Raw genomic sequence first — 113,023 nt, forward strand, 5'->3', positions numbered from 1 at the left:
CCTTCTGGTGGATATTTATGCTGCTTCAATAGCTTCTTTATCATCATACGCATTCTTGCACGCGCAAAATCCTTTTTCTGCCAGTCGATTGTCCTGTTTTTGCGTAGTGTTTCAGTCAGTTCTTTGGTTATAGCGATAAGCTCAGCATTTTCATAGAAGTCTTTTACAGCCTCGGGCTTAGTAAGCGCATCATAAAACGCCAACTCGTCAGCTGTCAAACCGAGTTCTTTTCCTTCTTTGCTTGCATCAGATATTTCTTTTGCAAGTTTCATAAGTTCTGCTATAACCTGTTCATTTGTCAGCATACCATTGAGATATGCGTTCATAGATCTTTGTATTATCTCCGAGAACTTTTCTGACTTAACTACGTTAGTTCTACGGTATACCTGTATCTGTTCTGCTATCAGTTTCTTCAAGAGTTCTACAGCCAAGTTCTTTTCCTTCATCTTCGCAACTTCTTCAAGGAATTTCGGATCAAATAGTGAGAATTCCTCGTGAATATCAGAAAAGAGATTTATAACACCGTCGCTCTTGATACTATGCTTAAGAAGTTCATTTATACGTGCATTCATTTCCGGAAGTGATATCTTCTTACCCCCACCTTGATTTGAAAGCCTGAGCAAAAGGACTCTTACGGATTCAAAGAACTGAGCCTCTATACGCAGGGATTCTTCGACAAGAGACGAGCAAAGAGACAGGGCTTGATGTAACATAAGGGATTCCTTAACGAAGTCTTCCTTATCTTCCTGCCTGCTCGGAGCGATGATAAAGTTCACACCACCACTGATAGTCTTAGCACGTTCTAAATCAGTACCGTCCATAAAGCGCTGATAATCATACTCATAAAAGAAGTCACGACATATCTGTAATTTTTCGAGGAACTTAGGATATGCAACTTTGCTGATATCAGGATCACCATATCTCGTTTTGTCACGAACTGTGTAATCGTTCATGGCTCTTTTTAGAGCAGAGGCTATACCGACATAATCAACTACGAGTCCGCCTTCCTTATCTCTGAATACACGGTTAACACGGGCTATTGCCTGCATAAGGTTGTGACCGTTCATAGGCTTATACACATACATAGTCGCAAGTGAAGGTACATCAAAGCCTGTAAGCCACATATCAACAACTATTGCAATCTTCAGATTGCTGCTATTATCCTTGAACTGTACTGCAAGCTCATTCTTGTGCGTCTTATTGCCTATGATTTCACGCCACTCTTCAGGATCTTTATTACTTGATGTCATAACAACAGCAACTTTATCCTCGGCCTTCCACTGAGGACGTAATTCGAGAAGCTTATTGTAAATCTTCATAGCTATTGATCGTGAATACGCAACAATCATAGCTTTTCCTGTAAGAAGGTCAGCACGGTTGTTTTCATAATGATCAATAATATCCGTTACAAGGCTATTTATGGTCGCATCATTACCAAGTATAGCTTCCATACGACCAAGCTCATGTTTACTTTGTTCTATTACTCCTGCATCAGCCTGAGTAGCCATAATGTCGTATTCCTGATCAATAAGCTTTATAATTGCAGGATCAAGCTTTAGTTTAACAACACGGCTTTCGTAGTATACCGGACGGGTTGCCCCGTCCTCAACAGCCTGTGTCATATCATAAATATCAATGTAATCACCAAAGACTTCACGGGTATTTCTATCTTCCTTAGCAATAGGAGTACCTGTAAAGCCTATATATGTAGCATTAGGCAAGCTGTTTCTGATAACTCTTGCTGTACCAACTACAAGCTTAGCTATTTCTTCGCCCTGCTCATTGGTCGTATATTTAACTCTTTCGGATAATCCATACTGGCCACGGTGAGCTTCATCAGCCATAACAACGATATTTCTACGCTCAGAAAGGCAGTCAAATGACTCCTCAAACTTCTGCATTGTTGTGAAGATAATGCCGTTTGCTTTACGACCGCCGAGCCATGTTTTCAGATGTTCACGGCTTTCGGCATGTACTGGCTCTTGACGCAGGAAGTCTTTACACTTTGCAAACTGTCCGTACAGCTGATCATCGAGATCGTTTCTATCAGTAAGAACAACAATTGTCGGAGATTCAAGTGCAACCTGGAGCAGGTGTGCATAGAATACCATAGACAGGGATTTGCCGCTGCCTTGTGTATGCCAAAACACACCACCCCTACCGTCTGTGACAGAGGCTCTCTTAGTTGACTCTATTGCTTTACGAACTGCGAAATACTGGTGATACCCTGCAAGTATCTTCAGCTCTTTCTTGCCGTCGTTGGAAAAGCAAATGAAGTTCTTTATAATATCGAGAAACCTTTCCTTCTGGAATATACCTTCAAAGAATGTGTCAAACTGTGCGAACTGAGTATTCTCATAGCTTCCGTCTGTAGTCTTCCATTCCATGAAGCGGTCTTCGCCGGAAGTGATAGTACCTGCCTTTGAAACAAGCTGATCACTCATAACAAGAATAGCGTTATATATGAACATGGAAGGAATCTCATGCATATAATTACGGAGCTGCAGATATGCCTCAGATGCATCTGTCTCTTCGCGGGAAGGTGATTTTAGCTCCACAAGAACGACAGGAAGTCCGTTGAGGAATAATATAACATCAGGACGTTTGTTGCTATTCTCGATAAAAGTCCACTGATTGGCAACGATAAAGGAGTTGTTTTCGAAATTCTGATAATCCACAAGATAGATTATCATTGAGCGTTCTTCACCCTTTTCGGTGTAGCGAACAGGAACGCCGTTCTGGAGATAGTCCATAAACAAAGCATTCTTCTGTACAAGCTCGCCGTTTTCAAAATTGCGCAGCTTGAAAAGAGCGTCCTGTATAGCGTCATAAGGAGCCGCTTTATTTATACGGCGAAGACTTTCGTCCAGCATATCCTCATACAACGGCGATGTAAAGTCACGTTCGATATTCGGACCATATACATAGTCATAGTTCAGTTCATTCTTGAAAAGGTCTATGACTGCGTTCTCGTAGTCAGCTTCGTTATAGGACATATTAGATCAACTCCTTATCTATAGAATGTCTACATAGTATCTTCCTTTTATTCTGCTAAAGACAACCTCAGAGGGAAACAAGTTTTGTCCCATATTTGCCATCCCTATTACAGTCATCGCCCATTCACTTAATTGCTCAGGCAATCTGAAACACTTATTCTCCGATTCACTTGCAATTGTAGCTAAAGGGCTACCTCCTTTATCAATTCCGATTGATAGTACAAGATACTTATTTTGTCCTTCGTTTATCATCAATTCTGGCTGTTTATTTATATCAAAATAAACCTTTGCGCCTTTGTTGTTTCGGAAATACTCGTCTGTTTCGGGAACGACTGGTTCAACAGGCAGTTTATTGTGTATCCTATTAAAATGTTCTTCAAGTCTGCTGCACATAAAAGCATTGCAATACTCAGGGTGCATATTAAAGTCTTTCTGTATCTCGTCAGCAGACTTAAAATGATTCATATAATCTAATAGTGCCAATAGACTGATAAGATCATCAGAATAATTACCAGCATAGATTTTATACCAATCATTGTTTATTTCTAAGAGAATATGATATAGCTTTTTATATAAGCATAATTGTTCCTCACTCAATTTGAACCACGCTTTATCAAGCAGAGTTTTTGATACAGTGGCATTATTACTCTCATTCTTTAATGAATGATACAAGGACTTCATCATCTTTCCAACAATTCCAGCCAGCATATCAGCAATTCTTAGCCCGAAATGTTCTTTTGAATCCACTTCGGTACAGTTTGCAATTCCAACCTCGATAGCAGCATTAAACGTTTTACTGTTTCCTTCCTTATCAATAGTCAGGCTATAATCATCTATTCCTTTGCTTTTTAGAAGCAAAGCAAAGCCCATAAACGACATATGATAGTCCCAGTTAATGGAAATTGGCGGTTCTACTTCCTGTAAGACCAAGAGAATAATCTCAAAGGCGTTGTTTTCAGCTCCTTTAAGAGTGATATTCTTTTTGTTATGTTCTATTCTCTTATTGAAAAAATCTATAAGTGAGGAAACAAATCTTTCAGGTTCTGCATAAATATTATTTATTACCTCTATGGGACGATATGTAAGAATTGCTTTAACTATTGAATATCGAACGTAATCCATATCGACAAATAAGCTATTCTCATAATTCTTGAATAGCTGAATGATAACATATTCTATCTTGCTTGCTACAAAAAGATAGATAAAGAAATCATCATCTATGATAGATAATAGGTCATTAAGCATCTCAACATTAGGCTTGTTAAAAGAAGCAAACCCATATGTGAACTGATTACCCTTGAAGGTATCACTTTTAAGTTCTCCTTTTTTCTTGCGCTCGGCGTACTTCTCCTCAAAAGCCAAGTATTTCTGCTTTATTTCTGCTTCTTTGTCTGAATCCCAACCTACAATCGTAGTAAGAAAGTTATCATAATAGGTTTCTCCGGTTATTGTGGAGAGATTGATAACACGACTATGTTCAGACTCATCATAATAAAAGTTATACATTATCACACTCTTCTAACATAAATGAAAATTTAGAGCAGCAGGCGCAGGCTATTTATCAAGATTTCCTGTATAATAATTCTAATGATTTAATAGCCACTACAATAGGTGATATATGTGATGTTAAAGGTGGTAAGAGGCTACCTAAGGGGATTAACTTAATATCATCTCCAAATAGTCATCCATACATAAGAGTCAGAGATTTAAATGATTCAACAATAATCTCCTTAAAAAACGATTTTGAATATGTGGATGACGAAACCCAAAAGACTATCTCAAGATATATTGTTTCTACTGATGATATTATTATTTCTATTGTAGGTACCATTGGACTAACAGCAATTGTTAATGAATCTCTAAATAATGCAAACCTGACCGAAAACTGTGTTAAGCTTACTAACATAAAAAACGCAACGCCTGAATACATTTTGCTTTTTTTAAAATCAGAAATTGGTCAAAATGAAATAATGAGAGGCACTGTTGGAGCTGTACAGTTGAAGTTGCCTATAAAGAATATTCAGTCAATAAAAATAGATTTACTACCTTTGGAAGCAATGACAGACCTTGACAAAGTGTTAAAACCTATTTTTCATAGTATTTCAGCAAATATAGAAGAAAATCAACGCCTTGCCGCTCTTCGTGACACGCTCCTGCCGAAGCTGATGAACGGAGAGATTGACGTGTCGGAAGTCAAGATTTAAGCTGCCTGCAAGCGTAAATTTTCATTTATCGCAGTATTGAGAGCAATTTTATCATCAATCGCAACCAAAGTTGCAACAATTCTATGCTGTTCTTCAATATTTGGATAGGCTATTGGCATTCTTTTGAAGTCTTTTAGAACGATACGAGGAATAGCAGACCCAGAGCCGTAATTATCTCTTACATCTTTCTTGAATAATGGGTTTTTGCAGATGTAGTATAGAAAATGCGGTAAAATAATATCAATATTGCACCTTAATATCGCAATTGATGAAAGAAGTGCAGGCTTTTCAGGCTGATTGTAGATAATAATGTCTTCAAAAAATCTTGCACCATCTTTTCCAATTAAAATATCTCCTATTTCGGGAATACAGCCTGATGCTTTTAGTTTATCATAGTCATCACTTGAAATTCGCTTACAATTGGCGAAATCAAAGCCAAATCCTTTGAAATCCTTGACAGATACCATGTATTCACCATTATCATAACTTTTAGGGCTAAAATGCGATCCGTCAGTAACTAAAGAACATACTTCTGAAATTGTACCAATATTCCAATCAGACCTCATACCCAATCGCCCCCAGCTTCTCCCTGATCTCATTTTCAAGCTCATGGGATTTTGCGAACATCTCCGACAGCTCCGAAGTCAGACGCTTCATTTTCTCATCGAACGGCTCGCCGTCGTCCTCCTGCTCCTCAATGCCGACATAGCGTCCCGGTGTAAGAATATAGTCCTGTGCGGCTATCTGCTCTGTTGTTGCAACAGCACAGAAGCCCTTGACTTCCTCTAATGTGCCATCCTGAAATGCTTTGAAAGTGTCAGCGAGCTTTTGAATATCCTCGTCCGTGAAGTCACGGTGCTTGCGGTCAACCATATATCCCATTTTACGGGCATCAATAAACAGAGTCTTGCCCTTCTGCTTCTTGTTCTTGCTGATGAACCACAGCGTTACGGGGATAGTGACGGAGTAAAAGAGCTGCGTAGGCATAGCGACGATACCCTCAATAAGATCGTCCTCAATGATACGCTTTCTGATCTCACCCTCACCGCTGGACTGTGTGGACAGCGCACCGTTAGCGAGAACAAGACCTATCTTGCCGTTAGGTGCAAGGTGGTGGATCATGTGCTGTATCCAAGCATAGTTGGCATTACCAGCAGGAGGAACTCCGTACTTCCAGCGGATATCGTCCTGTAGCTTGTCCTGTCCCCAGTTGGAGAGGTTGAAAGGCGGATTTGCAAGGATAAAGTCTGCCTTGAGAGTTTTATGTAAATCATTGAAGAACGTGTCAGCCTGATATGGTCCGAAATCTGCGTCAATACCACGGATAGCCATGTTCATCTTAGCCATTTTCCATGTGTCAGCGTTGGACTCCTGACCGTATACAGAAATGCGGTTACGGCTGCCCTGATGAGCCTCTACGAACTTTGCACTCTGTACGAACATACCTCCGGAGCCGCAGCAAGGATCGTATACACGGCAGTCCTCAAACGGCTGCAATATCTCAACGAGAGTACGAACAACGCTGGAGGGAGTATAGAATTCGCCGCCCTTAACGCCTTCGTATGCGGCAAACTGAGCGATGCAGTATTCGTATGTGCGACCGAGGATATCTTTGTTATCCTCAGTATCAGTCATATCCATATTGGTGAAAAGGTCAACTACCTCACCGAGTACACGCTTGTCAAGATCAGGACTGGCATAATTCTTCGGGAGAACGTTCTTCAGGCTCTTGTTTTCAGCCTCTATAGCTCTCATAGCGTCGTCGATAACAGTACCGATTTCAGGAGTATGAGCTGCTGCGGAAATAGTATTCCAGCGTGCTTCTTCGGGCACAAAGAAGATATTTTCCATAAGATAAGCGTCCTTCTCGTCCTCAAAGCCGTCACCTTCTGCAACGAGCTCGTTGTAGCGCTTTTCGAACGCACTTGATATGTAGCGTAGGAAGATAAGTCCTACGATAACTTTTCTATATTCAGCAGCAGGGATATGTCCCCATAATACGCAGGCAGCATCCCATATCTGTTTTTCAAAGCCAATATTGGCAGTATTCTTTTCAGCCATAATAATACCACTTTCTGTAATAAATTACATTTTACCTTACAATTATACCATCTTTTTGTGAATAATTCAAGGATAATGGTGCTGTTTGTTAGAAAAATTATAAGATTATTGATATAAAAACAACCGCCCCTTGGGGCGGCTGAATAAATATTACATCTTGACTTTCTCAATTTGAAATGATATAATAAATCGGAACATATATTCTGATTTGTGGTGGTAGGAGGTGATCTTCATGTGTATGTCCTTACGAATTGAGCCAAGAGAAATGGCTGAGGTTCTCGTAAAGATAAGAAAAATGTCCTTCGCTCAGGAGATGTCGGTTAAGCTCGGTAAGAGCCTTATCATGTCAGGAGACTTATTCCCAGAAGATATTGCACCTGTTCTCGCGCCTAATAAGTATGGGAATGTGGCTATATTTCCAATGGCGTGGGGATTTACACATAAAGCTACTACCAAGCCTCTTGCAAATTGCCGTGTAGAAACTGCTGATAAAAAGGCTCTTTGGAGAGACTCCTGGTACAGACGAAGATGCATCATCCCTGCTTCTTGGTATTATGAATGGGGCTATCCTGTATATGAGGACGATAGCCGCAGCATGGTTGAACACCGAAATACCAAGAAGATCAAATTCGCCATACAGACCGAAGGCTCAGCCATTACATATATCGCAGGACTTTATCGTTATGAGGAGCATAGCGGCATGCAGGTGCCTATGTTCTCAATACTTACGCGAGAAGCTGCAGGCAGTGTAAAGGATATCCATGACCGTATGCCACTTATACTGGATAAAGGGGACGTAAAGGACTGGATACGACCTAACGGAGATCCCAGTGCTATAGTTGAGAAAGCTCTGTCCAATATGGTCTTTGAGAAGGCTGTGGAGTACTATAGATCTCCGAATGAGTTCATAACAATGTAAGATAACAAGAATCCCTCCGCATAAGCGGAGGGATGATTCTTTATATAGCGAAATATACCTTATACTCTTCCCAGCCTGCGATATAGCGGGAAAGGATTACAGAATCGAGAAGATCTACTGTGCCATCATTGTTGATGTCAGCAGCAGCCTCGTTAACGGTCACGCCGTCCATTTATTGTTGATATTAAAATTTTAACAGAAGTCGAAGCAGTTATTAGCTACATTATAAGGGCAGTTTTGAGGCTGCCCTTATAATCATTGCTTATTCTACCCTTTTATTGATAAGCTTGCCATTATAATCTATTTCACAATCGGGAAGAGTGTTTCTGATATATTCCCTTTCATCATCGGATATTTCAGGTCCATAAAGGTTTAAATATTCCAGTCTTTTGTAACATAACAATTAATCATATGAGTGTAATCCATTAATTTCTGCTTTAATCAGCCAGTTCTTTATGAGAGTGATTTTTTTATTTAAAGATTCTGTGTCCTCAGTCATTTCCTTGGTAAGGCCGTATTTTTCAAGTTCTTCATATTCGTGATTAGTTAGCTTGTCTAAAATGTCTACCATTTCATCATGATACAGATAGTCCAGATCAACTATACATATTTCTACAAGCAGATCATCACATAAAAACACCCTTTTTACTTTTTCAGCATTTTCTTTACCCATATAATCTGATTTATTCTTTTCGTCGCCGCATATTACGGAAAAAAACTCGTCATACTCCTTGATTTTTAAGATATATAGATCTTTGTATCCATCTTCCAAGGTATCAGATATCAGATAGCATCTGATATATTGATTGTCACATACAGCTTTTAATTGATCTTTATCTGAAAAATAATCAAGATCAGCATAAAAATACGAATTGTCATCACGTAATACATATAGCTCACCTAAACTATCACATGAAACAGTAAAATGATCACCATATTCTGTTTTGATTTTTATTGTTCTTGAAACAAAACAACCTGTAAAAATAAAGGTTACAATTAATGCTGTTATTAATATAAATAATGTTTTTTTAGTGCAATAAATACTATTTTTCATTTCTTAGCTTACATTCCTTTCTTCGTTAAGTTTTAAATCAATCCATTTACAAAAACCATCTCTGAGCGCAATTGATTCAGCATCTGTTACTTCTGCTGGATTTGGAAGCGAATAAACAGGGATTCCTTGAATGGATGTTATATATGAAGCCTCATATCTATCTTTAATAGATTGATCTTTAGCCGCTTCACTGGCAAAATTATGAAGTATTAAATGTGTTATCGGATTATTACCTTTTGTGTATTTGCCTACAAGTTTATCAAATTCTTCTTTTCCATTATAGAGATTAATAAAATAATCAAATCTACTTACATATCTGTTTGTATAATAATCCTTTAGCACTGATGATAAACTTGAATTTTCGTTATAAATTTCACTGATATTTTCGGCATCAACATCTGCCAACAAATCCTCGTCGGTAAATTTGCATTTGGGGACAATTATATCTCCATTAAGCATTTGATATGCAATTTCTGTATATTTTTCGGATTGAGTCTGATTATTATAATCATATTCCTTAGGATAAGTTTCTAACTTGAAATTAAATATAAAAGATTGCAAATCACCTGCCCAACCTGCAAGATTAGCATCTATAATTCCATCATGCCTTTCAGCTCCAAGTGTTGCTAACAAATGTAATAAATCAATACCGTTACCTTGATTATCAACTAATCTTTCTTTTCTATATTTTTTAAAATAGTTTATTATGGATGGGTCTTTTTTATTAATATATCTGGTTATGAAAGGAAATGCTGTTCCATCAGTAGTTAGCCACTTCACAGTTTGTTTATAGTTTTCAAAATGATCAATCAAAGATAATTCTTCTCCAATTCTCTTTTCAGAGCCATAATAAAGATTTCTTATAATGTTGATTGATATAGTTGATCTTGGAACGTCAGCAACTTGAATTAAATTAAGATTACGAAGTGTTAGGTCTTTACCATATTGAAATTCAAAATAATCATCAATATATTTTTCCATTAATTCGAGTTTGTTTAAAAGCTCATATAAAAAGTATTTAAGTGGTTCACGATCAACATCATCATTCAATCCATCATCATCCGTATCCTCATCGGTAGGATCAGAGTGAATAGGTAAGTAATATCGCGGAGTTGGATCATTTAAGAGAAAGTTATATTCGCCATTAGTGTTAAATCTTGTAAGATGACCTATTATGTCAGCCAACCGGAAAACGGGGAGCTCGACCATCCCATAAGAATTAATCGTTATTTTTGACGTATCAACTTCCTCCCAGTCTGTCAGAGAATCTTTATCAGAGTTTGTTGCTCCGTTGGGAGTGAGATCGGATATCAGTGTGATTTTCTTCCATTTTGTTGGAACGATTATATCTAATTTATCTGATATGACCATTCCCAATCTCTGTTGTGCGTTGGTGAAAAAGTGATTTTTAATATATCCAAAATTATCGTCAGAAGTCATATCAAAAGGAATTGATAATCCTCCTCTGCTTGGATGTATAATTGCAGCTGATAAGACTGATTCTGGGAAATCGTTTAAATCATAATATAACTGTGAATATATATTACCATACGCTGTTATTCTTTCAAGGTAATAACCATCTGCATAACTACCGGCGGGGATATGATAACCATTGATATATGTATTGCTTGGTATATCATGTATTGTATTATATTCCGACTCTCCATTGATCAAGTTGTATATAAATGTATTTGAATTTGTATTAACAGGAGTATTTTCTTCTGCACACATAAAAGCTATTTCTCTGTTTGCAGGAGATGTGTTTTTTTTATAATTTACTTCATCCAGAGCATCGGAAATACTCTTATAATCAGAAAAGTATTTATTATTGTTTGGAGCGGTTACACAGCAATCTCGCTCGAGATTATCATATGCAATTATGTATATTTTAACATCTACACCCTTGAGTTTTGAGAAAACCACACGGCTCATTTTTCGGATGATATTTTTCTGAAATTCAAATCTCTGGCTATATTCTTCCTCTGTTTCGTTACTGAGCTGATTATAATTAGCCTGAAGCATAAAAACAAGATTGATCTGCTTGTTCAGCGAATTCGGTGCAGGCTTAGGTGCAGGAACATTGTTAGCTGCAGGCATCTCCACATCTAGATTATCGAGCCAGATCTCCATGTCCATGAGGCAGTAAGTACCTGTTTCATTTACTGCTGCATAGAGTTTGTTGTTCTCAACATCAAATTCAGTCTCAACGGGGAGAAGCATTCTTTCTTCTTCATCGAACCTGAACACATTCAGGCGCTTTATACCCTGAAATTCGCCAAGTGATGAGAACTTATCAAGAGTATTATCGATATAAGCTTCCTTTATATCATATTGTAGCACTATTTCTTCAGGATTGCAAGTGTCAGTGATATCTATGTTGACACTTGCGCCTATCATAGCATCGTTTTCTATGGCAGCTGAATAACCGCTCTCATCTACAGTAAGCTCTTCTTCAGCATCACCGTTGGTCTTTATATCTATCGAAAGCACATATGGGCTTTCAGCTGTATTGATGGAAGAAAGGATACTGTTATCTGCAGATATACTTTGCTGAACTGCATATTCGCCGTCGGGAACTCCATTTGTTACAAGATCATTCGGATCAAATCCAAGCTTTATCTCGGAACCATCATCAATCCCATCATCGTCACTGTCAGCGATCAGCGGATCCGTTCCATACACATAAATCTCATCATAGTCACTGAGGCCGTCCAGATCTGTATCAAAAGTCCAGGGATATGTACCTCTTGTGAACTCATCAATATTGCTGAGGCCGTCCTCGTCGGTATCAATGTCAGCGTCGGAAATACCTTCTGTTACCGAATCATAAACAAGGGGATCAGTCTGAGTGTAGACATATTCCTGATAGTCTGTCAGTCCGTCATCATCTGTATCCTGATCATATAGATCAGTGCCTATTTTAAGTTCATATATGTCGGGAAGTCCGTCTTCATCGCTGTCAAGAACTTCTGTATCATATCCGTTCTCTGTACTGATCACTACGAAAGGAACAGATTCACATATCGTACCGTTGTTGGTGGTTTCAATGACCTTAATATATTTCTTTTCAAATGACTCTGTAAATGTACACTCAAAAGAATCAGCATTTGTTACAGTTCCTATGGAAGTATAACTCTCCCCATCGTCTGACGCCTGTATATCAAAGCTTCCGTCGGGAACTGTTGTGTTCCAGTATACGCTGAAAATTTCTGCTTCCTCATCGTACTCACCGTAAGCAACTATTTCTATATCATCATTGTTTATCGCTTCCGATTCATTGCCAAGGAACTCTGCCATCTGAGCATTATAATTTGCATTGAGATTGGGACAGGTTATAGTTATAGTATCTGCAATGATGATAACACTATTGATATTCAGGTTCTGTGCAGTGATATTTACGCAGCCATAGGGTGCATAGACAAGTCCGTTTAGGTTGACATTATCCGTATTAATGATTATGTCGCCTGTTTCCGCACAGATCACGGAATCCTGCGAGTTTTCTACATTTCCGCTGAGGCTAACATCATTCAGAGCTTTTATGCCGCTTGTGATATTGATGTTTCCTGTGAGACCTATATTGCCTTCTGCTTCTATAGGAATATTAATATTGATATTGGTGTCTTCAAGGAAGTAATCCTCGAAATAAGTATCAACGTGAGAGTTAAAATAACGATCGTTGATCTTATTAAAGAACAGCTTCTTTTCTTCCTGTAAATTTTCCTTTCTTTCACCGTTGACATTGAAGTTCTGAGCTGTTGTAGAAATCGTTCCGTTAGTTGCAATACTTCCGTTGATACAAATATTGTTTGAATTGATAGTAATTGCGCCTTCTTCATCCGAGCCAGCAAATAAAGTGTATGGATATGGAGCTGTTTCTTCTGCATTTGCAGGTATTTGTGGGATAAAGCTTGCAGCTGTCACTGCTGAGAGTATTGTTGATAAGAATTTTTTAAACATTTTTCCTCCGATTTATGGTATCATGTGCTTTTTTGCTGCGAAAAAGATACCATTATTATAGTTTTTGCAGCGATTTTTTGGTGAACCAAGTCGCTCTCCTTTCGATAAAAAATAAACAATACCGTGTGAACTAAGGAGCGAAATTATTGGTGCAAATGATAGAAAGAAAAAGGTTATGATATTACTGTGACTGAGTATAGGTATTGTCATATGCTTCAATTTAACGAACAAATTATAACATATCATGCATGGGAAATCAACGTATTTGCGTGAAATGTCATTTTTAAGCGTGAAATGTATATGGCATTAGATTTTTGCAATTTAATTCTGCCACATAGTAAGCTAATCTTTTACATCTATAAGATATTTTTTTACTCAAAGTCTGATGCCTATGCCTTTCTAATTAACAAGTGCATATATAAAAACATAACGAGTCGGGCGTTGGCCCGTCTTATTAAGAACGCATATGGAAGATTGTATAATCAGAAACGTCGACATCCAGATAGAGCTGACGATGTGACGAAGCTTATCAGAGCATTACAGATTGAAGCTGATAATAAAAAGCTGGAAGTGATAAAAAATAGGATGACAAAGAAGGATTTTGAAACATGATTAAAGAGTTTAACCATTATGAAAGGAGAAGATATTTGACTGAAGCAACCAAATCAGTGGCTGACATTTTTACCGGAAAGGGCGGTACGATTCGATTGGCAATTTTCGGATCACTGTTCAGTGCAGTTATTTACGAGATTCTTGATTCAAAATATGGTTTCAGAATGAAAACGAGTAATGGAGCTTCCATTTCTCTAACGCCTGAATGCGAAAGAACGATGACAGCTCCGTTGAATTCTGACAACGTTCCGAGTGAAGAAGTCTCAATAAAAGCTGAGGAGAAAACGCCAGTAACAGACCCATCTGATCAGTCGCCTACATGAAGTCAGACAGAAGAGAATAACAGATGAACATAAAGGTCTGCCGCATGGGATATAATGAGAGAAAGAGCAACTTCTCCATGATATTTCTGCTCTGCAAGCCAGGGCGATGGTCAGACGGAGTGTGAAGCCGGCTGAAATGTTTTGAACCATATACTTCAACAACAAAAGAAACAATTATATCAGTTGATGATGCTATAAAAAAGAAATAATAAATACAATAGCGCCTCCACGTGAGGCGCTGAGTTCTTTATTTGTCTATTTGACGTATTTACATTGCATCGGTGATATGGTATAATATGTTACAAGAAACAAAAAAGGAGCTATTTATGGGACAGAAAGAGATCATCGACAGGGACACTTACCGAAAAATCAAGAAAATGAACCGTGAGGAGCTTACAAAGTTCATTCTTCAGTACGGTGATGAGCTGCTCGGTGAACAGGGGAAAACAATTGATCTTCCTGCTCTTGAAACAGAGCTGAGCAAAATCAAAGGTATCGGTGGTAAGCGTCTTGAAGAGATTATGGTCGTTATAGAGAAATTCCTAGATGTCGAATAATAGAAATGAGGTTTTGTATGTGTGAAATAAAGGAAGCCGAACACAGCGACCTGAAAGAAATATTACAGCTTCAATACCTTGCATATCAGAGCGAGGCTGACTTGTTTGGCAGCAGGGATATTCCTCCGCTGAAACAGACTCTTGATGAAGTTGTTGATGAGTTCAAAAGCGGTGTAATACTGAAAATGGTCGATGATAATAACATTATTATCGGCTCAGTTCGTGCGCAGGAACGTGCCGGAACGGTCTATATCGGCAAGCTGATGGTACACCATGACCACCACCATAAAGGCTACGGGACAATGCTTCTGTCTGAGATAGAGAAATGCTTTCCCGATATGCGGTATGAGCTATTCACAAGTACCCGCAGTCTTGATAATATCCGCCTTTATCAGAAGCTGGGCTATTCTATATTCGCACGAAAAGCCGTAAATGATGAACTCGAATTTGTGTACATGGAAAAATGAAAGGAGCACAGCAATGGTGCTGAGCGACAAAATTGATGCTCTCATGGATAAGAAAGCATATCTGATAGACATATTCCCGAAAACTGTTCCGCAGAGGGCTGATAACCGCTATTTTGCCGTTGAGAAATACTTCCAGCAAAACAGATTTGAGCTTGAGCGAAAGCTGACTTATATCATACTAAAGCTCTACTGCTACTATGATCTCACTGTCGTTATAGATGACAATATTACTGAAAATCCACAGGCAGATGAGCTGACCGTACTGTTGGAGAAGTGCTTCAGCGGAGAGCTCAGATATATCAACATAGTTCTGCCCGAGTGTGAGGCTATGCTGTTGCTTAACTATGGGGAATTGTATATAACAGCATACAATGTCAGCGGCGAATTAAAGGAGCTTCTCGCTCAACTTGTCAGTGCTGAGGGAATGTTCTTTTATGAAGCACCTCATGGTAGCTTTGGAGAAGAATAATGCAAACACTTGATATTAGCGGCAGGACCTGCCATATCATAATAAATGAAGCTGAACTTCCTACGATATACTGGGGCGAGATGAAGAACAGCTCCGAGACAATTGAAAAAGTCCTCGCGCTGTGCGAGGACGTAAAGTGCAACTATGTCGTTTACGAAGTCGAGGACTGGAACACCGACTTCTCGCCGTGGGAGTTCACGCTCAACAAGAAGATGTCATTCCCTGGCGGCGGACGCCAAACACTTGACTGGCTCATGAACGAGTGCGTTCCCTACTGCGAGAAGGAGTATAATCTCACAGGACAGCGTATCCTTTGCGGATACTCGCTGGCAGGACTTTTCAGCCTGTGGGCGTTCTATGAAAGTCAGGCGTTCAGCGGCGTTATAAGCTGTTCTGGTTCGCTGTGGTTCGGGAACTGGATAAGCTACGCTGAGAGCCGTACCGCTCCGCCGAATAGCTCTGTATATATCAGTCTCGGCAACCGTGAGGAAAAAGCTCGTGACCGCATTATGGCATCTGTGGTAGACTGCACTCGCAGACAGTATGAGCTTATGTGCTGTGATAAAAACGTGTCCCGTCATATCCTTGAATGGAACGAAGGCGGACACTTTAATGAGCCTGAGAATCGCATAGCTAAAGGCATAAGGTGGATAGTTAGAGGTGTTGATAATGGATTTTGAATACTATAATCCAAGCGATGAAAGCAGGAGCTGTGTTGTTAGAACAATGACAAAGCTCACAGGTAAGGAATACAGCACTGTCAAGGCAGAGCTTACTTCTCTTGCACAGGAACTTGGATATGAAACATATAATAACGAAACTGTATTCGGGCAATATATGGCGAAACACGGCATTTATAAAACGACGGAATACGAGAATACAACTGTAGGAGAGCTTGAACTGAATGACGGTTCTTACTGTGTTTACAGTACAAATCATAAAGGTTTTTTTCACTTGATACCGATTGTGGATAATGTGATATATGATAGGCGGAACGATAGCCTTGAACTTTATGTGATAGCTGTGTATAAAAAGGAGAAAGTATGAAGGACTCATTCAAAGACAAAGTAGCTGTAATAACAGGCGGCGCAAATGGTATCGGCAAGTGCATAGCTGAGGAGTTCCGCAAAAACGGTGCGGCGGTGTGCATTATCGATAAGGCTGAGGGCGACCACTTCGTCGGGGATATCTCTGACAAATCCGTACTTGAAAAGTTTACACAGCAGGTAATATCCGAGCACGGACACATCGACTATCTCATCAACAACGCTCTGCCGCTGATGAAGGGCATTGACGAATGCAGCTATGAGGAGTTTCAGTATGCACTTTCGGTGGGAGTGACTGCGCCATTTTACCTATCGAAGCTGTTCGTGCCGCATTTCAATAATGGCGGAAGTATCATCAATATTTCTTCATCTCGTGATCGTATGAGTCAGCCTCAGACAGAGAGCTATACTGCGGCAAAGGGCGGTATAGCTGCGCTCACTCATGCTCTGGCGGTGAGCTTTGCTGGGAAAGTGCGTGTGAACTCCATATCTCCTGGCTGGATAGATACATCATATAAGATGTATGAAGGTCCCGACGCCTATCAGCAGCCGTGCGGACGAGTAGGCAATCCGCTTGATGTAGCTAACATGGTACTCTTTCTCTGCTCCGACAGGGCAGGTTTCATTACAGGCGAGAACATCTGCATCGACGGCGGTATGACCAAGCTGATGATATATCACGGCGACAACGGCTGGGAGCTGAAGTGATTATAATAAACCGGTCATAATTATTTAAGTAGAAAAGCATATTTAAACTAGTCCCCGCGGAAGCGGGGGCATAGAGATAAAAACGTCAAATTTAGGTACGGTTACGTTTTTTTGAAAAATTGTATTTTGGAAATCTTTAAAAAAGGTCACTTTTTGAGAATTTCAGGTTTTGTATTTTCTGAAAAAACGTAATCGTTATTAAAAATTGATATTTTTAGGATGATAGACAGTATATAATGTTAGGGGGATTTGCTACATGGCTCGTTATCAAAACTTAAAGGATTATTTAAAATTAAATAGTCTCGATGTTATTTCACGCGGAATAAAGGACCGCGTAAAGAGTTCGGGCGACGCCGAATTTAGGATAAAAGATTTAAGAATATTGACACAAAGTGGTATTGCTTTCATGCCGTTTGATATTGTCACTTTTTCTTTAGGTGTGTCCTGTGAAGTCTTTTATGCTGACAAAAATAGTGGCGGAATATACTATTATAATGTGATGTTGACTGGAGATATGGCTGAGCGTTTTTCTGACCTTCAAGTACTTGCAGTCGAAGAGTGTACGCAAGAGACATTAATATCGGAAACGGTAATATCAATGTTCGGACTTCCTAATATCACTGTTGATACTCTTGAAGAGGAAGCTGATAAAATACATTCGCGCTTATATGCTTTTGTAAAAAAGAATGAAGAGCACAAGTATTGGTTCATCCCAGTAAAAATCAAGGAAAAATACAAAATAAGCGATAATATGCATATGTGGCCTGCGGACCTCGACCATGATGTATTAGGTCAGATTCGCTTTGAAGAATCCACTGCGACTATTTATGATATTGCAAATCCGTATATGCCATATCCTAATTCTCCTATACCAGCAAACACAATACTGCTGAATGTAAAATACTTCAGAAATGAACTAGGCTGTGATGACATAATAACGGCAGCTCATGAACTGGTTCATTGGGAGATACATCGTGATTATATGAAGCTATTGCAGTTTCTTGATGACAGATATAAAGTAATGGAATGCACTTCAGCTCCTATAACTCTTGATGATGATATGTCGCCTAAAGAAAAAGCTCGCTGGTATGCTGAATGGCAAGCAAACGAACTTGCTATACGCGTAGCTATACCTAAGCACCTTGTAGAAGAAGCTATCGATGAATATGAGAACAGCATATGTCCGATACATCATGTGACCAACAGCAGTGTTCCTCATGACGGACACTATTATCAGAATATGGTATACAAGCTCTCAGGAGACTTTAATGTTCCGAAAGAGATAATGAAGAAGCGTCTCCGTCAGTTAGGATATGATTTCGTTGACGGCACTATTCTGGAATATGAAGAAAACGGAAAGAAGACACAGCCTGCTCCGTTTTATTTTCAGCCGGGTACTCTGAAAGAAAATGAGACATTTGTAATTTACCGTGACAACTATGAACGAATGCTGCGTGAGGATAAAGTACTTGCTGAACTTATCGACTCCGGAAAGTATATCTATCTCGGATATGTCGTATGTCTGGTTGATACAAAGTATATAGATATTCTTATAAACGAGGCTGGTCTTCATTTTCAGCTAACATCTTATGCTAGGGAACACGCTGACGAATGCTGTATAAAGTTCACTATAAAAAGCGTGTTTGATACTGGTGGAAAATACATAAATTATGATCAAACTTATCTTTTTAAAGCTAACAAAAGGCTTCTGGAACAATATGAAGCTTATATACCTAATAACCTAAAAAAGGGTATTAATGATTTTGAAAAAGAAGACATGTACCTAAATAAAATGCCAACATTCGGTGAACTCTTAGCTTATTATTTGTTTGAATATAAAAAAGATGTCCTTATTCAGGTTAAAGCCCCAAATGGAGATTTTTCATATGAAGCTAATAGAATCATCGATGAATATGACGATTTATTCGATTTAAGCGTCACTATGATAAAGAAATACTTGAATAACGATGCAAATCCTACACTTAAAACAGCTATGCGAATTTGTTATAAATTAGATCTTAATGAAACTCAAAGCCGTGATATGCTGAAAAGTGCTGGATACAATCTTGATGCGCCTACCCCAGAAAACAAGGTATGCAGGTTGATATTCAGATTGAAGACAAAAGAAGAGGCTACTATAGAAGTGGCTATTATTTTGGATAATTGGGAATTGTGCGTAGAACATTTTAAAGAGCAAAAATCTGAGAGTATATATCTCTCAAAGCCTAATCTAATTTGAATTTAAAACTTTTTGTTTTCGGTTTTAAGCCAAAAAAGCACTCTGCAATTACAATGCAGAGTGCTTTTTACGTATTATAGGCGAACTTCTAAAACTTTTATTTTTTTACAAAATTAAGAATGTAGTATATAATATAAATGAACAGTTCATGCGGACTGTTCAAAGAAAAAAACGTAAAGGAGAAAAATAATGCAAAAGGAATTAAGGGAAAAAATTCGCGATATTCTCTGGGAAAACGGTTGTGATATTGAGGATTTAGGCCGTGTAACTGATAAGACCATGGCTGTTATAAATCTTTGCACCGATACTCTTGTAAAAGAGGATATAGCGGAGGTACTTCCAGAAATCAAGGAAAAGGCAAGTATAGAGGCACTCAAGCAGGTAAGAGCTGAGTACCGTATTGCAGAGGGTGTAAAAATTTGCGGCTTATCGAGATTTATAACCGAGGCCGTCACGGTCAATGATGAAGAGCTTGGCCAAGGTCACTTTATCCTTGATAAGCCCTTCTATGACCCGCTCAGCGAAGATATTCGGATGTTCTTTGATGACATAACAGAAAGGTGGCTTGTGCGGGTAAAAAACGGTACTCCAAAGTTTATTTCTCGTTTCGTAGTAGTGGCATGCCTCATTATCGATGCAAGCGGACCAGGCTCACGTCGTGCGGATGTAATCTTCATTAAGGGCTGTCCCAAGCCGCTGATTTTCTGGAGAGGAATAATTGAACCAGCTGCTTTACGCAAACAGACGCAGTTCCATCAGAAGGGACTTACTGTTAGGAACAGAGATCTCTACCATGAGTCTTTTTTGCGTGCACTATGCATGTGCCCGAATGTGTTTTTTCTGACCATGCCCAAGCATTGCGGCTGGAACACTACACCAGACGGCAGAAGAGTATTTGTTTCATCTGAAAACATGATTCCTGTTCTTGCCGATTTATTTTACGATGAAAAGGAGTAATTGTTTATGAAAACTAAGCAAAGTAAAACAAAGTACAGAAATATTTTTAAGGATATTGTACTTCAGGATTCAGATCGTCCAATAGAAGTGGTAGCCGAAAGCTACCGCAAGAATGTACCTGACAGCTTAACTGTTAAAGAGGGTACAGTTCTTTCAACGATGAGCAGACTGCTCGTGGATTTCAAAGCTGAAGGCCTCACTCAGGACAGACTATTTGTAACAGAGATAACAAGCAGCAACGATGAAAAATACTTGACTGATGTTATTTACAACAGAAGCCATACTTCGTCCGAAACTATATTTTCATCATCATCGGCGACACAAATCAACGTAGAACTGGAAAAATACTTCGACTGTACAGCGGTCTTTCGTCATAACAGCACTATTGAGAGTTCGTATAACCTGTATAAATCTCTGGAATTAATCTATGAGCACTTAAACGGAATTTCCGGAGATGACGATATCCCCCGCTTTGTTCCTGTACTTTCAATCGATAATGCCGGCTTAATCCCGGAAGAATATCCATTCTATCAGGTACCTGCTATGAGCGGTTATAGATTAGACGATAATGGCGAATTACGCGGAATAATCGGAGAAATGGACACTCATATTGTTAAATACATTGAACAGAATTCCGATGCTGCAAAACAATTATTGCATGAAGCTGTTGTTACTGCAAAGAATATTGTATCCCAGCTTCCGTACAGAGCTCGTAGCAGTTCGGCAGTTATGTTTTTGGCCACAGCAATAATACTCACTAAATTAGGCTTTTTAAATGATAAAGACGTGAGTGACATGGCTGATTGGCTCAAGAACGAGTCTAAAACCAGGACAAATATGAATCAGTTTGTATGTAAGGCTGTAGGCGATTCGTTGAGCGAAGCTATATGCAGCGGAAGTCTTCCGATTTCCAACCAGTTTGGGCCACCCTTTTGGGCTTCCGATAAGACCTTTATTGCAAGCGACGGCTCAATAAATATAAAGAGTACATTATTCGTCGATCTTGTTTTATCTCAATTGGAATTACCAGTCGGCCACAATAAAGTGTATCAGGCTCTTAAGTGTGAGGATTATCTCATTTCTAATCCTGGCGAGAACATAAAAACTCGTACAGTGGCTTTGGAAGACGGAAGTAAGGAGAAGCAGCGCTTTGTTTCAGTTTCAAGGAACCTGCTGAGCGAGGAGGCTAAAAGAGTAGTTGACGTAACAACTGCCTCGGATCTCTTCCACACGCTTGATAAGCCTATCAATAACTTCTTCCCGCTTGTCAAACACCAGCGTTTGGATATGGTGGCCGGTCAGATAATAACCGACTACAAATGCGGTACCCCATTTATAGACGTAACAGGTGCCCAAGGTGCGGGTAAGACCGACTGGATCATGATGCAGATGTTACAGCGTGCAAAAGCTGGAGACGTTGTAATTGTTCTTGACCCAACCAATGCCTTTTGTAGAGAGGAATTGTCTGCACATATGATCCCGGATGAGATCATTGATGAGTACGTTAAATTCTGGGATATGTCGACTGACGGTTTCCCAGTTAACATTCCAGACTACGAAGGTTGTACTAACATAGAGCAGAAGACGCAGAGATTATCAAGCCTTCTGATATCTGGAATGCACCTTACCGGACATAAGCAGAAGCTTGTTCTCATAAGCAAGGTCTCAGAATGGCTTGAAGATACCCCAATTAACAATTCTTATGAATTAGCCTCTTTTCCGGCTTCATTTGGTGAAACCGCAGATGAAAAGAAGGTGTATGCAAATTTGAAGGCGCTGTTCAGTACTGTTAATATGAACAGTACCGTACCTTACAGTTGGGCTGATCGCCTCTCTGCAAAAGGAAAGGTACTGGTGATCTCAAGCGGTAATGCTAATATCAATGAAAATGCTAACCCCTTCGATGTAGTTCTGGACTCGCTCTACAGTTACAAGGATATTCACCGCGAGGAGAAAGTTACTATAATAATGGACGAGTACCAAACTCTGAATCGCTATAAAGGCTGCACTCTCGAGGCTTTACTTAGCCGCGGAAGAAAGCTTAACTTGTCAGCAATAATTGCATCACAGGATTATACTGATAAGAAGGATCCAATAGGCCGCTTTTACGCCTATTGCGGAACTCATGTATTCTTCAGACCTCTCGGTGAGGAGTGTGTAAAAGCGATAGCTGAACTTACCAAGCTCGATGCTAACGTTATCAGAACGCTTCCTGACTTTAACTGCGCTATCATGGGCTCTATCTACAGCGACTACTATAAAAAGAACATTCAGCTCAACTCAGCTATTGTAGGAGAGACATACCGCCCGCCTTATGTGGGTTCATACGATGATGATATAATCCAATAAACCAGTATAAAGCTGAATACGTGCAGCGTATATAGGGCAAAATTCAAATGAAAGGAGCTGCTGAAATGGAAATATACGACAAACAAGATAAAGGCTATATTGAAGTATGGCTCACAAATGCAGAACAGCAGGTATATGACCGCAGAGAACTCACAAAGCAGCTCCTTTCCAAAGCTACGGCTAAGAAGTGCAAGGTAGTATACTTCTTGTCAGGTAGCGATGACCTGCTCAGCTGTACGGAGAGACTGCTAAAAAACAATCTGGGGTGCGCGTGAAGCGCACCTCTTTGTATTTTATGGTAATACTCATGCAGCTATTGCTTTTTCAGCATTATTATGTTACAATGAAGATATAAGATCTCGATTAATAATAATCAACATTGTCACAAGGAGATTACTATGGAAGATAAACTCAGGATCGCGGGTTACTGCCGCATCTCTGTTGACGAGGAGCTTGACCGCGACAATACCTCTATCGAGAACCAAAAGGCGATTATTGCTGATTATGTAAGCAAGACTTTTCCCACGGCAGAGCTGGACTTCTACGAAGACCGTGACCGCAGCGGCTATACCTTTGAGCAGCGAGAGGACTACCAGAAGCTGCGGAAGAAGATGCTACTGCACGAATACAATATCCTCATCATCAAAGACTTCTCACGTTTCAGCCGACGCAACAGCAAGGGACTTGTTGAGCTTGAAGATCTCCGCGACGCAGGTATGCGTATAATCTCTATCGGCGACAGCATCGACTACCCGACCTTCGATGACTGGACGGCGATACAGTTCCGATTCCTTATCAATGAAATGCCTGTTACGGATACATCTAAGAAAGTCCGCTCCGTTGTTAAGCGTAGACAGGAGGAAGGCAAGTGGATATGCGCTGTTCCCTACGGCTACATCATGACAAACAGCAAAACGATGCAGTTCGAGGTGGATGAGCCTGCTGCGGAAGTTGTCAGGGAGATATTCAGGCTGTACAGCGAGGGCTGGGGCTACAAGCGCATTGCCAATCATTTGACCGACCAGCATATCCCTACTCCACGTATGGTGGAAAAAGAACGCCTTGAAGCAAAAGGCGAGGAATGTAAGCTTCGCGGCAAGACCGAATGGAGCATAGTCACAGTCAGCGGCATACTGCGAAATGATTTCTATATCGGTACACTGAGGCAGGGCAAATACCGCCGCAAAAAGATAAACGGCTCCGATATGAAGCTCGAAGAAACAGACCACATTGTTTTCGAGAATAACCATACTCCAATCGTTGACTATAAGCTTTTCGCAAGTGTGCAGGAGCAGATGAAGCGCCGAACAACAAGCAACTACCGCGGCGTAAAGAAGTACGATAACATATATTCGGGCTATCTGTTCTGCGGAGACTGCGGCAGTCCCATGTTCTCAATGAGCCGCCCCGACCTGTCCCCTGCTTACCGCTGCGGAACGTATCACCAGCGTGGTGTAAAGGGCTGTACTTCGCACCATACCCGTGTGGATATGCTTGACGGACTGCTCAAGTCATTCGTTGAAAAGGTACGGGACAACTCAGCAGCTATGCTTGAAAAGTTGCAGGAGTCCATCGACAAGGAGCGCAGCGAGACTTCATCGAGCAAGTCTGTAATCGAGGTGCTTGAACAACAAATGGAGGACACACGCACCGAGATAAAAATGCTTGCCCGTCAGCACGTCAAGGATATAGCCAAGCACCCTGAGCGTGAAGAAATGCTTGAAGAGATATACACCGAGCAGATAGACGAGCTTACCCTACGTCTGGAAGGACTTCGCAATCAGATGCAGTTTACCGCCGACAAGCATAATATGATAGTAAACGTAAACCGCACAGCAAAAACCGTAATTGAAGTGTTTGACGCTATCATCAACAAGGAAAAACTCTCCAAGGTGGACGTGGACTTCATCATAGAAAGGATAACGGTCTATGAGGAGCACGTTGACATCAAGCTCAGACCTGATATAGATACGCTGCTTAAAACAGGAGCTCTCCCAGAGCACAGCAATGAGGAGACAGCCGTAAATTTTAAGCAAGGCACTGAGATAACCGAAGAAGCCTCACGATTTGCTAAAATCACCTCAAGTAATGGCAAAATTCTCAGTGTCAATGTTATCAGTGAGGGCGATCCGCTGGAGATATATACCAACAGCGAAGGCGAGGTCATATTCAAGAAGTATTCCGCAGTCAGCGAAATGAGTGAAAACGCAGGATATGTGGCGGATATAATGCACAAGATAGCAGGCTGCCCCGTAGTGGTTTTCGACAAGGACCGCGTTGTGGCTTCGGCAGGTCTTCCGCGGAAGGAGCTTGCAGATCACCGTGTCTCCTCGCAGCTTGAAGAGCTCATGGAAAACCGCGGACAGTTTTTCTGTCCCGACGGAAGTACCAACAGCTTCTATCCCGCAGACGGTTCGGAAAGAACGGCTATATCCGCCGTCCCCATAATCACAGCAGGAGACGTTTCGGGAGCAGTTGCATTTATGACAAATGAAAAATACCGCGAGGTAACCGACCTCCAGAAAAGCCTGATAAACGCTTCGGCGCAGTTCCTTGCACGGCAGATAGAAGGATAAAAAAGAGAGTATTCCCTCTGGCAGGAGAGAATACTCTTTATTTTATTCAAGGTAGCCTCTGAGATATTGTCCCGTATATGACTTTTCACATTCTGCCACTTCCTCGGGAGTACCCTGAGCAACGATAGTACCGCCGCCGTCGCCTCCTTCGGGTCCCAGGTCTATGATATGATCGGCGACCTTTATCACATTGAGATTATGCTCGATGACCAGAACGGTATTTCCCTGGTCGGTCAGCTTCTGAAGAACATCTATGAGCTTATGGACATCTGCGGTATGAAGTCCCGTAGTAGGCTCGTCAAGGATATATATGGTATTTCCTGTGGAGCGCTTTGAAAGCTCGGTTGAGAGCTTCACGCGCTGAGCCTCGCCTCCCGAAAGAGTAGTCGCCGGCTGACCTATCTTTATATAGCCCAGACCTACCTCCTGAAGTGTCTTCAGCTTCTTCGCTATCTTCGGGATATGCTCAAAGAACTCCACCCCCTCGTCAACTGTCATTTCCAGAACGTCATATATGGACTTTCCTTTATAATGTATATCCAGCGTCTCGCGGTTATAGCGCTTTCCCTTGCAGACCTCGCAGGGAACGTATATATCAGGCAGGAAGTGCATCTCTATCTTGATTATGCCGTCGCCCTCGCAGGCTTCACAGCGTCCGCCCTTGACATTGAAGGAGAAGCGTCCGCTCGTATAGCCGTGAGCCTTGGCGTCGGGAGTCTTGGCAAAAAGCTCGCGTATATCGCTGAAAACTCCCGTATAGGTAGCAGGATTTGAACGTGGCGTCCTGCCGATAGGCGACTGGTCTATACATATCACCTTGTCAAGATTCTCGATCCCTTCCATATCCGCAAAAGCGCCGCTCCTTGTCTTTGCGCGGTTGAGCTTTGCGGCAAGGTGCTTGTATATTATCTCGTTCACCAGAGAGGACTTGCCCGAGCCAGAAACTCCCGTAACGCAGACCAGCTCACCGAGAGGTATGCTTACATCGATATTCCGCAGATTATGCTCGCAAGCTCCCTTCACTGTCAGGAATTTACCGTTTCCGTTCCTGCGCTTCTTCGGTATCTCTATCTTCTTTCTGCCGCTGAGATACTGTCCGGTAATGGAAGTCCTGCACTTCAGCAGCTTATCAACAGTGCCCGAAAAAACCACTTCGCCGCCATGGATACCTGCTCCGGGGCCGATGTCCACGATATAGTCAGCCGCAAGCATAGTATCATCGTCGTGTTCAACAACGATAAGGGTATTTCCCAGATCACGGAGCCTTTTCAGCGTAGCTATGAGCTTATCGTTGTCACGCTGATGAAGACCTATACTCGGCTCGTCAAGTATATAGAGAACTCCCACCAGTGAGGAGCCTATCTGCGTAGCAAGGCGTATACGCTGGCTTTCGCCGCCCGAAAGAGTACCTGCCGACCGCGAAAGGGTGAGATATTCCAGTCCCACGCTTTTCAGGAAGCCCAGACGCTCCTTTACCTCCTTGATTATACGCTCACCCACGAAGCTGTCGTGCTCCGAGAGCTTCAGCTCGTTGAAGAATTTAAGTCCTTCCTTTACGGAGAAGTCGGTGAGCTCACTGATGTTCCTGCCTCCTACAGTGACCGCAAGGTACTCATCGCGGAGCCTTTTTCCGTGACATACAGGACAATTGACCTCGCTCATATACTCCTCTATCTCATTCCTTGACCAGTCGCTGGAGGTCTCCTTGTAACGGCGCTCCAGATTATTGACAACGCCCTCGAATGGGGAGTTATAGCTTCCGCCGCCAAGTGATGCAGGTCTTTTCAGTTCCAGAGTCTCGTCCCCTGTGCCGTAGAGAAAGAGGTCCAGCTGTTCCTTTTTCAGATCCTTGACGGGAACATCAATGGGCACGCCGTACTTCTTGGAGATAGCACGGTAGTACATCATGGCGATAGAGGTCTCGTCAAGGCTGTTCCAGCCCGAAGCATTAATAGCACCGTCCTCTATGGAAAGCTCCTTGTTGGGGATTATCAGATCGGGATCAATGTGTCTGAACACCCCCAGACCTGTACACTTTGGGCAGGCTCCCACGGGATTGTTGAATGAAAACATAACAGGCTCAAGCTCGCCGATGCTGATATTATGCTCAGGGCAGGCATAGTTCTGAGAGAAAAGTATCTCCTCGCCGCCGATGACATCTGCAATGGCAAGTCCTCCCGTCAGACTGAATACAGTCTCAAGGCTGTCGGTGATACGGGACTCGATGCCCTCCTTAATAACTATACGGTCAACTATTATCTCGATATTGTGCTTCTTGTTCTTGTCAAGCTTTATTTCCTCGGTGAGCTCGTACATAATGCCGTCAACTCTCACACGGACAAATCCGGATTTTCTTGCACTTTCCAGCTCCTTTGAATACTGTCCCTTGCGGTTCCTTACTATGGGAGCAAGCAGCTGCAGCTTCGTGCCTGCGGGAAGCTCCATAAGGGTATCCACCATCTGGTCTATGGTCTGCTGGGAGATCTCTCTTCCGCAGACAGGACAATGAGGAACTCCTATACGTGCATAGAGCAGGCGGAGATAGTCGTATATCTCTGTCACTGTTCCCACGGTGGAACGGGGATTCTTCGAAGTAGTTTTCTGGTCAATGGATATAGCGGGAGAAAGTCCCTCTATGCTGTCAACGTCGGGCTTTTCCATCTGTCCGAGGAACATTCTTGCATAGGAGGAAAGGCTCTCCACATAGCGGCGCTGACCGTCGGCATAAATGGTATCGAAGGCAAGTGAAGACTTACCCGAGCCTGACAGTCCCGTCATTACGATGAGACTGTCACGGGGCAGCTCCAGATCTATATTCTTGAGATTATTGGCTCTTGCGCCTTTAATGATTATTTTATTGGTCATAATTAACTCCTGAAAGTACAAATACTATAACGAACATAGTATATTATACCATATAAAATTATAAAAATAAACACTCCAGAACATATTTTCTTATTTTAACATTATTCTCAATTTATCTATTGACAGTTAGCGGAAAATATCTTATAATAGTGAAAAATACAAAAGGAGGTGCAGCTCATGAAGTACGTATGCGAACTCTGCGGCTGGGAATATGATGAAGAGCTCGGTTCACCCGAGAACGGCATAGCTCCCGGAACAAAATTCGAAGATCTTCCCGAAGACTTTGAATGTCCGCTGTGCGGGGCAGACAAGGGATCCTTCTCAGAGCAGTAAATTTGGAACTTATCTCCTCGTTGCCTTATAATGAAAACAGAGAGCTGAAGCTCATGGGGCGGAACTGTCCGCAGTATGATCTTCAGCTCTCATTTTATGCCTGTATACTTAGCTATCATTTTATGACAAGATCCATTTCGCCATCTTCCGGCTCCTCAAATATACCTCTGAATTTAGCGGCAAGTCCCTCGTCTATGAAGTAGGCGTCGCTCCTGCCTGCTGCTACCTCAGTATTGCGCTTTTTTACACGCCTTTCCCATTCTTCGTCGTCAACGGTGATGTAGTGAAACTCGCAGGCTATGCCGCGGGAACGATAGAACTCCCTGGCGAAGTCTCTCTCCTGCCTTGTCCAGAAGCCCCAGTCCAGTATAACGTCTGTACCTGCCGCGATCATCTCCGCAGACTTTTTGTAGAGGTAGGCCTCGGTGCGGCGGACGTATTCATCGTGCATATCTCCAATATCGCCGCCGAGAATATCCAGCATAAGCTCATCGACAGAGAGTATCACGGCTCCGAGTTCTTCCCTGAGCTTCAGAGCGTAAGTGCTTTTTCCGCTACATATCCTTCCGCAGGTCATAATTACTTTAGGCATATTCTCCCTCATTTCCTTATTATTTTGGTAAAGCCATGGCCGCTGTGCTCGTGAGGATGGCTTTTGTACCCGCATTTCAGATAGAATTCATCCTTGTTTTTAGCGCTCATCAGCTGAAAATAGCACCACCAGCCCTCTTTCAGCTCACCGCGGATAAACTCCTCGATATGCTCCACAAGTCCTTTTCCTACGCCCTGTCCCTGATTTTCTGGAGCAACTATAAGATCCTTCAGGAAAAACGCCATACCGCCATCTCCGATAAGCCTTGCCATGGCGATGACTTTTTCTCCGTCAAGCACAGAAAACGTAACATAGCTGTTTTTCAGTGAGGTCTCCACAAGCTCCCTGTCAGGTCTTCCCCAGCCCGCCGAATCAAAGAGCCTGATAAAGTCCTCTGCATCCAGTGTATTATGTGATATACGGTAATCCATATCAATTCACTCCTTTACAGTAGATTATACCATATGTACAGTATTATTGCAATAATCTGTCCGATGTAAAAAAAGTTGCAAACGCCGACAAAAAGTGATATAATATAATTGTATTCAGCATTTATCGTTTAAAAATGAATTTATTATGATGATGCAACACTTCCTTGTTACAATCCGTTTATTCTTATTGAAAGCAAATCCAAAATAAAAAACAAAGGAGAATAAAAAATGAAAAAGACAATACTGGGCGCAATCGCACTAACAGCTATACTCTCATGCTCAGCCTGCGGAAAAGATGTCGGCAAAAGCGACGAATCTCCGCTTGCTCCGGTCACAACGACCAACGAGGAAGTATCAGCAGCTGTTACGACTACCGCTTCCAAGACAAACGAAAAAACCACCACTACAACTTCTGATGAAGAGTCCGAGACTACCACAACTGCCGAGGAAGTGACCGAAAATACCACCACCGCAGATGCTGCGCCCGCAGGCGGCGGAGAAAGTTCCGTACAGCAGAGCTCGCCTGCTCACTCACATGACTCTGTTCCTTCCCCCAACGACTACAACTACGGTCCCGCACCTGCACAGTACAACATCGACGGACTCACATACATACAGGGCGTACTCATTGCCAACAAGAGCTACAGCCTTCCCGCAGACTTCAATCCTGGAATTGACCCTACTTGTCAGAGCCAGTTCAACAAGCTCCAGAGTGACGCTTCGGCTCAGGGGCTCAATATATGGTTTGCATCGGGCTTCCGCTCATACGACTATCAGAGCCAGATCTACAATAACTACGTAGCCCGTGACGGTCAGGCTGCGGCAGATACCTATTCCGCCCGTCCGGGACATTCCGAGCATCAGACAGGCCTTGCCATCGACGTTAACCAGATAGATGACAGCTTCATCGGTACTCCCGAGGCTATCTGGCTGGAGAACCACTGCCACGAGTACGGCTTTATTCTCCGCTACCCTCAGGGCAAGCAGGATATAACAGGCTATAAGTACGAATCATGGCATATCCGCTACGTGGGAACAGATATGTCCTACGCTATCCACAACAGCGGACTCACTCTTGAGGAATACTTCGGTATTGATTCATACTACCACTGATAACAAACAGGATAATATGTATTCTCAGCCCCGATGTCTGCTGCATCGGGGCTTTCTCATGCCTACAGGATATATGCTGTAAAAAAATTCTGAAAAAATATTATTATTCATTAAGAGTTTCCGAAGAGATATACGTCTAAGTAATGAAGGATGTTTTCCGGACAGCGTTCCTGAAGCGGAAAGTGTGCTCCGCTGCTGTCCGAAGCCTTTGCATATACACATATAAGGGCATAAAGCCCCTTTGCAGCTGATCTTTTGTTCCGTTTTACGCAGCCGCAGAGCACATTTCGTCTTTTTTGCCCTTTTTGTGTGTTTAATGCATTTTTTTATTTGACGCCGCAGAATAACGGTGTTATACTTTATCCAAGGGTAGCAATATCCTGTATCATCCCATTACGAAAGGAGTTATTCACTATGGAAAACATGAAAACACTGACCAAGGTCACCGCCGGTATCCTGAGCTTCGCACTGGCTATGGGAGCTGTGAGTACCGTCCCTGCCGCACCGCGGCTCAGCAGCGCTGTGGCTGCCGAAACCTCAGAGGAACAGCTCTATGATTACTGCCTCCAGGACGTCTTTATCCTGTCCGCCGATATCTCCGAAGATAAGGCCACATTCAAGGCAGTACCAAGGATGCACGGTATTTATTCCATCTGGTCTTACAGCCATATCATGAGCTTTGAGATCGATCCCGCTTTAATAAATGAATCAAGCGAACTGTTCGATAAGGACGTTTCCATGATCGATAATCTCAGCGACGACTCTGTTGTTACCATAAAATTCACCTCAAAATATGATTATCCCCTGCTCCGTCTGACAGAGGAAGAGAGAGAAAATATGGTTTTTGACAGCAGGGAAACCTATAAAATATATGATATAGTGAAAATAGAGGCTCCCGGTATCCATTACTACGGCGATATAAACGACGACGGAGTCATCGATTCCTTCGACCTCATCACCTACCGCAAGTGCCTTGCAGACCCTGCCAAGCAGAAGGAGCTCAACGAGTTCATGTTCGGCAACGGCGATATAAACAAGAATGACGAGATCGACGATGACGACCTCAAGCGCGTTTCCGACTATATCCTTGGAAACATCGACGATTTCTACGGCGATTGCGCAATAGGAAGCGTCCGTCTGGACAATACCGTAAGTGTTGAAGCCTCCGAAGGAAAGGTCACCGATGAAGCCTTTGCAAAGGCTGAGATGAATTTTGGCATCGACCTGCTGAAGAGATGCTTTGATCCTACAAAGAAGGACGAAGAAAATCTCCTTATCTCGCCCTTGTCTATCTCCTCTGCCCTTGCTATGACCGCAAACGGCGCCGACGGAAAAACAAAAGAAGAGATGGAAAAGGTTCTTTGCGAAGACATGACTCTCGACCAGCTCAACGAGTATCTGGCTTACTATGCAGCCAATCTTCCCGATGAATCCAAGAAAAAGATATATCTTGCAAATTCTATCTGGTTCAAGGACGATCCTACTTTACAGGTATATGACAGCTTCCTTGAAACAAACAAGAAGTTCTATAATTCCGAGATATACAAAACTCCGTTCAATGAAAACACAGTCAATGACATAAACAGCTGGGTGAGCAAAAACACAAGAGGTATGATCCCCTCACTGCTCCAGAAAAACGCCTTTGAACCTAAAAACAACATAAATATAATGATGGTGCTCATGAACACACTCTATTTTGAGGCAGAATGGCGCTGTCCCTACACAAGTTCCTATGACGGAAAGTTTACCGATCTGAACGGCATTGAGCATAATATCAAGAGAATGTCCAGCGAAGAGAGCAAGTATTATGATCTCGGCGATGCAGACGCCTTCAAGAAGGATTACGAAGGCGGAGATTACAGCTTCGTAGGTATCCTTCCCAAGGAAAAGAACATTATTGATTACATAAACGATCTCGACGCAGACAAGCTGGCTGAAGGTCTCAAGGAGTATGAGGATCCCGACAGCATAGAGCTCCACGTTATGATACCCAAGTTCAAGTATAATTATAAGAAGAGCCTTTCCGAGGTCCTTGAAAACATGGGCATGGCTGATGCTTTCGACAACGAAAAAGCTGACTTCTCAAAGATCAATGATCTCTCAGTAACGGATGCATCGCCTCTTTTCATAAATGACGTTTTACATAAGACAAGGATCGAGGTTACAGAAAAGGGCACAAAGGCTGCTGCCGTAACAGCTATTATGATGGCTGCTACCTCCGCTCTTCCGCCCGAGAGAAAGAAGATCTACATCGAGCTCGACAGACCTTTCGTATACATGATCGTTGACAAGAACAACGTTCCGTTATTCATAGGTGCTGCAACACAGCTGGAGGAAAAATAAGATCACCCCTCCGTGTTCAGCAAAAGTATCGATATTCCGTTCTGCGGATAATGATATATGCGGTTCAGCCCCGACACATTGAATGTGTCGGGGCTGAACTTGTATATTCAATTCAAAGCATCATCAATTGCCATTCCCGTTACTGATATACAGAGTTATGGAGGAGCCGCTCTCTGCCTCAGAACCTTCCTTGAGAGACTGATCCACTACAGTTCCCACGGGCTTATCCGAATTAACTTCCTCGGTATTGACCTTAAATCCCCTGTAAGATGCCCTGACAATTGCGTCATCAACATTAAGGTCGATATAGTTCTCCACAGGTATCGCTCCTGTTCCTTCCATGCTGACGTACAACTTAACTGTGGAACCGGCAGCCGCTTCTGTACCTTCTTGCGGATCTGTTCTTATAACGTAGCCGGGCTCGACCATAATATCCTTAACTTTGCAGATCTCAACATTGTATCCTATTTCCTCAAGCATTGACTGCGCGAGCTTGTACTGCATATTCGCACAGCCGGGGATCTCTGCTGCATCTTCCTGATCACCGACAGAGCTGTTGAATTTATTTTCTGCAATATCCATAAGCTTTTTGTACAGCTCATCCGAGACCTTAAAACTCTTTTCGACGCAGTGATAGAAGAATGATACTTCGTTATCGTCATAAAGATACATCATATAATTGTCCCTGTTATTCTTATTCTTGAAAAATACACGATAAACAGGACGTCCTGTGTTATTTATGTCAGTCTCTTTTCCTTCGTATTTTTCCTCTGTAAGAGCCGATCTTATTTCTTTTCTTTCAGCCTCATCAAATACGCGCTGATCCTCACGGGAATTATTGCTCTCCCCAAGATTGCGCTCTAATACATATTTATCGAAATCCCGCGTATTGATAAGCTTATCGGGAGTAACACCGTTCTTCACCGTTTCATACTCATCAAGTATTATCCTTAATACCTTGTCGGTGTTTTCCTTGCCCACATCATAGTCAGCGTATTTTATATTTCCGTTTTCATCGCAGTCGGATACTGAAATAATGCCCTGATCCGTAACCGAAGCGCTCAGGCTGTTCCCTGCCGACATACTGCGGCAGTTGAATTCTGCCTTGTATGCGGGTTCTGGATAGTCTTTTCCTTCCGGCATTTCCTTCCAGTCAAATCCCGCAAAAAGCTCTGCAATTTCTATAATGCCTCCTGTATACGGACCGTACATCTCATATATGGTGCGGAAACCTGCTTCCGAGTGTTCGGTGAGTATAAACATGAAATTATCCCGTGGGGTCTCAAAGCTGTTTTTCTGTATGGGATCGTAGATATTGACATATTCACCTGCCGTAGTCTGCGGCATCTCTGCTGTTGCCTCCCATACCTTATGGATAAGGTCATCATAGGGCTCGGAGATATAAAGCAGCACATCACCTGACTCAATATCAAATTCCGACGCTGCATATACAGCCTTCTGTATATCTTCGCTGATCCGCCATCTGCTCTGAGTTTCTCCGTTATCGCAGAGAATTGTGCCGTCGCCGTATAATACGAAGCTGAATACATCTTCGGCCTTTCTGAAAAATATCTGAACCGACTCTCCGTCGGGCACAGGAGTATCAACAGGCACCTCTGTCCATTCGCCCTCATTGAATGCCTTCACCATAGCCGTGCGGAGTTCATCCTTGGGAATGAATACCTGCGGTGCAACAGCAGCTGTCATTATCCTCATATCATGGCCGCTGAGGTCACCGAAGGGAGAGACTGCTGTCTCATTTTCCGATACATTGGTTATATGGTTCTGACCGCCTTTTCTGAACAGCAGCACACCTCCCGTAACAGCTCCTGCTGTCAGTGCAAGGGCAGCTGCCGCAGCAACGAACTTCTGCCATATTGGCTTTCTGTACTTTTCCACTCCCGATACCTCGAGAGTTTCCGTATTTATATTGTTACTTTCCTTGGTTCTTTCTTTGTATATCTTTCTGCTCATTGCAAACATTCTCTCCTTTTCTTCGTTGGAAGCAGGACAGTCGGCCGCAATAATTCTTACTGTTTCATCATCTGCGTTTTCCAAAACATCAAGATCAAGATCCTTATCGTTCATGACTGTACCTCCTTTAAAGTGAAATGTTCATAGCGGTGAGCTTATCCCTGAGCTTTTTAAGAGCGCGTCCCGCACGGGTTCGGACTGCCTCGGGAGTAAGTGACACAAGTTCGGAGATCTCCCGCGAGCTGCGCATAAAGAAATATTTCTGCATGATTATAGTGGAATCGGGCTCCCCCAGATGCTCTATACACTGTATAAGCGAGCTTCGGAGCTCTTTTTTCTCCACTGTGTCTGCTGTATCATCGGGAGCCTCAATGCTGAGCGCTTCCTCTCCATCAATGGAAATACTTTCGATACCTCTTTTGGTCAGCCTTTTGTATACGTCTATCGCCTTCCTTCTTGCCACAGTGCCTATAAACCCCGAAATATCACCATTGGAGCACCTGCTGCTGTCATAGTGCATATACACGTCCGCAAAGACGTCTCCCACACATTCCTCTATATCCTCTCTTCCGGCACAGCTTCTCAGCCTGCTGAAAACTATGGTATATACATAGTTGAAGTATTCATTGAAGAGAGTTCTCTGCGCTTCCTCCACAGATACAGCAGAGGCTTTGCGATACTCTTCGTGTGTCATTTTATCACCTTCTATTAAAAAAGCTATCCGACGCGTCATCGGCTTTCACTATATCTATTCCGACAACCAAAAAGAAACGTGACAGGCGTGAAATTATTTTTATATTTTAACATAAACTATCCCCATAAAAAAACCATGACATAACGTATAACGAAATGCCATGGTTTTATCATTTTTTACCTAACTTACTGTCTCGGATCAGCTGAAATCAGGATCGGGACTAGGACAAAGCCTGTAAATAGGTGTATTTGTGTTTCCGTCGCCTACCCATATCTCAACATCCAGCGGATCGGGTTCACGATAGCATATAAACCAGCGGTTAAGCTTCTTGCCTGCAGATGACTTCTGGAACTTAACAGGACATTTCTGAGTGCCCATGAATTTATTGAGTTCGTCCTGGAAAAGCTGAGTATCAACACTTCCGCCGCTCCATGTAGAACGGTTATGGCCAGCATTTGCTGCACCGTCCTTGGTACAAACTACTGTTAACATGTACGACTCAGGAACACCTTCAGTCTTTACAGTAACATTATGATGACTTGTATTGTTCTTTTCAAATGAATCCTGAATTTCTGCTTCACCTGCAAGCACGGACAATACGCTGTCACGAATATTCTTCGCACTGGTAATGTCTGCTGAGCGCTTTGCTCTCTTTACGTAACCGAGCATCGACGGAACGAGTATTGCAGCCAATACGCCGATAATAGCTATGACTACAATGAGTTCTACCAGGGTAAAACCCTTCTTAGTGTATTTTGCCATATAAATCCCCCCATAGTGTTTATTAAGCAAAATAGTTGTGTTCAGTTTTTTTAATTATACGTCATTTTTGGTAAATTGTCAATAGGATATTCAAAAAAATTTAATATGCCTGTATAGTTTTTTGGCTATATTACGTACAGTTATCATTTTACTGCTATCTTCTTGAATGCCTTCTTACCCTTGCGGACAATGATCTCGCCGTCAAGCTTTATCATCTCCTTGGGATCGGTCTTTTTCTCATCATTGACTGTGATGCCGCCCTGCTGTACAAGACGTCTTGCCTCGGATATCGAGGGAGCAAGCTCTGCCTTTACAAGGAGACTGAGAAGTCCGATCGCTCCGTCTGTAAGGTCTGCGGAATCTATCTCTGCAACGGGCATATTCTCATTGGAGCCGTTGCCTCCGAAGAGAGCCTTTGCAGCTGCCTTTGCCTTTTCAGCCTCTTCCTCACCGTGTACCAGCTTGGTGAGCTCGTAAGCAAGAAGCTCCTTGGCAGCATTGAACTGTGCGCCCTCCATGGTCTTTTCCATTTCCTCGATCTGCTCAACTGGAACGAAGGTCAGCATTTTCAGGCACTTGATAACATCAGCGTCATCAACATTTCTCCAGTACTGGAAGAAATCGTAGGGAGATGTCTTTTCAGGATCAAGCCATACTGCGCCTTTCTCTGTCTTGCCCATCTTCTTGCCCTCGGAGTTGAGGAGAAGTGTGATAGTCATAGCGTAAGCGTCCTTGCCCAGCTTTCTTCTGATGAGCTCGGTGCCGCCCAGCATATTGCTCCACTGGTCGTCGCCGCCGAACTGCATATTGCAGCCGTACTTCTGGAAGAGCTGGTAGAAGTCGTAACTCTGCATTATCATGTAGTTGAATTCAAGGAATGAGAGTCCGCGCTCAAGTCTCTGCTTGTAGCACTCGGCTGTGAGCATACGGTTTACGCTGAAATGTGCGCCTACCTCACGGAGCACCTCGATGTAGTTGAGGTTCATGAGCCAGTCTGCGTTGTTTACCACGATAGCCTTGTCTTCTGAGAAGTCGATGAAGCGGCTCATCTGCTTCTTGAAGCAGTCAACGTTGTGCTGGATAGTCTCGGGAGTCATCATCTTGCGCATATCGGTCTTGCCCGAGGGATCGCCGATCATGGCTGTACCGCCTCCGATGAGGACGATGGGCTTGTTGCCTGCCATCTGGAGACGCTTCATAAGGCAGAGTGCCATGAAGTGTCCCACATGGAGGGAGTCCGCAGTGGGATCGAAGCCGATGTAGAAGGTAGCCTTGCCTGCATTGACAAGCTCCTCTATTTCCTTTTCGTCTGTGAGCTGCGCGAGGAGTCCTCTGCGCTTGAGTTCTTCAAAAGTAGTCATTATTTATTTCTCCTTTATATTATTTATCATTACTGAACATATTTTATCACTGACAGCTCTGCTGCCATAAGCAATGAAAACGTCGGGCGTTTTCATGTATATCACGACCTTTCGCAGTAATCATATCAAATAGTCGTTACGTCCTCGCGGACTGTCTCTTCATAGCTGACGGGAAGCTCGCTGCGTCTGTCCAGAAGCTCTCTGACCTCATCGCACACCAGCTCGCTTTCAAACACATTCAGTTCCACCTCATAGGTCCTCTGAACTTTTTTACTATGCCCTACAACAAAATACACCTTGTATTTCTGGTCAGTCTGAACATAGATACCCGTGTTGTACCAGTTTTCCCGCACGACCTTTCTGCCTGCCTCAACAATATCCGCAGTTCTGAAGGACACTACCCTGCTCGGATTGAAAATGACGATATAGTCCGTACCGATATTGATTCCCGACGTCCACGACTTCACAAGCCTGCCGCTGTTGTATGAAGCCTCAACGTCACTGTACTCCGCTTTTATGCGCTTCATCCAGCGCCTTGCGGGAATTCCCGCAAGCCTGCGAATACCGTCGCATGAACAAAGTATGCCGCCTAAAAGCATCATAAAGCGGAATTTTGTCATCTTTTCTATGGGATGGGGCATAAGTATGCAGGCAAATACCACGGCAACAGTGAAAAAGAACAGGAAATACAAATATGTCGGCAGATTGCGGTAGTTCCTCAGCATATCCGCACGCATACCGCGGGGATGGATATTTGCAAACTCGTATTGCGTTCTGAAATTCAGATACGCCTGCCGCCATGACTGAGAAGAAAAGAACTCGCCGTTTCCCACGGATCTTTTTATTGCCTCGTTCTTTTTTATAGCGCGGAGCTCAGCCGTGTATATCGCAGCACTTACAGCTATTACCGCCAGAGGAATGACAAAGGACAGGATCTTTCCGAATTTCGAATCAGTAACTATTGCTGTCACAAAAAAAGCCGTAAGGCTCAGGACAGCCGTTACAAGGAATATCAGGTATTTTCTCTTTTTCTCCATAAATCACACCTCCCGCATTGCTTCAGGAATGTTTCATTATAGCCTTCAGGACACCGAGCAGAGCCGAATGTACGAAGGTACGCACAGCAATTAGTGCCTGTCCTATCATATAGACATATTTTATATATCCGTAGAAGTATTCTCCCGCACCGTCCTTATTCTTCTGCACCAGCCCTTCCATATGAGGAGCAACCGTACTGTTTCCGAAGGTGACGAACTCCACAAAGACCGCAAGGAGTATTGCTATGGTAAAGCCAAGATTGAGTTTTGCGCTGTCCAGCCCAGCAAGTCCCGTATACGGGTGGATATACCTTGTTATCAGAGCCGTAAGCATAAATCCCAGGGCAGTACAGACCGTCATGCGTATAAAAGGAGAACTGTTCCCTGCCTTTGCAGGACTTATAAAGCCAATATACAGAAAAAGCAGCGGCAAAAGAAAGATAAGGACCGATATGCACAGATACGGCAGCACTTTTTTCATATTTTCACCCCTTACATACAAAAAGCCCCCGAACAGCGGATAGCTGTCCGGGGGCGAAGTTACTCGCGGTACCACCCCGATTTGCCGAGCGGAGCTCAGCCTCGAAAAGCTGTAACGGGCACACCCGGCCGCACCTACTGGATTCAATGCGGCAACTCCCGAATGTAGGTCACTGTACGCCTTCATCCCCTCACACCACACGGGAACTCTCTGTATCGGGCTCTGCACAGGTTTTATTCGTTCACGGTTTTTGCCTTATTATCATATCATAACTTGTTTAGCTTGTCAAGACCAAATTCCCGTTTTTTTCAGGCTGTGGAGCGGCAATGCTTTCTTTTCTTCTCGGAATACATGTTATCGTCCATCTCGTTAAGGAAGCTGTCAATATTGTTTGTACCATTGAAAAGAGCCTTTCCCACTGAGAACGACAGCTGATATTCTGATCTTCCCGAAGTATTGAACTTATTGAGCTGAGTTCTCAGGCTCTTGTCGATATTCATCAATTCCAGTTCATGCTCCGCCTTGGTGATGATGATGAATTCATCTCCCGCAAAGCGGACGGCAATGCTCTTTGCAGGCTTTGACTTCCTTATTATCTCCGCTGCTGATATAAGAGCTTCATCTCCCACTGAATGGCCGTACATATCATTTATGCTCTTGAAGAAGTCGATATCTATCATTACTCCTCCGATATGAGTGCCTTTTCTTGATATATCGGCAAGGACATGATCCATGTAATTGCGGTTGTACAGCTGAGTGAGCGGATCGATATACGACAGCTCATTCTGGAGGCTCATATAGGTTCCGAGAAGTCCGAGAGCCACCGAGCACCATGCAAGTGATATCCCATACACCAGGAACTGCGCAGTAGTACCTATTATAATAGGCAGCAAAAACATCCATATCGGGAAAAAGCGTGCTTTCGCGGAATCCTTGTAGTACCTGTACCTTACGCATACACTGAAGCCAAGGTAAAGGAATACGGATACAAAATAGATATATCCGAGAGGCTCGCGGTGATAGACATTATTCTCGTCAAAGCTGAAAAGGAAGCCCAATTTAAGATTGAGCACCAGTCCTCCCAGCAGGAAAACAGTAGGCAGACCAAGCCATGAATAGTATTTTTTCAGTCTGCTTTTCTCCTTATAAAGTCTGAGATCCACATAAATACACCATAGATACGATACGGAAACGTTTATTGCGTACGTCAGAGTACCTGTTATTACTGCAATAACATGAGCTCCGACAAAGCTCCTGCCGTCTGCGATGAATGAAAGAGTTTCGCTTGCGCAGGCGATAGATGTAAGTGTTATCATAACGGTAAAGATTCTGTCGCTTGGTTTTTTTCTCTGTCTGACCAGATAGCTGCTTATCTGCAGTATGATAAGCACTGCTATTCCGATACTGTTGGCAACGATGATCGATTGCAGATTCATAGTATCCTCCTTCCCCATAAGAAGATCCTATACCATTATAACATATTTCATATATTCTTTCAATAACTTTACCAAAAATTTACAAAATATGCTGATTTTTTCAATACTTTCTTCCGAAATCCTATTATGCGTCAGGACTTTAAGTTTTTTTCGTTTTGGTACTTGAAATTTTACACGGATTGATATATAATAATTTATATTATTATTACGGGAGGAACGTTAAAAATGAGTACCAGGATCGGATTCGACAATGAAAAATACCTGAAAATGCAGTCTGAGCATATCAGACAAAGAATATCGCAGTTCGGCGATAAGCTCTACCTTGAATTCGGAGGAAAGCTCTTCGACGATTATCACGCTTCAAGGGTACTGCCCGGCTTCAAGCCCGACAGCAAGCTCCAGATGCTTCTCCAGCTCAAGGACGACGCAGAGATAGTGATAGTTATCAATTCCGACGATATCGAAAAGAACAAGGTAAGAGGAGATCTTGGTATCACCTACGATATCGACGTTATCCGCCTTTTAAACGTTTTCACAAAGATCGGACTCTATGTCAGCAGCGTAGTTCTCACCCGTTACGACGAACAGCCCACAGCCGATGCCTTCCAGAAGAGACTTGAAGCACTCGGCGTAAAGGTATATCATCATTACAGTATAAAGGGCTATCCCTCGAACCTTCAGTACATCATCAGCGACGAGGGCTACGGCAAAAACGATTATATCGAGACCTCCCGCAGACTTGTGGTAATAACTGCTCCCGGCCCCGGAAGCGGAAAAATGGCCACCTGCCTTTCACAGCTCTACCACGAGCACAAGAGAGGCGTTGACGCAGGCTACGCAAAGTTCGAGACCTTCCCGATATGGAACCTTCCTCTCCGTCACCCCGTAAATATCGCCTATGAGGCTGCAACTGCCGACCTCAATGACGTAAATATGATAGATCCCTTCCATCTTGAAGCGTACAACAAGACTACCGTAAACTACAACAGAGACGTTGAGATCTTCCCCGTACTCAATGCAATGTTTGAAAATATCCTCGGCGAGTCGCCCTACAAGTCCCCTACGGATATGGGCGTAAATATGGCCGGAAACTGTATAGTTGACGACGATGCCGTATGCGAGGCGGCAAGACAGGAGATCATCCGCCGCTACTATACCGGTATGTGCGACAACAGAAAGGGACTTATCTCCATTGAAGAGGTAATGAAGCTGGAGCTCCTTATGAAGCAGGCAAATGTTACTCCCGAGGACAGAAAGGTTGTAGCAGCTGCCCTTGAAAAGGAAAATGCCACAAACGGCCCCGCTGCCGCAATGGAGCTTCCCGACGGTACCATACTCACAGGCCGCACATCGGAGCTTCTCGGTGCAGTATCCGCACTTCTCCTCAACGCTCTGAAGCACTTTGCAAAGATAGATGATGAGATACTTCTCATGTCACCTCACGTAATCGAGCCCATAATGGAGCTCAAGGTAAATCATCTCGGCAACAACAATCCGAGAATGCACACAGACGAGATGCTTCTTGCTCTTTCCATATGTGCAAACACGGACGAGAACGCCAAGAAGGCCATGGAGCAGATCTCAAAGCTCCGCGGCTGCGAAGTACACTCAACAGTCATCCTTTCTTCCGTTGACGAGCGTATCTTCAAGCGTCTGGGCATCAATCTCACCTGCGAGCCAAAGTACGAAACATGATCCTAAAGGTACATATATAAAACAGCCCCGGAGCATTGACTGCTCCGGGGCTGTTTGGTTATTCCGCATTGTTACCTGAATATCAGCAGGCTGAGAGTGCTGAAGTCCTTCATTGTAGAGAACATCTCATATCCAACGAATACCGCAGCGATAGCACCGAGTGCAAGACCGTACTTTATAAGCAGGATGAAGATCATGTTCAGAGGCTTTATGCCGCCTGATCTCTTTATCTGCACAGGCATGGCGTTGCGCTTTTTCAGCTTTTTCAGCGAACGCATCGAAAACCTGTAATACAGCCAGTTTGAAAAGAAACAGCAGAGCGCTCTTGCGCTTATGTCCACTGCAAGTCCTATATCTCCGAGATTTCTGAGTACGCGGGTATTGTTTGAAAGGAACCTCGCCGTCTCTCCGGGTATCTGATCCACATATTCCTTTGCATAGAGCAGAAGATCAGCCGGAAGATTGAACAGTATGCCGAGAACTGCCGCAGCTATGGCCCAGCCCCACATTCTTCTGTTGGCAAAGAAAAGCGACGGAAACATCATCGCAAGGATATTTATGGAAGGTCTTGCTCCCTCCTCGTTCATTCGCTTGAACTTCGGAAGATAGTACATTGTATTGGAACCGATAAAATCGCTTACCTCGCGGAGCTTGACTCCGCCCATGTCCTCCTCCGAATCATATCCGAGATATTTAATAGGATCTATTATATCATCATTATCATGAGGCGAGAAGGTATCTTTCCACTGCTCTTCAGCTCTTTCCCTCTGATCATTCTCCGAAACAGGTCTTATATCCGAGATCTCCGTTCCGCAGCGTCTGCAGTTGCGGTCATCGGGAGAATTGGTGAATCTGCATACGGGACAGATCCTGAAGCGGATTTTTGTCTCATTCATGCGCTCCCACTTTCTGCCTGTGGAGTGGTATTCCTCATTAGCGCATTTTTTCTCCGCGGCGTAACACGATCTGTGATGAGGTGTGCCGCAGTCAGGGCAGACTACTATGTCGTCATCAGCTGTGAATATCTTTTCACAAACAGGACACTTTTCACCGATATAGTCCATTATTCTGCCTCCATTCCGTTTACTTGTGAATACACATTATATATTATACCACTTATGTGCGGTAAAAATCAAGTATTTCAGCAGAATATCACTCACTTTACTCGGAATTTTTAAAAATTTCAGAAATACTATGGTAATTTCTGCTCGGTTGTGTTATAATAAACTGTATAGCTTTTTATGATAGGAGAGTAAACCTGATGATATATAAACGGTCTGAACTTGGCAGTGGTATCGGTTTTACATCTATGATAGACGATAAATTCAAGACCTGTGCTCTTGCGATATACTTCCTGACGGAGCTGAGTGAGGAAACTGCGGCAGTTAACAATCTCGCCACGGGAATACTCACGGTTTCCGGCAGCAGGTATCCCACCTATGCAGCCCTGTGCGAGAAGCTCTCGGAGCTTTACGGTGCAGGACTGGGTTCCTCCGCAAGAAAGAAGGGCGACGCTCAGCTGCTGGGCTTCAAGGCCTCATGGCTGGATAACAGATACGCCATAGACGGCGAGGATATAGGCGGAGAAATGCGCGAGCTCATCAAGGACTGCCTGTTCTGCCCCAATGTCAAAAACGGAGCCTTTGACGAGGCTTCTTTTGCAATAGTAAAAAAGGATCTCCTCGACCGTATCGACGGAGAGCTTAACCAGAAGCGCAGCTACGCCATATCAAGGGCAGCAAAGATAGCCTACCGCGGCGAGCCTGCCGAATGTACGGGCTACGGAAGCAAGGAGGCTGCTCTCGCGGCCACCCCCGCCGAAGCCTTCGCGGCCTACAAAAGGCTGCTCAGTACGGCACAGATAGAGATATATTACGTATCTCCCCATGAGGACGATTCCTTTGCGGAGATGTTCAGAGAGAGCTTCGGAAATATCGAAAGAGCTCCCATAGCTGTGAATATACGCAGCCACAGCCCGCTGAAGGCAGTCCCCGAGACCGTATCCGAGGAATTCGACGTCAACCAGTGCAAGAACGTCATGGTGTTCAAAACCGACTCCGATGACAGGTACGCACTGAAAATGGCAAGTATAATACTTGGCGAAATGCCCTTTTCAAAGCTTTTCCTCAATGTCCGCGAAAAGCTCAGTCTCTGCTACTACTGCTCAAGCAGCTCTGTTTCCGCAAAGGGAGCATTTTTCATAGACAGCGGCGTTGAAAGAGACAAGCTCGGCGAGGCTCAGGCAGAGATACTTGCTCAGCTCGACGAGATAAGGAACGGAAACATTACCGACGAGGAGATAGAAAGCTCCCTCATGGCTCTGGACAATGCTGTCCTTCAGGTGGGAGATACTCCGTCTTCGTATATAAACTGGTATTTCGACTGCTTCTGCGACGGAGAGAATATAACTCCCCGGGAGCATTTCAAGCGGTTCACTGAGGTGACCAGGGAAAGGATAGCCGAGGCCGCAAGATCTCTCAGGCCCGACTGTACCTATCTGATGCTCAATAAGGAGGTGCAGCCGGATGAATAAGGAGATACTTACAAGCAGCCGCACAGGCGACAGCTGCATACACGTAAAGCACAGCAGCGGACTCGATATATATATTTGCGAAATGCCCGGCTTCAGCAGCATCGAAGCTCTCATCGGCACGAAATACGGCTCTGTGAACAATATTTTCAAAAATGCGGGAGACAGCGGCTATACTTCCGTCCCGGAGGGCATAGCCCACTTTCTGGAACACAAGCTCTTCGAAAACGAGGACTGCGGAGTTTTTGAGCTCTACGCCAGAACAGGAGCCTCCTGCAACGCCTTTACCTCCTTTGACAAGACCTGTTACCTTTTCAGCTGTTCAAAGAACTATGAGGAGAATCTGGGGATACTGCTGGATTTCGTCCAGAAGCCCTATTTCACCAAGGAAAACGTGGACAAGGAAATGGGTATAATCAGTCAGGAGATAAAAATGACCAATGATAATCCCGAATGGCGTGTATTTTTCAATATGCTTGGCTGTATGTACAGCGCTCACCCAGTAAAGATCGACATCGCGGGAACCGTTGAGAGCATTTCCCGTATAGACGCCGATCTGCTGTACAAATGCTATGACGCCTTCTATAACCTGAATAATATGGTTCTTTCAATAGCCGGCAATATCAGCGCCGACAAGGTGCTGGAGATATGCGACCGCTGTCTGAAGCCTAGCGAAGACAAGGGACTTGAGACCGTTTTTCCCGAGGAGCCTGCGGAGATAATCAAGTCAGAGATCAGCGAAAAACAGCCCATCGGTGCTTCTATATTCAATCTCGGATACAAATGCTCTCCCAAAAACGGAGAAGAAAGGCTCCGAGACATCGCGTCAGCTTCCACTGCTACGGCTCTGCTCACAGATCCTGCTCTGCCGATGTGTGAAAAGCTCCTGAATGAGGGTATCATCAACTCCACCTTCGGCGGCGAGGTATTCTACGGAAACGGCTATTTCACCGTATTCTTCTCAGGAGAATCAGACTCCCCCGAGGTCATAAGAGAGGCTCTTTTCAGAGAGATAGACAGACTCATAACCGACGGAATAGCAGACAAGGACTTCCAGCGCATCAAAAAGACCGCCTACGGCCTTATGATACGCGAACTCAACAACGTTGAAGCTGTGGCCAACCTCATGCTGAACTCGCATATGGACGGCACAGGTCCTTACGACGCAATAAACGTTCTCTCGGATCTTACCCGCGAGGACGTTACAGATTATATGCGCAGAGAAATGCGCCCCGACAGATGCGTTCTGTCTGTAATAGAAAAGGAGGTATAACCCTATGAACGAAACAACACTCTTAGAACCCCATGAAATACGATTCCCGGAACTCGGCTGGAAATTCAGCATTGATCCCACCGCCTTTACAGTATTCGGAATACAGATACAGTGGTACGGCATCCTTATCACTATCGGACTGATACTTGCCCTTATCTATGTTCTCCCCAAGACAAAGCGCTTCGGTATCGACCCGGACAGAGCCATTGATGTTATCATCGGCGGCGTTATCGGCGGAATCATCGGTGCAAGGCTTTATTACGTGCTCATGCGCTGGGACGAGTACAAATGGGACCTTAAAGCGATAATCAATACCCGTCAGGGAGGTCTCGCCATATACGGAGGTATCATCGGTGCCTTCCTTGTGGGATATATCATAGCAAGGATACGCAAGGTAAGAGCTCTCCCCATGCTGGACGTTACGGTGCTGGGACTTCTTATAGGCCAGGGCATCGGACGCTGGGGCAACTTCGTTAATCAGGAGGCCTTCGGTACAAACACAGGCTCCTTCCTCGGCATGACAGGCGGCACGATACAGCGTACCATCGCCGACGGTATGTCCATGGACGGAGATATGTACAAGAACGGTCTGGAAATGCTCTGGGAAAAGCCCGTACACCCCTGCTTCCTTTATGAGTCGGTATGGTGTCTGCTGGGATTTGTAATACTCGCATTCCTTTCAAAGCGCAGAAAGTACGACGGACAGATCTTCCTCATGTACCTTGCATGGTACGGAGCCGAGCGCTTCCTGGTGGAGGGACTCCGAACAGACAGCCTTATGCTTGGAAATATCCGTGTTTCTCAGGCATTATCGGCTATTATATTCGTAGTATCGGTAATACTCCAGATAATATTCTTCATAAGAAGGAAACGCGATCCCGAGTGCTTTGAGCTTTACTCCAACACCGAGGAATCACACAAGCTCATCGAAGAGAGCCGCAGAAAGCGCATGGGCATCTCCAAGGAGGACGCCAAGGCAGGCAGCAGCGACGACGATGAGGATCTTGACATCTTCAATGACGATGACGACGACTTCGACGAGGACGAGCTCGGCGCAGAGAACTCCATACTCGGCGGCGATGACGACGATGATGAAGATGACGAAAATGACGAGTTTGTTCCCCATATCGCAGGGGAAAACACTGACAGCGAAAATGCGGACGATGAGTCCGATGACGATACAGAGGACGAAGCGTCCGATGATAACAAGGAGGATAAATAAATGGCACAGATAATCGACGGAAAAGCAGTTTCAGCAGCAGTAAAGGCTGAGGTAGCAGAGGAAACAGCAAAGCTCAGGGACGCAAAAGGTCTCAAGGTAGGTCTTGCGGTAGTTATCGTAGGCAACGATCCCGCTTCAAGAGTTTACGTCAACAACAAGAAGAAGGCCTGCGAGGCAGTGGGCTTCCAGTCCTTTGAGTATGCAATGGAGGAAAATACCACTCAGGAGCAGCTCCTTGACCTGGTAAACGTACTTAACCGCGACGACAGAGTAAACGGTATACTCGTTCAACTCCCTCTTCCCAAGCATATCGACGAAAAGGCTGTTATCAACGCTATATCGCCCGATAAGGACGTTGACGCCTTCCACCCCATTAACGTTGGCAAAATAATGATCGGCGAATACTCCTTCCTGCCCTGCACTCCTGCTGGCGTTATGCGCCTTATCGAGAGCACAGGCACTGACATCACAGGAAAGCAGTGTGTTGTTATCGGAAGAAGCAATATCGTAGGCAAGCCCCAGGCTATGCTCCTTCTTCAGAAGAACGGCACCGTTACCATATGCCACTCCAAGACCAGGAACCTCAAGGAGATCTGCCTCGGAGCCGATATTCTCGTAGTTGCCATCGGAAGAGCCAACTTCGTTACAGGCGATATGATAAAGGAAGGCGCTGTTGTTATCGACGTCGGCATGAACCGCCTCGACAACGGCAAGCTCTGCGGTGACGTTGAGTTTGAATCTGCCGAGAAAAAGGCTTCCTTCATCACTCCCGTACCGGGAGGCGTTGGCCCCATGACTATCGCTATGCTTATGAAGAACACACTTACCGCTGCAAAACAGCAGGCAGGCATAGAATAAGCATAAGATCATGGGATCCTGTTCCATAATAACAGATAAGGTCTGAAAGCGGCTGCAAACCGCTTTCAGGCTTTGCTTCTTTATGAGCCCGGCATCAGGTATAAGACAAACGAAAGGAATGTATCCAAATGAAAACTGAAAACAAGACAGCTTCTTCAAGAGGAGGCTTTGGCTCAAAGATAGGCTTTGTACTGGCTGCGGCAGGCTCTGCGGTAGGTCTGGGCAATATCTGGCGTTTCCCTTACCTTGCAGCCAGATACGGCGGCGGTATCTTCCTGCTGGTATATCTTATCTTTGCTGTTACCTTCGGCTTTACCCTTATGCTCACCGAGATCGCTATCGGCAGACGCACGGGAAAAAGTGTTATCGGCGCATATAAGACCGTAGACAGACACTTTGCTCCCATGGGGCTCCTCGCAGCTGTAATACCTGCGCTTATCCTCCCCTATTACTGCGTTATCGGAGGCTGGGTGCTAAAATATATGACCGTATTCATCACAGGCGGAGGTGAGACCGCTTCCGCTGCAGAGTACACAGTGGGCGGCAGCGAAACAAAGCTTTCATTCTTCGAGCACTTTATCAGTCTGTTTGAACAGCCTGCAATATTCTTTATCATATACGTGCTCCTCACTTCCGCGGTGGTTTTTCTGGGTGTGGAAAAGGGCATTGAAAAATTAAGCAAGTTCCTTATGCCCGTACTTCTTATCCTTATAGTAGGCATCTCTGTCTACACTCTCACTCTCGACGGTGCGGCAGACGGCCTGAAGTATTATCTCTTTCCCGATTTCAAGGGATTCACTGCTTCAAAGCTGCTGAAGACCATTGCAGCTGCCTGCGGCCAGCTTTTCTACTCCATGTCCATAGCCATGGGTATCATGATCACTTACGGCTCATATATGCGCAAGGACGACTCTCTCGAAAGCTCGGTAAGACAGATAGAGATATTCGATACTGCCGTAGCCTTCCTTGCAGGTCTTATAATCGTTCCAGCCGTGTTCGTATTCTCCGGTGGTGACAAGTCCGCTCTCCACGCAGGTCCGGGACTTATGTTCATAACCCTGCCCAAGGTATTCGCTTCAATGCCCGCAGGTCAGGTCATCGGAACCGCTTTCTTCATACTCGTTTCCCTTGCAGCTCTTACATCTTCAATATCCCTCATGGAAACTGTGGTCGCTGTTGTCATGGAGAAATTCAGACTCAGCAGAGCAAAGAGCTGTCTTGCGGTCATTGCCGTGACGCTTGCCATCGGTATGCTCTCGGTACTCGGATACAGCGTCTGGGCTGACTTCAAGCTCTTCGGTATGCAGATACTCGACTTCTTCGATTTCACCACCAATAACATCATGATGCCTGTACTCTCATTCTTCACCTGCATACTCATAGGCTTCAGGGTAAAGACAAAATACATAGAGGAGGAAGTAATGTTCGGCGAAAAGCGCTTCCGCTCTAAGCTCCTTTACAGCGTGATGATAAAGTATATCTGCCCCGTCTGCATGATAATGATACTCATTACGCCCTTTGTTACAAAGATATAACCGCGGGAAGCAGCAGTTTTCCCGACAGCGGCAGCTCCGTCAGAACGCAGGGCTGCCGCTTTTTTATCCTCCTGATACAGTGAAGATGAACCGCCCTCTGTATACAGGCGAAAAAATGCGGAATTTCAACGAAAAACCATTGAATTTCAGAAAAAAAGTTTTTTATTTCTGCGTTTTATACAAAACAGATGCTCCGTTTTTGTCGATTACGACGGGAGCTGTGATTCTATTGTCGAAAGATGCAGAAATTTGACCCCTTTAGCCTGCTGTTTACTGCAAATTGCCACATTATTCCAAAGCTATTGACATTTAATTAGCAAACGTGTAAAATAATAGTGTATGAGTTTTTATGATGCTATTTTTCGCAGTTCGGAAAGAAAAGCATATTGATATAAAAAGAACAAAAGATTTTACAAAGGGTGGTATATTTGGTTTTCAGCAGCCTGGAATTTATTTTCATATTCCTTCCTGTTTTTATGATAGCCTATTCGGCTTCACGAAAAGAGTTAAGAGATGCTATTATATTCATCGGAAGCATTGCATTCGGCATAGTTACCTACCGCAAGCTACATATCCATAACATCCTCCCCACCATGCTGTTCGTGATGGCAGCTCTGGCGGTATTTGTCGGTATTTATCTTGCCTCACAAAGGGAATACCGTAACCTGATAATCTTCGCGGGAAGCGTTTTCTTCTACAGCCTCGGCGTAAAGGAACCCGTGTACATTATCCTCTTCCTGCTGACTGTTCTGCTCAACTTCATTGTCGGGCAGTTCATCGAAAACAGCCGGCATACCAAAAAGCTGTGGCTCTTATTCGGAGTCCTGTTCAATTTCTGGTGGCTCATATTCTTCAAATACTGGGCATTCGGCACGGAAAACATCAATCACTTCTTCCACCAGAGCCTTACGGTAAAGAATATTATCCTTCCCATAGGTATCAGCTTCTATACCTTCCAGAACGTCTCCTACATAGCTGACGTTTACCGCGGCAAGGCAAAGTCTGAAAAGAAATTCGTCAATTACGGCGCTTACATAAGTATGTTTCCTCAGCTCATCGCAGGTCCTATCGTTACCTATGACCACGTTGCAAAGGAACTGAAAAAACGCACTCACACTGTACAGAAGGTGGAGGACGGCCTCAAGACCTTTACCATTGGTCTGGGCTACAAGGTCCTCATCGCCAACCAGATAGGCGGACTGTGGAGCGATATTTCCACCATAGGCTATGAAAGCATCTCCTCTCCCCTTGCATGGCTGGGTACCTTCGCTTACTCTTTCCAGCTCTATTTCGACTTCTGCGGCTATTCCCTCATGGCTATCGGCCTCGGAAAGATCATGGGCTTTGAGCTGCCGCGCAACTTCGATCATCCGTATATGTCCCTGACTATGACGGAGTTCTGGAGACGCTGGCATATGACTCTCGGTACCTGGTTCAAGGACTATATCTACATACCTCTCGGAGGCAACCGCAAGGGCAGCTTCGCTACTCTCCGCAATACCTTCATAGTATGGCTGTTCACAGGTCTCTGGCACGGCGCAAGCTGGAACTTCGTGCTCTGGGGAATGGTCCTCTTCGTGATAATAATGACCGAAAAGCACTGGACAGGAAAGTTCCTCAACAAGAACAAGATCGTCGGCCATGCGTATATGCTCTTAATCATTCCACTGACATGGCTCATATTTGCCGTTACCGACTTCCATGAGCTGGGCATATACTTCAAGAGACTTCTCCCGTTCCTGCCCCAGAAGACCTTCGCTGTCATGGACAAGGACTACGTACACTACTGGCAGAAATACTGGAAGTACTTCGCGGCAGGTCTGCTGTTCTCGACCAGGATACCCGAAGCTGTGTACAAGAAAATGAAGAACTCTGTCATTACAGCCGTCGCCCTGCTGATAGTATTCTGGGCCTCGGTATACTGTATGTACAGAGGTCTGGACGATCCATTCATGTATTTCAGATTTTAAGGAGAGACAAGCGTGAGTAAAATGAAACAATGTATATATACGGTGATACTGCTGCTCACCTGCGTGGTGGCTTCGCCAAGGATATATAAACAGATATGGAAAAACAGCGAGGTAAGCAAGCCTAAGGCTCCCGCAAAGCCTGCCGTTACCTCACAGACCGAGAAAGAGCCCGAAAAGCCCACTGCGGAAACTCCCGACAGCTCTCAGCCCACATCGGAGAACGAGACTACGGCTCCTGCCGATACGACAGAAACCACTACTGCTCCCGCTGCTCCCGTGAACAACTTCGTTCAGAGCGGTCCTGAGTATTTCAACGACGCTCTGTTCATAGGCGATTCCCGTACAGTGGGCATACGTGACTACGGTACGCTGAAAAATGCGGATTACTTCTGCGACATCGGTCTTTCGGCATACAAGATAGACAATGCCTATGTCAACGGCAATACGGTCTGGGGCACCCTCAACGCAAAGAAGTACGGCAAGATATACGTTATGCTGGGTATAAATGAGGTCGGAAACGACATAGAATCCACTGTTGCGGCTTACAGAAAGCTTGTGGACGGCATACGCGAGGTGCAGCCCGACGCTGTGATATACCTTATGGCCAATCTCCATGTTACACTGGGATACGAAAACAATGTTATCAACAATGAGCGCATAAATATGCTCAACAGCCGTATAAACGAGATGGCAGACATCAATAAAAATATATGCTACATCGATGAGAATGAGACCTTTGACAACACCGAGGGCGCTCTCCAGGACGATATAACCAGCGACGGCGCACATCTGCTGGCTAAATACTACTCGAACTGGTGTGAATGGCTCTGTTCCAATACTCTGTCTGTGGGCGGAGCTCCTGCAGAAACTCCGCAGGCTCCCGGACCGGAGATACCGGCGGCAACAGAAGCTGCTCCCGCTACCACGAGACTTCCTCAGAATGAGGAATTTTCAAATCAATGATCATTCGGGCGGACTCCTCCGCCTGAATCCATATAGGGATTATGAAAGGAGTCAATTATGGCAGAATTAAAAGTAGGCTACAAAGGCAGGACTGTATACAACTCGACCTTTACTATCCTTGAATTCCTCGGCGGAGGCGGTCAGGGAAACGTTTACAGGGTGGAATGCGGCGGCAAGGAAATGGCGCTGAAATGGTATCACAAGTCCACTATCGAAAAAATGAAGAACCCCCAGGAGTTCTATGAGAACCTGAGGGCAAACATAAAAAAAGGAGCTCCCACAAAGAACTTTCTCTGGCCTGTAGAGCTTTCCAACTGGATCGACGGCAGCTTCGGCTATATCATGCCTCTCCGTCCCAATGGCTATGAGGAGCTCACAAGATTCCTGCTCTGGGATCCCAAGACAAGACGCATGAAGGCAAGCTTCGCCAATATTACTGCACGCTGCAATGCCGCTATCAATATCATCGAGGGCTTCCGTGCTCTCCACAACGACGGATACAGTTATCAGGATCTGAATAACGGCAACTTCTTCATCAATCCAGCTAACGGTGATGTGCTCATATGCGACAACGACAACGTTTCCGAAAGAGGCGTGAACTTCGGTATCGCAGGCAAGCAGCGCTATATGGCTCCCGAGGTCGTTATGGGCGGTTCTCCCGACAAACGCTCCGACCGTTTCTCACTGGCTGTCATACTCTTCCGTATGCTCTTCATCGAGCATCCTCTGGAGGGAAAGTATTCTACTCCTCCGTGCATGACTCCCGAGCTTGAAAAGAAGTTCTACGGCGAAGATCCCGTTTTCGTTCTCGATCCCGAGGACGACAGGAATGCCGCAAATAACCAGCTCAACACCAATACTCTCCGTTTCTGGAAGATATACCCCGACTATATCCGCAACCTGTTCATACAGTCCTTCGGCAAGAGCTCTGTAAAGCCTCCCTATGACCGTGTTATCGAGATGACATGGCTGGACGCCTTCGTAAAGCTCAGAAGCGAGACTGTTCCCTGCCCTCACTGCGGCAAGGAGACCTTCATCGCCCCGAAATACTCCGTGAACTGTATGTACTGCGGCGGTCAGCTCACCTGCACCGACAGCATAAAGTTCAAGCGCTTTGAACTGCCTGCTTTCGGCGGCGCCAAGCTCTACGACGGTATGGCAAGCGACACTGAGGGAGACTTCCACAAGATCATCGGCGAGGTCGTCCGCAATAAAAAGGATCCCAGCAAGCACGCTCTCCGCAATCTTTCAGACCAGACATGGTCGGTAAAGCTCCCCGACAACACAGTCAAGAATGTTGAACCTCAGGGCATCATGCCCATAAACAAGGACTATGTCCTCACTATCGGCAGAAGTGAGGGTACTGTAGAATAAAAAAAGCTCCCGAAACAGGTGTACTGCTTCGGGAGCTTTCGTTTTGTCATATTATTTGGGACGCTGTCTGCTGCATATAATCACTGCTCCCATGACAATGAGTGCGGGAGCTGCCGCTATCATCACCATGCCTGCTATTTCCAGGATATTCATATCAAGGAAGAACCTTTGTACAGGATCCATGCCGCCGCCTATAATGCCTATCTTTGGTTCGGGATCGGTAACATAACCTATCCAGCATATGAGCCAGCGGAATCTCCAGTAGTTTATGTATGCTCCTGCAATGAGAAATACAATACCTGTGATCACAAGAAGGTTTCCTTTTTTCTTTTTCATGGCTCTGAACGCCTCACTTTACTCAATAACTGAACGGGCTGCCAAAGGCAGCCCCTGCAATATCAGCTCTTAGTTCTATTCTTCTTCCTCGTCCTCTTCATCGTCATCGTCGGTGGGAAGAACTTCAATAATGACCTTTTCAACGTTCTGCTCATTTACCTCTGCAGCAGTTATGCGGAATATGCCGCTTTCGGCAGTCTCGCCTGCTTCGGGGATATGCTCCATAACATCTGTTACCCAACCGCCGACGGAGGTATAATCCGTAGTTATCATATTCTCGTCAAGATCCAGCATCTCCAGCATATCACTTATGCTCATATCTCCTGCCACCTCGTACTTATCGGGGGCAAGCATCATGATATTAGTCTCTATCTCGTCGTCCTCGTCGTAAATCTCTCCTACCAGTTCCTCGATGATGTCCTCAAGGGTAACGATACCCTTTGTACCGCCGTACTGGTCGATGACTACCGCAAGGTGTACCTTTGAGCGCTGCATATCACGCATAGCCTCGCTGATGAGCTTGGTATCGGCAATATGGGGAACCTCCTGAATTATGGAGGTTATGTCGCTGCCGCCCTCCACGAGCATTTTGAAGAAGGCCTTGTTTGTGATGATACCAAGTATATTGTCAAGGCTTTTCTCATAAACGGGAAGACGTGAATACATCTCTGTGCTGAAAAGCTCCTTTATCTCGTCGATAGTCGAGCCCAGCTCCACTCCCACTACCTTTACTCGCGGGATAAGTATCTCATTTACGTTTATTTCATCAAATTCAAGAGCACTCTTTACCAGCTCGCTCTCCTGCTCTTCGATGACGCCCTGCTCCTCGATCTCATCGATCATATACTTCAGCTCGTCCTCGGTAACACTGGGAGCCTGGTCACCCTTGGCCACTAATGAGGAAAGCTTATTGAGCAGCCATACGAACGGCTTGAACAGAGTTACCAGGAACGACAGCGGCCCTGCAAAGGCAAGAGCCAGCTTTTCCGCGTTCTTCTTTGCATATGATTTCGGCAGCACCTCGCAGAAAATGAGCACCAGCACTGTTATCACGATAGTAGAAACTGCTGCGCCCTTGCTGCCCATAAGTTTTATGAAAACTATGGTACTTACTGATGATGTGGCAATATTGACGATATTATTTCCTATGAGCACCGCCGTGAGGACCTGGTCAAAACGGTTCGCAAGCTTCAGTGCCTTTTTCGCCTTTTTGCTTCCCTGAGCCTCATAGTTCTTGAGACGGAGCTTGTTCACGCTGGAATAAGCTGTCTCTGTACCTGAGAATACCGCAGAAAAGATCATCATTGCTACGACCAGAACTATTTTCCATATGTCTGAACTGTCCATAAGATCCCTTTCCTTATATAATAATGTTACTATTATATCATATATCTCTGAATAATGCAAGGGCTGATTTTCCATGTTTTAACACTGTTTTCACATTGCCGCCCGAATTGTGATAGAATTTACACAAAAACTTCTCAAAAGCTATACAATTACCGCAAACTTATTTCACATACACCAAATATAATATAATCAAAGCTTGAGGGAAACCTCAGAAAGAAACTGAAAGGAAAAGTGATCATCATGAATGAGTACAATTATAATTACAATCCCCAGCAGGACAATCAGAATGAATATAACGGCTTCAGCGCTGACGGAGGCAACTCCCCCAAGAAGCCGAAAAAGCATACAGGCATCAAGGCTGCTGCTATGGTAATGGCAATGGCTGTTGTATCAGCAGGTTCTATCGGTGCTTACCGCTATTTCGCAGGTGAGAGCTTTTCAAAGAGCTCTCTGGTAGAGGATATTGACAAGGACGTTGAAAAGACCGCAAAGGAGACCTCCAAGGACATCATGAAGGCTCAGACAGTCAGCATAATCGATCCTGTGGAAGCTGACGGCAAGGCTCTTTCCACTGAAGAAGCCGTAAAGAAAATCCTCCCCTCTGTTGTCGGCATCGAGTCCACCTTTGAGGCTGTGAACTTCCAGTCACAGATGCCAAGCGATTTCTTTGATTTTGGCGGCTTCGGATTCAACTTCGGCGAGCAGACACCTTCAACAAAACAGTATAAGGGTACAGGTACAGGCGTTATCGTTTCAGAAAACGGCTACATCGTTACAAACGCCCATGTAATATACGACAGCGAATACGGTGCAGAAAAGGCTCAGGAAGTTTCTGTTCTTCTTTCAAATGACAAGACCTATGACGCTGAGATCATCGGCTACGATACAGACCTTGATCTGGCAGTTCTCAAGATCGACGAAACAGGTCTCACAGCTGCAGAGTTCGGCAACAGCGATAACCTCCAGCTTGGTGAGTCAGTTATAGCCATCGGCAATCCTCTCGGATTTGAGCTCATGAACACAGTTACAGGCGGTATGATCTCAGGTCTTGACCGTGATATCACCATAGCCGATAAGCCCATGAACCTTATCCAGACCGATGCGGCCATCAATTCGGGCAATTCCGGCGGACCGCTCATCAATAAATACGGTCAGGTTATCGGTATCAACTCCTCAAAGATGTCTTCGTCCTACTCCACATCCGGAGCATCTATCGAGGGTATCGGATTTGCTATACCTTCTAACTTAACTGCTTCCATTATCGACGATATCATGAAGTACGGCTATGTTACAGGAAAGCCTCAGCTCGGTATCTCCTGCCAGGACGTCTCAGAGTCTGCTTCCAAGATGTACAATATGCCCGTAGGCGTATTCGTCGGCAGCGTAAACAAGGGCAGTGCCGCTGATAAAGCAGGCATCAAGGAAAACGACATTATCGTTGCTGTAAACGGCGTTACCGTAAAGACAACATCTGAGCTCACTGCTCAGAAAAACAAGTATTCCGCCGGCGATACCATCGAGATCACTCTCATAAGGAACGGTGAGGAAAAGACCGTTGAAGCAACTCTCGATGCAAAGGAAGAGCCAAAGGAAAAGGATTCTGACAACGACAAGGAAGAAAACAAGAAGAAGGACAACGACGAAAAGAAGAAGGCCGCCGAAGAGGAAGAGCCTGCCGAGACAGATGACGATGAAAAGGCCGATGAAGAGACCGAAGAAAAGTCTGAAGAGGCTGAAAAGCCCGGTAAAAACAGCAAGGCAGACAAATCAGACCTTCCCGATTTCCTTAAAAAGGGCGATAAGGATCAGACTGACATCGAAGACTGATACATTCATTTTCACTCCATATAATATAAGCAGGCTCCCGCTGTCGGGAGCTTTGCTGTTTTATTAAGAGGAAGGGCTTCACTCGCGAGGCGTCCTCCTCCGTACTCTGCCAAAGGAACACAGTCCATTTTGAGGCACGTTCATTAACTCGGAAGAATATAACGTAAAAAGGGCGCACACTGTGCGCCCTTACTTTTACTTTCTGAATGCTGCGATAGACTGTTCTATCTTTGCCATTTTCTCATCTGCCTTTGCCAGCTTAGCCTTTTCGGCTTCAATGAGCTGTGCGGGAGCCTTTGCGATAAAGCCCTGATTATTCAGCTTTCCGCTGAGGAAGTCTATATCCTTCTGAACCTTAGCCTTTTCCTTCTCAAGACGTGCTATCTCCTTTTCCTTGTCAACCAGCTCGTCCATAGGAATGAAGATACGTGCGGAGTCGGTAACTGCATTGGCAGAATCGGGAATATCGAACTTGTCACCTGTCTCAACAGCGGAAGCGGAAGCAAGCTTCTCGAAGAATACTGCGCAGGAGTTGAAGAGCTCCTTGTCGGCAGTCTCGATAAAAAGCTTAGCCTTTACCGATGGCGGTACGTTCATTTCTGTACGTGTATTTCTTACAGCCTTGATAGCTGAGATTATCTTCTCGAATGCCTTCTCCTCGGCTGTGAAGTCGATAGAAGCATCATATGTGGGATAAGTCTCGAGGATTATCATGGACTTCTCATTGTTGAGTACCTGCCATATCTCCTCTGTGATGAAAGGCATGAAGGGATGGAGAAGCTTCAGCATACCCTGCATAGCCCATACAAGAACTGCCTGAGCCTTTGCCATTGTCTCGCCGCCTGCCTGTATACGGGGCTTTGTGAGCTCGATGTACCAGTCGCAGAATACGTCCCAGATAAAGTCGTATATCTTCTGTGAAGCAACTCCCAGCTCGTACTTGTCAAGGTTCTCGCCAACTTCCTTAGCAAGCTGATTGAACTTATTGACAAGCCACTTGTCCTCTAATTCAAGCTCTGCGGGAAGTCCCTTGAACTCAAAGTCCTCGGGGAGATTCATCATAATGAAACGTGAAGCGTTCCAGAGCTTGTTTGCGAAGTTACGTGCAGCCTTTACCTTGTCGTCGATATAACGCATATCGTTTCCGGGTGAGTTGCCTGTAGCAAGCATGAATCTGAGAGCATCAGCACCGTACTCGTTGATAACTTCAAGCGGATCGATACCGTTGCCCAGTGACTTGGACATCTTGCGTCCCTGTGAGTCACGTACAAGGCCGTGGATAAGAACTGTATCAAAAGGTACCTTGCCCATGTTCTCCAGACCGCTGAACATCATTCTGATTACCCAGAAGAAGATGATGTCATAACCTGTTACGAGAGTATTTGTGGGATAGAAGTATTTCAGATCCTCTGTATTCTCGGGCCAGCCCAGTGTTGAGAAGGGCCAGAGTGCAGAGCTGAACCATGTATCGAGAGTATCGGGATCCTGTCTCATGGGCTTGCCGCACTTGGGACAAACCGCGCTGCTCTCCTTTGTAACTACCATTTCACCGCACTCGTCGCAGTAGAATGCAGGTATCTGATGTCCCCACCAGATCTGACGGGAGATACACCAGTCCTTGATATTTTCAAGCCAGTGGAAGTATATCTTGTCAAAGCGCTCGGGAACGAACTTTGTATCGCCGTTCTTTACGGCAGCGATAGCAGGCTCAGCGAGGGGCTTCATCTTAACGAACCACTGTGTGGAAACCTTGGGTTCAACAGTAGTTCCGCAGCGGTAGCAGGTACCTACGTTATGGCTGTATTCCTCTATCTTAACGAGAGCGCCTTCCTTTTCGAGATCCTCGACTATCTTCTTTCTTGCCTCATAGCGGTCCATGCCTGCATAAGCGGGATAGTCGTCAACGATAGTAGCGTCGTCGTTCATTACATTGATAACAGGGAGGTTATGGCGGAGACCTACCTCGAAGTCATTAGGGTCGTGAGCGGGAGTTATCTTAACTACGCCTGTTCCGAAGTCCATTTCAACATAGTCATCGGCAACGATAGGTATCTCACGATGTACAAGAGGAAGGATAACCGTCTTGCCAACGAGGTCTGTGTAGCGCTCGTCCTTGGGGTTTACAGCTACGGCCGTATCGCCCAGGAGAGTCTCGGGACGGGTGGTAGCAAGCTCCAGATAGCCGTCGGAGTCCTTTATCTTGTAGCGGAGATGCCAGAAATGGCCTGCCTGATCCTCGTAAGTAACCTCAGCGTCCGAAAGTGAAGTCTTACATTTTGGACACCAGTTGATTATACGCTCGCCTCTGTAGATGAGACCTTTTTCGTAGTACTTGATGAAAACTTCCTTAACTGCCTTTGAGCAGCCCTCGTCCATGGTGAAGCGCTCTCTTGACCAGTCGCATGAGGAGCCAAGCTTCTTGAGCTGCTCAACGATACGGCCGCCGTACTGCTTCTTCCACTCCCATGCGCGCTTCATGAAGCCTTCGCGTCCCAGGTCCTCCTTGGTAACGCCTTCCTTGCGCATAGCCTCAACGATCTTAGCCTCTGTTGCAATAGCAGCGTGATCTGTACCGGGAAGCCAAAGTGCGCTGTAGCCGCTCATTCTCTTCCAGCGGATAAGGATATCCTGGAGAGTCTCATCAAGGGCGTGTCCCATGTGGAGCTGTCCTGTGATGTTCGGAGGGGGAATAACTATAGTGTAGGGCGTTTTCTTCAGATCAGCCTCTGCACGAAAGCAGCCCTTTTCGTTCCATGCGGCATAGATACGGTCCTCAAAGTCCTTGGGATCGTATGCCTTTGCAAGTTCCTTTGCCATTCTATCATTCTCCTTTAATGTTATATTGGTCCGTGCAAAATAAAATCGCCCCGAACCGTCAAGGTCCAGGGCGAACTAAAGTCCGTGTTACCACCTGAATTCGGGAATTCTCCCGCACTCTGCGAAGCCGATGAGCTTCTTCCCCTGTAACGTGAGGATCACGCCGCATACTACTGAGCAAAAGCCGTTGGCACGCGAAGCTCCGAAGCTACTTCCGCAAGCCCCTCATACTGCCTTTCACCCTGCGGCAGCTCTCTGAAAATCGGGTCTCCTGCGTACTCCTCTTCATCATCGCCTTTGAATACTCTCCTATTATACACGATAAAATCCCGTTTGTCAAGACGAAAAAAAGAACTGAGAGATGAGAACTTAGATCTAAGAATTGTAAGAGGCTACTACCATTTCATAAAGAGAGGTCAACTGTTCAATCATACATAATTCTTCATCTGTTAACTTGTCAACATATTCTCCGTTTAATATCATGTCTTTATTACTCCTTTAATTGTATTTAGAAAAATATTCATCAATTTTATATTCATTTTGTGTTCGTTTTTCGTTCAAATGATCGTCTTGTAATACACTGTTTTTTAAAGAGTCAAAAGCAAAGCTGTAATAGCCTAAATAGTGCTCATCATTATAATAATCCGTAAAATTACCATAAGTCATCTTTGATATTTCAAAATCAGAATTCATTATATTTATCCTCTGCCTTCCAGCCATTTTATGCTCATAAAGATATTTTGCAAAATTAACTGCAAACTTTTCTACATCATCTTGAGTACAGATACTTTCTGAAAGAAAAATAGAGTCAAATACACCAAGTTTCCATTGAAAATCACAATCAACAACTTCTGATTTCTTAATATCACAGGCATTTACATCTGTAAACACCACAAAATCATCAGAATCGAAATAATCATGAATGAAATTTGTGACAAGCTCATTATAATAATCTACAACAGATTTATCATGATAATCATCTGTAAAACCGTCCTTTGTTGCCCTGACGGTAACGGTATTCCTGCCGTAATCTGCTCCTAACAGCCGAGGATAAGCATACAGTGTTTCCGTTTGATTTGCCGCCGGTTCGAGGTATCCCCCATAGATGAATTCCTCGTCATACTTCTCGTTGAGATAGGTTATCATCTCGTAGATACGCTGAATTGAGCGCAGTTGAGAGTCTGTCAGTTCGTCGGCTTCTGTGGAAAGCCCCTCTGCTGCAAGAAGCTCCTTCTGCCAGTCGTTGAGTTCTTTAGTTTTTGTTGAAGTCCTGCCGCATGAGAAAAGTCCTGCTGTTAAAATTGCTGCAGCCAGTAGTGCGATGATTTTTTTCATTAGTATCACTCCTTTGAATGTATTATAGCACATTTCATATGCTTGAAAAAGACGTCGTTTGTCATTAATCATGTGACATTTGTCATTATTACATCGCCATGACGGAAAAAATCTCGTTTTCCCCCTTGCACTCAGCTCCGAACTGTGATATAATATGTGTATCTATGTTTGAAAGGATTTGAAACCATGATAATACTTGATGAACTCAGAGTCGAAATGACGGGCTACCGCAAGGAAATGGCGGAGCTCGCAGACGTTCTGAATATAGAAAACGCCAAGAAGCGCGTTGCGGAGCTTGGCGAGGAGACTGCAAAGGAAGGCTTCTGGGACGACCTCGAAAACTCCCAGAAGGTACTGAAGGAGCAGAAGTCCCTTGAAAAGAAGATCGATCATTACAACAAGCTCAACGAGAATCTCGAAGATATCATCACTCTTATCGAGCTCTCTATCGAAGCTGACGACGAAAGTGACATCGAGGAGATAAAGAATGAGTCCGAGGCTTTCAAGACCAAGCTTGAGGAAGAAAAGCTTGCTACTCTCCTTACCGGCGAGTACGACAACGCCAATGCTATCCTTACCTTCCATGCAGGTGCAGGCGGTACAGAGGCTCAGGACTGGGCAGAGATGCTCTATCGTATGTACAACCGCTGGGCTGAGCGCCATGAGTTCAAGGTGGAACTTCTTGACTACCTGGACGGTGATGAAGCAGGCATGAAGTCCGCCTCCATACTCATCGAGGGTGAAAACGCCTACGGCTATATGAAGTCAGAGTCAGGAGTTCACAGACTTGTCCGCGTATCTCCCTTTGACGCACAGGGACGCAGACACACATCATTTGCAGCTCTTGAAGTTATGCCCGAGCTCGATGACTCTATCGAAGTCGATATCCGTCCCGAGGATATCGAAATGGAGGTTTACCGTTCCAGCGGCGCAGGCGGTCAGAAGGTAAACAAGACCAGCTCCGCTGTACGTCTTATCCATAAGCCAACAGGTATTGTTGTTTCCTGTCAGACACAGCGAAGCCAGTACCAGAACAAGGACTACGCCATGAAGATGCTCCGTTCAAAGCTCATTGAGATCAAGGAGCGCGAGCACCTTGAAAAGATCGAGGATATCAAGGGCGTTCAGAACCAGATCGCATGGGGCTCACAGATCCGTTCTTATGTATTCATGCCTTACACTCTCGTTAAGGACACACGTACAGGCTTTGAAAACGGCAATATCCAGGCTGTTATGGACGGCGACATCGACGGCTTCATCAATGCATACCTGAAGTCACTCTCCCACGGAACACTGGAAAAGTAATAATATAAACTGATGAGGGACGTCCGACGGACGTCCCTTTTTTCGATCAGTCGCCGCAGGCGGCACCACAACTCTCAACTTGCGGGACGCCGAGGACTCCCAACAGGATCCGCGTCCCTCTGTCCTTCGGACATCTCCCTGTACTACATGGAGTCACCGTCCCCTACTCCCTCAACTCAAAGCACACTTGTAAGAAGCGGCGTTTCGCCGCTTTTCAGCATTTCAAGCATATCGCGGAGCTCTGCAAGCTCCGCCGCCATTTCGTCCTCCTCGTTCTCGGCAAGGTGAACTATCCGCGAGCACAGGCGGTCTATCTCAATTAGCCTGTCATACTTCAGCAGCACAGAAGCTCCCTCACGGAAGCTCTCCCATTCAGCGTTCAGCTCCCGAGCCATATCGGTCACGGTCATGGTATCGCCGTTTTCCGCAAGCTCATATATCTGGTCTACCTGCGAAAGCATGGCATCACAGCGGCGGTTCACCCACAAGCTTGTAAAAACGCTCATCCCGACGAGGAGCAGCAGAACAGCTGCTGCCATTTTAACTCTTGTCATTCTTTTCCTCCGTTCTTACGATCTTCGGCGGAGCGCCCTGTTTATCGGCGATATAGAAGCTTCCTCCGCTGTCAGCTGTCATAATGAATACCTCACCGACAGTCAGTCCGTATTTTTCAAGTACCTTCTCCGCAGCACTCCTGCTGAGCTTCAATGACTCCATAGCCTGAGGAATGAACTTCCCGTCGGATATTATAAGCACGGGAGGGTCACTGCACTCTGCCCCTATTTGCATATCACGTCTTGTAGGAGTTTCCAGCGGCTGCTTTTTCATAACGGAAACACTGCCTGTTGTCTCGACAACAGCAAACTGCACCTCGCTCAGGTCGAATATCTCCTGTCCTCTCAGTGCCATGAGCAGATCATCCACCGAAAAGCGAAGCTCCCGCATAATATCCCGCTCTATGCAGCCGTTCCTGACGATTATCTTTGGGCTACCCGATATGAGCTTTCTCAGCTTCGGCAGCCTCAGATTTATCCACGATACCATCACCTCAAAGCAGACCAGAGAAAGTATCGGCGTAACTCCCACTATCACGGGGATATTGACATCTTCAATGGGCAGCGTCGCTATATTGGAAACAAGTATGGTTATGACCAGCTCAGACGGCTGGAGCTCCCCCAGCTGACGCTTACCCATGAGTCTTACAGCGAATATTACCAGTATATACAGCATCACCGAACGGATAAGAACAACGCACATAAAAATACAGCTCCTTTGCCTTTATTTTACCGCAAAGGAGCTGATATATTCGCAATATGATCCGATACACCCCTATAACTTTTTTTCAGTCTGCAAAACGGGCGTTATACTCGGTATAAGCCTTTACTATTATCTCCGCACACAGCTCGTCCCCGAGCTCTGCGCTGTTGAGGCAGAGGGAATACTGATCCTTATCCTGCCAGACTCTTCCCGTATTCACATTATAGAAGGTCTCGCGGCGCTTATCTGCCTTTTTCATAACGGATTCCGCCTTGTTCTCGTTGATCTCGTACTCTTTGATTGCACGCTTCATGCGGTACTCGGGATTAGCGTAAATATACACGCTGAAGCAGCCCTTATCCTCAAGGATATAGCTTCCGCAGCGTCCCACGAGCACAAAACTCTTCTCATTGTCTGCTATTTCATTTATGATCCGGCTCTCCATAAGGAAGACCTTATCCGAGAGAGGAAGGTTCTCCTCCATGGTCCTTCCGGGATTTGCCGAAAGAAGAAGCGAATAAAGGAAGCTTGTAGGCACATTCTCCTCGGCACTCTCAAGGTACTCGGGCGCTATCCCGCACCTTTCCGCAGTCATCTCCAGTATCTGGCGGTTATAGCAGCTTATGCCGAGCTTTTCTGCGGCAAGCTTTCCGATTATACTGCCGCCGCTTCCGTATTGACGTTCAATAGTAATTATAGTCTTTTTCATCGTATTATACCCCCAAGTATAAAATTGTATATTAGTACAGATAATAGATCACAATCTTATTATACCACATTTTGCACACATTTCAAGCCGTTTAAGCATAATAATTGTCTAAATAGTAAAATTCTATGTTTTCAACAATTTCCACTATGTTGTATTGTGCATTATTCAAAATAAAAAACCTCCCGTCGTTTATCACAACGGGAGGTAAAATCTTTACTTTACCGGATCACTGATAGATCGTCAGTTTTCCGATCAAACGCAACCCTGAGCCTTCATTGCCTCAGCAACCTTGAGGAAGCCTGCAATGTTAGCGCCAGCCATGTAGTTGCCTGCCATGCCGTACTCCTTAGCAGCCTCGTCACAAGCCTTGAAGATAGACTTCATGATGCCGTGGAGCTTCTCGTCAACCTCTTCGAATGTCCAGCTGAGTCTCTCGCTGTTCTGGCTCATCTCAAGACCGGATGTAGCAACACCGCCGGCATTTGCAGCCTTAGCAGGTCCGTAGAGAACGCCGTTTGAGAGATATGTCTCGATAGCCTCGGGAGTTGAAGGCATATTAGCGCCTTCAGCTACAGCGTAACCGCCGTTAGCAACGATAGCCTTAGCACCGTCGCCGTTGATCTCATTCTGTGTAGCGCAAGGAAGAGCGATGTCAAGCTTGATATCGCCAGCGTTGCACTTGAGTGTCCAAACGCTGCCCTCGTGGTACTCAGCGTTCTTGTGTGAAGATCTGCCGATGTATTCCTTGATACGTCCGCGCTCAACCTCCTTGATCTGCTTAACGAGATCAAGATCGATTCCGTCGGGATCGTAGATATAACCGTTAGAGTCTGAAACTGTAACTACCTTAGCGCCGTACTGAGTAGCCTTCTCTGTAGCGTAGATAGCAACGTTACCTGAACCGGAGATAACAACTGTCTGATCCTTGAAGCTCTTGCCGTTAGCCTGGAGCATCTCGTTTGTGAAGTAGCAGAGACCGTAGCCTGTAGCCTCTGTTCTTGCAAGTGAACCGCCGTATGTAAGACCCTTACCTGTGAGAACGCCTACGAACTCGTTGCGGATTCTCTTGTACTGACCGAACATGAAGCCGATCTCTCTTGCGCCTGTTCCGATATCACCTGCAGGAACGTCGCAGTCAGCACCGATGTGCTTGCAGAGCTCTGTCATGAAGCTCTGGCAGAAACGCATGATCTCTCCGTCGCTCTTGCCCTTAGGATCGAAGTCGGAACCGCCCTTACCGCCGCCCATAGGCAGTGTTGTAAGGCTGTTCTTGAATACCTGCTCGAAACCGAGGAACTTGATTATACCGAGGTATACGGAGGGGTGAAGTCTGATACCGCCCTTGTAAGGTCCGATAGCGGAGTTGAACTGGATTCTGAATCCTCTGTTTACCTGTACCTTGCCATTGTCGTCAACCCAGGGAACACGGAACATGATCTGTCTCTCGGGCTCAACTATACGCTCAAAAACGCCTGCATCGATAAGATCCTGTCTCTTTTCAGCAACAGGCTGAAGTGTTTCGAGAACTTCGGTTACAGCCTGGATGAACTCGGGCTCACCGGGATTTCTCTTTTCTACTCTTGCTAATAAATCGATAAGATACTGATTTTTTAACGCCATTGTTAAAAAACCTCCTTTACAATATTCTGCGTAGATCGCAGTTCACTTAAAATTATAGCACTCTGTGCCAAATATTTCAAGGCTTTATAGCAGTAAATCCAAAATTTTTCTATTTGTATACCAAAATCACAATTTAGATGCCGAGATTTGTATAAGTCTTACAATTTTATACTGATTTTGTCCTTTTGAGTTCATGTAATGCGTCAGCACCAGTTTACATATTAATCAAAATCAAGGTATAAAATGCAGTTGAAAGAAAGCATTATGACGGCAGTCTCTGTTCACAGCTCCATAGCTTTCTATGCAATATTTCAGTAGATGGAGGCTCTTATGATGCTTTTTTTATATATTTTGCCTCTTTTTTTTATATTTCATCTTGATTTTACGATTAAAATAGTATATAATATATTCATTCGATGAAACTGATACCATGCAAAGGAGGCAGCTGATGCTGAAAGCTATATGTTCCTCAAAGGAGCTGACCGATAACAGCTATTATGACTGCGTCAGGGATATAATAGACTGTCAGCAGCTTCAGGATCTGAAAACGATAACTCATCATATATCGACTACACGTTTCCAGCATTGTGTCAACGTTTCCTATTACAGCTATATAGTATGCAGGAAATTCAGGCTAAATGCCCGTTCTGCTGCAAGAGCCGGCCTTCTTCATGATCTGTTCTATTATGACAGGAAGGAGTATAACTCCGGAAAGGTCAGAGGTCAGGCCTCCCACAGCAAAAACCACGCTATGATAGCCTGCGCAAATGCTGAACAAGTCACCGATATATCCGTTCTCGAACGCGATATGATCGCAAAACATATGTGGCCCGTCACAAGGCCTATGCCCAGATACAAAGAGACATACATAATCACTATCATCGACAAATACTGCGCTGTTCTTGAATTCTGCGTACCCAAGGTACAAAGAGTGATACACAGAAAGGCACAGTAACATATATTACACAGGAGGTCCCCTAAAATGAAGATCGAAACCAAATGCCTGCACGCAGGCTATACCCCGAAGAATACTGAACCGAGAGTGGTTCCCATCGTCCAGAGCACTACTTATGTGTACGACTCAACAGACGATGTTGCAGCTGTATTCGATGATCCTACCAAAAGCCTTATATACTCCCGTTTTGAAAATCCCACGGTTATGGCTGTTGAGGATAAGATAGCCGCTCTCGAAGGCGGTATCGGTGCTATGTGTACCTCCAGCGGTCAGGCAGCATCACTTCTGTCGCTGCTCAATATCCTCCAGGCAGGAGACAGCTTTATATCTACAGCAACTATCTACGGCGGAACTATCAATCTTTTCGCTTATACTATGAAGAAACTCGGCATCGAGTGCATTTTCGTTGATGCCGATGCTTCCGAGGAAGAGATCCAGGCTGCATTCAAGCCCAACACAAAGGCTGTTTTCGGTGAAACTCTCGCAAATCCCGCTCTTACGGTATTTGATATCGAAAAATTCGCAAAGATCGCTCACAAGAACGGCGTTCCGCTCATCATAGACAATACCTTCCCCACTCCCATTCTTTGCCGACCTATTGAGTTCGGCGCGGATATAGTTATCCACTCCACCACAAAGTACATGGACGGTCATGCAGTTCAGGGCGGCGGCGTTATTGTAGATTCAGGCAATTTCGACTGGACCAACGGCAAGTTCCCCGAGTTCACAGAGCCCGACGAGAGCTACCACGGAACGATATACACCAAGACATACGGCAAGGCTGCATATATCATCAAGGCAAGAATGCAGCTTATGAGAGACTTCGGCTGCTATCCTTCGGCTCAGTCAGCATTCTACCTTAACCTCGGTCTCGAAACTCTGCCTATCAGAATGAAGCAGCACTGCGAGAACGCCATGGTAGTAGCAAAGTTCCTTGAGGCAAACGAGTACGTAGAATCCGTAAATTATCCCGGTCTCGAGAGCAACAAGTACCACGAGATGGCAAAGAAGTATCTCGGCGGCAGCTCAAGCGGTGTTATCTCATTCATCATCAAGGGCGGCAGAAACACAGCTGTAAAGTTCATGGATTCTCTGAAGCTTGCTTCCAATGAAGTACACGTTGCGGATATCCGTACCTGCGTACTCCACCCTGCAAGTGCCACACACCGTCAGCTCACAGACGAGCAGCTTGCAGCAGCAGGAATCAACGGCGGTCTCATCAGACTTTCCGTAGGTCTTGAAAACATCGACGACATACTCGACGACCTCAAGCAGGCTTTTGCAGCTCTTGACTGACACTGACAAAAGCAAGCCGCGGCCATACCAAGAGGTAATAATATGAAAACCATCATCATTTATTCATCACAGACAGGATTCACTAAAAAATATGCAGAATGGCTGGCAGAAGAGCTCGGTGCGGAGACCATCTCGGTAAAGGAAGCTCATAAAAAGAAGGACGAATTCTTTGATTTCTTCGATTGCATAATTTACGGCGGCTGGGTAGCTGTTGAAAAGATCCACAAGCTTGACTGGTTCACAGGCAGAATCGATAAATGGCACGAAAAGAAGCTGGCTGTATTCGCTGTCGGAGCAAGCCCCGAAAAATATTCGGGCGTAAAAACTCTGCTTGAAAAGTCCCTTAACGGAGAACAGCAGAAATACGCAAAGGCATTCTACTGCCCCGGCGGACTGGATTATGACAAAATGTCCATCGGCTCAAAGATGCTGATGAAGACATTTGCCGCTATGCTGAAAAACAAAAAGAACAAGACCGAGGATGAAAAGGCCATGGCTGAACACGTTTCGGCTTCATGCGATCTCACCGACCGCAAGTACCTCGAACCTATTATTGAGTATATCAGACAATAAGCTCTGCCAAGGCAGACATCAGTCTCAAAAAATATTCCCGATCGGGCTTTTGCTCCTGATCGGGATTTTTTCTGCATAAAGGCATAAAAAAGACCGTACCCGAAAGTACGGTCTGCTGTTTTCAGTCTCTTCTGAAGAGCTCTCTGAGTACCATGCCGCCGCCTGCTGCAACAAGGCCGAACATTACGATGAACACATATGCATTGGTGGTATGCCATCTCAGATGTGTGGTCATCATTACGCTGAGAAGCACAATGATGATACCGATGGAAAGAACTACCCAGCCGAATATCTTCCTGTCCATAAGGAAAAGCATTGCTATTCCCGCGATTATCGGAAGCATTATCAGTCCGTTAGGAAGTCCTATATTGCCTATCCTGAAGAAATATCCGCCGAAGCCCCACGAGCTCGTTACTTCGATATTCTGGAATATCATGAACAAGCCGCCGCCCAGCATCAGAAGCCCGATAAAAAATGTGAGCAGCCTGTTTCCCTCGCTCTTGGAGGAAGATCTGGCACTGTCACGTGTCTCAAGGAGATCCTTGTACATTTTATCCAGCTCTTTGTCTTTTGTTGTTTTTGGCATAATACCGCCCCCCTATATCAAATTTACAAATACATTATACTCCAAACCCTCGTCTTTGTCAAGTATATCGCCGAAAATTCATCTTTTTTTCATTTAATGGCGGAAAGCTCACAGGTACGTAAAAAGCTGCAAAGTTTTACGGAAATAACGTATCTGCCCTTGACACAGAGAGATAAATAAAGTATAATATGATTTGAAAATGATTATCAAATTCAAAAGAAGGTGCCTGTTCAGATGGGAGCATTACTGAAATGCGAAAACGTCTCTCTCGGATATGAGGGCGACGTTGTTACCAAAAATATCAATTTTACAGTCAGCAGCGGCGATTATCTCTGCATAGTCGGCGAAAACGGCTCAGGCAAGAGCACGCTCATAAAAGCCCTGCTCGGCCTCAAGCCTCAGCTAAGCGGAAATATCGAATTCTGCGGCGGCATGGCCAAGAACGAAATAGGCTATCTCCCCCAGCAGACGCTGGTACAGAGAGACTTTCCCGCCTCAGTCCGCGAAATAGTTCTTTCGGGCTGCATGAACCGCTGCGGTCTGCGTCCCTTTTATAATAAAGATGAAAAAAAGCTTGCTCATGACATGATGCGCAGACTTGACATAGAGCCACTTACAAAGCGCTGCTACAGGGAGCTTTCGGGCGGACAGCAGCAGAGAGTCCTCCTTGCAAGAGCTCTCTGTGCCGCAAGGAAGATGATACTCCTTGACGAGCCTGTAACAGGACTGGATCCCAAAGCTGCCAATGAAATGTACGAGCTCATCGACAGCCTCAACAAAAAAGACGGCATAACCGTAATCATGGTATCTCATGATATGAACGCTGCTGTAAGATATGCTTCGCATATACTCCACGTAGGCAGGAAGCAGCTTTTCTTCGGCACAAAGGATGACTACCTCACCAGCAAGACAGGTCAGGCATTCCTCACTGTTATGGGAGGTGATGAGAATGAGTAATATCTTCGAGACTCTGCATTTCTACTTCCAGTACCCCTATGTACGCTATGCTATGATAGTCGGACTTCTCATAGCGCTCTGTTCCTCACTTCTGGGAGTTACCCTCGTTATGAAGCGCTTCTCCTTCATCGGAGACGGACTATCACACGTTGCCTTCGGCGCTATGGCAGTTGCCACGATCACAGGCATAACGAACAATATGCTCATAATCATGCCCATAACCATAATCTCCGCAGTGCTGCTGCTGAGAACAGGACATAATACCAAAATAAAGGGCGACGCTGCCATTGCTATGATCTCAGTGGGAGCTCTGGCACTGGGATATATGCTGATGAATCTCGCCGCCAGAAGCGGCAGCGGACATACCACAAGCAATGTGACCGCCGATGTTTGCAGTACTCTCTTCGGTTCCACATCCATACTCACCCTTTCCATCACCGATGTCTGGATATGCGTGGCAATGTCCATAGTCGTGGTAAGCGTATTCCTGATATTCTACAATAAGATATTCGCAGTTACCTTTGACGAGAATTTCGCCAAGGCAACAGGAGTCCGCTCCGATATGTACAATCTGCTCATAGCCGTGGTAATTGCTGTGATAATCGTCATCGCTATGAACTTCGTGGGCTCACTGCTCATATCCGCGCTTATAATATTCCCCGCCCTTTCCGCAATGCGTGTTTTCAAGAGCTTCAGGAGCGTTATAATATGCTCGGTCATAATCTCGCTCATATGTGCGGGCGCAGGAATTATTATTTCCATACTTGCGGGAACTCCCGTGGGCGCAACCATCGTTATCGCAGATATAGTTGTATTTTTCACCTTCTGCCTCGCCTCATTCGTGCTGAAAAGAGGCAAATGAGCAAAAAGCACAAAACACTTCCTCTTTTACCCGAGGAAGTGTTTTTCTTTACCATAAATCCCTATTTGCCTTGACAATCCGTCCTCAAATGTGCTATTATAAAATTTATACAGTTTAATGTATAGAATATATCAAAGAGGAGGTTGCGCTATGGAAACCATTAATGAGATCGCAGCACGTATCCGTGAGCTGCGCGAGGTGTGCGACTACACACAGGAAAAGCTTGCAAAGGAGCTTGGACTATCCGTCGAGCAGTATGCAGGCTATGAACAGAACGGTGACTTTCCTATAAGCGTCATCTATGAGATTGCAAACAAATTCGGAGTCGATTTCAATGAGCTCGTCACAGGCGAACCCAGCAGGATCGACACTTTCCAGGTCGTCCGCCGCGGTAAGGGCAGAAGCATAAGCCGTTTTCCCGGCTACCGCTTCAAGGATCTCGCTTTCCGCTATGCCGATAAGGTTATGCAGCCGCTTCTTGTTACTCTTGAACCCTCAGACGAGCCAGCAAAGCTCGTAAGCCATTCAGGACAGGAGTTCAACCTTGTGCTCAAGGGAACTATCGCTGTTGTTTTTGAGGATCAGGAGATCATTCTCAATGAGGGCGATTCAATATACTTCAATCCGACATATCTCCACGGACAGCGCTGCGTAGGCGACAGCAAAGCAAGATTTCTCACTATGATCGCTGAATAATAAGCCGCAGACGGCTAATACAAAGGAGTTCTTATAATCATGCTTTTAGACCGTTATCTTCCCCGTATCGAGTTTGATTCATACGAGGATTTCAAGGAAAATTACCGTGTAAACGTTCCTGATGACTTCAACTTCGGCTGGGACATCGTTGACGAATGGGCAAAGCAGGAGCCCGAGAAGAAGGCTCTTGTATGGCTCAGCCACGACAAGCAGGAGAAAACGTTTACTTTCACCGATATTTCAAAGCTTTCAAACAAGACCTGCCACTATTTCCGCAGTCTCGGACTCAAAAAAGGCGACGTTGTACTTCTTATCCTCCGCCGCCGCTGGGAGTACTGGGTAATAGCTACCGCTCTTCACAAGCTGGGCGTTATACTTATCCCCGGAAACCTGCTTTTCACCACACACGATATCGCCTACCGCGGCAATATGGCCGAGATCTCGGCTATAATCGCCTGCGATGACGAATACATACGCGGACAGATAGACGCAGCTGCTCCAGAGATAAAGACTCTCCGCAAGAAAATAGCAGTTGCAGAGCCCCGTGAGGGCTGGGACTTCTTCGAGGACGAGATTGAAAAGTATCCCGATACCTTTGAGCGCCCTACAGGCGATGAGGCCACAAAGGTAAACGATACCATGCTGATATACTTCACATCGGGCTCAACAGGTATGCCAAAAATGGTATGTCATAACTTCGCACATCCCCTCGGTCATATAGTTACTGCAAAGTACTGGCATCAGGTACAGGAGAACAAGCTCCATATGTCCATATCCGACTCAGGCTGGGCCAAGTTCGGCTGGGGCAAGATCTACGGACAGTGGATATGCGGCGCTATACAGTTCGCATACGACTTCACGGGCAGATTCAACGCAAAGGATATCCTTGAGGTTATCAGCCACTATAAGCTGACCACATTCTGCGCTCCTCCTACTATGTACCGCTTTATGCTTCAGGAGGATATGACAAAGTACGATCTCTCCTCAATACAGAACTTCTGCAACGCAGGCGAGCCCCTCAACCCCGAGGTATTCAACCGTATCTACGAGCTCACAGGCAAGAAGATGCGCGAAGGCTTCGGACAGACAGAGGGTACCGTACTTATCGCAAACTTCCCCTGGATAGATCCCAAGCCCGGCTCAACAGGAAAGCCTTCCCCCCTTTACAATATTCACCTTCTCCGTGCTGACGGCACAGAGGCTGACGACGGTGAAGAGGGCAGCATCATGGTATGCGATATAGACAAGGAGCGTCCTACAGGTCTTTTCTGCGGCTACTACAAGAACCCCGAGCTCACAGAGGCTGTTCTCGGCGGAAAGAATTACGACACAGGCGATGTTGCATGGCGCGATTCCAAGGGCTATTACTGGTTCGTAGGAAGAAACGACGACGTTATCAAGTGCTCGGGCTACCGTATCGGACCTTTCGAGGTAGAGAGCGCTCTCCTCACTCACCCTGCCGTAGTTGAATCGGCTATCACAGGTGCTCCCGATCCTATCAGAGGACAGGTAGTTAAGGCAACAGTCGTTCTTGCTGAGGGATACACTCCTTCACCCGAGCTCACAAAGGAGCTTCAGAATCACGTTAAGCGCGAGACTGCTCCTTACAAGTACCCCCGTGTTATCGAGTATGTAAAGGAGCTCCCGAAGACTCTCGGCGGAAAGATCAAGCGTGCCCAGATACGTCATCAGGACGAAGAAAACACAGCAAAATAACTTAAAACCAATTAATCGCCCGACAGAAATGATCGGGCGATTTCTGAATACGGCAGTAAATGGGGGCATATTATGCGGAAACTGATAATAGCCGAAGGACTTCCCTGCTCGGGAAAAAGTACAGCCTCGAAATACATAGCGGAAAAGCTCGGCATGAAGTATTACGACGAGGGAAACGGTCATCACCCTGCCGATTACGAATTTCATGCTTTTCTGACCGAAGCTGAATTCTCCCTGCTGAAAGCGGACGAACAGGCTGCTGTCGCTTCATTCTCCGAAAAAAAGAACGGCGGATATATCATTCCCCTTGAAAAATTCAGCGGCTCTCTTTTTGACAAGCTGCTGAAGCACAAGATATACGATTTTCTGCCCTGGGAGACAGAAAAGCCGCTGATACTCGGCAAATGGCGTGAATTCGCTGAAAAAGCACTATTATCCTCCGTGGGATATGTATTCAACTGTGTCTTTCTGCAAAATCCCATGTGCGAGACAATGATGAGGTTCGGCTTTGAAGAAATACTGTCTCAGCACTTTATAAGCGAGATATACAGCATAATACAGCCGCTGGAGCCCTTTATCGTATACCTTAAAACAGAAAATATCAGAGCAGAAATAGAAAAGGCTGTTCCCGAACGCGGAAACCGCTGGCTCAGCGACGTTATAGATTATCACTGCGGCGGTGAATACGGCAGACAGAATGGTCTCAGAGGCTTTGAAGGTTATATATCCGCTCTTGAGGAGCGACAGCGCCGTGAACTCGAAATATTGAGCAATATAGGCATCGGATATACCGTTGTCGAAAACTTTAAGACCGACAGCAAAAAAGCATATGATATTATTTTATCGGATCTGAAATAATTTTACGCAGATACCCCGCTTTTCAGTGTATCAACTGCGTAAACTACAAGTAACATGGGGGTGGCAAATATGACTTCTGATGCGCATCAAATCATATCCCGGGTCTACGAAGCAAAAACCGACAGCCACGCGGCAGATGAGCTGATCTCAGCTTATATGCCGTTCATAAAATCTGAAACAGCAAAATTTCTCAACCGTTCGCCCGATCAGAGCGACGACGAACTGAGTATAGCGATGTTCGCGTTCTACGAGGCTATAAAAAACTATTCAAGGCTTCGGGGGTCTTTCCTGAAATTCGCAGCACTGCAGATCAGGAACAGACTTATTGACAATTACAGAAAAGAGAAAAGAAATAAAGGACAGATCTCGCTGGACAGTTCGGATGACGAAAAAACAGACCTGAAAGATACTATCCGTGATGAACACAATGAATACGAAGAAAACGAGCTCCGTGAAGCTACAAAGCAGGAGATCGCAGAGCTTTCTGCACAGATGCAGGAATTCGGGGTATCCATGAGCGATGTTGCGGATAATTCCCCACGCCAGCGCCGTACTCTGGAAATATGCCAGAAAGCGGTGCGCTATGCAAGAAATAATCCCGAGATCCTCGAGGACTTCCTCAGGACCAAGCGCGTCCCCCTGGCTAAAATCGCCGAGGGTGCCGACGTAGAAAGAAAATCCCTTGAAAGGCACAGACGTTATCTTGTTGCAGTACTGCTCATATGCACTAACGGCTACGAGATCATGCGCGGCCACATAATGCAGGTTCTAAAAGGTGGTGAAAAAACATGAAATATATAGTTATGGAGTGCCATGAAGGCTATGCAGTCCTGATGGACGAGGATTCCCGTTTCGTCAAAGCTGCAAACCTCCGCTATGAAATCGGACAGACGATCACTGATCCTGTCATGATGCAGCAGGAGGAAACTGACCGAGCCAGAAAAATAACTGTTCATGTAAGCAGATTTATCGCTGTTGCAGCCTGCCTTGTGATAATGGCTTCAGCAGGATCTGTCTATTATTCGCACAACCTGAAACCGCATTCAACCGTACTAATCTCTTCAAACGCTAATATCAGAATCGAACTCAACAAAAAAGGCAAGGTGCTTCACCTCAGAAGCGACGACAATGCAGGAAAAGAGATACTCAAGGATTACGACGGAAAGGGCAAGGATATGCTCACCGTTACCAATGAGATACTTCAGATAGAAAAGGAAAAGGGCTTTATCGCCAACGGTGATACAGTCGATCTGTATATCTCATCGGATGATTCCAAGGATTACAGCTCTTACAAAAACGATTTTGTCAACGGTATACCGGATATGAATGTAAAGGTTCACGGCATCGACGCACCTCACAATGAAGTGAAAAAGCCAGATCCCGCAAAGACCGAGCCCGCAAAGCCGGAAGCTCCCAAGCCTCCGGCCGAGGATACAAAGCTTCCGGAGCCGCCTGCTCCTGCCGTTGCTGCTGATTCTCCCGCCCCCGATGCTCCCGCAGCTCCGCCTGCGCCTGCAAAGGACAGCGTAAAGCAGCCCGAGGTCAAGGTAACACCGCCCGCACATCCCGATCAGCCTGAGACTCCTGAGCCACCCAAGGAAAATGTAAAGCCCGGAGAGGAAAAGGCACCCGAGCCGCCGAAGCCTGCCGATGAAGCAGAGCCTCCAAAGCCCGAAGTAGCTCCTCCGAGACACGATCCTAAGATATTCCTCCGTGAAAAGCCAGAAGAAATGGTCATAAAACTGACTATATCAGATGAAATGATCATTCTTGCAGCTCCCGAGGAACCTGAATCGGCACCTGAACCCGAAAGGATCGATCCACCGCCTGTTATCCAGGAAGAAAAAACTCCCATTCCCTGAGAAAACATGAATATATATAGATAAGCATCGTTCCATTCGGTGCTCATGAGAAAACAAGCTGAAGCACCTCCGGTCTGTGATCGGAGGTGCTTTGGTTTTAACTGAACCGGATAAAAAAGGATCATAATAATTTTTTCGTCCGCAGAGCTGATAGCAAAAACAGCGAATTACCGCAGTATACTAGCCAAATTCAGGATCAGAGAAAATTTTTCGGGATTTTTTTTCACATTACCCCTTTTTTTATATCCCCACTCCGTAAACTGTTAATGTAACGCGAAACACGTTTATAAACTCCCTTCGCGGAGCATGATAAAATTTTATAAAAAAGGAGTAATTACCTATGAGAAGCAAAAAGAACATCCTTGCTGCAGTAGCTGCTATGTCAGTTATGGCTTCAGCTTTAAGCCTGAACGCTTTTGCAGCTGAGAGCAACGAAGTAACAGAAGAAACAACAGCTGTTGTTGCAGCAGAAGAAGTAGCTGAGGAAGCTGCTGAGACAGAGACACCTGATCTCCTCGTTCCTCCTGTTGCTCCCGCTGAGCTTGATGACGCTGAGAAGCCCGAGCCTCCCGTTATCCTCGACGTAACAGATCTCATCGAGCAGATCCGCAGCTTTATCGAAGCTAACGACATCGAGATCCTCAACGACGTTATCATCGAGAACTGGGACAAGATCGAGAAGGTTGACGTTCACTTCCATGCTAACGAGAAGCCCGCTAAGCCCGAGACTGACGATGCTGAGAAGCCCGTAGTTGAGGATGAGACAGAGGCAGAGGTTAACGAGGACGGCGAAGAAGTTGAGAATGCTTCAAAGCCCCTTAAGCCCGTACATCTTGAGCTCACAGATCTCTTCTTTGAGTTCCGTGACATGATCGACCTCAGCAAGATCGACTTCATTGAAGACGACGTAAAGGAGAAGATCCTCAACGCTAAGGATGTTCACGCTGACGTTCACTTCACAAAGCCCGAGGCACCTGCTAAGCCCGTTATCGAAGAGGGCGAAAAACCTGAGCCTCCCGCACCGCCCGTAGCTATCGAAGACGGCGAGAAGCCTGAGCCTCCCGCACCGCCCGTAGCTATCGAAGACGGCGAGAAGCCTGAGCCTCCCGCACCTCCTGTAGCTCCTGCTGACGGCGAGAAGCCCGAGCCGCCCGCTCCTCCTGTAGCTCCCGAGGCTCCTAAGGGACCTGCTCACCACGAGCACCTCGGACCTAAGGAGAGAGAAGCTCTCAAGGCTGCACAGGCTGAAGCTGAGACTGCAACCGAGGCTGTAACTGAGGCTGAAGTAAGCGAATAATCGCTTATTCACATATACACTGCTCTTAACCGAAAGGTCTTTCCCCAATGAGCAGTCAGAATTCCCATCCAATCCCAATCCCCTTTTACCCCTTCTATTTCTGCATTTACGGAACGATGCAGACAGATAGGTATAATAAAAGGCGCCGCAGAAGCCCGTTCTTGCGGCGCTCTTTTTTTGCTTTTCCACCATAGTCAACCATATGTCATCATATCCTCCTTTTCCCCTTATGCAGTTAATTGCCTATGTTTCTCCCCTGTGCTCTTTTCCCTGCTCTTGCCATTGTTTGCTCTATCTCTCATAAAATGTTGATTTTTCACTGAAAGTATGCTATAATACTATTATCATTTCAGCCATATGGCACAATAAGGAGGACAATCATGAAGGTTAGATTTCACCTGCCCGATTTTGCAAGACTTTTCAGATTCAATGCGAATTTTCTCAATATGCTCGATAACAGCCCCGAATTCTTCCGCGAAGGAGTTGAGATAGCTTCGATATACGGAGTATTCCCCCCTTCCATCTGGAACGGCGGCAGAGTTATGCACGGTATGTGTCAGAAGGACTTTGTAAAGGGCGTTACCAATTACTTCAACGGAAGAGGCATCCCCCTCCGCTTCACCTTCACAAACCCTATGCTGGAGAAAAAACACCTCAGCGATGAATTCTGTAACATGGTAATGCATATTGCGGATAACGGCATGAACGAATGTATCGTGGTATCTCCTATCCTTGAGGAGTACATAAGAAAGAATTACCCCGGCTTTAAGCTCACAAGCTCTACCTGCAAACGCATAACCGATCCCGAAGCGCTGAAGGCAGAGATGGAAAAGGATTACCATATAGTTGTACTTGACTATGATTTCAATAACAAATTCGATATACTCGAAAAGATACCCCACAAGGAAAAATGCGAGATACTGGTAAACGCCTGCTGTAATCCGGAATGTCAGTACCGTTCTCTGCACTATCAGACTATGGGTACAGAGCAGATAGCTTACGCAAACCATGTAAAGAAGTACCCAAATCTCCAGTATGACGCAAAGAAGTTTGCAGAGGCACACCCCGAGGGCGAGCCCGTATTCAACTGTAAATGCGACCTCCGCAGCCTCTACGATATACAGGGACTCAGAACACATATCACTCCCGACGACATCTGGAACAAATACGTGCCCATGGGCTTCAATCAGTTCAAGATAGAGGGACGTACCTTTGATATTTTCAATCTCATGGAGCATTACCTCTACTATATGGTAAAGCCCGAGTATATCAACAAGGCAAGACTCACTCTGCTCAGAAATATGAGCATCAACGGTGTTATAAAAATACTCGACGAATAATACTGACGCCTCCTCAGCGGAGGCGTTTAATTTTCTTTTGTCACATTCTGTTTTTTCTTACGTGTATATATTACAGAGCGTTGCAAATGCGCATTTGACTGCTCATGCAGGATTACTGCATACAAACAATCATCGGGAGGGATATAATGACCGACGAACAGCTCAGGCATCTTCTGAAAAGCTCGCCTGAAAAGGCTCACAGGCTTATCTTTGATGAATACTACAATTATGTCTACACTATCGTCTTCAACCGCCTCAGAAGCTTCGCTTCCCCTGAGGATATAGATGAATGTATCAGTGATGTCTTCTCCGATATATTCATGAAATATGATCCTGATACCTCCTATAACGGTAATATCAAAGGATTCGTGGCTGTTATTTCACAGAACCGCAGCATAGATATGTTCAGGAAGCTGAAGGCTCTTAACAGAAAAATCTTTTCTCTCGACAGCGAGGAAGCAAATCAGATACCGTCTGAGGAAAAAGTTGACGAAACAGTAGAAAAAGCCGAATCGAGCCATGCTCTCCTTGACGCGGTAAAGGCTCTTGGGGAACCCGATTCCACCATAATCATGCAGAAGTATTACTATGGCAGAAGTTCATCAGAGATAGCAGATATAGTCAGTATGAAGCCCGACGCGGTCAGAAAAAGGCTCAGCCGTGCCATAAAACGCCTGAGATCCCTTATTTCGGAGATTTAAAAGGAAGGTGGTCATTTATGCATAAGAATAAGGAATTTGATATTCTCAACAATGCAGGAAAAAGCATCACAGACAGATTAGAAGCTGAATTTCCTCCCCGCGATGAAAAGGAAAAGGAGAAAATATTCAGTATGAGCGAAAGAAAATTCAATATAAAAACAAACGGTCACAACTCTTTCGATGAGCATACAGTCAGCGGCGTTGAAGTTTACAAACGTCCCGTATGGCAGAGTTTTATCGGTATCGCCGCTGCCTTTGCAGTGGTAGCCGGCGGGATCACAGGCGGTGCATTTGCCATGAAACGCTTCAGGAACACTCCTGTTGCTTCAAGCGAGAGCGAGGACAATACCCAGCGCAGGATCGCTCCCTTCGGTGATTTTGCCGAACTTGATTATAAGCTCCAGAAAACAGATCCAGACAGCATACAGAAGATAATAGTAAATGACGAGGAAAATCCAGACAGATTCATACCGCTGTATGCAGTAACGGATATTTCTCAGGAAAAACGCCAAAAGCTTGCGGATTTCTTCAACAATTTCGATTATGATTCTGCTCCGGCCGCAAATGTCGAGTACAAATACTTTGGCACCAGTAAAGCAGAATTTGAAGATTACAAAGAAAATTCAGAGATAGAAGACGATATGCCGTCATTCCAGAGCTGCGTTGATAATGAGGTAAGACGTATATGCTTTATTGATCTGAGAGGAAAGATCGATGAGGGTGATCTGAAAAATCCGTGTGTCCTGAGCTATGACCGTTTCCGTTATACCGAGCAGGACGGTCAGCTCTTACTTGAAAAAGGCAGCTTTTCAACCATTAGCTGGATGGTAGACTATGAATACTTCAAGAATACCATAAACGGTATACTGAACGCAGATGACGACACTGCGGATAAACCCTTGTCAAACGTTACCGACTCATTCGGAGATTTTGCTGCATATGACTTCTTCATCCCGGACGTCACCAAAGAGAAAAAGATGATCGTGAAAAAGGAAGACATTGCCTATTGGATAAATAACGGCGATGTTATCCCGCAGGATAAACGCCAGCAGATCGAAGACCTTTTCAACTGCCAGTACTGGAACAGAGTAGATTTACCGGAGAAAACAGATGTATACGCTATGGGTACGCTTTGCTTTGTTGCCTGCGATGATCAGGAATTCAGGATCATCACTCTGGATCCGACAGAAAGTATACTGATATACGATCATTTTGAATATGAAGATATTACTGATGAAAACGGCAATGTTATCCATCAGGCAAAGAACGGCGGCAAAGATACCGTCGAAGCATATGCCCTTGAATACGAATACTTCAGGGAGAAGCTTTACGAGATACTTGGAGACAGCTGCCCCGTAGATCTCAGTCCTGACTCACCGGACGATGATGAAGAAAAAATCGACAGCTTTACCGACCTAAGATTCTTTATCGACCGTGAATGGGGCTACGGCATCGAAGGACAGCCAGTTGATTACTCGCAGCTCGATATAAATGTAAGTTCATCGAACTCACAGGGAGAGAGAGAGGATGCAACATTCACATACATAAGCTATAACGACATTATCTCAGTTGACAAAAAGCTGAGAATATCCGAGCTTCTCGGAAAATATGACTGGAAACCCGGTGAAATGGGTCCCGGAATTCCAAACTCCATGATATACCTGACTTCAAAGTCTGATAACGACTATATCTCTATGCGCTTCGCAAGCCTCGAATCTACAGGTCAGACACTTATATGTTTTGATCAGGCAGGCTTTAAAATATGGAACGATATGTATATCTTTGCAGAACCAAAGAGAAATTACAGCTTCCTTGACGAAAGCTACTACTATGTAACAGACAATGCCGAGGTTATATCAAAACTGCTGGAGATACTGTCCGAGCCTGACCCAGAGATCTCCGCATCACTTAACTTTCCTCTTCTGAGCCCGAACTATCCCACTGACTGTTTATTGACCTCAGATGAAGAAAGCAGTGAAAAAGTCCTTACTGAAAAGGATAAGAAGTTCGTCCGCGACCTGATATATAAAAACAGCTGGTCATTCGTAGCGATCGAGCCCAATGCCGATACGGAAGCGGATATTTCAAGAACAGGTTCGGATTATATTATGCTGAAGTCAGAAAAAAAGCCGGATTCACCTGTGATATGTATAGAGACTATCAGCGACAAAACGTGTATCTTTGAATACACACTCAAAAAAACAGACGGAAAGTTAATACTGACAAACGGAAAAAGCTACCAATGCCATGATAATAGTATAATAGAACAGATAAAGAAGTATTTCAGCAAATGACCCCCTTGCCGCTCTCCCCACAGAGAGCGGCTTTTTTCTTATCACGTCATTCTCCAATGTAAAAAAACTGCTCCCGAAAAAGCACTTAAGGATTATTTAATAATTCTCATGCTATTATATAATCACAGAAAGGGAGGGACGGATAATGTATCTGAGAATACTGAAAAAAGATCTGAAGCGTAAAAAGACCATGAACATCATACTGCTGCTCTTCGTGATACTTGCGACTATGTTCGCGGCAAGCAGCGCAAACAACATCATAACCGTCATAGGCGGTCTCGATTATTACTTCGAGAAGGCAAACATCAGCGACCACTTCGTAATTACTTTAAATAATAACGGCGACGAGATAGAAGAATTCCTGTCAAAGCAGCCCAATGTCAAGGATTTCCGCCGAGAGGATCAGCTCTTCTTCAATGACAAGGAACTGACAAAGGACGGCAAAAAACTGGCAGAATTTGCAAACGCCGCATTGCTGCTCTCCATTGACAACGGTCAGCTGAATTACTTCGATAAAAATAACGAGATACTGAAACAGGTGCCCGAGGGGGAGGCTTATTTCACGGGAAGTATCGTTCCGAAGATAGACCTTGAGAAAGGCGATGAATTCATGCTCAAGCTGGGCGATACAGAGCTCACGCTGAAATATGCGGGTATAGCAAAGGACGCTTTTCTCGGCTCGGAGATGTTCAACAATCCGCGTATAATAATCAGCAATGCGGATTATGAAAAATTCACGGGCGATGAAAAAGTCATCAAAAACAACAACGGTACGATCTACTACATAAACGGCTATGACACAAAAACTCTTGAATCAGACCTTTCAGACATTCCGGGAGCGTCATTCAACAAAGGCGTATCTCTTGTAAGGACCAGCTATGTAATGAATGCTATCGTGGCAGGACTGCTTCTTATTGTAAGCATATGCCTCATACTTGTTTCCTTCGTAGTGCTGAGGTTCACGATCAGCTTTACCATCAACGAGGAATTCCGCGAGATAGGTGTTATGAAGGCTCTCGGACTGAAAAACAGCTCCATCCGTTCCCTCTACCTTGTGAAGTATCTCGGCATTGCAGTCATCGGCGCATTTACCGGCCTTCTGCTCAGCATACCCTTCGGTCAGGCTCTTATGAAGTCCGTCAGCGATAATATGGTGCTTGGCAACGACAATATGATGCTGATAAATATTGCGTGCAGCCTTTTTGTAGTACTTATCATCCTGCTTTTCTGCTGGAGATGCACTCACAAGATAAAGATTCTTTCCGCCATCGACGCTGTAAGAAGCGGACAGACAGGCGAGAGGTTCAGGAAAAAGGGTCTCATGCACCTCGGAAAGAGCAGACTGGGCGCAACAGGCTTCCTTGCCTTTAACGACGTTTTCAACAGTCCCAAGCAGTTCTGTGTAATGACAGTTATATTCACGGTATGCCTGCTGCTGGTAATGAGCCTTGCAAATTCAGCAAATACCCTTTCCAGCGGAAAGCTCCTGCCGCTGTTCGGTGTTCAGGAAAGCGAAGTCTATATCACAGATACCGAGCTGATCGCCAAGGTAATGACGGGAGAAAAAACTTATAAGGAAATGAGCAGTGATATTGAAAACAGACTTGCCGATAACGGTATGCCCTGCAAGATAACCTCCGAAGCTCTGGTATTCCCCACTCTTGAAGCCAACGGCAAAAAGGCCTCACCAATTTTCATGTACAATAAGGATACAAAGGCGTCGGATTATACATACTCTGAGGGATATGCACCCAAATACAGCAACGAGATAGCGATCACCCCGCAGGTCGCCGAAAAGCTGGGAGTAAATATAGGCGACAAGATAAAGCTCACTTTCAACGGCAAGACCGACGAGTATATCATATCAGCATTCTTCCAGAGCATGATGCAGCTGGGCGAAACGGGCAGATTCCACGAAAGCTTTGAGGTACCCGACGAACTCATAAGCCAGGTAGTGGGCTTCCAGGTGGATTTTGACGATTCTCCCGACAAAGAAACGATAAACAGCCGCATAGAAAAAATGAAGGACATCTTCAATTCCAAATACGTTGACGACTCGGACGGCTTCGTAATGGCTTGCATAGGTGCTAACATAAAGGAAACAATCAACAGGGTAAAGCTGATGGTATTGCTCATCACATCGGTAATAATCATTCTTATATCAATACTTATGGAGCGTTCTTTCATCTCAAAGGAAAAGCCCGAGATAGCCCTCATGAAGGCTATGGGCTTCAGTACACGCTCGGTCATCGCCCAGCACACTCTGCGCTTCGCCATAGTCGCGGCAGCAGCTTCCGTATTATCAATACTCCTTAGCACACCGGTGACAAAGCTCTGCATAGATCCCATTTTCGGCATCATGGGAGCTATCGACGGCGTGGATTACAACATAAAGCCTCTTGAGGTATACGCATTATACCCTGTTATAATAATCGCCGTGGCAATTCTGGGAGCATCTCTCACCGCTCTTTACATGAGAAGCATAAAGGCTTCGGATACAGCCGATATATAAAAAGGAGATAAGGATATGAGTTCAAATACGATTCTTGAGGTAAAAGACCTCTGCAAGACATACATCATCAACAAAAGGCAGAACAACGTTCTGCGCAACGTGAACTTCAAGGTCAGTGAGGGCGAAATGGTAGCTGTAATGGGACCGTCGGGCTCAGGCAAGTCCACTCTGCTGTATACCGTTTCGGGAATGGACAAGATGACTGCGGGGGATGTTAAGTTCTGCGGCAGGGAGCTGTCAAAACTGCGGGAAAATGAGCTTTCAAAAATGCGCCTTGACGATATGGGCTTCATATTCCAGCAGATGTACATGATGAAAAATCTTTCCATACTGGACAATATAATCCTTCCTGCCGTAAAGTCCGACAAGAAAAAGGAAAGCAGGCGTGATACCCTGAAACGAGGTCAGGAGCTCATGAGAAAGCTCGGCATCATCGAGATCTCAGACAACGACATAAACGAAGTCTCGGGCGGACAGCTCCAGCGTGCCTGCATATGCAGGAGCATGATAAACGAACCCCGTATGATATTTGCCGACGAGCCCACAGGTGCTCTCAACCGCACCTCCTCCGACGAGGTGATGGACGAGCTGGAAAAGCTCAACAAAGAAGGCACTTCCATAATGCTGGTAACTCATGACGCAAAGGTAGCCGCAAAATGCTCAAGAGTCCTTTACATAGTTGACGGAAACATAAATGGAGAGTATAATATTGATAAGGGGCTTTCGCTCCGTGACCGTGAACGCGGTCTGAATAACTGGCTTATGGAAATGGGTTGGTAAAATGACTGATATACTCATCGTTGAGGATAATGAAGAATTATGCGGACTGCTCTGTGATTTTCTCCGCGCCGAGAATTATACCGTGAGCACTGCGGGATCTGCGGAAAAAGCTTTGCTCCTGTTTGAAAAATACGGGGCAAGACTTGTCCTGCTGGACATAAACCTTCCCGACACGGACGGCTTTGCCGTGTGCAGGAAGATACGCGAAAACAACAATACTCCCATAATCATACTTACTGCAAGGATCGACAGGGAGGACAAGCTTAACGGCATACTTCTGGGTGCCGACGACTATATTGAAAAGCCATATGATATAGATATACTCATCGCCAAGATAAAAGGGATATTCCGCAGAAGGCTTTCATTGGACCTTCTGACGGACGGGGACATCGTACTGAACATAGCTGACGAGACCGCTACAAAAAACGGTACCCAGCTGAGTCTGACTGCGAAGGAGTTCGAGCTGCTGCGTCTGCTCATTGAAAACAAGGGGCAGACTCTCAGCAAGGACTTTATATTCAACAGTATATGGGGATCTGACAGTGAATCTGAGCAGCAGACTCTCACAGTACATATAAAATGGCTGAGGCAGAAGATAGAGGACGATCCGAAGTCCCCCGTAAAGCTCATTACCGTATGGGGCAAGGGCTACCGCTGGGAGGACTGATATGAAGAAGCGCTTTGACAGGCTGATAGCAGTTATCGCCCTATGTCTGGCAACTGTGGCCATTATACTTAATGTTATGGTAAATAAGGCTCCTGAGACATTCCAGCCTCTGTACAAGGTTGAGATCTCACGCATAGAGCATGAACTGTCCGACGGCAGAGAGGTATCTGCCGCAGATTACGACAATATAATAAGCATCACCGCGGACGACGGCAGCGGCAGCCTTTACGACTCGCAGAATGAATATGTCATCCGCAGTATAAACGGCAGGCTCTATCGTATAGAATACAAAGACGCTCATTCTGACAGGAACAAAGGTCTTGCCGTGATAATAAACATCTCCGCATTGCTGCTGTTTCTCATAATAATGGGGATACTGCTGTATATAAGGCACTCTGTCATAAAGCCGTTCAGCCATGTAAGCGATATGCCAGCAAGACTTGCAAAGGGAGTTCTGGCAGAACCGCTGAAGGACAACAAGAACAATTACTTCAGGAAATTCACATGGGGACTTGATATGCTCAGAGAAAAGCTGGAAAGCTCCCACGCCCGCGAGCTTGAACGTGCAAAGCAGGAAAAGCTGCTGCTGCTCTCACTTTCTCATGACATAAAAACTCCCCTTTCCGCTATCAAGCTCTACTCAAAGGCTCTGGAAAAGGGACTCTATACCGACAGGGAAAAACAAAGACAGACCGCAGGCAGCATATCCGAAAAGGCCGACGAGATCGAAGGCTACGTTGCCGAGATAATAAGCGGTCTGAAAACCGATGTTATGACCTTTGAGATAAACAATACCGAGTTCTATATGTCTCAGGTCATGGACAAGATAAAGATCTATTATTCGGACAAGCTCAGGGAACTGAAAACGCAGTTCGACATTGAGTCGTATAATAACTGTATGCTTTCGGGGGATCCGGACAGGCTTGAAGAGGTCATACAGAACATAATCGAAAACGCTATAAAATACGGCGACGGAAAAAACATCTCCGTGTCATTCTCCGACGAGGAGGACTGCCGTCTCATAACTGTTTCCAACAGCGGCTGCACCCTTGACGACAGTGAGCTGCCGCATATCTTTGAAAGCTTCTGGCGCGGCTCAAATACCGACAACCGCAAGGGCAGCGGTCTGGGACTGTATATATGCCGTCAGCTTATGACAGGCATGAAGGGCGATATATTCGCAGAGATCTCCGGCGGTATGATGAAAGTCACGGCTGTATGCCGCAAGTGCTGAAAAAACAAGCCTGTAAAACGCTTTATATATACAATGAAAAGAGCTCCTCTGAGAAGGAGCTCTTTTATCTTTTCATAATCATGATTTTCCCCGGACATGACAGACATATCCGGGGAAAAATCAGCTGTAAAATCTTTGCAAAGAGGTTGGTGCGGCTCCGAAAAAATGTCAGAAGCCCACTTGTTACAGGTCGTGCTTTTGTTTCAGCTTCTGCCTGCGCGTTCACGCTGCATCATGCGTCTCTGCCGCTCTGTCTCGGCGATCTGCTTCTGGCGCTCCTGATCTCTCATTATACGCTCGCTGAAATATGCCTCGTCAGCCTTGCTCTTCTTCTGCCGTGCAAAGACAACGACAAGCACAAGCAGCAGTACAGCAGCGACTATGGCAATAATAACTGGTACCGGCATAGCTTATTCCTCCTTTTGAAAAATTTGACACTCTGTATTATACTACTTAAATTTTACCACTTTATATAGTTTCAATCAACTTGTAAAAACGCCGAAATTAAGCCTCTTTCATTGTACCCTTTGCACAATGGGAAGAATATGCCCCATCAAACGGAAACAAATCCGTAGCTTCCGCAGTTGTTCATAAGGCGATACCTGCTGCCGCCGCTGAAAACAAAGGTAAACCTGTCGGCAAATCTTCTGTAATCACTTATCTTTACGCTGTCGGACGTTCCCGAAACGGCTATTGTAACGTCATCTCCGCTGCTTGTTACGACCAGCTCTCCGGGAGAATAGCCTCTGAGCTCGATAATATTGTCACCCTCATTATCGATGATATTATCATTTCCGAAGCCTCTCACGAAAACATAGGCATCATTTCCTCTGCCGCCGATAAGGGTATCGTCACCGGAACCGCCGTAGATCTTGTCATCATCGTCACCGCCGTATATGGTATCATTTCCGCCTTCGCCGTAAAGTCTGTCATTGCCGCCCGCACCGTAGATTATATCTCTGCCGGGGCCGCCGTATATCTCATCCTTTCCGCCGTGACCGTGAAGGACGTCGTCTCCGCCGCGGCCGTATACAATATCGTCCTCCTCGCCGCATTCGATCTTGTCAGGCTCCTCCGTACCCTCATAAAGGTGCTTGCCGTCCTTGATCCTGTATCCGAAGCTCTCTGCGGAGGTCTGTGCATCATTGTCCTGAGGGACGAGTTCTTCCTTTAATCTGATCAAATTCTCGATGCAGAGCTTTATCAGACCTTTTATTATGACAGAAAGACCTTTAAGGCGTTCAATATAGGACATGAGCCATTTTACCGAGAGCATATGCGAATTTACCACGAAATCCAGCTCCTGCATCAGCTGTGCCGAGGAAAGGTCGCCGAGAGTTTTTTCCGTCTGTGTGGAGCTGTCTATGCAGTTCTCAATGGCTATGGTAACTCCGAGATAATATATGCTGAGCATATCCGGATCTTCCATAATAACCTGTATCTTTTTTTCAACAGGAGCAGACGCCAGTGAAGGATCATCGCCGCCGATCATAACACGATAGACTATATCCTGAGCGGCATTCTTGCCCACATAGGAAGTAAGCGGTATCACAAGCTCATAAAGATTGAACAGGAAGCTTATAGTCTCGTCAAGGGAGGCTCTTTCGTCCTTCAGACCGTTCGGCAGACCGCTTCCGCCTATGTACTTCTCGGCAAATGTCATGAGGGTCCTGCATATATCCTCTCTCTTTTCCTGAGGAAGCTCCATGGCATTGCGGCTGAGCTCCTGTGAGCATCTGGCAAGTATATTCTGGTTTTGTGTCTGCTCATTGAAGGTATTTGAAGTGAAATTGAATATAAAGTCATCGCACTTGCAGTCAGCATCGCAGAACTTTTCAGGAACGATTGAATGTGCGCCGTACATATCCTTCCAGTCTGCTTTTGTGACGATATAAATGGTATGATCGTCTTCAATTGCCTTAATGCCGAGAACATTTACGTAATCGTTATATCCGCATATCGAATACATTTTCTTCTTTATCATATTGAATGTACTCTGGGAATAGGGCAGATTATTCATGAATTCGGGTGAAAAGCCCTGTCCGTCAAAGGATATGCACTTTGTTATCCTGTCCCTTCTGCCTGACATAAAGGTGACATACTGAGCAAGGTTTCCTCCCTTGGAATGTCCTGTTACGATTATCTTTACTCCTGCACCAGGCTTTTCCGCATCTATGATGTCATTGAAGTATCTCAACGCTGTAAGCTGATAGTCTGAGAATGTGTTGGCAAGTCCGTCACCGTTATCGTACCATCTTCCGCAGCCTGTACCGCGGTACACCACATACATCTCTGAGCCGTCGGCCTTGCCGAATACAGCCGCATAAGCTCCTGTGTACCTTGACCCCATATTTTCGGAATAGCTTATCAGCCTCAGCTCGGCCACGTCATTATTCTCAGGTCTGGAAAGAGTCTTTTTCATTATGCTGAGTGCTGCCTGCTGAAACTCCTCACGTCCCGTATAGCTCATCTCGGAAATGATACTGCCGAGGGTCTGTGCTCTCTCCCCTCTTCCGCAGCTGTCTATATACATAAAAGTGTTCAGTATTATTGATATTCTTGCTTCATCGGTTATCCCGTGCAATGCAAAAAAGTCGCTCATGATCATTACCCCCATTGTTTTTCGGTTATATTGAAACTATCGTCCATTCCAAGTCTTACATCGGTTTTTACAAATTCCCTGTCCATCGTTATCTCATCGCTGATACTGCTGTATTTATCCTTATCCGATAAATATGCCACATAAAGGTAGCACCTGATACTGTCAGCCTTCAGACTGTCAAATAATCTGTCCAGCTTTTGCTCCTTATCGGAAATATCCTGCTCGGGCGGAAGGTACACGGAACAGTACACCTTCGTGCTTCTCAGCATATCCGCAGCCGAAGAGCTTATTGTAATATCCGCTGGCAGAACGGTCTTTTCATCAGGTCTGCAAACCAGCCTGCATTCCCCGTATACTGCCTCTGCCAGCCCATGAAGATAATCCTCGGCGTCTTTTTTAAGGTAATACGCCATGTAATTATCCCTGTCCTCCGTTTTGCCGTCAAAATTCCCGTGTACTGCGTATATCCTTGCATCAGGGAATTTTTCCGAGGAAACGTATACTGCAAGATGCTCGCTCAGGCCTGTGCCGCCGCCTGCGTTTTCCGTAATGGTGAATTTATCTCCGTAGCGCTTTTCCATACCGCTTATGAGGTCACGGGAAGGATCGGCAGGAGCGACCGTACATGAAAAAAGAAAAAACACTGCGATAACTGCCGGGATAAGTTTTGCTTTTATTTTCAAATATAATACTCCTCCTTTCACGGTCATCTTGTCATAATTATACACTATCCGAGCAGTTCATGTCAATAAAATCAGCATAATTCTACATATTTTTTACTGCTCATATTAAAAATGAAGAAAACCCACTCATACGGTCGATATAATGATTTTTCACATTTTTTTCTAAGAAAAAAACTTTTTTCTGTTGCATTATCCTGTAAGATGTGGTAAAATAGAAAAAAAGGCAGCAATGCAGAAAGAGGCGTTTTATGAACATCAAGGAAGCGATAAGTGCCAGACACAGTGTCAGACAATATCTGAAAAAACCTATATCTCCCGAACACAGGACCAAGCTTGAAGAATTGCTGAAAACGTGCAGCGAACAAAGCGGACTCAACTTCCAGATAGTCTATGATGAGCCCATGTGCTTCAATACATTTCTCGCTCACTACGGCAGGTTCACTAACGTCAGGAACTATATCGCCATAGTAGGCAAAAAATCCCTCGAAAACCTCGATGAGCTGGCCGGATACTACGGCGAAAAGATCGTTATAGCAGCTCAGCAGATGGGACTGAATACCTGTTGGGTAGGCGGCACTTACGGCAGGAAAAAGAACAAGGCAATTGTGGCAGAGGATGAAAAAAATGTGTGTGTTATCGCCATAGGCTATGGCGCAAATGAGGGCAACAAGCACAGATCCAAGGCTATCGAAAAGCTCACCGATGTCAGGGGCCTTGAGATGCCTCAGTGGTTCAGGAACGGTATGGTAGCGGCAATGATGGCTCCCACTGCACTCAATCAGCAGAAATTCTTTGTTACCATGGACGGCGATGAAGCTGTGATAACTACCAAGGGCGGCATGATGACAAAGATAGACCTGGGCATAGTCAAGTACAATTTTGAAGCAGCCTCAGGTCATAAATGCAGATAAAATATTATCAATAATAAGAAGCGGTATTCATCATGGGGGAATACCGCTTCTTACCTAAAAAAACATTACTGCGTGAAAGGTAATTGCGATGGCTTTTATTTATGAAGTTGTACCTGAAAAAGATCATGATTTTTTTATATCAATGGGATTGAAAAACTGCTGGGGAAATGACACATTAACTCTTTCTGAAGGCTCAACGAAGTGGTGCGCCGACCGTGAAAGGAATGCCTATATAGTAAACATAGGCGGCGGTCATGATGATATGCCTTATTTCCATGATCTTTGGTGGAACGGTACTGTGATCAGATTGGAGACTCTCTGCGGCGGAAGCGGCAATTACGAAACAGGCGTAGATATTATCTGGTTCATACAAAAGATACCTGTTCCAAAGGAGCTATGGAGATACAGAGATGAAATACGGGATATTATAAATGAGGCTTTCAGCATAAACAGCGGCTGGTGCAATAAGAAACACCTCAGATCCGTTAAAGTCGTGTTTGAATGTGAACCAACAATAGAAGAATGATCATGAAAGCTGAAATGCCTGTTACTATATTTATTCTGTAAAAAACACGTACAACAGGATCTGACGCTTCAGAACTCGGCCCGCTTCAGACGGGCTGTTATTTTTACCAATTTTCTCTTGAATGAATGTAAGAAATATGGTATAATAGTAAGACGTAAAAGCGGATATGACCGAAAATTCTAAGGCCGTCCGACGCAGCGGCGCTCTGGTACAACAAACTCCGTTTCACTTTCATTGACATTCTTAGACAGCGACAGAAAAAAACGCATTATAGCCGGCATATTCTGAAAAGGCAATCAGAACAGCAGGCTGAAAAAGTCGATACCGGGGGGATATGACAATGCATTCACTTAGAACAAGACTAACTGTTACAATGCTCTGCGTGATACTCGCTGCTCTTGTGATCGTCACACTGCTCAGCGCTGTTTTCATACGCAGAACAGAAAGCTATAAGACCGATCAGCTTTTGCTTATGCTTTGTGAATCGGGCGAGCGGAGTCTCGACTACTATTTCGACAGCGTTCAGAACTCGGTATTAAGAGTCACCTCCTTTGCGGAAGAGGATCTGGAGGGCATGAATGACGAACAGCTTGAGAAGCACGTGGAAAATATCCGTGAGTATTTTGGCATGATGGCTTCAAAGACAAAGGGAGTCCTGACGTATTATTACCGCATTGATCCGTCGGTCTCGTCTTCGGTAAAAGGATTCTGGTATACCAATCTCAGCGGAGATGGCTTCATTGAACATGAAGTGACCGATATTACGCAATATGATGTGGAGGACACCTCGAAACTGGTATGGTTCACCGTTCCGAAGCATGAAGGCAGGCCTATATGGCTGCCGCCCTATATCACGGATAACCTGGATGTCCGTGTTATATCCTATGATGCGCCCGTTTACTGGAAGGGAAATTTCATCGGAGTCGTGGGAATAGAAGTTGACTATTCGACAATGGCAGAGGAGGTGGACAGTATCCGACTCTACGAAAACGGATATGCTTTTCTGAGCGATGCCGACGGGAAGCTCTTCTATCATCCGCATATAGATGTGACACAGCTTTCTTCGGAAACGACATATGAACTCCCGTTCAGTACAGGCGAAGGCAGCACTTTTGTGCGGTATACTTACAAAGGCGAAGAAAAATTAGCGGTACGCCGGCCACTTAGCAATGGTATGCGTCTGAATGTGACGGTCCCGTTTTCCGAGGCCAAGGGAGACTGGCAGGGACTTATTCTGAATATCACTCTGGGCGCAATTGTAGTTCTCGTGGCAGCGAGTCTCTTTCTGATGCTCTACACGAGACGGATAACCAAACCGCTGGAACAGCTGACCGAAGCGGCAGAACAGGTCGATAAGGGGAATTATGACTTTACCCCTTCCTACAACAAGGACGATGAACTTGGCAGGCTCACCAGGTCATTCAAGAACCTGTCAGATAATGTAAAGGCTCATATCAGCGATCTGAGCGGACAGGTATTTATAGACGCACTGACACACATAAAAAATAAGGGAGCCTTTTCACAGGTCATAGAGGAACTTCAGGAGAATCTGAACAGCGGAAACAAAAATACTGAATTCGCTATCGGTGTATTTGACTGCGACAGCCTTAAAGTAATAAATGACCGATACGGACATGATAAAGGAGATCTGTACCTGAAGACTGCCTCACGGACCATATGCGATGTATTCAAGCACAGTCCCGTGTTCAGAATGGGTGGAGATGAATTCGCAGTAATTCTCAAAAAAGAAGATTTCTGCAACATGGAAGCTCTCCTTAAGCATTTCGACGAGGTCACGGATGAGATCAATGCGTCGGCTGCCGAACCGTGGAAACAGGTGCATATTTCAAAGGGCTTTGCCGTTTTCGATCCGACCGAAGACACTACGGTGATCGAAGTGATACAGCGCGCAGACAAGCTGATGTATGGAAACAAAAACGAAAGAAAAAAACGGCATGAGAACGAAGTCCATTCCCCCTCGGATAATATAGGTTTATAAAAGTTTCTTTTGCCCCTCCGTCTTTGCGCATAAGGCGGGAGGCGCTCAGTTACACAGCGCTGCTGACAGATAAGAATGATGTGAATTTTCACAAAGCACCTGCATACGTCAGGTGCTTTTTCTAATTGATTGACTTTTTATGCTTTCCGTGATATAATACTGGTTGGGTGAAAGCAATGGCTTTCTGCTAAAAAGGAGGAACAACAATCATGCAGAAGAAAATTTTACCACTGGCTTTATGCTTGATGTGCGTAGGTTTATGTGCCTGCGGCAAAGAAAAAGGAGATACAAGCGTACAGTCGACCGTATCAACCACCACAACTGTGACTGAACAGGAAACCAAACCAACAGAGACAACTCAGTCCGACAAAACCACTGCAACTGCGTCTGAAAAAACAGAGATTGCTAAGGAAGAGAACACTCTTGCTGATAAAACCGAAGCTGCTCAGCCTGATGCAACCGAAGCTGAACCGGTCGGCCAGAGCGAAAGCAAATCTGACACCCTTACAGAGGATCAGGCACTGGAGGCGATCAAAAAATATTGTTTCAATAAGAATCCGAATTTAAAAGAGATGACAGATTCAAGTGAATACAATATTTATTGGGATGTTACCACAAATGCCTCTAATGAGATAGTTGTTTTGTACAGATCTTATACTGGTGCACAGATACGCTATTATATTGATCCCGTTTCCGGAGAAACATATGTTACCGAGTTAGTTCCTGGAATAATAGATGAGGAACAGCGCACGGAAGAAAGCCTTAATGTAAGTGACTATTTATCATAATAATTTCTTATTTGATATATTGCAGAATATACACCAAGCCCCTGCCATGGCAGGGGCTTTTTCTTTTTGACTTGATGAAATGGAAGGATTATGGTATAATGGTGAAGTACAAATGGAGAAGTGTCAAAATATATGTTAGATAAGAAATATCAGGAGTGTGCAATATGCAGTATGCGATAGAATTATACTTTGATAAAGCAACAGAGCAAAACCTTTCACATTTGGCACAACGAGTAGCTGATGAAAACATCAGCACAATGCTTTTGAAATGGGAAACAAGACCGCATCTTACATTGGCTTGTTTTAATGATGTGAATGAAACGGCGTGTATCGAACAATTGAGATTATTTGCCCAAACTCACAAAACCATGCTGGCAAATATCTGTTCTGTTGGAATGTTCACAGATTCAAGAACGATTTTTGCATCACCGGTTATGAATGACAGTATGTATCAGTTTCAAAAAGAATTGTACGAATACTTAGGGGAATATGACTCTTCCGGTTGGGAATGGTATCAGCCAAACAAGTGGGTTCCTCATTGCACGCTGGCTCTTACACATGAAGATCCGGATGAAGCATTCTATAAAGCAAGCAATTTGATTTTACATGAATTCAGAAAGCTGTATGGAAAATTTGTTTCAATTGGATTAGTGAAAATATCTTGTCCCGTTGAAGAAATATATACGGTTGAATTGCAAAGATGAATTGCGACTTACTGCAATAACACATAATCAAGAAGAATCCTTAGTAGTAATTCCCCCGATTTTTACTACTATTTTACTACTAACGACGTCCACAATTTGCTAAAACTTGCCGCGTTTTGTAGTTTTCGCCCCGTTCTGCCAAATTGGTAGTAGGAAAGAAAAGCCGCGATATACCGCGCAAAATACGGCAATACAAAGCAAATCGGAGAGAAAAAACGTATGATAAAAATAATGTTCGTATGCCACGACAGCCCAATCAGCGATGCCACGTTTTCGCCGATATATCGCCGTTTCAGGTGATGAATAAAACGATTTTTCCACAGATTTTCCACACTTGAATTGACCCGAACTTGTACATATTTTTCAACAGTTTTTCCTCGTTTCAAGAGCCTGATATCATTATTTTATCATTTTATTGATTATCATAGCCTCCCTGTGGAGGCTTCTCTTTTTTAAACGCATAAACTTATCTCTTAACAGATAATAGTATTTAGGAATAATCTGTCTGATCCATTGACCTTCTCCTAAAGCTTCTATAATGTCGAAAGTTCAGATTGCTTTTAGGACTTTTTTCTTCTATATCGAAAAAACGTCTTGACACTTGCAACTATTTATGGTATATTGATAAAAAGGAAGTGATACTATGATACTCAGACCTGCTTATATTAACGCAATAGAGCCGTTTATAGACTCTCCAATTGTTAAGATACTCGCCGGTGTTCGTCGCTGCGGTAAATCCACTATACTTGAAATGTTAGCTGATGAACTCGTAAAGCACGGAGTTTCAAAAGAAAACATCATTGAACGCAGATACAACGAGATCATGTATGAAGATTTTTCTACAAAGGATATGTATTCTGACTTAAAAAAAGATATATCCGGTAAAGGACGATGCTACCTGCTTCTTGATGAATTACAGGAAATAAAAGGTTGGGAGAAGGTCATTAACGACCTTCTTGAAAACAGCGATGTTGATATATATATCACCGGTTCAAACAGCAAGCTGATGTCGAGCGAAATATCCACATACCTCACCGGAAGATATGTGACGATCCCTGTATATACTCTTTCGCTTCGTGAGTACCTGACTTTCAAGAATAAAGATGTGTCTCAGGCAAGAGACGTATTTGATGAATATGTTCAGTACGGCGGTTTTCCTCTTGTTGGTATCAGCAGCTTCGATACTAAGTCTGCGTATCAGATCGTTGAAGGTATATACGCATCCGTCATCACAAGAGATATCTCCAAGCGTCATAAGATACGCAATAAAGAGCTGTTCGACAGAGTTGTCCGTTATGTGATTGAAAATGTTGGTATGACCTTCTCGGCTAATACGATAGTGAAATTCCTAAAAAGCGAGAATCGCAGCCTATCCGTTGAAACTATCTACAACTACCTAAAATGGCTCGGCGAAGCATTTATCATCTATCCCTGTCAGCGTTATGACCTTCAAGTCAAGGCAGTACTCAAAACTCAGGAAAAATACTATCTTTCCGATATTTCTATCAAGTACAGTCAGATGGGCTTCGATACCAAAATGCTTTCAGCTGTCTTTGAGAACATAGTGTACCTCGAAATGAAGCGCAGGGGTTATGAGGTCTATATTGGCAAGAACAATACAAAGGAGATCGACTTTGTTGCCGTTCGCAGAGATGAAAGGATATATGTTCAGGTCTGCGTTCAGCTTCCGGACGGATCCGACCGTGAGACGGCTAATCTTATGGATATAAAGGATCACTACCATAAATATGTGGTATGCCGCGATCCGCTTGCTTTGGGAAATAACAACGGCATAGAGATAGTGCATATTGCGGATTTCCTTATGCGCGATAACTGGTAAAGGAGCTTTAATATGAATATTGATAATACACTTTACAGCGGACGTCCGACAGATGAACGCTCTGACGTTGAAATGGCTATATATGATAAACTCGATGCTCTTGGTATAGAATACAAGCGAGCTGATCACGGCCACGCTGATACTATGGAGGACTGCCTGCTGATAGAATCAGTCCTTGGTGCTAAGATATGTAAGAACCTCTTCCTCTGCAACCGTCAGAAGACATGTTTCTATATGCTGCTTATGCCAGGTGACAAGCCATTCAAGACCAAGTTTCTGACCTCTCAGCTCAACTGTGCTCGCCTATCATTTGCGGAAGCTGATAAGATGCAGGAATTTCTGCATACTATCCCCGGCTCTGTTTCTGCACTTGAGCTGATATTTGATACTGATAACAACATTCAGCTCGTCATTGATAACGACCTTATGAGCGATGAATACATCTGTGGACACCCAGGCATAAATACTTCGACAGTACGCCTGCTCCGAGAGGATATGCTCAAATATGTCCGTGCGGCTAAGCATGAACCTACATTTATAGATCTGCCGGTTGAATGATAGTTAAAGCCTCCCGAGGGAGGCTTTTTTGATATAAAGTATGCTTGTGTAATTTGCTATAAAAACAAAATCCGATATAGTAAGTAATGACGAAAATTCAAAAATGTTCGGGTTTTATATTGACACCATGTCAGAATAGTGCTATGCTAACTATAGTGACACGATGTCAGAATAGATTGTCCAACGTATAATGGACAATATCCATGCGAAAAAACACTGATCGTGACGAGGAAGAAGGAGAATGTACTATGCCAAAAGGTTCACCGGAGCTGACAGCTTCACGTAAAGAAGAGATCGTGAACGCCTGCGAAAAGCTCTATCAGACAATGAGCTTCAAGGAGATCACTATAAAGGAGATAGGCGCAGTGACCTCGTTTACAAGGACTTCTATCTACAACTATTTTCAAACGAAAGAGGAAATTTTCCTTGCTCTTATGCAGCGCGAGTATGAGTTGTGGGCTGAGGAAATGAACGAGATTGCAAAGAAGAATGAAACGATGTCTGCTGACGGCTTTGCATCAGCACTTGCACACTCTCTTGAAAAACACGAGCAGCTTCTGAAGCTCCTTGCGATGAATCACTACGATATGGAGGAAAACTCACGCCCCGAACGGCTGACGGAGTTCAAGGTCGCTTACGGTGCTTCTCTTGATGCAGTGAGAGTATGTGTCAGAAAATTCTTCCCCGAAACGGACTGCGAAAGCTTTATCTTCGTATTCTTTCCGTTTCTGTTTGGTGTATATCCGTATTCGGTGGCGACACAAAAACAGCTTGACGCCATGCGTGATGCAAAAATGGAATTCAGGATGCACAGCATATATGAGATAATTTATTCCTGCGTGATGCAGCTATTAGGAGGTACAAAATGAAATACACAAAACTTGGTAACTCAGATCTGAACGTTTCGAGAATATGTATGGGCTGTATGGGCTTCGGAGATGCGTCAAACGGTCAGCACTCATGGACGATAGACGAGGAGCACAGCCGTGAGATCATTAAGCGCGGGCTTGATCTCGGCGTAAACTTCTATGATACCGCGATCGGTTATCAGTCCGGAACCAGCGAGCAGTATGTCGGCAGAGCACTGCGTGACTTTGCAAAGCGTGATGAAGTTGTGGTTGCAACAAAGTTCCTGCCGAGAACTCCTGCGGATATTGAAGCAGGTATCAGCGGACAGAAGCATATAGAGCGTATGATAAACAAGAGCCTTGAAAATCTCGGAATGGACTATGTTGACCTGTACATTTATCATATGTGGGACTGGAATACGCCTATCTACGATATACTCGATGGTCTGGACCGTATCGTCAAGGCAGGAAAGGTAAGGTACATCGGCATTTCAAACTGTTATGCATGGCAGCTTGCAAAGGCAAATGCTCTCGCTGAGAAAGAAGGCTTTGCAAAGTTCGTCAGTGTACAGGGACATTACAATCTTATCTTCCGTGAGGAGGAGAGAGAAATGGCTATGCTCTGCGCTGAGGACAATATCGCTATGACACCATACAGTGCCCTTGCAAGCGGCAGACTATCAAGACTTCCCGGCGAAACTTCAAAACGTGCTGAAGAAGATAACTATGCAAAATTCAAGTATGATGCCACGAAAGAACAGGATGAAGTTATCATCCGCCGAGTTGCAGAACTTGCTGAAAAGCACGGCGTTTCAATGACAGAGGTATCTCTTGCGTGGCTGCTGACAAAGGTAACATCCCCCGTTGTCGGTGCGACGAAACTGCATCACATTGAGGGTGCTGCAAAGGCAGTCGATTTAAATTTGACTGCTGAGGAAATCGCTTATCTCGAAGAACCCTATGTCCCTCATGCGCTGGCAGGCGTTATGGCGCAGAACAAGCCTGCAAACAAGAATGACAAACACGTCTGGGGTACGGGCAATCAGAAAATCTAAGGAGGAAATCAATATGAACAATTTACCAAAGATCGCACTCGGTGCGTGGGCTTGGGGCAATGACGGAACATTCGGCGGAAGCCTGACAGCGGATACTCTCCGCCCCATATTTGACAAGGCGATGGAAAACGGCCTGAACCTTTGGGATACCGCATATGCCTACGGTATGGGTACTTCAGAGAAGGTGCTTGCAGGCTTCGTGAAAGACCTGCCGAGAGACAGCTTCCTGATTTCAGACAAGTTCACACCCCAGTGTGCTGATGCTTCATCTCCGACAGCCATGAAAGATATGATCGAGATGCAGCTGAAACTCATGGGACTTGACCGCTTCGATATTTACTGGATACACAACGTCTGGGACGCTCCGAAATGGACGGAGGAGCTTGCAAAATACTTTGAGGGTAAAGACAACGTGCCAATGATCGGTGTTTCTAATCATAACCTTGCGGAGATAAAGCAGGCGGATGAAATCCTCAAAGCGCATGGTCTGAAACTCTCAGCGGTTCAGAACCATTACAGTCTTATCAATCGTTCTTCAGAGGATTCGGGAATACTTGACTACTGTAAGGAAAATGATATTACATTCTTTTCATATATGGTGCTTGAACAGGGCGCACTTTCGGGCAAGTATGATACTGCTCACCCAATGCCCGCAGGCTCCGCAAGAGCTGACAGCTATAATCCCATTCTTGACAAGCTGGAAGTCATGAACGAGGCACTCGGCAAGATCGCTGACAAATACGGCGTGGGTATCGCACAGGTACCTGTTGCGTGGGCAATCGCTAAGGGAACGTTGCCGATCATCGGTGTCACAAAGGTCAGCCATGTGGAGGACGCTGTGAAGGCGGCAAACATCACGCTCACCGCTGATGAGGTCGCAGAGCTTGAAAGCGTTGCCGACGGCCTTGGGCTGAATGTGATACGTTTCTGGGAGAAGGAAATGAAATAAATATCTTGCCTGCGAAAGGAGAGCACAATGAAAAGGTTATTATCAGCCATACTTACAGGTATCTCTCTGTTTACATTAAAAAGTTTCCGTTCAGTTGATGCGGAACAGATGGACGCTGTTTCCGCTGCGACTGAAAAAACTACTTACGCAGCGGAAGATTTGCGTAATTTGCAGGATTTTATTCTTGCAAAGTCCAAAGGGTCAGAACTTGAAGGAAAGCCATATGACCTCAACAATGACGGAGTATGGGATGCATTTGATCTTTGCCTTATGAGGCGTGAGGTCATCAGCAGCCAAAACGATGTGACAGATAAATATACTATCGTCGTGTACTTCTCACGTACAGGTAACACCGAGAAGATAGCTGAGTATCTTATCGACATCACAGGTGCGGACAGCTATGTGATACAAGCGGTTGTTCCATATACAGACGCAGATATTGAATACAATAATTCTTCCTGCCGCGCAAATCAGGAGCAGAATGACAAGACCGTGCGTCCTGAGATCGCAGAGCCCATAAGCTCTCTTGACAGCTATGACACAGTTTTTCTCGGCTATCCGATATGGTGGGGACAGGAGCCCCGTATCATAGATACATTCCTTGAAAGCTATGATTTTTCAGACAAAACAGTGATACCGTTCTGCACATCTGCAAGCAGTGGTATTTCTACAAGTGAAAAAAATATTTCAGAGCTTGTACCTATTGGAGATCAGCTTGCAGGGAAACGTTTCTCGGCAAGTGCAGGAAAGAATGATGTGAAGGCGTGGTATGACACACTGTCTTTGACAAAGGAGGATAAATAATGAAAAGACTTTTTATTCCAATAATTGCAGCATTTTGTATGCTTGGCATTACAGCCTGCGGCAGCTCTGACAATAGCAGCTCAAAAAACGCAGAAACGTCTGCACAGACAGTATCCTCACAACAGGAAACACAGACACAGCAGACGGAGCAGTCTGCCCAAGTGACTGAATCAGGAAAGCCAGATGAAGAAAAGGCTGTTACCGAACAGACTGAGAATCAGCCGGAAAACCCGGATACTACTGAGAGCAGCGGAAAGGACACGATAGTTGTGTATTTCTCTGCAACAGGCACCACAAAGGGAGTAGCAGAGCGTATCGCAAGTGTCACAAATGCCGATATTTTTGAGCTTATTCCTGCTGAGCCATACTCTGACGCAGACCTTGACTGGAACGACAAGAACAGCCGCACGACGATCGAGATGAACGATCAGAAGGCACGTCCTGCTATCGCAAATGATACAGTTAATCTGGACAGCTACACCACCGTTTACATAGGCTACCCGATCTGGTGGGGCGATGCGCCAAGAATAATGAGTACGTTCGTTGAGGCACACGATTTTGACGGCAAGACGGTTATTCCCTTCTGCACATCAGGCGGCAGCGGTATCGGCAGGAGCGGAAGTAACCTAGCATCACAGGCAGGAAGCGGAAACTGGCTCGACGGCGACAGACTTGATGCAGGTATATCAGAGAGCAAGATACAGGACTGGATAAACAGTATGAATTAAACAGGGAGGGCTGTTATGCAGACAAAGACAGGTATCATCAAAAGAATAGTCGATGCGGTGCTGACAGTCCTTTTGCTGTTTCTTATGGCATATCAGGTGACAAGCGATGTGCTGCATGAGTGGCTGGGTATCGGTATGACCGTAACGCTGATACTTCATCATATCCTCAACCGCAAATGGTATAAGTCTGTTTTTAAGGGAAAATATACGTCCTATCGTATCACTATGACGGCGGTGAACACTTTTATGCTTGCAGCTATTGCACTGACGGCTCTCAGCGGAATGGCTATGAGCGGACACGCAGTACCGTTTATGTATGGGTTTATCAATGTTATGACAGCAAGGACGCTTCACCTTGCAATGTCCTATTGGTCATTTATACTTATGGGTATACATATCGGTCTGCATATAAAAGCTATGACAGCAAAGCTGCCAGACAAGGGCAAAATTGTTTTCAATGCTATCCTCACAGGCGTATCAGGTGTGGGACTATGGCTGTTCCTGAAAAGCGGTATCATAAACTATATCACGTTCCAAACACACTTTGCTTTTCTTGACTACACTACAGCAAAGTGGCTGATAATTCTGCAAAACCTTGCAATGCTGCTGTTTTTTGTGCTTGTGGGGTATGTGTTGTCGGAGGTTGCCACAAAGGGCAAGGATAAAAAGTATTCTCTGAAGCCGCTGATATGTTTTGTTATTGCTGTTATCATTGGTATTGTACTGAATCTTGCAGTGAAAGAAAGCAGCACCGAAAACGGCTTGTGGAATTCAAGTTGGCAGACTTCACAGAGCACATCTGCTCAGACTACAGCGAAACAAAAGGAACCTGATACAACCGCTCAGGATCATACGACTGTTTCAACCGCCGTAAATGACAGTTTTATACTGATCGAGGGAGGCAGCTTCAATATGGGCAGTCCCGATTCGGAGAACTGGCGCATTGATGATGAAACACTCCACGAAGTAACGGTTTCAGCGTTTTATATAGACCCTTATGAAGCCTTGCAGTCCGACTACGAAGCACTTATGAGCAGCGATCCAAGCACCTTTGACGGTGAAGGTCTGCCTGTTGACAATATCTCATGGCTTGAAGCGGTGAAGTATGCCAATGCAAGAAGCAAGGCGGCAGGACTGACACCTGCGTATACGATCGGTGACGGTGAGGTAGTGTGGGACAGGTCGGCTAACGGTTACCGTCTGCCCACAGAAGCGGAGTGGGAATACGCATGCCGTGCAGGAACGGAAACACCGTTCAATACAGAGCATTCGCTCAGTGCCGATGATGCAAATTTCTACGGGCATTATCCTTACGAGATAGAAGAAAACTATTTTGATGATGAGGTACTTGAAGCCCGTCCCGGAGAATATCGGCAGACTACTGTTGCAGTCGGCAGCTTTGAGCCGAATGCGTGGGGCTTGTATGACTGTCACGGAAACGTGAATGAATGGTGCTGGGACTATTACGGTGAATACGATACCTCACAGACTGTTGCCCCTACAGGTACTGAAAGCGGCACTCGCCATGTTTACAGGGGTGGCGGCTGGAATGATTTTGCAAAGAATATGCGAAGTGCCTACCGTGCCGCCGGTCAGGCTGATATGAAAAGCTATAATCTTGGCGTAAGGCTTGTCAGAAATGCTGATAATGCACCTGACAAAAAACTGACAGCGAAGGAAAATGTAAAGCCCGAAAAGGACGGAAAAGTCCTTATCGCCTACTTTTCATGGAGCGGAAATACCAGAGATATTGCTCACAGTATTGACAGCCGTATTGATGCCGATATTATTGAACTGACACCCGCGAAGCCTTATTCTACAGACTATAACACTGTCCTTATGGAAGCACAGGAGGATCAGCACAAAAATGCCCGTCCGGAGCTGAACGAGCATATCGACAATATGGAGCAGTATGACATTATCCTGCTGGGCTATCCCAACTGGTGGGCATCTATACCGATGCCGATAGCGACCTTCCTTGAAAGCTACGACTTTTCGGGAAAGACTATCATTCCGTTCTGCTCACACGGAGGCGGACGCTTCGGACAAAGCCTGACAGCGATAGCAAAGCTTGCACCGGATTCTGATATAGGTGAGGGCTTATCAGTGCATTATTCAGGCGGCAGTACACTCGATGATGACATATCTGAATGGATCAAAGAAAACGGCATTGAAGAAAAGTGAGGTGCAAAATGAAAATAGTAATACTTATGGGAAGTCCCAACAAAAAAGGCTCAACGAGCATACTCGTTGACAGCTTCAAAAAAGGTGCAGAGGAAAGCGGTCACAATGTCGAAGTGATAGATGTCTGTCATGCAGATATCCGTCCCTGCACGGGCTGTATTGCCTGCGGTTACGAGGGCGACTGCGTTCAGCGTGATGAGAACGAGTATATCCGAAAAGCGCTGCTTAGCTGTGATATGGTGGTGTTTGCTACTCCCCTTTATTACTACGGAATGAGCGCACAGCTGAAAACAGTGGTTGACCGTTTCTGCGCATACAACAGCAGTCTGAACCGCAGACATCTGAAATCTGCACTTCTGACAGTTGCGTGGAACGCCGATGACTGGACATTTGATGCACTGACAGCTCATTACAAAACGCTGGTGAGGTACATCAATTTTGAAGACAAAGGTATGGTACTTGGCTATGGCTGCGGAAGTCCATCTATGACACGGTCGAGTAAATACCCCGAACAGGCATACAATTTAGGAAGATCATTATAACGGAGGTAATCTTATGAACAAGAAATTAGTAGCATATTTTTCCGCAAGCGGCAGCACTGCAAGGCTTGCAAAACAGCTGGCAGAAGCAGCAGGCGCGGATCTTTATGAAATACGCCCTGCCATTCCCTACACAAGTGCAGATCTGAACTGGCAGAACAAGCAGTCACGAAGCAGCGTTGAGATGAGCGATCACAGCTCACGTCCCGAGCTTGCTGATAAAAACGCTGATATTGCAGCATATGACACGATCTATGTGGGATTCCCCGTATGGTGGTACATTGCCCCGACCATCATCAATTCCTTCCTTGAAAGTTATGATTTTTCGGGCAAAAAGATCATTCTTTTCGCCACATCAGGCGGCAGCGGATTCGGAAAAGCTGTTGAGAACCTGAAGCCCAGCGCTCCTGATGCTGAGATCATTGAAGGTAAGGTCAATCCTTCCGTTAAGGATATTGAAGCTCTTTCAACTACATGAGTAAGTATTCCTTCTCTGACTCCATTCGTGATCACGCAACACTACCTCTTAACTTTGAACCGGTGCCTGTGGATCTCCGTGTTGACAGAGATACAATGGATCGTGAGTTTGATATCTTGACACGTGACCTTCCGGATTCTGATATAGCTGAGCTTTCTAAGCGTGTTAACATGCAGGCTATCATGTACAATGAGAAACGTATTCATATTATAGTATTTAAGCAGTATATGTAGGAACTATCAAAAAGTTCAATAATTGAAATATAACAGCTATAGCAGAAATGGTTTTCGTTCAGAATAATTCTATTCCACTCATTTATTCCACACGAAATTATAAAAGGCTATAAATTGACAAAAACAGTGCGTTACAAAAATTCGAATCCCTCTCTGTCCGCCAGAATTAAAAAGCCTGTATTTAGCAGAAAACGCTAAATACAGGCTTTTCTTCTGTCTAAGCAAATGCAGTCAGAAATGCGCGTGTGACGTTGAAACTGCGTAAAATCACACGAAAATGCAGGGGTTGTCACACGAAAAATCACACGAATCACACTGAAAGGCTGTTCCAATATCAATAATCGGCTCCCTATATGGGAGCTGATTCTATATATGAATACTTCAAGGAAACCCCTGTTTCGTATGAATATGCTGATTATATCAATGGAGTTATTATAAAATGAAACGAATAATAGTTGTCTCCTAATTCATAATAGGATTTAGGAGAAACTTTGCCTAATCACTTGACTTTTCTCCTAAAAACGATTATAATTATGAGAAAGGAGTGCGAGCTTATGAGAAACTTTGATTACAGCATACTTGCAAAACGTTCATGGGACAGTGAGATCATTGGTCTTGTAGCCCAGATTCACGAGCATAAAGGCAGACAGGAGCTTTTTCTGAAACAGAAACCTGCTGAACTCGAACGCCTTATTGAGATTGCAAAGGTACAAAGTACTAAAGCTTCCAATGAGATTGAAGGAATCCGAACTACTAACACCCGTCTGTTACAGCTTGTCAGAGACAAGACAACTCCAAGGAACCGCGACGAGGAAGAGATCATGGGATACCGTGATGTACTGAATACTATTCACGAGAACTTCGAGTATATACCGATTACATCGAACTACATGCTCCAGCTCCATCGTGACCTATATAAATATTCTCATAAAAGCATCGGTGGTACATTCAAGAACTCTCAGAATTATATTAGTGCGATAGATGCTAATGGACGTGAATTCGTATTATTCACTCCTCTGCCGCCATATGAAACTCCGACTGCTATCGAAGCTATATGTGACAGCTATAATCGCATAATCGCTACGCAGGATATCGACGCACTGCTTCTGATACCTGTGTTTATCCATGACTTTCTCTGCATACACCCCTTCAATGACGGCAACGGCAGAATGAGCCGCCTGCTCACAACTCTGTTGCTTTATCGTTCCGGCTATGTGATCGGCAGATATATCTCACTTGAAAGCAAAATAGCCAAGAATAAGAACATTTACTACGATGCACTGGAACAGTGTCAGAAAGGCTGGAACGAAGGCGAAGAAGATCCTGCTCCGTTTATAAAGTACTTGTTGCAGACTATTCTTGCTGCATATCGCGACTTTGAAGATCGTGTGGCACTGGTCGATGAAAAGCTGCCGGCAATAGAAATGGTACGTCGTGCTGTATATAATAAGATTGGTAAATTTACCAAGAGTGAAGTCATGGAACTTTGCCCGACAATCAGCAAGGCTTCGGTTGAAAATTCTATCAAGCAGCTTGTTGATCAGGGACTGCTCTTAAAACATGGAAGCGGACGAAGCACCTTCTATACCAGGAGCGATATATAATGGAGGATTAGTATGAAAACAAAAATCTCAAAGTTTCATATGATAGTTCAACAATATACTTTAAAATCCATGTTAAAAAGAGTGGTTGAATGGTCATATAATGTTTATAATAATCCCGACGAATTATTGGGACATTTTGCTGGATATAGAGCAGTAAGTTATACAAAGAAAGTGTGTATTATTCAAACTTGGATGATAGATTTAGTATATGACCTAATCGTGTATAATAAATACGGGACAAAAGAAATGTCATCTCAACAGGCATTGATAATGATCGGTTATTACAATAATTTCAAAAATGATAATTCTGCTTCTAATGAATATCGAAATAACAATACTGTCTTTCTGCTAGTTGTATATGGATTTAGTGGAGAACAGTTTAGATTTCAAACATCCAATTTTTTTGAAGAATTTGCTCGTGAGAAATACATCCTTGAAAAAATATCTAAAACATCCAAAACGGATATTGATGTTCAGAGCGATTTTATGATAGAAACACAGATGTCAAGTGATTTGTATTCATCAATCATTTTTTTGATTATTAATTATTTTGAAACAATTAAACCATATGCATCTGGTAATGATTTAGAAAATTGGTGCTCAACAACAAGTATTCCTTTTTGTGATGTAGAAAGAGTTAAGAATAAATATACAATTTCATTAGATGGTATTAGAAATAGTCCCTTGAAAAGACAAGTCTTTTATACAAATCCATTTATAATAATCGATGATGAATTACTGGCTGTGAACCCCTATATTTTGCTCTGCTTATTTACTAATTCAAATTATTGGATAATAAGAAATAGATATATGAATATGAATAGTAGAAATTTTACTAATGCCTTTGGTATATACTTTGAAAACTATGTAGAAGAGATATTGAATAATACAGTTGACAAAACTTGTTTTTTAAAGGTGCCAACAGTAAAAGGAGAAAAGCGAGCAGATTGGAAAATTCAACTAGGAAAATATGATATATTAGTAGAACAAAAATGCTCACTGCCTTTTTTAAGTATTAAGCAAAACGAAACAGATGTAAAATCCACCAAAAAATACATTACTAAATATTGGGGAGAAGCTGTTGAACAATTAGAGCGAACTGAGGTTGCATATTCATTAAAACAACCGATAAAAATCGTTTTGGTATATGATCAGTATTTTAAATCAGAATCACTAGAAAACATGTTTGATATTAGAAAAGATTTAACAAATGATAGACGCTATTGGTTGGTAACTATTCGTGATTTTGAAATATTAATGATGTTATATAAAACGGATAGAAATACATTTGATGAGATTATGGAAGAAAAGATCAAAGCCGAAACTACTTTTTCAAAAGATGGTAGAGACTTATCTCTCTTTTATGAAAAACATAAAATAACTGACAATGAATATTTGAAATCCTTTGGTATCTACAACGAGTTTACAAAAATAACAGATTATTTATTATCTGAGATTAAGCGTTGATTTTTCATAACTATGATATGTTGGTTAAGCGCTTTTGTGCGTTGTAAAATAATACTTATCAAACAAGTATATTTCAATAGCCCATGGTCTATTGACATACAAAAAAAGTATGTCATATAAGTTGTTTTTCAGCTTTTGAAATATTGCAATAAAAACAGCCACCTTATTGAAAGATGATTGGAGCCGGTTACCCGGCTCCGTCTCATTTATGTATACTTTCTTTCGTATTCTTTGAGCCTGCGATAAAAGGTGTTGGCACGCAGTCCCATTTCTTTCTGAAACCATACAGCAGTAATAGTACCAGACTTCCACTGCTGATACAGCTGACCGAACTTTACCCAGTCGATAGGTATAGCCTGTCGACCTTTATACTTTCCCTGAGACTTGGCTATGGCGATGCCTTCGCGCTGACGCTGTAAGGTCTGTTCACGTTCAAGCTCTGAGAGCGCCGCAAATATCGACAGAACGAATCGTCCCTGCGGAGTGTTGGTATCGATGTTCTCCTTACTGCTGACAAGAGTAACCTGTTTCCGCTGAAGTACATCGATTATGTTGAGCAGATCTCGCGTGGAACGTCCAAGTCTGCTGATACTCTCAATATACAGGGTATCGCCTTCGCGGACGTATTCCAGCATTGCTTTCAACTCGGGACGGTCAGCATTTTTACCGGACATTTTCTCAGCGAAGACACGTTCGACTTGATACTGCATCATCAATGCTTCCTGACGTGCGGTTTCCTGATGTTCAGTAGAAACACGGATATACCCAATCTTGCCCATTACCAGATACCTCCGCAGCAGTTTTCATACAGACTCTCCCCACACATGTATTTGACATCTCTGAGAGTTTCGTGGAGTAGGTTGGTATCCATAAGCATCTCCTCGATTTCATCGCAGGTATAGCCGGTATTCGAGCAGAAGTTCAACATCTTCGCTATCCACCCCATAGCAGCCGCAGTAAGCCAATAAGATTTCCTCATGCATATTGTAGTATGGAGAGTCATCATACCAGCTCATGTACTTGGATCTATATATTTAGGCTCGTACTGAGAGCGTGTGATTTTACCGTTTCTGTCGATACGCAGTATATCGCCTTCCTCAGTATCTACACGTTTACTCTCGAACTTTTGTAATCCCAGCTGCTTTAGAGCTTTCTTCATGATAGTCTCTGTGCTGGCATATACATACAGCCCTACTGCGACTTCGGGTTGTTTACCGCAGACACCGCAAGCGGTACAACCTTTACAGCCCGCTGTATCCTGACACTGATAGCAAAACATTTTCTGTTCCATGATATATTCCTCCATTATTTTCTTATCTCAACGATACTGCCATCCGGCGATATAACAGCGACTTTAAGCGGAATGTCCTTACCGCTTGCTTCGATTGCTTTTTTTATCGCATACTCCATACCGCCGCAGCACGGCACTGTCATTCTTGTGAGGGTAATACTCTTTATATCGTTATTTCTGAATATCTCCGTCAGCTTTTCAGCGTAATCAACGGCATCGAGCTTCGGACAGCCGATGAGCGTTATCCTGCCTTTGATAAAATCATGGTGGAAGTTTCCGTAGGCGTAAGCTGTACAATCGGCTGCAATCAGCAGATCAGCACCGTTGAAGTATGGTGCATTTGTAGGCAGGAGCTTTATCTGTATCGGGAATTGTCTCAGACAGCTTGGAACACTAACATTGCTGTCAGTTTCTTTCGGTGTGAAGCTCTGCAAAGCCGAGCCCGGACAGGTGAAACCGCTGCAGGCAGACTTTTTCTGCTTGTTTTCTTTCACCGCCTTTTCATCATAAGCCTCCGCTTCACGCTCGGTAAAGTGGATAGCGTCCATAGGACAGGCTGGGAGACAGTCCCCGAAGCCGTCACAGAAATCGTCACGCATGAGCTTTGCCTTGCCGTTCACGATAGCGATCGCCCCCTCATGACAAGCCTTTGCACACAGACCGCAGCCGTTGCATTTTTCTTCGTTTATCTCAATTATTTTCCGTATCATAGCCATACCTCCTTGACTTTCTGTATCCATTATAGTATAATCAAAGGAGAAAGTATGTTGTAATTACAACGTTTTGGGAGAAAAATATGGATATTTCAGTTTTGCATAATTCGATACTGTTCAAGGGCTTTGATGATACCGAAATATCTGAGCTTCTGAAAGCCCTTAATGCAGCCGAAAAGAAATATAAGAAAGGTACGATGATCTTTTCTTCGGGAGAGATCACCGATAAACTATGCTTTGTGACCGCAGGCAGCGTTACCGTGGAGAGCAACGATATGTGGGGAAACCGCACGATTCTCAACCTTGTGGGCGAGGGGCAGTTCTTTGCGGAGAGCTATGCACTCCTGCCTGATGTGCCTATGCTGGTCGATGTCTGTGCCGCTGTGGATTGCACTGTTGTTTTTCTGAGCATGAAGTCGCTCGCTGACCTCAACGATACGATAAGGGCGAGACTTCTTGCAAATCTTCTCACTATCACCACAAGAAAAAATCTGCACCTATCGAGCCGGAGCTTTCATACTGCTCCGAGACAGGTGCGTGGACGTATTATGGCGTATCTTAATACCGAATCGGTTCAGAAGCATTCCCGTGAGTTTGATATACACTTTGACCGTCAGCAGCTTGCGGACTACCTCAATGTGGAACGCTCTGTGCTATCAAATGAATTGAGCAAGATGCAGAGGGACGGACTGATACGATGCAGGAAGAACCATTTTGAGATCATATAACAGAAGCGCAGATGGCTAAAATTGGTCATCTGCGCTTTTTTATGCTCCTGTTTTTTCAAAGCCTTTCAAGACCTGTTTATCCGAGAACGAGGACAGCTTCCCGTCCGACCATTCTATGAAAACATTGTCCATTTCGTCTATATAAAGTATCGTTGCCGTTGAGCCGACAGGATAATCCCCGGTGACTGCTTCTGTCATTCTGATCTTAGCACCGACTGTGTATCCAGAGTATTTGTTCCCAAGTACGGCTTGAACGAGGATTCCGTGACTGGTTCAACTCATTGCATGATCGCTCCCTATTGGAGCAGGAGGTTGAATAAACCGTACATAACCGCTTTCCAAGAATCTGCCCGTACAGGTATTCTGTACTGTGACTGTGCAGGAGATAAAGTCCTTATCTCCGGAAAAGCTGTACTGTTCTCAATAAATGACATTGTTGGTTTATGATAATATCTGTACCGCCTACGAACGAAGTTGACACTGTTATACTTCATACATAATTTTTATATAGCTATAAAGAATTCCGCCCTTAATGGGCGGAATTTCATTATATTGTATTTGATTGCTATTATTGAACTTTGCTGCCGCCCCATTCAACGACTGTAAAGCCTTTTCTTTCAAAGGTATTGAGCTGCTGAAGTTCGATATCAATTGCATTATCCAACGTAACATAAGCCATGAATACGCGGAGCACGCTGTCGGGTGTAGGTGTGATG

At 44.6% G+C, this 113,023-nt stretch carries 100 protein-coding genes and 2 other annotated features (1 of these 102 running past the window's edge); of the genes, 66 read left to right on the plus strand and 34 right to left on the minus strand.

What is annotated here, in order from left to right:
- On the minus strand, window positions 1–2,996 hold the 5' portion of the coding sequence (locus RF007C_RS00920) for a type I restriction endonuclease subunit R (protein WP_037296485.1). 73 nt of this gene lie to the left of the window's left edge; the window shows 2,996 of its 3,069 coding nt (coding positions 1–2,996); the start codon lies at window positions 2,994–2,996; its stop codon lies off the left edge, out of view.
- Window positions 2,997–3,014: 18 nt separating this feature from the next.
- The gene (locus tag RF007C_RS00925) at window positions 3,015–4,502 is read right to left on the minus strand and encodes a DUF3800 domain-containing protein (protein WP_037296486.1); all 1,488 of its coding nucleotides are present in this window, start codon (window positions 4,500–4,502) and stop codon (window positions 3,015–3,017) included.
- Between the two features lie 110 nt (window positions 4,503–4,612).
- On the opposite strand from RF007C_RS00925, the gene RF007C_RS00930 reads away from it, so the two are divergent.
- On the plus strand, window positions 4,613–5,200 hold the full coding sequence (locus RF007C_RS00930; RefSeq protein WP_275450833.1) for a restriction endonuclease subunit S: 588 nt from the start codon (window positions 4,613–4,615) through the stop codon (window positions 5,198–5,200).
- Here the strand turns inward: RF007C_RS00930 and RF007C_RS00935 are convergent.
- Window positions 5,197–5,766: a restriction endonuclease subunit S gene (locus RF007C_RS00935; protein ID WP_051456458.1), complete on the minus strand. Its 570-nt coding sequence runs from the start codon at window positions 5,764–5,766 to the stop codon at window positions 5,197–5,199. The genes RF007C_RS00930 and RF007C_RS00935 overlap by 4 nt on opposite strands.
- Window positions 5,756–7,261, minus strand: a complete 1,506-nt coding sequence (locus RF007C_RS00940; protein ID WP_037296487.1) for a type I restriction-modification system subunit M — start codon at window positions 7,259–7,261, stop codon at window positions 5,756–5,758. The genes RF007C_RS00935 and RF007C_RS00940 overlap by 11 nt, the downstream gene beginning before the upstream one ends.
- A 238-nt stretch (window positions 7,262–7,499) precedes the next feature.
- On the opposite strand from RF007C_RS00940, the gene RF007C_RS00945 reads away from it, so the two are divergent.
- Complete coding sequence (locus RF007C_RS00945; protein WP_242836252.1) at window positions 7,500–8,180, plus strand: SOS response-associated peptidase; 681 nt, start codon at window positions 7,500–7,502, stop codon at window positions 8,178–8,180.
- A gap of 40 nt (window positions 8,181–8,220) precedes the next feature.
- On the opposite strand, the gene RF007C_RS17155 is transcribed toward RF007C_RS00945, so the two are convergent.
- The 3 genes from RF007C_RS17155 to RF007C_RS17395 all read right to left on the minus strand — a co-directional run bounded on the left by RF007C_RS17155 (window position 8,221) and on the right by RF007C_RS17395 (window position 13,191).
- Window positions 8,221–8,352, minus strand: coding sequence for a dockerin type I domain-containing protein (locus RF007C_RS17155; RefSeq protein WP_152537118.1), 132 nt, complete (start codon window positions 8,350–8,352; stop codon window positions 8,221–8,223).
- Between the two features lie 231 nt (window positions 8,353–8,583).
- A complete protein-coding gene (locus tag RF007C_RS00950; RefSeq protein WP_037296489.1) occupies window positions 8,584–9,234 on the minus strand; it encodes a hypothetical protein in 651 nt (216 codons plus the stop codon).
- Between the two features lie 3 nt (window positions 9,235–9,237).
- Window positions 9,238–13,191, minus strand: coding sequence for a hypothetical protein (locus RF007C_RS17395; protein WP_037296490.1), 3,954 nt, complete (start codon window positions 13,189–13,191; stop codon window positions 9,238–9,240).
- A 647-nt stretch (window positions 13,192–13,838) separates the two neighbouring features.
- On the opposite strand from RF007C_RS17395, the gene RF007C_RS00965 reads away from it, so the two are divergent.
- The 12 genes from RF007C_RS00965 to RF007C_RS01020 all read left to right on the plus strand — a co-directional run bounded on the left by RF007C_RS00965 (window position 13,839) and on the right by RF007C_RS01020 (window position 25,494).
- Window positions 13,839–14,126: a hypothetical protein gene (locus RF007C_RS00965; RefSeq protein ID WP_152537119.1), complete on the plus strand. Its 288-nt coding sequence runs from the start codon at window positions 13,839–13,841 to the stop codon at window positions 14,124–14,126.
- A 326-nt stretch (window positions 14,127–14,452) separates the two neighbouring features.
- Window positions 14,453–14,683, plus strand: a complete 231-nt coding sequence (locus RF007C_RS00970) for a hypothetical protein (protein WP_037296493.1) — start codon at window positions 14,453–14,455, stop codon at window positions 14,681–14,683.
- A gap of 17 nt (window positions 14,684–14,700) precedes the next feature.
- The gene (locus tag RF007C_RS00975; RefSeq protein WP_037296494.1) at window positions 14,701–15,150 is read left to right on the plus strand and encodes a GNAT family N-acetyltransferase; all 450 of its coding nucleotides are present in this window, start codon (window positions 14,701–14,703) and stop codon (window positions 15,148–15,150) included.
- 13 nt (window positions 15,151–15,163) lie between these two features.
- Window positions 15,164–15,619 carry a hypothetical protein gene (locus RF007C_RS00980; protein WP_037296495.1) on the plus strand — a complete coding sequence of 152 codons (456 nt, stop codon included), beginning with the start codon at window positions 15,164–15,166 and terminating at the stop codon, window positions 15,617–15,619.
- On the plus strand, window positions 15,619–16,299 hold the full coding sequence (locus RF007C_RS00985; protein ID WP_037296496.1) for an alpha/beta hydrolase: 681 nt from the start codon (window positions 15,619–15,621) through the stop codon (window positions 16,297–16,299). Before RF007C_RS00980 ends, RF007C_RS00985 begins: the two co-directional genes overlap by 1 nt.
- The gene (locus tag RF007C_RS00990) at window positions 16,289–16,666 is read left to right on the plus strand and encodes a hypothetical protein (RefSeq protein ID WP_037296497.1); all 378 of its coding nucleotides are present in this window, start codon (window positions 16,289–16,291) and stop codon (window positions 16,664–16,666) included. Before RF007C_RS00985 ends, RF007C_RS00990 begins: the two co-directional genes overlap by 11 nt.
- Complete coding sequence (locus RF007C_RS00995; RefSeq protein WP_037296498.1) at window positions 16,663–17,373, plus strand: SDR family NAD(P)-dependent oxidoreductase; 711 nt, start codon at window positions 16,663–16,665, stop codon at window positions 17,371–17,373. The genes RF007C_RS00990 and RF007C_RS00995 overlap by 4 nt, the downstream gene beginning before the upstream one ends.
- Window positions 17,374–17,629: 256 nt before the next feature.
- The gene (locus RF007C_RS01000; protein WP_037296499.1) at window positions 17,630–19,612 is read left to right on the plus strand and encodes an ImmA/IrrE family metallo-endopeptidase; all 1,983 of its coding nucleotides are present in this window, start codon (window positions 17,630–17,632) and stop codon (window positions 19,610–19,612) included.
- A gap of 189 nt (window positions 19,613–19,801) precedes the next feature.
- Entirely contained in the window at window positions 19,802–20,569 is a 768-nt protein-coding gene (locus RF007C_RS01005; RefSeq protein ID WP_037296500.1) for a hypothetical protein, read from the plus strand.
- A gap of 6 nt (window positions 20,570–20,575) precedes the next feature.
- Window positions 20,576–22,918, plus strand: coding sequence for a type IV secretory system conjugative DNA transfer family protein (locus RF007C_RS01010; RefSeq protein ID WP_037296501.1), 2,343 nt, complete (start codon window positions 20,576–20,578; stop codon window positions 22,916–22,918).
- A gap of 65 nt (window positions 22,919–22,983) precedes the next feature.
- Window positions 22,984–23,193 (plus strand): hypothetical protein, encoded by a 210-nt coding sequence (locus RF007C_RS01015; protein WP_037296502.1) that lies wholly within the window; start codon window positions 22,984–22,986, stop codon window positions 23,191–23,193.
- A 123-nt stretch (window positions 23,194–23,316) separates the two neighbouring features.
- Window positions 23,317–25,494 (plus strand): stage V sporulation T C-terminal domain-containing protein, encoded by a 2,178-nt coding sequence (locus RF007C_RS01020; protein ID WP_037296503.1) that lies wholly within the window; start codon window positions 23,317–23,319, stop codon window positions 25,492–25,494.
- Between the two features lie 42 nt (window positions 25,495–25,536).
- On the opposite strand, the gene uvrA is transcribed toward RF007C_RS01020, so the two are convergent.
- On the minus strand, window positions 25,537–28,359 hold the full coding sequence (uvrA, locus tag RF007C_RS01025) for an excinuclease ABC subunit UvrA (protein WP_037296504.1): 2,823 nt from the start codon (window positions 28,357–28,359) through the stop codon (window positions 25,537–25,539).
- Window positions 28,360–28,536: 177 nt separating this feature from the next.
- Here uvrA and RF007C_RS01030 point away from each other — a divergent pair, with 177 nt between their 5' ends.
- Window positions 28,537–28,692: a rubredoxin gene (locus RF007C_RS01030; protein WP_019679517.1), complete on the plus strand. Its 156-nt coding sequence runs from the start codon at window positions 28,537–28,539 to the stop codon at window positions 28,690–28,692.
- Window positions 28,693–28,807: 115 nt separating this feature from the next.
- Here the strand turns inward: RF007C_RS01030 and RF007C_RS01035 are convergent, their stop codons facing one another.
- The gene (locus RF007C_RS01035) at window positions 28,808–29,284 is read right to left on the minus strand and encodes an AAA family ATPase (protein WP_019679516.1); all 477 of its coding nucleotides are present in this window, start codon (window positions 29,282–29,284) and stop codon (window positions 28,808–28,810) included.
- A gap of 8 nt (window positions 29,285–29,292) precedes the next feature.
- The gene (locus RF007C_RS01040; RefSeq protein WP_019679515.1) at window positions 29,293–29,715 is read right to left on the minus strand and encodes a GNAT family N-acetyltransferase; all 423 of its coding nucleotides are present in this window, start codon (window positions 29,713–29,715) and stop codon (window positions 29,293–29,295) included.
- 228 nt (window positions 29,716–29,943) lie between these two features.
- Between RF007C_RS01040 and RF007C_RS01045 the strand changes: the two genes are divergently transcribed.
- Together RF007C_RS01045 and RF007C_RS16160 are read left to right on the plus strand one after the other, a co-directional pair.
- Window positions 29,944–30,828 carry a M15 family metallopeptidase gene (locus RF007C_RS01045; RefSeq protein WP_037296505.1) on the plus strand — a complete coding sequence of 295 codons (885 nt, stop codon included), beginning with the start codon at window positions 29,944–29,946 and terminating at the stop codon, window positions 30,826–30,828.
- A gap of 414 nt (window positions 30,829–31,242) precedes the next feature.
- Entirely contained in the window at window positions 31,243–33,171 is a 1,929-nt protein-coding gene (locus tag RF007C_RS16160; RefSeq protein WP_051456459.1) for a serpin family protein, read from the plus strand.
- A gap of 123 nt (window positions 33,172–33,294) precedes the next feature.
- On the opposite strand, the gene RF007C_RS01055 is transcribed toward RF007C_RS16160, so the two are convergent.
- From RF007C_RS01055 to RF007C_RS01085, 7 genes are all read right to left on the minus strand, one after another.
- The gene (locus tag RF007C_RS01055) at window positions 33,295–35,259 is read right to left on the minus strand and encodes a PASTA domain-containing protein (RefSeq protein WP_037296506.1); all 1,965 of its coding nucleotides are present in this window, start codon (window positions 35,257–35,259) and stop codon (window positions 33,295–33,297) included.
- Window positions 35,260–35,272: 13 nt separating this feature from the next.
- Window positions 35,273–35,839, minus strand: a complete 567-nt coding sequence (locus RF007C_RS01060) for an RNA polymerase sigma factor (protein WP_037296507.1) — start codon at window positions 35,837–35,839, stop codon at window positions 35,273–35,275.
- 198 nt (window positions 35,840–36,037) lie between these two features.
- A complete protein-coding gene (locus tag RF007C_RS17925; RefSeq protein WP_051456460.1) occupies window positions 36,038–36,601 on the minus strand; it encodes a type II secretion system protein in 564 nt (187 codons plus the stop codon).
- 143 nt (window positions 36,602–36,744) lie between these two features.
- Window positions 36,745–37,962, minus strand: a complete 1,218-nt coding sequence (gene tyrS / locus RF007C_RS01070) for a tyrosine--tRNA ligase (protein WP_019679509.1) — start codon at window positions 37,960–37,962, stop codon at window positions 36,745–36,747.
- Between the two features lie 125 nt (window positions 37,963–38,087).
- A complete protein-coding gene (locus tag RF007C_RS01075; RefSeq protein WP_037296508.1) occupies window positions 38,088–38,999 on the minus strand; it encodes a hypothetical protein in 912 nt (303 codons plus the stop codon).
- A 22-nt stretch (window positions 39,000–39,021) separates the two neighbouring features.
- A complete protein-coding gene (locus RF007C_RS01080) occupies window positions 39,022–39,480 on the minus strand; it encodes a hypothetical protein (protein WP_152537120.1) in 459 nt (152 codons plus the stop codon).
- A gap of 46 nt (window positions 39,481–39,526) precedes the next feature.
- Window positions 39,527–39,734: a binding site (T-box leader), on the minus strand.
- A gap of 54 nt (window positions 39,735–39,788) precedes the next feature.
- Entirely contained in the window at window positions 39,789–40,916 is a 1,128-nt protein-coding gene (locus RF007C_RS01085; RefSeq protein ID WP_019679504.1) for a GGDEF domain-containing protein, read from the minus strand.
- A gap of 225 nt (window positions 40,917–41,141) precedes the next feature.
- Between RF007C_RS01085 and RF007C_RS01090 the strand changes: the two genes are divergently transcribed.
- Window positions 41,142–42,611 carry a DUF1846 domain-containing protein gene (locus RF007C_RS01090; protein WP_019679503.1) on the plus strand — a complete coding sequence of 490 codons (1,470 nt, stop codon included), beginning with the start codon at window positions 41,142–41,144 and terminating at the stop codon, window positions 42,609–42,611.
- Window positions 42,612–42,682: 71 nt separating this feature from the next.
- Here RF007C_RS01090 and RF007C_RS01095 read toward each other — a convergent pair whose 3' ends face one another.
- A complete protein-coding gene (locus RF007C_RS01095; RefSeq protein ID WP_037296510.1) occupies window positions 42,683–43,675 on the minus strand; it encodes an RING finger protein in 993 nt (330 codons plus the stop codon).
- Between the two features lie 197 nt (window positions 43,676–43,872).
- Between RF007C_RS01095 and RF007C_RS01100 the strand changes: the two genes are divergently transcribed.
- The 8 genes from RF007C_RS01100 to RF007C_RS01135 all read left to right on the plus strand — a co-directional run bounded on the left by RF007C_RS01100 (window position 43,873) and on the right by RF007C_RS01135 (window position 54,336).
- A complete protein-coding gene (locus RF007C_RS01100; protein WP_037296511.1) occupies window positions 43,873–45,144 on the plus strand; it encodes an insulinase family protein in 1,272 nt (423 codons plus the stop codon).
- Window positions 45,137–46,414, plus strand: coding sequence for an EF-P 5-aminopentanol modification-associated protein YfmH (gene yfmH / locus RF007C_RS01105; RefSeq protein ID WP_037296512.1), 1,278 nt, complete (start codon window positions 45,137–45,139; stop codon window positions 46,412–46,414). The genes RF007C_RS01100 and yfmH overlap by 8 nt, the downstream gene beginning before the upstream one ends.
- 4 nt (window positions 46,415–46,418) lie before the next feature.
- On the plus strand, window positions 46,419–47,636 hold the full coding sequence (lgt, locus tag RF007C_RS01110; RefSeq protein WP_037296513.1) for a prolipoprotein diacylglyceryl transferase: 1,218 nt from the start codon (window positions 46,419–46,421) through the stop codon (window positions 47,634–47,636).
- Window positions 47,637–48,494, plus strand: coding sequence for a bifunctional methylenetetrahydrofolate dehydrogenase/methenyltetrahydrofolate cyclohydrolase FolD (folD, locus tag RF007C_RS01115; protein ID WP_037296514.1), 858 nt, complete (start codon window positions 47,637–47,639; stop codon window positions 48,492–48,494).
- A gap of 128 nt (window positions 48,495–48,622) precedes the next feature.
- On the plus strand, window positions 48,623–50,029 hold the full coding sequence (locus RF007C_RS01120; RefSeq protein ID WP_037296515.1) for a sodium-dependent transporter: 1,407 nt from the start codon (window positions 48,623–48,625) through the stop codon (window positions 50,027–50,029).
- Window positions 50,030–50,448: 419 nt separating this feature from the next.
- Entirely contained in the window at window positions 50,449–51,999 is a 1,551-nt protein-coding gene (locus tag RF007C_RS01125) for an MBOAT family O-acyltransferase (RefSeq protein WP_343203223.1), read from the plus strand.
- 21 nt (window positions 52,000–52,020) lie between these two features.
- Window positions 52,021–52,962, plus strand: a complete 942-nt coding sequence (locus tag RF007C_RS16170) for a GDSL-type esterase/lipase family protein (RefSeq protein ID WP_051456461.1) — start codon at window positions 52,021–52,023, stop codon at window positions 52,960–52,962.
- A 57-nt stretch (window positions 52,963–53,019) separates the two neighbouring features.
- The gene (locus RF007C_RS01135) at window positions 53,020–54,336 is read left to right on the plus strand and encodes a protein kinase domain-containing protein (RefSeq protein WP_037296516.1); all 1,317 of its coding nucleotides are present in this window, start codon (window positions 53,020–53,022) and stop codon (window positions 54,334–54,336) included.
- Window positions 54,337–54,387: 51 nt separating this feature from the next.
- Here RF007C_RS01135 and RF007C_RS01140 read toward each other — a convergent pair whose 3' ends face one another.
- Complete coding sequence (locus RF007C_RS01140; RefSeq protein ID WP_037296517.1) at window positions 54,388–54,672, minus strand: hypothetical protein; 285 nt, start codon at window positions 54,670–54,672, stop codon at window positions 54,388–54,390.
- A gap of 75 nt (window positions 54,673–54,747) precedes the next feature.
- Window positions 54,748–56,019 (minus strand): hemolysin family protein, encoded by a 1,272-nt coding sequence (locus RF007C_RS01145; RefSeq protein WP_037296518.1) that lies wholly within the window; start codon window positions 56,017–56,019, stop codon window positions 54,748–54,750.
- Window positions 56,020–56,259: 240 nt separating this feature from the next.
- Here RF007C_RS01145 and RF007C_RS01150 point away from each other — a divergent pair, with 240 nt between their 5' ends.
- Window positions 56,260–57,846 carry a S1C family serine protease gene (locus tag RF007C_RS01150; protein ID WP_037296519.1) on the plus strand — a complete coding sequence of 529 codons (1,587 nt, stop codon included), beginning with the start codon at window positions 56,260–56,262 and terminating at the stop codon, window positions 57,844–57,846.
- A gap of 195 nt (window positions 57,847–58,041) precedes the next feature.
- On the opposite strand, the gene RF007C_RS01155 is transcribed toward RF007C_RS01150, so the two are convergent.
- Together RF007C_RS01155 and RF007C_RS01160 are read right to left on the minus strand one after the other, a co-directional pair.
- Window positions 58,042–60,663 (minus strand): valine--tRNA ligase, encoded by a 2,622-nt coding sequence (locus RF007C_RS01155; protein ID WP_037296520.1) that lies wholly within the window; start codon window positions 60,661–60,663, stop codon window positions 58,042–58,044.
- 63 nt (window positions 60,664–60,726) lie between these two features.
- Window positions 60,727–60,964 (minus strand) — a binding site (T-box leader).
- Window positions 60,965–61,161: 197 nt separating this feature from the next.
- A complete protein-coding gene (locus RF007C_RS01160) occupies window positions 61,162–61,998 on the minus strand; it encodes a hypothetical protein (RefSeq protein ID WP_037296521.1) in 837 nt (278 codons plus the stop codon).
- Between the two features lie 186 nt (window positions 61,999–62,184).
- On the opposite strand from RF007C_RS01160, the gene prfB reads away from it, so the two are divergent.
- Complete coding sequence (gene prfB, locus RF007C_RS01165; RefSeq protein ID WP_037296522.1) at window positions 62,185–63,303, plus strand: peptide chain release factor 2; 1,119 nt, start codon at window positions 62,185–62,187, stop codon at window positions 63,301–63,303.
- A gap of 176 nt (window positions 63,304–63,479) precedes the next feature.
- On the opposite strand, the gene RF007C_RS01170 is transcribed toward prfB, so the two are convergent.
- The 4 genes from RF007C_RS01170 to gdhA all read right to left on the minus strand — a co-directional run bounded on the left by RF007C_RS01170 (window position 63,480) and on the right by gdhA (window position 66,889).
- Window positions 63,480–63,857, minus strand: coding sequence for a DUF4363 family protein (locus RF007C_RS01170; RefSeq protein WP_037296523.1), 378 nt, complete (start codon window positions 63,855–63,857; stop codon window positions 63,480–63,482).
- A complete protein-coding gene (locus tag RF007C_RS01175; RefSeq protein ID WP_051456462.1) occupies window positions 63,844–64,560 on the minus strand; it encodes a DUF421 domain-containing protein in 717 nt (238 codons plus the stop codon). The genes RF007C_RS01170 and RF007C_RS01175 overlap by 14 nt, the downstream gene beginning before the upstream one ends.
- A gap of 85 nt (window positions 64,561–64,645) precedes the next feature.
- Window positions 64,646–65,269, minus strand: coding sequence for an AAA family ATPase (locus tag RF007C_RS01180; RefSeq protein ID WP_037296524.1), 624 nt, complete (start codon window positions 65,267–65,269; stop codon window positions 64,646–64,648).
- A 252-nt stretch (window positions 65,270–65,521) separates the two neighbouring features.
- The gene (gene gdhA, locus RF007C_RS01185; RefSeq protein ID WP_019679486.1) at window positions 65,522–66,889 is read right to left on the minus strand and encodes an NADP-specific glutamate dehydrogenase; all 1,368 of its coding nucleotides are present in this window, start codon (window positions 66,887–66,889) and stop codon (window positions 65,522–65,524) included.
- A gap of 448 nt (window positions 66,890–67,337) precedes the next feature.
- Here gdhA and RF007C_RS01190 point away from each other — a divergent pair, with 448 nt between their 5' ends.
- The 3 genes from RF007C_RS01190 to RF007C_RS01200 are packed head-to-tail and all read left to right on the plus strand — an operon-like array spanning window position 67,338 to window position 69,713.
- Window positions 67,338–67,844 (plus strand): HD domain-containing protein, encoded by a 507-nt coding sequence (locus RF007C_RS01190; protein ID WP_019679485.1) that lies wholly within the window; start codon window positions 67,338–67,340, stop codon window positions 67,842–67,844.
- A gap of 27 nt (window positions 67,845–67,871) precedes the next feature.
- Window positions 67,872–69,140 carry an O-acetylhomoserine aminocarboxypropyltransferase/cysteine synthase family protein gene (locus RF007C_RS01195; protein ID WP_037296525.1) on the plus strand — a complete coding sequence of 423 codons (1,269 nt, stop codon included), beginning with the start codon at window positions 67,872–67,874 and terminating at the stop codon, window positions 69,138–69,140.
- Between the two features lie 42 nt (window positions 69,141–69,182).
- Window positions 69,183–69,713 (plus strand): flavodoxin domain-containing protein, encoded by a 531-nt coding sequence (locus RF007C_RS01200; RefSeq protein WP_037296526.1) that lies wholly within the window; start codon window positions 69,183–69,185, stop codon window positions 69,711–69,713.
- A gap of 121 nt (window positions 69,714–69,834) precedes the next feature.
- Here RF007C_RS01200 and RF007C_RS01205 read toward each other — a convergent pair whose 3' ends face one another.
- On the minus strand, window positions 69,835–70,299 hold the full coding sequence (locus RF007C_RS01205; protein ID WP_019679483.1) for a hypothetical protein: 465 nt from the start codon (window positions 70,297–70,299) through the stop codon (window positions 69,835–69,837).
- 234 nt (window positions 70,300–70,533) lie between these two features.
- Between RF007C_RS01205 and RF007C_RS01210 the strand changes: the two genes are divergently transcribed.
- The 15 genes from RF007C_RS01210 (at window position 70,534) to RF007C_RS01280 (ending at window position 88,075) form a co-directional block, all read left to right on the plus strand.
- A complete protein-coding gene (locus tag RF007C_RS01210; RefSeq protein WP_037296527.1) occupies window positions 70,534–71,256 on the plus strand; it encodes a metal ABC transporter ATP-binding protein in 723 nt (240 codons plus the stop codon).
- Window positions 71,249–72,118, plus strand: coding sequence for a metal ABC transporter permease (locus RF007C_RS01215; protein WP_019679481.1), 870 nt, complete (start codon window positions 71,249–71,251; stop codon window positions 72,116–72,118). The genes RF007C_RS01210 and RF007C_RS01215 overlap by 8 nt, the downstream gene beginning before the upstream one ends.
- 150 nt (window positions 72,119–72,268) lie before the next feature.
- The gene (locus RF007C_RS01220; protein WP_019679480.1) at window positions 72,269–72,814 is read left to right on the plus strand and encodes a helix-turn-helix domain-containing protein; all 546 of its coding nucleotides are present in this window, start codon (window positions 72,269–72,271) and stop codon (window positions 72,812–72,814) included.
- Window positions 72,815–72,853: 39 nt separating this feature from the next.
- Window positions 72,854–74,530, plus strand: a complete 1,677-nt coding sequence (locus RF007C_RS01225) for an AMP-binding protein (RefSeq protein WP_037296528.1) — start codon at window positions 72,854–72,856, stop codon at window positions 74,528–74,530.
- 72 nt (window positions 74,531–74,602) lie between these two features.
- Window positions 74,603–75,388 (plus strand): hypothetical protein, encoded by a 786-nt coding sequence (locus RF007C_RS01230; RefSeq protein WP_037296529.1) that lies wholly within the window; start codon window positions 74,603–74,605, stop codon window positions 75,386–75,388.
- Window positions 75,389–75,457: 69 nt separating this feature from the next.
- Complete coding sequence (locus RF007C_RS01235; RefSeq protein ID WP_019679478.1) at window positions 75,458–76,180, plus strand: sigma-70 family RNA polymerase sigma factor; 723 nt, start codon at window positions 75,458–75,460, stop codon at window positions 76,178–76,180.
- Window positions 76,177–77,250 (plus strand): anti-sigma-I factor RsgI family protein, encoded by a 1,074-nt coding sequence (locus tag RF007C_RS01240; protein WP_037296530.1) that lies wholly within the window; start codon window positions 76,177–76,179, stop codon window positions 77,248–77,250. The genes RF007C_RS01235 and RF007C_RS01240 overlap by 4 nt, the downstream gene beginning before the upstream one ends.
- 340 nt (window positions 77,251–77,590) lie before the next feature.
- Complete coding sequence (locus tag RF007C_RS01245) at window positions 77,591–78,547, plus strand: hypothetical protein (protein ID WP_037296531.1); 957 nt, start codon at window positions 77,591–77,593, stop codon at window positions 78,545–78,547.
- Window positions 78,548–78,927: 380 nt separating this feature from the next.
- Window positions 78,928–79,887, plus strand: coding sequence for a hypothetical protein (locus RF007C_RS01250; RefSeq protein ID WP_037296532.1), 960 nt, complete (start codon window positions 78,928–78,930; stop codon window positions 79,885–79,887).
- A gap of 146 nt (window positions 79,888–80,033) precedes the next feature.
- Complete coding sequence (locus tag RF007C_RS01255; RefSeq protein ID WP_037296533.1) at window positions 80,034–80,588, plus strand: RNA polymerase sigma factor; 555 nt, start codon at window positions 80,034–80,036, stop codon at window positions 80,586–80,588.
- A 17-nt stretch (window positions 80,589–80,605) separates the two neighbouring features.
- Window positions 80,606–82,882 (plus strand): hypothetical protein, encoded by a 2,277-nt coding sequence (locus RF007C_RS01260; protein WP_037296534.1) that lies wholly within the window; start codon window positions 80,606–80,608, stop codon window positions 82,880–82,882.
- Between the two features lie 145 nt (window positions 82,883–83,027).
- Window positions 83,028–85,394: an ABC transporter permease gene (locus RF007C_RS01265; RefSeq protein WP_037296535.1), complete on the plus strand. Its 2,367-nt coding sequence runs from the start codon at window positions 83,028–83,030 to the stop codon at window positions 85,392–85,394.
- A 15-nt stretch (window positions 85,395–85,409) separates the two neighbouring features.
- Window positions 85,410–86,174 carry an ABC transporter ATP-binding protein gene (locus RF007C_RS01270; protein ID WP_019679473.1) on the plus strand — a complete coding sequence of 255 codons (765 nt, stop codon included), beginning with the start codon at window positions 85,410–85,412 and terminating at the stop codon, window positions 86,172–86,174.
- A 1-nt stretch (window position 86,175) separates the two neighbouring features.
- Window positions 86,176–86,841, plus strand: a complete 666-nt coding sequence (locus RF007C_RS01275; RefSeq protein WP_037296536.1) for a response regulator transcription factor — start codon at window positions 86,176–86,178, stop codon at window positions 86,839–86,841.
- Window position 86,842: 1 nt separating this feature from the next.
- The gene (locus RF007C_RS01280; protein ID WP_037296537.1) at window positions 86,843–88,075 is read left to right on the plus strand and encodes a sensor histidine kinase; all 1,233 of its coding nucleotides are present in this window, start codon (window positions 86,843–86,845) and stop codon (window positions 88,073–88,075) included.
- Window positions 88,076–88,278: 203 nt separating this feature from the next.
- Here the strand turns inward: RF007C_RS01280 and RF007C_RS01285 are convergent, their stop codons facing one another.
- From RF007C_RS01285 to RF007C_RS01295, 3 genes are all read right to left on the minus strand, one after another.
- Window positions 88,279–88,482 carry a hypothetical protein gene (locus RF007C_RS01285; protein WP_019679470.1) on the minus strand — a complete coding sequence of 68 codons (204 nt, stop codon included), beginning with the start codon at window positions 88,480–88,482 and terminating at the stop codon, window positions 88,279–88,281.
- 146 nt (window positions 88,483–88,628) lie between these two features.
- Complete coding sequence (locus tag RF007C_RS01290; RefSeq protein ID WP_037296538.1) at window positions 88,629–90,677, minus strand: Mbeg1-like protein; 2,049 nt, start codon at window positions 90,675–90,677, stop codon at window positions 88,629–88,631.
- Between the two features lie 5 nt (window positions 90,678–90,682).
- Window positions 90,683–91,360 carry a hypothetical protein gene (locus RF007C_RS01295; protein WP_037296539.1) on the minus strand — a complete coding sequence of 226 codons (678 nt, stop codon included), beginning with the start codon at window positions 91,358–91,360 and terminating at the stop codon, window positions 90,683–90,685.
- A gap of 248 nt (window positions 91,361–91,608) precedes the next feature.
- Here RF007C_RS01295 and RF007C_RS01300 point away from each other — a divergent pair, with 248 nt between their 5' ends.
- The 18 genes from RF007C_RS01300 (at window position 91,609) to RF007C_RS01385 (ending at window position 109,575) form a co-directional block, all read left to right on the plus strand.
- A complete protein-coding gene (locus RF007C_RS01300) occupies window positions 91,609–92,271 on the plus strand; it encodes a nitroreductase family protein (protein ID WP_037296540.1) in 663 nt (220 codons plus the stop codon).
- An 88-nt stretch (window positions 92,272–92,359) separates the two neighbouring features.
- Window positions 92,360–92,797 carry a hypothetical protein gene (locus RF007C_RS01305; protein ID WP_037296541.1) on the plus strand — a complete coding sequence of 146 codons (438 nt, stop codon included), beginning with the start codon at window positions 92,360–92,362 and terminating at the stop codon, window positions 92,795–92,797.
- 340 nt (window positions 92,798–93,137) lie between these two features.
- The gene (locus RF007C_RS01310; protein WP_051456463.1) at window positions 93,138–94,796 is read left to right on the plus strand and encodes a sensor domain-containing diguanylate cyclase; all 1,659 of its coding nucleotides are present in this window, start codon (window positions 93,138–93,140) and stop codon (window positions 94,794–94,796) included.
- 209 nt (window positions 94,797–95,005) lie between these two features.
- Window positions 95,006–95,584 (plus strand): hypothetical protein, encoded by a 579-nt coding sequence (locus RF007C_RS01315; protein WP_037296542.1) that lies wholly within the window; start codon window positions 95,006–95,008, stop codon window positions 95,582–95,584.
- Window positions 95,585–95,748: 164 nt separating this feature from the next.
- Window positions 95,749–96,288, plus strand: coding sequence for a 2'-5' RNA ligase family protein (locus tag RF007C_RS01320; protein WP_037296543.1), 540 nt, complete (start codon window positions 95,749–95,751; stop codon window positions 96,286–96,288).
- A 643-nt stretch (window positions 96,289–96,931) separates the two neighbouring features.
- Window positions 96,932–98,128 (plus strand): ATP-binding protein, encoded by a 1,197-nt coding sequence (locus tag RF007C_RS01325; protein ID WP_037296544.1) that lies wholly within the window; start codon window positions 96,932–96,934, stop codon window positions 98,126–98,128.
- Window positions 98,129–98,140: 12 nt separating this feature from the next.
- Window positions 98,141–98,686, plus strand: a complete 546-nt coding sequence (locus RF007C_RS01330; RefSeq protein ID WP_037296545.1) for a prolyl-tRNA synthetase associated domain-containing protein — start codon at window positions 98,141–98,143, stop codon at window positions 98,684–98,686.
- Between the two features lie 248 nt (window positions 98,687–98,934).
- Entirely contained in the window at window positions 98,935–99,555 is a 621-nt protein-coding gene (locus tag RF007C_RS01335) for a TetR family transcriptional regulator (RefSeq protein ID WP_037296546.1), read from the plus strand.
- Window positions 99,552–100,589, plus strand: a complete 1,038-nt coding sequence (locus RF007C_RS01340; protein ID WP_037296547.1) for an aldo/keto reductase — start codon at window positions 99,552–99,554, stop codon at window positions 100,587–100,589. The genes RF007C_RS01335 and RF007C_RS01340 overlap by 4 nt, the downstream gene beginning before the upstream one ends.
- Window positions 100,590–100,602: 13 nt before the next feature.
- Entirely contained in the window at window positions 100,603–101,538 is a 936-nt protein-coding gene (locus tag RF007C_RS01345; protein WP_037296548.1) for an aldo/keto reductase, read from the plus strand.
- Between the two features lie 27 nt (window positions 101,539–101,565).
- Complete coding sequence (locus RF007C_RS16175) at window positions 101,566–102,342, plus strand: flavodoxin (protein ID WP_051456464.1); 777 nt, start codon at window positions 101,566–101,568, stop codon at window positions 102,340–102,342.
- Entirely contained in the window at window positions 102,342–103,070 is a 729-nt protein-coding gene (locus RF007C_RS01355) for a flavodoxin (protein ID WP_037296549.1), read from the plus strand. The genes RF007C_RS16175 and RF007C_RS01355 overlap by 1 nt, the downstream gene beginning before the upstream one ends.
- 15 nt (window positions 103,071–103,085) lie before the next feature.
- Window positions 103,086–105,254 (plus strand): flavodoxin, encoded by a 2,169-nt coding sequence (locus RF007C_RS01360; RefSeq protein WP_082316656.1) that lies wholly within the window; start codon window positions 103,086–103,088, stop codon window positions 105,252–105,254.
- An 8-nt stretch (window positions 105,255–105,262) separates the two neighbouring features.
- Window positions 105,263–105,796, plus strand: a complete 534-nt coding sequence (locus tag RF007C_RS01365) for a flavodoxin family protein (RefSeq protein WP_037296550.1) — start codon at window positions 105,263–105,265, stop codon at window positions 105,794–105,796.
- A 13-nt stretch (window positions 105,797–105,809) separates the two neighbouring features.
- Window positions 105,810–106,271, plus strand: coding sequence for a flavodoxin (locus tag RF007C_RS01370; RefSeq protein WP_037296551.1), 462 nt, complete (start codon window positions 105,810–105,812; stop codon window positions 106,269–106,271).
- Window positions 106,268–106,504: a hypothetical protein gene (locus RF007C_RS18225; protein WP_037296552.1), complete on the plus strand. Its 237-nt coding sequence runs from the start codon at window positions 106,268–106,270 to the stop codon at window positions 106,502–106,504. The genes RF007C_RS01370 and RF007C_RS18225 overlap by 4 nt, the downstream gene beginning before the upstream one ends.
- Before the next feature lie 554 nt (window positions 106,505–107,058).
- Window positions 107,059–108,108 (plus strand): Fic family protein, encoded by a 1,050-nt coding sequence (locus tag RF007C_RS01380; RefSeq protein ID WP_037296553.1) that lies wholly within the window; start codon window positions 107,059–107,061, stop codon window positions 108,106–108,108.
- A 12-nt stretch (window positions 108,109–108,120) separates the two neighbouring features.
- Window positions 108,121–109,575, plus strand: coding sequence for a hypothetical protein (locus RF007C_RS01385; protein WP_037296554.1), 1,455 nt, complete (start codon window positions 108,121–108,123; stop codon window positions 109,573–109,575).
- Window positions 109,576–109,781: 206 nt separating this feature from the next.
- Here the strand turns inward: RF007C_RS01385 and RF007C_RS01390 are convergent, their stop codons facing one another.
- From RF007C_RS01390 to RF007C_RS01400, 3 genes are all read right to left on the minus strand, one after another.
- Entirely contained in the window at window positions 109,782–110,354 is a 573-nt protein-coding gene (locus tag RF007C_RS01390; RefSeq protein WP_037296555.1) for a recombinase family protein, read from the minus strand.
- A 233-nt stretch (window positions 110,355–110,587) separates the two neighbouring features.
- Entirely contained in the window at window positions 110,588–110,866 is a 279-nt protein-coding gene (locus tag RF007C_RS17930) for a hypothetical protein (protein WP_242836255.1), read from the minus strand.
- A gap of 14 nt (window positions 110,867–110,880) precedes the next feature.
- A complete protein-coding gene (locus tag RF007C_RS01400; protein WP_037296556.1) occupies window positions 110,881–111,576 on the minus strand; it encodes an ATP-binding protein in 696 nt (231 codons plus the stop codon).
- 86 nt (window positions 111,577–111,662) lie between these two features.
- On the opposite strand from RF007C_RS01400, the gene RF007C_RS01405 reads away from it, so the two are divergent.
- The gene (locus RF007C_RS01405; protein WP_037296557.1) at window positions 111,663–112,307 is read left to right on the plus strand and encodes a Crp/Fnr family transcriptional regulator; all 645 of its coding nucleotides are present in this window, start codon (window positions 111,663–111,665) and stop codon (window positions 112,305–112,307) included.
- Window positions 112,308–112,346: 39 nt separating this feature from the next.
- On the opposite strand, the gene RF007C_RS17655 is transcribed toward RF007C_RS01405, so the two are convergent.
- Window positions 112,347–112,505 (minus strand): hypothetical protein, encoded by a 159-nt coding sequence (locus RF007C_RS17655; RefSeq protein WP_193385741.1) that lies wholly within the window; start codon window positions 112,503–112,505, stop codon window positions 112,347–112,349.
- On the opposite strand from RF007C_RS17655, the gene RF007C_RS16800 reads away from it, so the two are divergent.
- The gene (locus RF007C_RS16800; protein WP_343203224.1) at window positions 112,482–112,754 is read left to right on the plus strand and encodes a PhzF family phenazine biosynthesis protein; all 273 of its coding nucleotides are present in this window, start codon (window positions 112,482–112,484) and stop codon (window positions 112,752–112,754) included. The genes RF007C_RS17655 and RF007C_RS16800 overlap by 24 nt on opposite strands.
- Window positions 112,755–113,023 lie beyond the last annotated feature (269 nt).

It is taken from the genome of Ruminococcus flavefaciens 007c, assembly GCF_000571935.1.
GTDB lineage: Bacteria > Bacillota > Clostridia > Oscillospirales > Ruminococcaceae > Ruminococcus > Ruminococcus flavefaciens_F.

Bases quoted from the DNA above. Each gene is read 5' to 3' on its own strand.
- RF007C_RS00925 (WP_037296486.1), bottom strand. From the start codon at position 4,502: ATGTATAACTTTTATTATGATGAGTCTGAACATAGTCGTGTTATCAAT.
- RF007C_RS00935 (WP_051456458.1), bottom strand. From the start codon at position 5,766: ATGAGGTCTGATTGGAATATTGGTACAATTTCAGAAGTATGTTCTTTA.
- RF007C_RS00940 (WP_037296487.1), bottom strand. From the start codon at position 7,261: ATGGCTGAAAAGAATACTGCCAATATTGGCTTTGAAAAACAGATATGG.
- RF007C_RS00945 (WP_242836252.1), top strand. From the start codon at position 7,500: ATGTCCTTACGAATTGAGCCAAGAGAAATGGCTGAGGTTCTCGTAAAG.
- RF007C_RS17155 (WP_152537118.1), bottom strand. From the start codon at position 8,352: ATGGACGGCGTGACCGTTAACGAGGCTGCTGCTGACATCAACAATGAT.
- RF007C_RS00950 (WP_037296489.1), bottom strand. From the start codon at position 9,234: ATGAAAAATAGTATTTATTGCACTAAAAAAACATTATTTATATTAATA.
- RF007C_RS17395 (WP_037296490.1), bottom strand. From the start codon at position 13,191: ATGTTTAAAAAATTCTTATCAACAATACTCTCAGCAGTGACAGCTGCA.
- RF007C_RS00970 (WP_037296493.1), top strand. From the start codon at position 14,453: ATGGGACAGAAAGAGATCATCGACAGGGACACTTACCGAAAAATCAAG.
- RF007C_RS00975 (WP_037296494.1), top strand. From the start codon at position 14,701: ATGTGTGAAATAAAGGAAGCCGAACACAGCGACCTGAAAGAAATATTA.
- RF007C_RS00980 (WP_037296495.1), top strand. From the start codon at position 15,164: ATGGTGCTGAGCGACAAAATTGATGCTCTCATGGATAAGAAAGCATAT.
- RF007C_RS00985 (WP_037296496.1), top strand. From the start codon at position 15,619: ATGCAAACACTTGATATTAGCGGCAGGACCTGCCATATCATAATAAAT.
- RF007C_RS00990 (WP_037296497.1), top strand. From the start codon at position 16,289: ATGGATTTTGAATACTATAATCCAAGCGATGAAAGCAGGAGCTGTGTT.
- RF007C_RS00995 (WP_037296498.1), top strand. From the start codon at position 16,663: ATGAAGGACTCATTCAAAGACAAAGTAGCTGTAATAACAGGCGGCGCA.
- RF007C_RS01000 (WP_037296499.1), top strand. From the start codon at position 17,630: ATGGCTCGTTATCAAAACTTAAAGGATTATTTAAAATTAAATAGTCTC.
- RF007C_RS01005 (WP_037296500.1), top strand. From the start codon at position 19,802: ATGCAAAAGGAATTAAGGGAAAAAATTCGCGATATTCTCTGGGAAAAC.
- RF007C_RS01010 (WP_037296501.1), top strand. From the start codon at position 20,576: ATGAAAACTAAGCAAAGTAAAACAAAGTACAGAAATATTTTTAAGGAT.
- RF007C_RS01015 (WP_037296502.1), top strand. From the start codon at position 22,984: ATGGAAATATACGACAAACAAGATAAAGGCTATATTGAAGTATGGCTC.
- RF007C_RS01020 (WP_037296503.1), top strand. From the start codon at position 23,317: ATGGAAGATAAACTCAGGATCGCGGGTTACTGCCGCATCTCTGTTGAC.
- uvrA (WP_037296504.1), bottom strand. From the start codon at position 28,359: ATGACCAATAAAATAATCATTAAAGGCGCAAGAGCCAATAATCTCAAG.
- RF007C_RS01030 (WP_019679517.1), top strand. From the start codon at position 28,537: ATGAAGTACGTATGCGAACTCTGCGGCTGGGAATATGATGAAGAGCTC.
- RF007C_RS01035 (WP_019679516.1), bottom strand. From the start codon at position 29,284: ATGCCTAAAGTAATTATGACCTGCGGAAGGATATGTAGCGGAAAAAGC.
- RF007C_RS01040 (WP_019679515.1), bottom strand. From the start codon at position 29,715: ATGGATTACCGTATATCACATAATACACTGGATGCAGAGGACTTTATC.
- RF007C_RS01045 (WP_037296505.1), top strand. From the start codon at position 29,944: ATGAAAAAGACAATACTGGGCGCAATCGCACTAACAGCTATACTCTCA.
- RF007C_RS16160 (WP_051456459.1), top strand. From the start codon at position 31,243: ATGGAAAACATGAAAACACTGACCAAGGTCACCGCCGGTATCCTGAGC.
- RF007C_RS01055 (WP_037296506.1), bottom strand. From the start codon at position 35,259: ATGAACGATAAGGATCTTGATCTTGATGTTTTGGAAAACGCAGATGAT.
- RF007C_RS01060 (WP_037296507.1), bottom strand. From the start codon at position 35,839: ATGACACACGAAGAGTATCGCAAAGCCTCTGCTGTATCTGTGGAGGAA.
- RF007C_RS17925 (WP_051456460.1), bottom strand. From the start codon at position 36,601: ATGGCAAAATACACTAAGAAGGGTTTTACCCTGGTAGAACTCATTGTA.
- tyrS (WP_019679509.1), bottom strand. From the start codon at position 37,962: ATGACTACTTTTGAAGAACTCAAGCGCAGAGGACTCCTCGCGCAGCTC.
- RF007C_RS01075 (WP_037296508.1), bottom strand. From the start codon at position 38,999: ATGGAGAAAAAGAGAAAATACCTGATATTCCTTGTAACGGCTGTCCTG.
- RF007C_RS01080 (WP_152537120.1), bottom strand. From the start codon at position 39,480: ATGAAAAAAGTGCTGCCGTATCTGTGCATATCGGTCCTTATCTTTCTT.
- RF007C_RS01085 (WP_019679504.1), bottom strand. From the start codon at position 40,916: ATGAATCTGCAATCGATCATCGTTGCCAACAGTATCGGAATAGCAGTG.
- RF007C_RS01090 (WP_019679503.1), top strand. From the start codon at position 41,142: ATGAGTACCAGGATCGGATTCGACAATGAAAAATACCTGAAAATGCAG.
- RF007C_RS01095 (WP_037296510.1), bottom strand. From the start codon at position 43,675: ATGGACTATATCGGTGAAAAGTGTCCTGTTTGTGAAAAGATATTCACA.
- RF007C_RS01100 (WP_037296511.1), top strand. From the start codon at position 43,873: ATGATATATAAACGGTCTGAACTTGGCAGTGGTATCGGTTTTACATCT.
- yfmH (WP_037296512.1), top strand. From the start codon at position 45,137: ATGAATAAGGAGATACTTACAAGCAGCCGCACAGGCGACAGCTGCATA.
- lgt (WP_037296513.1), top strand. From the start codon at position 46,419: ATGAACGAAACAACACTCTTAGAACCCCATGAAATACGATTCCCGGAA.
- folD (WP_037296514.1), top strand. From the start codon at position 47,637: ATGGCACAGATAATCGACGGAAAAGCAGTTTCAGCAGCAGTAAAGGCT.
- RF007C_RS01120 (WP_037296515.1), top strand. From the start codon at position 48,623: ATGAAAACTGAAAACAAGACAGCTTCTTCAAGAGGAGGCTTTGGCTCA.
- RF007C_RS16170 (WP_051456461.1), top strand. From the start codon at position 52,021: ATGAAACAATGTATATATACGGTGATACTGCTGCTCACCTGCGTGGTG.
- RF007C_RS01135 (WP_037296516.1), top strand. From the start codon at position 53,020: ATGGCAGAATTAAAAGTAGGCTACAAAGGCAGGACTGTATACAACTCG.
- RF007C_RS01140 (WP_037296517.1), bottom strand. From the start codon at position 54,672: ATGAAAAAGAAAAAAGGAAACCTTCTTGTGATCACAGGTATTGTATTT.
- RF007C_RS01145 (WP_037296518.1), bottom strand. From the start codon at position 56,019: ATGGACAGTTCAGACATATGGAAAATAGTTCTGGTCGTAGCAATGATG.
- RF007C_RS01150 (WP_037296519.1), top strand. From the start codon at position 56,260: ATGAATGAGTACAATTATAATTACAATCCCCAGCAGGACAATCAGAAT.
- RF007C_RS01155 (WP_037296520.1), bottom strand. From the start codon at position 60,663: ATGGCAAAGGAACTTGCAAAGGCATACGATCCCAAGGACTTTGAGGAC.
- RF007C_RS01160 (WP_037296521.1), bottom strand. From the start codon at position 61,998: ATGAAAAAAATCATCGCACTACTGGCTGCAGCAATTTTAACAGCAGGA.
- prfB (WP_037296522.1), top strand. From the start codon at position 62,185: ATGATAATACTTGATGAACTCAGAGTCGAAATGACGGGCTACCGCAAG.
- RF007C_RS01170 (WP_037296523.1), bottom strand. From the start codon at position 63,857: ATGACAAGAGTTAAAATGGCAGCAGCTGTTCTGCTGCTCCTCGTCGGG.
- RF007C_RS01175 (WP_051456462.1), bottom strand. From the start codon at position 64,560: ATGTGCGTTGTTCTTATCCGTTCGGTGATGCTGTATATACTGGTAATA.
- RF007C_RS01180 (WP_037296524.1), bottom strand. From the start codon at position 65,269: ATGAAAAAGACTATAATTACTATTGAACGTCAATACGGAAGCGGCGGC.
- gdhA (WP_019679486.1), bottom strand. From the start codon at position 66,889: ATGGCGTTAAAAAATCAGTATCTTATCGATTTATTAGCAAGAGTAGAA.
- RF007C_RS01190 (WP_019679485.1), top strand. From the start codon at position 67,338: ATGCTGAAAGCTATATGTTCCTCAAAGGAGCTGACCGATAACAGCTAT.
- RF007C_RS01195 (WP_037296525.1), top strand. From the start codon at position 67,872: ATGAAGATCGAAACCAAATGCCTGCACGCAGGCTATACCCCGAAGAAT.
- RF007C_RS01200 (WP_037296526.1), top strand. From the start codon at position 69,183: ATGAAAACCATCATCATTTATTCATCACAGACAGGATTCACTAAAAAA.
- RF007C_RS01205 (WP_019679483.1), bottom strand. From the start codon at position 70,299: ATGCCAAAAACAACAAAAGACAAAGAGCTGGATAAAATGTACAAGGAT.
- RF007C_RS01210 (WP_037296527.1), top strand. From the start codon at position 70,534: ATGGGAGCATTACTGAAATGCGAAAACGTCTCTCTCGGATATGAGGGC.
- RF007C_RS01215 (WP_019679481.1), top strand. From the start codon at position 71,249: ATGAGTAATATCTTCGAGACTCTGCATTTCTACTTCCAGTACCCCTAT.
- RF007C_RS01220 (WP_019679480.1), top strand. From the start codon at position 72,269: ATGGAAACCATTAATGAGATCGCAGCACGTATCCGTGAGCTGCGCGAG.
- RF007C_RS01225 (WP_037296528.1), top strand. From the start codon at position 72,854: ATGCTTTTAGACCGTTATCTTCCCCGTATCGAGTTTGATTCATACGAG.
- RF007C_RS01230 (WP_037296529.1), top strand. From the start codon at position 74,603: ATGCGGAAACTGATAATAGCCGAAGGACTTCCCTGCTCGGGAAAAAGT.
- RF007C_RS01235 (WP_019679478.1), top strand. From the start codon at position 75,458: ATGACTTCTGATGCGCATCAAATCATATCCCGGGTCTACGAAGCAAAA.
- RF007C_RS01240 (WP_037296530.1), top strand. From the start codon at position 76,177: ATGAAATATATAGTTATGGAGTGCCATGAAGGCTATGCAGTCCTGATG.
- RF007C_RS01245 (WP_037296531.1), top strand. From the start codon at position 77,591: ATGAGAAGCAAAAAGAACATCCTTGCTGCAGTAGCTGCTATGTCAGTT.
- RF007C_RS01250 (WP_037296532.1), top strand. From the start codon at position 78,928: ATGAAGGTTAGATTTCACCTGCCCGATTTTGCAAGACTTTTCAGATTC.
- RF007C_RS01255 (WP_037296533.1), top strand. From the start codon at position 80,034: ATGACCGACGAACAGCTCAGGCATCTTCTGAAAAGCTCGCCTGAAAAG.
- RF007C_RS01260 (WP_037296534.1), top strand. From the start codon at position 80,606: ATGCATAAGAATAAGGAATTTGATATTCTCAACAATGCAGGAAAAAGC.
- RF007C_RS01265 (WP_037296535.1), top strand. From the start codon at position 83,028: ATGTATCTGAGAATACTGAAAAAAGATCTGAAGCGTAAAAAGACCATG.
- RF007C_RS01270 (WP_019679473.1), top strand. From the start codon at position 85,410: ATGAGTTCAAATACGATTCTTGAGGTAAAAGACCTCTGCAAGACATAC.
- RF007C_RS01275 (WP_037296536.1), top strand. From the start codon at position 86,176: ATGACTGATATACTCATCGTTGAGGATAATGAAGAATTATGCGGACTG.
- RF007C_RS01280 (WP_037296537.1), top strand. From the start codon at position 86,843: ATGAAGAAGCGCTTTGACAGGCTGATAGCAGTTATCGCCCTATGTCTG.
- RF007C_RS01285 (WP_019679470.1), bottom strand. From the start codon at position 88,482: ATGCCGGTACCAGTTATTATTGCCATAGTCGCTGCTGTACTGCTGCTT.
- RF007C_RS01290 (WP_037296538.1), bottom strand. From the start codon at position 90,677: ATGAGCGACTTTTTTGCATTGCACGGGATAACCGATGAAGCAAGAATA.
- RF007C_RS01300 (WP_037296540.1), top strand. From the start codon at position 91,609: ATGAACATCAAGGAAGCGATAAGTGCCAGACACAGTGTCAGACAATAT.
- RF007C_RS01305 (WP_037296541.1), top strand. From the start codon at position 92,360: ATGGCTTTTATTTATGAAGTTGTACCTGAAAAAGATCATGATTTTTTT.
- RF007C_RS01310 (WP_051456463.1), top strand. From the start codon at position 93,138: ATGCATTCACTTAGAACAAGACTAACTGTTACAATGCTCTGCGTGATA.
- RF007C_RS01315 (WP_037296542.1), top strand. From the start codon at position 95,006: ATGCAGAAGAAAATTTTACCACTGGCTTTATGCTTGATGTGCGTAGGT.
- RF007C_RS01320 (WP_037296543.1), top strand. From the start codon at position 95,749: ATGCAGTATGCGATAGAATTATACTTTGATAAAGCAACAGAGCAAAAC.
- RF007C_RS01325 (WP_037296544.1), top strand. From the start codon at position 96,932: ATGATACTCAGACCTGCTTATATTAACGCAATAGAGCCGTTTATAGAC.
- RF007C_RS01330 (WP_037296545.1), top strand. From the start codon at position 98,141: ATGAATATTGATAATACACTTTACAGCGGACGTCCGACAGATGAACGC.
- RF007C_RS01335 (WP_037296546.1), top strand. From the start codon at position 98,935: ATGCCAAAAGGTTCACCGGAGCTGACAGCTTCACGTAAAGAAGAGATC.
- RF007C_RS01340 (WP_037296547.1), top strand. From the start codon at position 99,552: ATGAAATACACAAAACTTGGTAACTCAGATCTGAACGTTTCGAGAATA.
- RF007C_RS01345 (WP_037296548.1), top strand. From the start codon at position 100,603: ATGAACAATTTACCAAAGATCGCACTCGGTGCGTGGGCTTGGGGCAAT.
- RF007C_RS16175 (WP_051456464.1), top strand. From the start codon at position 101,566: ATGAAAAGGTTATTATCAGCCATACTTACAGGTATCTCTCTGTTTACA.
- RF007C_RS01355 (WP_037296549.1), top strand. From the start codon at position 102,342: ATGAAAAGACTTTTTATTCCAATAATTGCAGCATTTTGTATGCTTGGC.
- RF007C_RS01360 (WP_082316656.1), top strand. From the start codon at position 103,086: ATGCAGACAAAGACAGGTATCATCAAAAGAATAGTCGATGCGGTGCTG.
- RF007C_RS01365 (WP_037296550.1), top strand. From the start codon at position 105,263: ATGAAAATAGTAATACTTATGGGAAGTCCCAACAAAAAAGGCTCAACG.
- RF007C_RS01370 (WP_037296551.1), top strand. From the start codon at position 105,810: ATGAACAAGAAATTAGTAGCATATTTTTCCGCAAGCGGCAGCACTGCA.
- RF007C_RS18225 (WP_037296552.1), top strand. From the start codon at position 106,268: ATGAGTAAGTATTCCTTCTCTGACTCCATTCGTGATCACGCAACACTA.
- RF007C_RS01380 (WP_037296553.1), top strand. From the start codon at position 107,059: ATGAGAAACTTTGATTACAGCATACTTGCAAAACGTTCATGGGACAGT.
- RF007C_RS01385 (WP_037296554.1), top strand. From the start codon at position 108,121: ATGAAAACAAAAATCTCAAAGTTTCATATGATAGTTCAACAATATACT.
- RF007C_RS01390 (WP_037296555.1), bottom strand. From the start codon at position 110,354: ATGGGCAAGATTGGGTATATCCGTGTTTCTACTGAACATCAGGAAACC.
- RF007C_RS17930 (WP_242836255.1), bottom strand. From the start codon at position 110,866: ATGGAACAGAAAATGTTTTGCTATCAGTGTCAGGATACAGCGGGCTGT.
- RF007C_RS01400 (WP_037296556.1), bottom strand. From the start codon at position 111,576: ATGATACGGAAAATAATTGAGATAAACGAAGAAAAATGCAACGGCTGC.
- RF007C_RS01405 (WP_037296557.1), top strand. From the start codon at position 111,663: ATGGATATTTCAGTTTTGCATAATTCGATACTGTTCAAGGGCTTTGAT.
- RF007C_RS17655 (WP_193385741.1), bottom strand. From the start codon at position 112,505: ATGACAGAAGCAGTCACCGGGGATTATCCTGTCGGCTCAACGGCAACG.